The sequence below is a fragment of the Bacillus cereus group sp. MYBK227-1 genome, assembly GCF_051916325.1.
In the GTDB taxonomy this organism is placed as follows: Bacteria; Bacillota; Bacilli; order Bacillales; family Bacillaceae_G; genus Bacillus_A; species Bacillus_A cereus.
Genome location: NZ_JBQAGK010000002.1, coordinates 807,402 through 922,744, shown reverse-complemented (window position 1 = coordinate 922,744; position 115,343 = coordinate 807,402). Strand labels below are relative to the sequence as shown.

Genomic DNA, 115,343 nt, shown 5'->3' with positions numbered 1-115,343 from the left:
CGTAATATGTAAAGATTTCTCACGTAAACGTTCAATACCAGCATCTTTGAAAATTTCAAGTGAACCAATTAATGGTGCTGTACTTAAAACGTGCGGTGTACCAATTTGATAAGCACCTGCATGATCAGCAGCTGTTAATGTATGCTCCATATCAAACTGCTTATCTTTTCTAGAACTAAACCATCCAGACAACCCTGGTAGTCTATTAAAATGTTTATTATTCACATAAATTCCTGCAACGCCACCCGGTCCTGCATTTAAATATTTATAATTGCACCAAACAGCAAAATCGACATCCCAATCTTTGAAATGATGCGGAATAGATCCTATTGAATGGCATAAATCAAATCCAATGTGAATGCCGCGTTTATGAGCTTCCGTTGTTAAACGTTTCATATCAAGAATTTGACCACTTCTATATAAAACAGAAGGTAATAAAATTAAAGCGATATCATCTTCCATCGCATAAATAATATCTTCTTCAGAAAGTGTTCTACCATCTCGGCTTTTCACTCTTACTAAATGCTCCTCTGGATCTAATCCTTTTAAACGAATTTGACTTTGAAGTGCATAAATATCTGATGGGAAAGTTAATTCATCCGCAAGTATTTTTGTACGTATTCCTTTTGGTTCGTAAAACGTCGCAATAACTTGGTGTATATTTGTAGTTGTAGAACCGGTTACAATAGTTTCTTCCGGTAAAGCACCAATAAGAGGGGCTGTAAGTTTACCTAATTTCTCTGAAAGGAAAAACCACGGGTGCTCACCTTCTGTCCAGCCGTCAATGCCATACTCTTTCCACGAATCTAGCAACGTAAGTAATGATTTCTCTGCTCTTTTTGAAAGTAGCCCTAATGAGTTTCCATCTAAATATATAGTACCTTCTTTTTTATAGAATTCAGTTTGAAAATCTTTCAGTTCATCATGTTTATCACATTCAAGCGCATACTCATAAGTTGGTTGAAATGGTTCTTTATACATGGTGTCACCTTCTCTTAATTTTCTTTTTATTCTAACTAATTGAAATATATCACCTTAATTGATACAACGTCAATGATATTATGTCAGTTGACTTTATATATGAACTTCTTTTACAATACAGTTATATTTTCAGATATTTCAGTATAAAGAGGTGATTCTTTGAAAAACTCTACTCTTTCATCAAGAAAACACCGCTCCTTAGAAACGAAGAAGAAACTATTACACTCTGGTTACACTATTTTTATAAATAATGGATTTCAAAAAACGACAATTACACAAATTATTAAACATGCAGAAACTGGTTATGGAACAGCATATGTATACTTCAAAAACAAAGATGATCTCCTAATTAGTTTAATGGAAGATGTTATGAATCAATTTTATAATATTGCTGAGCGCTCTTTTTCTCCACAAACAAAAGAGGAAGCACGTATAATGATCCAAAATCAAGTTAGAGCATTCCTGCAATTAGCAGATGCAGAACGCGCTATTTTGCAAGTTGTAGAGGAAGCGATAGGATTATCAAGAGAAATACGGCAAAAATGGGATGAGATTCGGGAACGTTTTATAACAAGTATTAAACAGGATATTACTTACTCTCAAGAAAGTGGATTAGCACAACCTAATTTAAATAAAGAGATTGTAGCACGCGGTTGGTTCGCGATGAATGAATCGTTTCTTTGGACTATTACGCAAAATGATAAAAAGATTAACTTAGAGGAAATTGTGTATACGTTAACGAAGATGTATACGACCGGGTTATATAAATAACACACCTTCAATAAGTAAGGTGTGTTATTTTACATCTATAAAAATATATTATCTGGGTATGGTAGCGCTAAAGTAGGCTTTTCAGAAAATGAGAAATATTGTAGTTTTAAAGATTCACCATCTATCGATTTCAGTTTTCCACTAGTAATTTCACATTCAAACACAACAACAATATATTCTACTTGATCGCCATTCGGATATATATGACGGAACCTTTCCCCTCCAAATACCCCTTTTTGTTTTTTCACTTGCACTTTCAAACCCGTTTCTTCCCACACTTCACGAACTACCGCTTCTTCTGGAGTTTCTCCAGGCTCAATTGCTCCAGCTGGCAAACTCCAGTATTCCCCGCCAGGATATTGAAACAAAATATCTCCCTGCCCATTCTTTATAACAGCAGCTACACTCGGTATTAGAATTAGTTCATGGCCTAATTGCTCACGGATTTTTTTATAATATAGCGACATCGACATATAATTCTCTCCCACTCCAATAATAAACAACTGTATTTTCTGACACCTATTGTATAATAATACCAATAGCAATTTCTATATATAAAGGATAAGAAAATTACTCCCCTTTATATCTGCTACACTAGATAATTTATACAGTTCTAAACCTTGCGTTTTCCATTCTTGTGAATCTTGTTTAATTATCTTTTTAAAATATTTTAGTAGTGGCCATAAAGCATACTCCTTATGATCTACATAACTAACAACATCCCATTTTAACTTTTCATTAATTTCACTCATAAGTTCGGGTATTACTACTTCACCATATTTTTTAAAACATTCATGAGTTTCTTCGTAATTTTAAAATAAAGTTTGATTAAAAATATCGTGTTAACCCGTATTCTATGGTAAATAAAAAGAATCCATTTTGAAAAAGATTGATCAAAATGGATTCTTATCCAGCAGGTTTATGTTTTGGTTTTATAAAAAAGTTTGATCATTTTCTATCAATGAAAACAATTAATTGACTATTTTTATTATGAAAAGGTCGGAGCAGGAAATTCATCAATTTTGATACGAAGTAAACTATAAGGTTTCTGTCGTAAGTCTTTTCCATAATGAAATCTAGGCTGTCGATGTAATTGGTTCACAATGACATACAAATATTGATCCGGACCAATTGAAAAAGTATCCGGCCACAAAATTCTCGGATCATGTGCGATAGTTTCCATTATGCCATTTGGCAATATCTTACGGATACTGTTGTTTTCATAATCTCCAGCATAAACAGTTCCCTTTGCATCAGTGATCATTCCATCAGACGCACCTTTTTCTCCCCAATACTCCACATGATAAGGTAAATTCATGTCCGGTATCGTTCTGTTTCTCAGGGCTTCTGTTGAGATCGAGAACAAATGCCGACTGGTTAGTGGAGCAAAAAATAATATCTTTCCATCGGGAGAAATCGCAAGACTATCAGACGCCAACCTAAATGGAGAAGTTGAACCGTCTTTGTTTCGATTCATTAAAATTTGACCTTCTACTTTCGGTAAAAAATAGGGATCGGGTGAAGTTGAATTTGCTCCATTTAACCGTCTAAACGCGTTTCCATTTGATAAATCTACGATGATAATAGCTCCTGGTCCTCTCGAAGAAGAATCCGTTATATAGGCATAACCTGCTTTTCCAACACGAAAATCAAAACGGACATCATTCAGATAAGTTGTAGGCAGGACAACATCTTCTGTAAAGGTATATACTTTTCTTATTGTATTGGTTTCTAAATCAACAGCGACTAATTTTGCTCCCCCTTTAATAGGTTCAGAAAAATTGGGTGCCGCTGTATCTAATATCCAAAGCGTTCCCCTTCCATCAGCAACTACACTTTGGACACTGATGAAAGTCATTGGGATATTCTCGGGGTTAGCCAAATTGGTTTGTAAATTAGGATAAGGCTGCAATTTATCCTCAAAAATTTCCGCCACCGTAAATTTAACATCGTCTCCCCATTTCGGAAAGCAAATGAAAATACGACCGGTTTCTGAAACAGTAACACCTGTAGGCATAGCCCCATAAAATGCATAAACTAGTTCTAAATTACCGAAATATTTTTCACTAGGTAACATAGGTTTCATAATATCCTCCTCAAGCGTTCAAACGGGATATCTCCTATATATGATTTATATTTTTTCTAGTGCATGTTTCTTAATAAGTTTTTCTATACGAAAAGATGATTGAATTGATTGTTTTCGAAATTTAATAAGTCTGTCAGAAGAAAGGAAGCATTTTAATTTAAAGGTCTCCAGATGAAGTAGAATTCAATTAGCAGGTAGCGAAGTTCAATATTCCCGAATCAACGTTAAGCTGGTATAAAAAATGGGGAAATTTCCCCATTTAAATTTGTGAAAAAATGTACTTAAGCTAAACTGCCCGTTAGTTTAAGTGTAACACTTCACAAGCAATATTTTGAGTATTCTTATTATTACTGTTTCCTCAACAATCTGGCCCTTTAATTGAACAATACAACTGAAATTTAAGGGGCAAAAGAAAAACCTTATATTAATACAGGGTTTTATTATAAATTATCAAACTTTATTTTAAATCAATACCACACTTTATTCCATGTTCCATGAGTGACTAACGGGGGCTTTGAACAATAAAATAAAGGTGAGTACATATTATACATGACTAATATGCGCTCACCTTTATTTTTTTAGGATTTTTAGCTTTTAGGTCTTGATAATAATTTTTAGTGGTTTTATTAACAATTTATATTTAGTAAAATTACTTTTTATGAGTTTGATATAAGTCAATAGAATTTCCTGGCCAATATAACTATGTATGTTAGCACACTTTTTCTTTATTCAGTCTACTTACAATTCCAACTATAAATTTATATTCAATCCTCTTCTTCTTAATCTTTTTAAATCCTTCTTTCGTATCAAAAATTAAACACGTTTTCCGAAACCACATTCGTACATATAGTGACTCAAAATAAATAGGTTTTATAATTCCTCGTTCTTCAAATTCAGTTCCATCTTTATTTTCGGTTTCTGTTCGAACGAACCACCTATTTCCGAAGCCAATTTCAATATACTTCACATAAGTCCCCCTTCCGGGAATTATTTTCTAACAATTCTATTATTTCCCCGGTAAGCGCACATTCCGACAGAACATGAGCCCACAAAGAAAAAGTAGATTACAAAAATCTACTTTATAGCTTATATTTCTGCATTCGTTTATAAAATGTACTTCGAGGAACATTTAACAGTTTTGCGGCTAACGAAACATTTCCGTTCGTCTTTTCTAACGCTTCAATCATGCTATCACGCTGTATTTTTTCGCGAAAATTCAATGTATGTTCTGTTTTATTTTCAACTTGTAACTCAAGTTGTTGTTGATTTCCCATCATTGTTTGTATCAAAAAAGCGACTTGTTTTTCGCATATTTCCCGTCCTTGCGACAAAATGTAAATGCGTTCTAATGCATTTACTAGTTCTCGAATATTTCCGGGCCATGTATGTTGTAAAAATTGATTACAAATACTCTTCGGAAATACAACATTCCAATTCTTCCGTTCGCAAAAGTGTTGTATAAAATATGGAATATCCTCTTTTCTTTCTATTAACGATGGAACATATAGTGGATAAACATGTAAACGATAATATAAATCTTGACGGAATTTCCCTTCTTCTACTAACCTTAGTAAATCTTTATGTGTGGCAGTAATAATACGAATATTTACTGGTACCTCTTTTGAACTTCCTATTGGAGTTATTGTGCGTTCTTGTAAAACACGCAATAAGGCTACTTGCATCTCTGGTGGTACTTCACCAATTTCATCTAAAAATAATGTTCCTCCATTCGCTTGTTCAAATTTCCCTTTATACCCTTGACGTCGCGCACCTGTAAACGCACCTTCAGCATAACCGAACAATTCACTTTCCATTAATTCTTTAGGCAAAGAACCACAATTAACAGCTATAAAGGGCCCGTCTTTTCTTGGACTATTTTCATGAATCGCTCTCGCGACATATTCCTTTCCTACTCCTGTCTCACCACATACATACACACTAGCATCAGTCGGTGAAACAAGCTTAATTTCTTCTAGTGTGTGTTGAAATGCTTTGCTTGTCCCGGTAACTCCTGGAAAAGTAATTCCTTTTATAAATGTGAAAGCAGAATATGTATTCATTTGTTTGTTTTCCTTTAAATACATACATTTCCCAATCATTCTTTCATTACTATATACCGGTATCTCTAATTTAGTTTCCAATCCATGGTGCACTAAATCTTCAAGTTTCATTCTTGACCAATTAGTTACTCGTTCCCGAACGCTCTTACTCGCAGAAACGATAACATCACGATGATTACAAATAACTACTTGTTCATCACTATCAATGACATCTAAAAAACGATGGATTAAGTGTAATTCATTTTGATGAACTCTTATGCTACATTCACGTTCAATCGCATGTGCAATTGAAGTTACCATACCGAGCATATATGGATGTGAACATTCAATTGGACAGGAGAAATCTAGAATACCAATTAATTTCCCGTCATCGTTATGAATGGGAGCAGCCGCACAACTCCAGCTATGAGATGCCACGGAGTAATGTTCAGTACCACTTATCATAATAGCTTCTTCAATTTCTAGCGCTGTTCCTATTGCGTTTGTCCCCACAGCTGCTTCCGTCCATTTTACACCTTCAATAAAATTAATATGTTTCGCTCGCTTTAACGTTTGTTTATTTCCACTTAAGGATAGAACATAACCATCTGGATCGATTAATAATGCCATCATTTGTAGTTCATCAATGTTTTTTCTCAAATTTTGTATTTGGGGTAATGCTATATCAAGGAAAATTTCACTCTTTTTCTTTTGTTCTCGAAAAATATTAGAAGACAAAACTTTCTGACCTTTATTCATGTGAGGATTAACATTAGCCTGTTTACATCGATGCCACGATTCTGAAATTCTTTGATTTATGCGATTTGAATCAAGAACACCTTCATTAACAAACTTTTTCCATGCATGTAAGTAAAACGGTGAAGCTAACATTGTATCATCTCCCTTTTAATTGTTTTGGAGATTTATAAAACATACTTTTATTATAAAACTGAATAAAAGCGTTTTCAATACAACTAGCAATACGACACAAATATGTTAATAATTTGAATATCCTAATGCACTTCTTTATTCTTTTTTAGTAGCACTATATTTTGTATAATGGACGCAAACAAAATACATAACCAAAACCACTTTTGTGGATTACCATTTATAAAGAAAACAATCACGGCTATTGCAAATAAAATAGCGGATGCTAAACTAAAATATAATTTTGTTTTAATTTCTATTATCCCTCACCCCTCTGTTACTTTACAGTACATACTAACTCTTTATTTTTCATCTCTACTATGTACTCCTGTAAAACATATTCTTTCCCGCCATGGTTTTCATACCATTCATGTATTCCTTTAATATGCCTCTCGTCACTTCTAATTTTCGATTCTATTTCATTATACTGTTCATAACTATCATATTCCCATATGGCAAATACTTCAGACGTACCATTCTTATTATCTTTCATCCAGCGTCCTATTAGCCTAGAACCATGCTTTAATTGATTAGGTAAGTTCGTATTATTGAAATGATCATTAAATACTTCTATGAATTCATTTTTCACTACATAGTACTTCCTTCTGTAAAACATACTTCTTCACCTCTTTCATGAAAAGTATTAGTAAATCTTCCCATCAATACCGTATTATAATACTTTCCATCCGATAGTCTTTTGTCATTTTTCAAAATGCCTTCTACTTCAAAACCTAATTTTTTATACAGATGAATAGCTTTCTCGTTTGTCTCTAATACTTGTAAAGATATTTTATTTACTGCATTTTCGTCAGCCCATTTAATAGATTGTTGTAATAGGCTCTTCCCCATTCTATATCCCCAAAACTCTTTTAAAATGCAAACGCCAAACTCCACTTTATGAGATAATCTCTTAAAATTTGATCCTTCACATCTTGAAAATCCAACGATTCGATTGTGCACTTCTGCAACTAAAAAGAGATTCTTAGTCTCTTCACTATCTGTTTTTATTATTTTTTGAAACCCTAGGTCATCTATAAATCCCTCTCCAGCATCTCTATCCATATTTTCAGTTTCTCCATCAATCTGAACTCTAATTTTCGATAACTGCTCAGCATCTTTCTCAGCTGCAGAACGAATTGTATAAGTTAATCCATTTATATAAAACTCTTGCTCTTTTACAATCATGTCAAACTCCTTTCAAATGAATATAATGGTGCTATTACAACTTGTTTACCTTGTTTCTCAAAGTCCTGAACAGTTTCTTTACTAGCCTCTTCGTCAGTTATAATAATATCAATTTCTTTTAGAGACTCTCCTCTTATAAAACAATCTATTCCAAGTTTATTATGCGGAACTAAACAAATATTTCTTCTAGCAATTTCACTTACTCTTTTACTAAAATAAGCAACTTCAGGTGTTGCAGTACTAATACCTTGTAATGAAATGACTCCACCTGTAGAGAAATACAGATCAATAGAAAATCTACTTATCAATTCAGAGGCAAGTGTATCAGTAATATTCCCTGAAGGTTTTACTTTTCCGCCAATTAAATACGTATCAATATTCTTATATTCTCGTAGATAACCAGCTATTTCTATAGAATTCGTAATAACCGTAAATGATACTTCCGGTAAATATTTCAGCATCGCATTATGAACGGGAGCCCCGCCAATAAAAATTGAATCACCTTCTTGTATATAAGATACCGCAACTCTTGCAATTGTGTCCTCATATATTGAGCTATCACTATAACGTTTAGTTGGTTCCGCAGCTAAGTTTCTCACTCGCGTAAGTTCAATTGCACCTCCGTGCGTTCTTTTTAATAAACCATCCTTTTCCATAATAGACAAATCTCTTCTTATAGAATCAATAGACATATCAAATCTTTCCGCAAGATCCTTTGCTATTACTCTTCCATCTGTATTAAGTCGTTCTAAAATTTTCTCTCGACGTTCTTCAGTAAACATGTTATCACCACCGTTATTGAAGGTTCAGAAACTTAAACTTTATTTTAATTATATGTATGCCTCTTCCGTTTTACAATATTTTCAATTCTTATTTATTCCGTTTTATACAGTCTTCTCCCTCTTTCTATCCTGTTAACTTGACAACCAAATAAATGTATATCTGTATATTACGCAAAAATACTTCCATTTACCTTCCTGTTGATGTAAAATTATTCCTATGTTTTACTTTTTAATACAGAAAGGGATTACTATGAAATCATTAATCAAAACGACATGTACAGCATTATTATTTACTGGAATATTAACAGGATGTAATAGCAATACTACATCAAAACAAGAAAAGAGCGCTCTCGAAAAGAATGCAATGCACTATGGAGAAATAGTTAAAAACGAATACTATAGAGCGACAGTTGAGAATGCAAAGTTTGAAAAAATAGACAAAGAGCGGCGCCTTACTACTCGTGTTATGATTAATAATGTTCGAGACGATGGACAAACTATTGATCTTTCGGAAATAAAATATTTCATACAAGATGAAAAAACTGGTGAGAAATATGAAGGTGAAGCTCATCCGATAGATGACGAGCACTATAAAAATGTTCCACACGAGTTCTCTTTAACTACTGACGTTGTATTTGAACTGAAAACTTCACCAAAAGATTTAAATAATATGTATTTATACATAGATAGCAAAGCAGCGCCGTTAACAGATACATATTGGAAGCTTGATAATTTAGTATCTAAATAGAAAGACCAGTCTTACATGACTGGTCTTTTACATTCATACATTTAACTTTCATTAACACTTATATTCATTTTCTAATAACAACTTGAATAACATCAGCTAAACCAGTGTGCCCTTTCCCTTCAATTCGCTCTTGTTCGCCATTAAAGAAATGAATTACCTTATGTTCTTCACACCAAGTAAGGATATCAATTGGATCATACAGCATATCAACATCTTTTGGTCCACCAGTACCATAGTTTATTTGTTTTTTTGAGTAAACTTCAAACATAATTAAACCACCAGGCTTTATCGTTTGTATCATTTTACCTAATATCATTTTTTTATAATCATCATGAAAATGTCCAAATACCATAATTGCTGCATCATATTCATTTTCTGGCAAACTATCAGCTAATAAATCTACTTTTTTTGTATGCACGTTTACGTTATGCTTCTCTGCCAATTTTTTTGTCTTCTCTAATCCATCTTCCGAATAATCAATAGCTGTTACTTCGTTCCCTTGTCTTGCTAGAAATACAGCATTTCTACCTTCTCCCTCCGCGAAAGCTATTACTTTATTGTGATTTGCTAAACGAAATGCTTGTTCTTTAATAAATGTATTAGGTTCTTCCCCGTAAAAATATTCATCTGATTTATATCGATCATTCCAAAATTTAGTCATCATCTTCTCTCCTTCTTCATATCATTTTCTAACTACAATTAAAGATATTAAAGAGTCTTTTTATCCTTAATTAATTTAAAAATAAAAGCAGATTAAAAATCCACTTTTATTTTTTTCGCAAGATCTACGATTTTTTGATTTCGTAACTCTTCTTCCATTTTCTCTTCTGCTGCAAGCATTACTTCATTAATTAAACATCCCGGTTTGTCATGTAAACAACATTCAAATAATGATGTTTTACCTTCAATTGCATGTATAATATCTAAAAATGAAATATCTTCCCAATTCTTACTAAGCGAGTAACCGCCTTTTGGACCAGATGATGAGTGTATCATCCCTTCCTTCGTCAACTTAGTTAGTATTTTAGACAAGTACGTTGGTGAAACATTTTGCATTTCTGCCAATTGGTGAACACTAACTAACTTATTTGGTGTGGCCTTTGCCAGAAAAAGCATTGTATGAAGAGCATAATTTGTAGCTTTAGAATATTTCATAGTACAGCTCCTATTGTAGACTTCATATATCTACAATAACTTTATTTTTTTATTATGTCAAACGTTTGTAATGCTCCATACAACATTATTTCTTCACAAGTAATACATTTGCTGCGCAAATCGTCACTTCTCTAAACGGAGAGTCAAATAAAACGCCTAGTTCAAAACCATCTTCAGTAAGAGCTATTTCATGATATAACCACCAAGCATTTTCAAAGTTTTCCGGCATAGAACACTGTGTTACTCCTATAAAGGTTACTTCAAGTTTATCAAATTCACTAAAAGTACCACTGCAATCTAATACGATAGACAAAGTATCTTCTGATTCTCTCTTTATTACTTTAATTACACTATCGTGTAGTGATGTCTTGTGTAACTGAGCGACATTTGACGGAAGTTTTTTCTCAATGGAATTAAAATATTCTACGTATGATTGATCTAATTGTGCCATTCTTTTCTCATAATCTGTTGTCCACTCTTGCATAAGTTTTTTCAGTTCACCTGATGGGTATTCTGAATTAATTGTTATGTTTTGTATAATTGAGTATATCGATTCAGGAAGGAATTTTAATAAATCTATTTTCCTTTCCTCTATTTCTTCCTTTAAACTTTGTATATCCATTTCCGACCATTCTTTTATAGACTCTATAAAACTTACAAATTCTAAAACTTGCATTTTTTTATACCATTCTCTTGTAAAATATTTCAATGACACCTCTCCTAAAATATCTTTACATCCAGTAAAAGCAATACATCCACTTATTATATCATTCCAATAACCATTTTTTCTAAAGAAATAATGTAAAAATGTAAATATTCCGCCTATTATTTCTAAAACTTCAGAATATTTACAAAAGTATAAAATTAGAATACATTTTATCTGTACAAGATTCACCTGTACAAAAATTCAAACAAAAAGGGATGGTTATATGTTGAAGAAATTAGTAGCAGGGACATTAGTAGCGGGTTTTGCATTAACTGGAGGACTAGGTGCAGTAAGTGCTGAGGAAAAAAGTAACACAATTAAGTCATTTGATTATTTAAAAGTGGATGAACAAAATGTTAATTCATTTGCAAAATTAAGTGATCAGGATAAGAAAGATATCCAAATTACTATGGTATTACCAGAGCAAAATGAAAATGGAGATTGGCTAGCTTATGGTTTTACTAGCCGTGAAACATTGGATGCGTATATTGCAAAGGATAAAAAAGCAATTAAAAATAATATTAATCCTTTAGGTAGCGGTGCTGGTAGTACTGATTTTTACGAACATAAAGATAAAGGTGGTCAATATATTTACTGGAGCAGCGGCTTTAAAAACTTACCATCTAGCTGGAATGACAGAATTTCTTCTGTAAGTACAGCTGCACCTTCTGCAAGTTATTCAACGACACTTTGGGAGCACACTTCAACACAAGGATATGGAAAAGGTGTTATATTTAAACACGCTGATTGGTATGGTAAAACTGCTAATTTAGCTCCTGATTGGAACGATATTACTTCAGCGATTGAAATTAAAAAATAATAAGATATTCTATTAATAAAAAATCAAACCACTATTCTCTTATTTGTTTAGAGAATAGTGGTTTATTATATTTCCATTTAAGCATGTACAGCATGTCCTACCGCTTGCATTAACGCTTCATGAATTGCTTCTGATAAAGTAGGGTGTGCTGCAATATAATCTCTCATTATATCAGCGGTAACTTCTGTATGAATCATTACGGTTCCTTGACCAATAAGTTCAGTTGCATGAGGACCGATAATAGAAATCCCTACAATTTCTTGGTATTTAGGTTCTACAATGACTTTTACTTTACCTACTTGTTCTCCTAAAATAAGAGCTTTTCCGTTCGCTGTAAAAGGAAATTCTCCGATGAGAATATCACCATATTGTTCTCTTGCACCTTTTTCACTTAACCCGACACTAGCTATTTCTGGAGCTGTGTATATACAACGGGGCACAGCGTGATAATTTACTTTCACGTCTTCTCCGCTTGCGTGTAATGCTGCTGTCGTTCCTTCATGGAAGGCAACGTGAGCAAGCTGAATTCCACCAATCACATCACCAGCTGCGTAAATATGCGATACGTTCGTTTGCATATGTTCATTCACAGCAATCCCTTTATTTGAAAACTGAACCCCTGCCTTTTCTAATCCTAATTGTTGCACTCGTGGTTTTCTTCCTACAGAAACAAGAACAAATTCTGGAGTTACTTCGTGAGTAATTCCCTCGTATTCAAATGAAGCTTGCTTCTTATAGTTATTTAAACCTTTTAAAACTGCTCCCGTAAAAATTTTCACCCCATCTTTTTCTAATTTCTCTCTTAAAGTATTCGCGATATCTTCATCTTCACCAGGTATTAATTGCGGTGCCATTTCAACTATCGATACTTTTGTGCCAAGTCTACTATAAATGCTTGCAAACTCGCATCCTATTACACCACCACCAACGATTAACAATGAAGATGGTACACTCTCAAGAGACATGGCATGGCTACTATTTAAAATCCATTTTCCATCAAACGGAGCGAATGGTAATTCTGTAGGTTCGGAACCAGCTGCGATAATAAAGCTCTCTCCATCAACTACTTCTTCTTTATTTCCTTGTACAACTCGCATACGATGATCCGTTTCGAATTTCGCTTTTCCTTTTACAACTTTAATTTTATTTTTCTTCATTAAATATTGTATTCCTTGGACGAGTTGCATTACGATTTGTGATTTCCTCGCCTGTATTTGATCCCAATCAATTGATATACTTCCTGTATTAAGCGTAACCCCATAATCATTCGCTTTTCTCACAATGTCAAGTACTTCAGCACTTTCTAACAGTGATTTCGTCGGCATACACCCAACATTTAAACATGTTCCGCCAAGGTCAGCTTCATCAATAAGAGTGACATCTTTGCCATTTTGAGCCGCGGTAATTGCTGCTACATAGCCAGCAGGTCCGCCCCCAATAACAACTAATTTACTCATTCTCTCACCTTCTCTTTATAAAAGAATTGTTATAGGTTCTTCTAAATAATGTTTAATTGTGCGTAAAAATGCAGCTGCTGGTGCACCGTCTAATACACGATGATCGAATGTTAAACTTAAAGGTAACATACTTCCTTTTCTTAATTTTTTCCCTTTAAATACAGGAACATGTTCAATTGCACCTACACCTAAAATACCAGTTTCAGGTGTATTTAATACCGGTGTGAAATATTCAATACCAAAGCTACCTAAATTACTAATTGTAAATGTCGTTCCGTGCATATCATCACTACTTAAGCTACCTGCTCGTGCCTTTTGTGCCACATTCTTAATCTCTTTAGACAACTCTACTAAAGATAAATTATTTGCAAAGCGAATAGCTGGAACGACTAACCCTTTTTCTAATGCGACTGCCATGCCTAAATGCACATGTTCAAATTGATGAATTGCATCATCTATATAAGCGCTGTTCATTTCTTTATGCTCTCCAAGTGCTAATACAACAGCATGCGAGACGAAATCCGTAATAGTTAATTTATTATCATCTCTTTTTTGTACAACTTGCGCTATTTCTTTATGTAAAGCAACTAAATCTGTTACATCTACTTTCATCGTTAACGTTAATTGTGCGCTATTTTGTAAGCTTGCGTGCATACGATTTGCGATTGCTTTACGCATACCAGTAACAGGAATCGCTTTACTTTCTTCTCGTTCAGATATTTCCGGAACGTTTACTCTTACCTCAAGTACTTTTAATACATCTGCCTTTGTAATCCTTCCGCCAGGACCTGTACCAACTAATGCCTTGATATCCAGATTTTCAGACTTTGCAATTTTCTTGGCTACAGGTGAAATTTTAATTCTTTGCTTCGATACTTCTTTCCCATTTGCTTCTTGATTTTGTACATTTTGTACTTCTATATTAGATGTTTTTTCTTCTACAACATGTGTGCTTTCCTGCATTTCTACCTTTTCATTCGGTTTACCGATGTAGCAAATTACAGTACCAGGCGGCACTCCTTCATCTTCACTTACAGCTATATCAAGTACTGTACCATCAGCTGGCGCTTCAATTTCCGTTTCAATTTTTTCTGAATTAATACTAGCAATTAGTTCTCCTTTTGCTACATTATCGCCTGCTTTAATATTCCAGCTCGTAATAATACCTTCTTTCATCGCCATACCTAACTTCGGCATTACAACTTCTACAGCCATGTCTCTCTCTCCCTTCTCATCGTTTTATTACACATGTAATAAAGATTGGTCTCCGATCATTTCTGATACAGTTTCAATTACTTTTTCTGGTGTTGGCAAATACAACTTTTCAAGTGGTGGTGAGAACGGAACGGGTGTATGTGGTGCTGTAATTCGTTTAATAGGTGCATCTAACAAATCAAAACCTTTATCCGCTACAATTGCCGCAATATCTGTTGCAATACTACATCTAGGATTCGCTTCGTCAATGACGATAAGACGATTTGTTTTTTCAACAGATGATAAAATAGTATCTTCATCAAGTGGTGATAAAGATCGTGGATCAATTACTTCTACTTCAAGCCCCTTTTTCGATAATTGCTTTGCAGCTGCAAGCGCTGTATGAACTTGCTTTCCGATTGCGACAATTGTTACATCAGAACCTTCCCGTTTAATATCTGCTTTTCCTAATGGAATTGTATAGTATCCTTCTGGCACTTCACCTTTCATATTGTAAAGTGTTTTATCCTCAAAGAAGATTACTGGATCATCATCTTCAATTGCCGCTAATAATAAGCCTTTTGCATCATACGGTGTGGAAGGAACAACAACTTTAATACCTGGTATGCTCGTAAATAATGCGTACAAACTTTGTGAATGTTGAGCTGCTGCACTAAAACCAGCGCCATGCATCGTACGTACTGTAACGGGTACTTTTGCTTTACCTCCAAACATATAGCGGAATTTCGCACCTTGGTTTAATACTTGGTCAAGACAACTACCGATAAAATCATTAAACATTAACTCAGCTATCGGACGTAACCCAGTTGCAGCAGCTGCCATCGCAGCTCCCATATAACCCGCTTCAGAAATTGGTGTATCCAATATACGATTTCGGCCAAACTCTTGTACAAGTCCTTTCGTAACACCAAGAACACCACCCCAAGCTTCATCATCTTGCAGGTGATCAACTTGTGCACCGCCTGCAACATCTTCACCTATTAAAATTACATTTTCATCACGACGCATTGAGATTTTCATCGCTTCATTAATTGCAGTTGACATACTTACTGTTCTAGTCATAATTTTTCACCCTCCTCTTATTTGTAAGAAACGTATACATCTTTTAATAATTCTTCATCGTCTGGGTATGGACTATTTTCACTAAATTCAATGGATCTTTGTACTGCATCATCTACTGCTTTTTCCATATCAACAAGTTCAGATTCTGTTAATAAACCTTCATGAATTAAATGCTTACGGAAATTCACAATTGCATCTTTTTCGTTTAAATGTTCTTCTTTTTCTTCTGATGTTTTATATGTTTGCGCTTCACCTTCGAAATGACCATAATTACGATATGTCATACATTCAATAATTGTTGGACCATCACCATTACGCGCACGTTCAACTGCTTCTGCAGCAGCTTTATATACAGCTAGAAGATCTTTTCCATCTACTTGAACACCTGGAATATTATAAGCTTTTGCGCGATCAGCGATAGAATCACAACTTGAAGCATATTCAAATGTAGTTGCTTCACCGTAACCGTTATTTTCTGCAATAAAAATAACTGGTAACTTCCAGATCGCCGCTAAATTAACCCCTTCATGGAATGTTCCTTCATTATTTGCTCCGTCACCGAAGAAGCAAACACTTACATCTTTTGTTCCTTTATATTTAGCTGTTAATGCTGAACCGCAAGCAAGTGGGAAACCCCCGCCTACAATGCCATTCGCACCAAGCATTCCTTTATCTAAATCGGCAATATGCATGGAACCGCCTTTACCTTTACATAATCCTGTCGCTTTTCCGAAAAGTTCAGCCATCATACCATTTAAATCACAACCTTTTGCGATACAATGTCCATGACCTCTATGTGTACTTGTAATACTGTCACTATCCGTTAAGTGGGCACATACACCAACTGCTACCGCTTCTTCACCTGCGTATAAATGAACGAAACCTGGCAAAACGCCTTGCGCGAACAATTCATGCACCTTATCTTCAAACTTACGAATTTCTAACATTTTTTCGTACATCCAACGAGCTTGTTCTTTCGTAATTTCATTCCCTTTACTTTCAGTTGTTTTTAACATGTCCAGCCCTCCTATTTTCTTGTTCGTCCTTTATATTGCAAGTATTGTGCCAATTTCGAATCCTTGTTTTAATAGGTTTTCTCTATCTTTTAACAATAAAAAAGTGGACAAAATGAGACGTTTGTCTCGTTTTGTCCACCTTTGTTCCCTTAATAAGAGAATTGTTACTTTATTCATTATCAAAGTTCTTCTGTAATTTTCGGATGTAAATAATTTGACCAATATGATATGCATTATGAGTTGTTACATTCGCTAGCACTTCCCACCACTTTGCAGAAACAGGAAATCCCACTACATCACTTTCAACCTTTTCTTCATTTATGAGATTTTGCCATTGTAACAGTTTTTCTAGTAGTTTTTCCCGTAATTCATCGAAAGTTTGATTATCTGAGAGCATAAAACTTTTGTTATTATCTCCTATAGCGGGTACTGCATTCACATTTGATTCTTTATACCTAGTTTGCCACGTAGAGTTCCAATACAGTAAATGTTGTACGATTTCAGCTATACTATTACTCTCTTCATTCGGTTTCCAGAAAGCTTCCCTCTCAGATAAATCCTTAACTGCATCTGAAAATGGCATATACCAACTGGGATCATTTGCATTCGCTAATAGCTGATCTGCTAATACAGCTTTTACATGGACCATTTTTCTTCCCTCATTTCATTATCATATTAATATACACTACTCTATATACGCTGATTCCCTATAATCCCCTTTTTTTACATACAAATTGATTTCATAATGAATGTAAGAATAATAGATTTTCTTATCATAACTCGTTATGATAAAAGAAAAAGAAAGCTGGCGAAAAATGAATAAAAAAATCGCAATAATTACTGGAGCCTCAAGTGGATTTGGACTATTAACTACACTCGAACTCGCAAAAAAAGATTATTTAGTTATCGCTACAATGCGAAACCTTGAAAAACAAGGAACCTTACTATCCCAAGTTACTCAACTTAACTTACAACAAAATATAAAAGTTCAACAATTAGATGTAACAGATCAAAATTCTATACATAATTTCCAATTATTTTTAAAAGAAATACAAAAAGTAGACCTTCTTGTTAATAATGCAGGATATGCAAATGGCGGCTTTGTAGAAGAAATTCCAGTAGAGGAATACCGTAAACAATTTGAAACGAACCTATTTGGAGCTATATCAATTACCCAGCTTGTCTTACCGTATATGAGAAAACAAAGAAGTGGAAAAATCATTAATATAAGCAGCATTAGCGGCCAAGTTGGATTCCCTGGTTTATCTCCTTATGTATCTTCAAAATATGCATTAGAAGGCTGGAGTGAATCGCTTCGCTTAGAAGTAAAACCTTTCGAAATAGATGTCGCTTTAATTGAACCAGGTTCTTATAACACAAACATATGGGAAGTTGGGAAACAACTAGCTGAAAACCAATCTGATACAACATCTCCTTACAAAGAGTATATGGATAAAATACAAAAACATATTAATAGCGGTAGTGATACATTTGGTAATCCGATAGATGTTGCTAATAAAATTGTAGAAATTGCTGAATCTAAGCGTACAAATTTACGATATCCAATCGGTAAAGGTGTGAAATTTATGATCTTCGCCAAGAAGATTCTTCCTTGGAAATTGTGGGAATACCTTGTTTTGAGAAGCTTTAAGAAGATGTAAATATAAAGAGTAACTATCAAGATAAATAATGGTAGCTACTCTTTTTAAATATTCATCATGAAAAACCAAAACGACATTAGTATGTAGAAAGAGGATCAAAATAAAGTAACATTGAAACCATAAAAACAAATGCAAAGAATCCAATTATAGAAAGAATATATTCCTTTGTCTCTCTGTTATACTTCCATTCCATCCATACGCGTAATAAGGAAATTGCTCCAAAATAAGTAAGTACAGCAATTCCTATATTAGCATTTTCTACTTTGAACAGATAAATAAAACTTACTATAAGATATACGATAAAAAGACCTATTTCTAATTTTACATGTAAACTATTTACATGCTTATATATCCAAGCATTGCCCTTTGGCATATTTAGTTTTTTTCTTAAAAACTTTTCTAAAAAATATCCTCCAATTATCATAATAATAACTATAATCCAAATAGTAGAGTTGCCCATTGCATTCCCTCCTATTAAATTAATTATGTTTTCGTAACAAAATGTATTATATATTTTTAATATATAGATAATGTATTCATTTTCTTTATCTTCTTTAGTAGTAGTTTTATCAAGACATGTTTTATGTATTGTATAACAACAATCTATTTCCCATCCCTTTTGTTTCGGGATGTTTAATCCTTTTTCTTTCTATTTTTTCAAAAACGAATATAGATAGTACCGATAAAATTAATAGAGTTATTTTTATAATTGACAGAAAACCCTATCCTTTTATTTTCTTACTTGCATTTTCTCCGGCTGATCACTCGGATACGTGGCATTCCTTTTATTTTCTATGTCCCAACTAATAATTGTCGCACTATCACGTCCCAACTGATGATGCACGTGTTCTAAAACATTGTGAATATTTTCTTTAAGTGTTTTATCATTTCTGTTCATAGCATTATACAAATTTACAGGTGTTTCATATCGGCGTTCCCCGCATTCTAATACTCCATCTGTCACCATTACAATTCGGTTCTTTCCAGTACGTAATTCACGAATACCTGATGAATAACAAGGAACAGGTAAATCAAATGTGTTTACATTTCCAATCCATTCGTAAAAATGACGTTGATTTAATGCATATTGTCCTAACTTATGTAACTCTTCATGAAATACATACACTAAACAATCACCAATAGAAATCCACCATATATAATTTTCTTTTCTTACACATAGTAAGCAAGCTGTTTCACCTTGTATTCTTTTGCACTTTTCCTTAAATGAAGATGACTGAAAAATTGTAAGTATATGATTTTCAACATACTGAAATACTGTATCAATTGGTTCATTCAAAATTACGCTTATATTTTCATATTCTTTTTCGATTGTATTTACTACTAAATCAACACTTTCTGCACTATTATGTCCATCTAATATAGCTGCAAATTCCCATTCACCATTTGACCAAACTAATGCACCATCTTCGTTCTTTTTTGCTCCGGCACTAATATTCCCACCATATGCACCGAGCACGATATCACCATATTGCTTTACCGAAATTTCGTCTAAACACATTTCTCTACTTCCAACCCATGAATGTTGTCTATTATTTTTTGTATGCATATTCACTCACCATATACTCTCGTATTCTTTCGCATAGTTTTTTGATTTTCGCTGCGTCACCATATGGTGCGCCAGTCCATTTCGCTATCTCGCTTGGTGACCAAAACTCTTTTGGTGTATTCGGATAACGCGGAATAATGTGCATATGCATATGTGGTACACCATTTCCTGAAACAAAAGTGTAAATATGCTCTGCACCTTCGCTTTCTTTTAGCGCTTTACCTACTCTACTTGTTATAAGTCCGAACGCTTTCGCTTCTTCATCTGTTAGTTCAGCAAGTCCAGGTACATGTCTTTTTATATCTATCATTACATAACCCAGGTATGTTTCTTCACTATCCCAGTGGACATGTCCAACGTAAACGAGTTCATCTTCGTAAATAGCTCCACCTGGAACTATAATATTTCCTTTATGTTTTTCGCAAATGAAACAGTTTTGTTCTATTTGATTGTTTGTTGACATATCCATCACCTTCCTTTTCATATATAATAGCACAAAAAAAGGAAAAACAGGTTTCGTATTCCGAATTTTCATTCTTTTGATACAACAATTTTTGAAATGAATTTACATCTCATTATTTCTTCAAAAACGCAATCCCAATTATAATCCCAATCACAATTCCGATTACTAAATTATTTGTAAAGTGCCCTTGAAATACACCGATTACAACCCCTATACCGACACCTATTGCCAAAGCATCATTTCTTTTTTTATTTTTAGCCAAAATTGCATCTCCTCCCATCATTTCTCCCTAAACAACATGCATTCACTTAAATGTATTAATATACGCACTATCTCGCTTGAATCTTTTCAAAAAATGTACTTTAACTTCATATATAATATTTTCCATTTTCTGTACATACTCCTTTTATAATGAAAAAATTTCAAGTAACCATTAAATATATATAGGCATTTACTATAAGAAAGATCCGTAATTTATTGAAGGGGGAACGATTCAAATGCATCCTCATTGGAATCCAAATATAAATCAACAGTATGTTTATTCCCCCCATCCTGTAAGGAATACATTGCATCATGATTCACAATATATGATGCAATGTATCGCAAGTCTTGAAAATCAATTAACTAAATTAATCTCATTAATCGAGGAAAATAATCAATTCATCAAATCAATGGAACAACAACAAAACCAAGTTTGCGCACCAGCTGGAGGTTCTGTTATCGTTCGTATGTGATCTGGATGCAATAAAAAACACACTTTGTATTATAAAAGTGTGTCTTTTGGTCATTATTTTCTTTTCGTATGGAACCCTTGTGTAATACGGTCTAATATAATTGCGATTACTACGATAGCTAATCCAGCTTCAAAGCCCATTCCGATATTAACTTGTGTTACAGAGCGATATACATCAACTCCAAGTCCTGGAGCTCCTACAAGTGATGCTGTTACAACCATCGATAACGAAAGCATAATGCTTTGGTTCACACCAGCCATAATCGTTCCGGTTGCAAGTGGTAATTGTACTTTAAATAGTTTTTGTGATGCAGTGGATCCAAATGCATTCGCTGCTTCAATTAAATCTTCTGGAACTTGTCTAATTCCTAAGTCCGTAAAACGAATTGTCGGTGGCATTGCAAAGATTACTGATGCAATAATTCCAGGTACTACACCTACTCCGAAAAATGTGATCGCTGGAATAAGGTATACGAATGCAGGCATTGTTTGCATAAAATCTAGTGTTGGTTTTAAAAATTTTGAGAAACGTTCATTTTGAGATGCTAATATACCAATTGGAATTCCGACAATAATTGAAATAATAACAGACGTAAGTACGAGTGCTAATGTTTGCATCGTTTGTGCCCAGTAGTTAATATTCAAAATGAATAATAATCCAATAAGCGTAAAAATGACTAAAGATAATTTCCTCGTTGTGTACCAAATGAAGAAACACAAGATAATAATCATCAATATGGCTGGTATTATTGTTAAAAAATTAGTGAGTAAATCAACGAATCCACCAATAATATAAGAGAATCCTCGGAATAAGCCTTCAAAGTGCTCATATAAACTTGCAACAAATGAGTCGACCCATTCCCCTAATGGAATACGTGGTATACTATTCATCGTCTTTCACCTCTTCCTCAATGTTTCCTGCAAGAGCTTGAATGACACTTTCACGTTTAATAATTCCTCTTAGCCTTTTCTTCTCATCGATTACTGGTAAGGGATATTTCATCTCTGCCATTTTTGCATATGTCTCTTCCAGTAAAGTATCCAAATACACATGCGGAATATCATTAAGTAATAAATCAGCAATCGGCCACTGTTTTTGTACTGCTTTACTCGCATCATCCGCAGTTAATATACCTAAAAACTCATACTTTTTGTTTACAACATATACAGTTGAGACGCCTGCATTCCTCATAATTTGAAGAGCCACACGAGGTCCACGATCAATTAATAAAGTTTCTGGTCGTTTTAAAATAGACTCAGCCGTAATTACTTTTCCTAAATTCACGTCCGCAACAAACTTTTCTACAAATTCATTTGCGGGGCTCATCATAATTTCTTCTGGCGTTCCAATTTGGACGATTTCTCCATCTTTCATTAATGCAATACGATCTCCAATTCGAAGCGCTTCATCTAAATCATGCGTAATAAATATAATCGTTTTTTCCATTTTATCTTGTAACTCTAACAATTCATCTTGCATTTCTTTTCGAATAAGTGGATCTAATGCACTAAATGACTCGTCCATTAGTAATACATCTGGATTATTCGTTAGTGCCCTTGCGATTCCAACGCGCTGCTGCATACCACCACTAAGTTGACTTGGATAATTATCTTTATGATGATCGAGTCCTACTAACTGTAGCGATTCTAACGCTTTTTTCTCTCGCTCTTCAACCGGAACTCCTTGTATTTCTAAACCATATGCAACATTTTGTATAACTGTACGATGCGGAAATAGAGCAAATTTCTGAAATACCATACTCATTTTCGTTCTTCTTACTCTCCGTAACTCTTCTTTTCCCATCGTTGCGATGTCTTCACCATCTATGTATATATGACCTGCAGTTGGTTTAATCAATTGATTTAACATACGAACTAGCGTAGATTTCCCGCTGCCAGACAAACCCATAATAACGAAAATCTCTCCAGAGTAAACTTCAAACGTTGCCTTTTTCACACCAACGTTCATTCCTGTCTCTTTCAAAATTTCTGATTTACTTTTTCCTTCTTTTAATAAGGAAAGGGCTCTTTGCGGGTGTTTCCCGAATACTTTTGTTACGTTTTCAACACGCACCTTTGTATTATCCATGTCACTACTCCTTTTCTACCCATCTATTCACATAGTGTTGCGATTTTACAAAGAAATATTACATAAAAATGACATTCATAAGAATTCTTTAAAATTCTCGTTTCCGTTCATAATAAGAATGCTTACTTATACATTTATTTAAAGAGGCAAACGTTTCTTAGGAGGTTTTCGATGCGAAAGAAAATTTGGTTTATATGCCTTGCATTATTTATTACTATGATTTTCACTTCATGTAATGCAACAAATGCAAATTCGAAAGGAAAAATTAAACTTGGTGTAACAAGTTGGAAAGAAAATATTGCAACTGCGAACATGTGGAAAGTTCTATTAGAACAAAAAGGCTATAAAGTTGAGCTCATGTATTTAGAAAAAGCGGCAATTTGGACTGGTGTCGCTCGCGGTGATGTTGATGCGAATTTAGAAGTATGGCTACCCGTTACGGATAAACCGCTAAACGATCGTTATAAAGATGATATTGTCTTAAAGTCAAAATGGTATGAAGGTACCGGACTCGGCCTTGTCGTACCTTCTTATATGAAAAACATAAACAGTATCGAGGATTTAAATGCGCATAAAGATGAACTAGATAACAAAATTGTCGGTATAGAACCCGGAAGTAGTCTTATGAATTTAACGAATAAAGCAATGAAAGAATATGATATAAAACTAAAACTTGTCCAATCTTCTGAAGCTGCGATGATGAGTGAATTAAAGAAAGCATATACGAAAAAGAAACCAATCGCTGTTACGCTTTGGAATCCGCATTGGGGTTTTTCAGAATTTGACTTAAAATATTTAAAAGACCCTAAGAAAGTATATGGTGAAAAAGATGACATTTATTACTCTGTTCGTAAAGGTTTCGAAAAAGATCATCCGGATATCATAAAATACTTTGATAAATGGAAAATGAACGATGAACAGCTTGGTACATTAATGGTCGAGTTAAATAAAACGAAAGATCCCGAAGAAGCGGCGCGAAAATGGATTAAGAACAATCAAGCGCTAGTTGATGAATGGGTAAAAGATTAATAAAAATAGGCTAGAGGGTTCGCATATCCTCTAGCCTGTTTTTAACTTATTTTTTCGTAACAACATCATCTACAATCCCATATGCCTTTGCTTCTTCTGCGGTCATAAAATAATCTCTTTCTGTATCATGTGCTACTCTTTCAATCGGTTGCCCCGTTTTTTCTGCAATCATTTTATTAATATCATGCTTTAACTTTAATATTCTCTTCGCAGTTATTTCAATTTCTGTTGCTTGCCCTTGTGCACCACCAAGCGGCTGATGAATCATAATTTCACTATTTGGGAGTGCAAATCGTTTTCCTTTTGCACCTGATAATAATAACAATGCACCAAATGATGCTGCAAAGCCCATGCACAGCGTTTGCACATCTGGTTTAATTAAATTCATCGTATCTAATATTGCAAAACCTGCTGTCGTTGAACCGCCGGGGCTATTGATGTATAAGAATATATCTTTCTCTGCATCTTCTGCTTCTAAAAATAATAATTGCGCTACGACACTACTCGCTACTTGATCGTTAATTTCTGAGCCGATAATAATAATACGGTCTTTTAATAACCTTGAATATATATCATAGGAACGTTCTCCTAATTTTGTTTGTTCTACTACATATGGAATTGCATTCATTTTAAATCCCTCCAATACTTGTTATGCTGCGCAAAGCATACAACTGTAGGAAGAAGGTTTTTTCACATTAAATAATAACACTGGCTGTTTAGATGGTAACTTAGTAAAATCTATTGTCGGAAGAAGTTTCGTTAACAATTCTGGTCTTTCCTCACGAATAGATGTTACAACAACTTCAATATCCTCTGTGAATTCGACTATCTCAATCCCTTCTTCACTTACAGTTTTCAGCCTATTTCTACTCCGAAATAAAGAAGCCTTTACTGCACCTTCTGATACAGAACACACTTTAGCAATATCAGCGATACTATATTGAAAAACATCTTTTAATAATAAAATTGCGGATTGCTGTACATTTAATGAAGACAATACTTTCCCTACCATTTCATGCAAATCTGCAATGTTCTCATGTGGTTCTTCAAAAGTGATTTGTTCTCTTATTTTTTCATGAACAGACTTAGACTTTATCTGATCTAACCAACGATTTCTTGCTATTTTATAGACGAGTGTCATACAAATATCTTTATTTCTATATTTTTGAAGCACTTTACACACTGTTTCTTGGGCGAGATCTTCCCCATCCCATTTGTTTTTCGTTAAAAAAGTACAGTATCTTTTTAACTCTCCATATTGTTCAATTAAAAAGTTTATATTTGAATGATTCATATCGATATGGTTCTTTAAAACATGAGTTACTTTTGTGCACAAAATAACCACTCCTTTTCAGCGCTTACTTAATAAACGATTCAACATTAAAAAAAGTTACGGGGATATAAAAAAATAATGTTTATGTTCAATAATTCGCGGTCATAAATATGTTATGTACAATTTTACGTGAGGAGGAACAAATTTGCCAAAATTAACAATTGAAGGTGCGGGAACATTTGATGTAAAAGAAGGAACGAAGTTAGTATTAGCAATTGAAGATAGCGGTGTCAACATTCTTCATCGTTGCGGCGGGAATGCACGTTGCACAACTTGTAGAGTAGAAATACTAGCAGGTGATTTCTGTGAAGCGAGTGCGAATGAGAAACATGCAATGACGGAAAAAGGAATTGAAGATCATTTACGATTATCTTGTCAAATGCGTGTACATAAAGATATAGTCGTTCGTCCGGTACTTACAGTTGAAAATTCAGGTCTTGATGCTGGGCCACGTCCGGCGGAGTAAAGCGATGAATTTAAAACAGCTCGCTGGCGAATATGCTGCTAACTTTGTAAACGATGGCATGAAAATTGGGCTTGGTACAGGTTCTACTGTATATTGGACAATACAAAAATTAGGTGAGCGTGTAAAAGAAGGATTATCATTTCAAGCTGTACCAACATCAAAGGAAACTGAAGCATTAGCACAGCAACTAAATATCCCCCTAATTTCGTTAAACGACGTACAAAGTCTTGATCTTACAATTGATGGAGCGGATGAAATTGATTCAAATTTACAACTTATAAAAGGCGGTGGCGGTGCATTACTTCGTGAAAAAATCGTTGCCTCTTCCTCTAAAAAACTAATTATCATTGCTGATGAATCGAAACTTGTAACACATTTAGGTACTTTTCCATTACCTATTGAAATCATCCCTTTTTCATGGAAACAAACCGAAAATAAAATTCAGTCTTTTGGATGTCAAACAACATTACGTTTGAAAAACAATGAAACCTATATAACCGATAACAATAACATGATTATCGATTGTATATTCCCTAATCATATTTCTAATCCTGTCCATTTACACACCCAATTAAAAATGATTACTGGTGTAGTTGAAACAGGGTTGTTTATAAGTATGACGAGTACAGCAATTATTGGTACTAAAAATGGGATAAAGAAATTGTAATAAAAGCTAACTTTTTAAAGTTGGCTTTTTAGTATGTTCTTCTTCTCTTAATAGTGCTTTATTATGATATACTAGGAAAACGCAAACAGATTACACTAGAAAGGACTGAACATTTTGCAATCCAAACTTATAACAGAACTTACTGATTTAGAAACTGCCTTTCATATTCGAAAAGAAGTATTTGTAAAAGAACAAGGTGTTCCTCTTACAGATGAATTCGATACATTCGATGAAATCGGAGAGCAATGTAAACATATTTTAGTTTATTATCATGAGCTTCCTGTAGGTACAGGGCGTATACGATTTGTTGATGGCGTCGGAAAATTAGAACGTATTTGCATTTTAAAAGATTATCGTACATACGGATTAGGTAAAGTCATCATTCAAACGTTAGAAGAAATTGCTCGTAACGAACAAGCTACAAAAGTGAAACTACACGGGCAAACACAAGCTGAAGGATTTTATAAAAAATTAGGTTATGAAACTTCTTCTGATATATTTATGGAAGATGGCATTCCGCATATACTTATGACGAAAATGTTATCATAATAAAAAGGGTAGTATATGAATCTTATGTATTCATACACTACCCTTTTTTATAAATAGAAAAGTGAATTCTCCAGATTCTCTTTTGAAATCAAAGCCCATCATCTCTTAGTTCATATCTAGGTAAAGCTTACACTGTTTTCCATAATGATAATGCATAAATCCAGTTCGGATCACCATTTCCTTGATAACTCTGGACTGCTTCATATACTTTTCCTTCGTGTAGAACTCTATCTCCCTTTTTATATGCTTTTTTTGCATCCCACGCTTCATATGAAGCGCTTTCGTTTTTTGTAGTAATTGTGAATATATCACTCTGTACGGATTCATTTCCAGCTACATCAACAGCTTTTACTACATATTTATAAGTAGTATTAGCGAGCAGATTTTTATCCATATAAGAAGTTGTATTGGATGTTGCAATCTTTTTCATTGATCCTTCTGTTTCTCTATAAATATCGTAATGGTCTACACCAATATTATCGTCAGATGGACTCCACATTAAATCCACACTTGACGCTGTCGTTCCCATACTATGTAATCCTTTTGGTTGTGTTGGTGCTTCTGTATCTGGAATCTCAACTGTTGTTTTTACTGTAAGCGCTGTACTTTCCTTCGATACATTGCCAGCTGCGTCAATTGCTTTTACAGTATAAGAGTATTCTGTGCTTGGTTGTAATTTCTTATCAATAAAATGAGTGCCTATTACTGTATCAATCATCTCTCCGTTACGGAAGATTTGATATCCTTTTACCCCTACATTATCCGTAGAAGCGTTCCATGTTAGTTCTACACTATTTGCTGTTACTTTTTGCGTCTGAAGTCCATTTGGAATACTTGGCGCTTCTATGTCTGGTTTCACATCATTAATAAGATTAACATCAATTACATTATAGAATGCATTTGCTGTATCAGCTACATCCCATACTGCTAAAATCACATGATATCCACTACGATCAGTAGGTACATTGATTTTATGAGTTAAATTATTTGAAGCTGCAGAACCATCATGTTGTACAGTTCCAATTGGTTCAAAATCTGCTCTTGTTAGCGCTTTATTTGGATTCCATCCTTTTTTAGTAATATAGTAATGCCACTTACTCGTTAAGTGAGGCGCAGTATACTTCCAAGTAAATGTATTTTCCCCACCAGTGATTGTATTTTTAAACCAACGATTTGCTGTTTGTTGATCTAAAATACCACCAAATTTTCCGCCTGCTGAAGCAATTTGTCCATCTACTGGACCACCTTGTGGGAAACCTTTTGGAGCTTCTAAACTTTGTGGTTCATACATAACACTTCCACAGTTTACATTTAGCGCACCATAAGTTGAACTACATAAAGCGGATCGGCTACCGGGCTTTTCAACAAAACCGTGCGCATAAGCATTTTGAGGAATAAGTGTCGTACTAATAATTCCAGCTGTTAATGCTACAGCTCCTAAACTTTTTTTGTTCATTTTCATATTTTGTAGTTGTTTTAAAAATCGATTATTCATGTTCATGTCTCCTTCTTGTTATACTTTGTAGTGGAATGTGGGCTTTGATGTAAAAGAATAACAAGAGACAAACTTGTACCGATGTATGTGTTAATTATGCATACACCGCAGTGAAATTATATTTTTCTTGTGAAATATTTCACTTTATGAATATATCATGACATAGAAATTACCTGAGTATGTGCAGAAGTTGTGCAGAAACAGTGAAATTATTACTAACATGTAAAACTAAGTCCTAACATTTTAAAATAAAATTCGAATATATTTATCTATCATCTTTACTTCATAATTGACAATACATTTAACTGGTTAACTTTTATTCTTATACTTATATCTCTCAGTGCCTTAGTTTTAACCATACTAGATATTAAAAATAAGAATTATAAAGTTAAATAAAAAGCATCCTATTTAGATGCTTTTCTAATGTATAATTTCATTTTTTCACTGACCTACAAATATAAAAATTTCATCAACAGCTTCCTTATATCCACCTGATTTTTGGAAAGATTTCTTCAAATTCAAAGCAACTTCTTTAAATGACGGATTATTTAATACCATTTCTACACTTTCACTTAGTTGATCCGCAGTTAATCCTTGCATTTGTAATTTTATTCCTGCTCCAAGACTCTCCACTTGCTTTGCGACTACTGGCTGATCTGCACTTTGCGGTATTACAACGAGCGGAACCCCGTTATACAGTCCTTCATGCGCACTGTTCATCCCGCCGTGTGTAATAAATAGTTTCGTATATGTAAGCAGCTCAGTTTGGGGTACATAGTTTTTCACAATGAAGTTTTTAGGAATTTCGCCTAGATCACTTATTTTTGTTTTACTACCAATAGACATAACAATTGTATGCTCACTATTCTCAAAGGCCTTCATACACAGTTTATAAAAGTCAATCGCTTCATTAAAAACAGTACCTAATGAAATATAAAGCGGACTTTTTTCTTCAATTAAAGTAAAATCAACGTCTCTGTTTTTCATTTGTGCAGAGATAGATGGTCCTACAAATTTATATGTTTCATCAAACGTATCACCAAAAGGCTGGAACTCCTTAATTGTATATACAATAGTAAGGGGTGCAGGATTACAGAAAACTTCATACGATGATTTTATTTCAACACCATATTTTTCAGCAATTCCCTTCGTTAAGTTTTGAAAATCATTCTGTATTTTATCATAAATTTCTACTGGGATATTTTTTGATAGATGACCTAACATTTGCTCAAAGGATTTTTCATCCTGCGCAAAAGATGTGCATGAATTTATGGCTGGAAGTTTAAGGATTTGAGCAATTAAATGGCCACAGCCAAACATAGAATCATGAATTATGTAATCAAAATGTTCACCTTCAATTTGTTCTAGAACGCTAGGTATGACAATATCCGCTGTATGTAGAAGGCCATTTATTCTTTCCTGTAAATAATTTCTGCCTCCAGATAGAAACGCTTTTATAAATTTTTGATCATCAATCGTTCGTACAGTAGCACCTGTCTTCTCAATCCGCTCCCTGAAAGCTTCTATTGAAAAATAAACGACCTCTTCACCACGCGAAATCAATTCATCTACAACTTGTAAAGTTGGATTTATATGTCCTTCTGATCCAGCATTAATAAATAAAACACGCGCCATAATAAACACTCCTTACGTTAAATCATTTCTATGTTGGCAAGAGTACGGATTCTCTCCATACTCTTTTCCTAGCTGTTCGTATCATGTTCCTACTAAATTGACCTAGCAAGTCTAAAACCGAGATCATCTATATGAAATGTAGGATGGCTTCGACGACGACAAGTAGCGCCGCACCCTCTCGCTGTTTCAGCCCAACTACCACCACGAAAAATGCGGTATGATCCGTACACTGTTTCATCATACAAATCATAACACCATTCCCAAACGTTCCCTAGCATATCATAAAGTCCCCATGCATTCGGTTCTTTTTGGCCAACGTCATGAATCTCTCCATTTGAATTTTCATTATACCACGCTATATCATGAAGTTTCCCGTATGTATATCCGGTTGTACTTGCTTTACATGCATATTGCCACTCCGCCTCAGATGGTAATCGGTAGCCATTTGAATCTAAATTACATTTCACAATTTGACCACCATCACTAATAGAATAATATTCTTTTAATCCCGCTTTTTTTGAAAGTACATTACAAAACGCAATGGCATCTTTCCATGAAATATTGACAACTGGTTTATGATTTTTATCAAAATTATTTAATGTACTATTTGTAATAGCATCATATAGTTCCATTGTTACAGCATACTTTGCAAGAAGAAATGGTTGAATTTGTACTAGCCATTCTTTTTTTATTCGATCATCTCTTAATACTACCTCTCCAGCTGGAATATTGACCATTAATGAATCGATTAGTTGAATTAAATCGTTAGTCATTTTCTATTCCTCCAAACGTTCATTTTATATGAAATTAAAGTCATATACTCATTACAAAATACAATTTTCAAAAAGCGTTAAATTTTTCATAATAAAAAACGATTAGTTTTATTAAACTAATCGGTAAGATTCACAAAGAATTTTTGTGTTACATTCTATAATTATATGTGCTCTAAAAATTTCCGAACCTCATTTGGAGATTTTAAAACAATAACCTTTTTCTCTTCCGGCAATTGCTCTAACTCTTTTAAAATTGTAGGTCGTTTAGCATTAGGATATTCCCATATCCATTTAAAAAATTGCAAATCAAATCTTTCTTCACATCCTGCGCCCATATCTGGTCTTGTTTTATTCTGGTATTTTACAATTCTTTTAAAAGCCCTATAAACACAAATTGTTCTATGAATATCAAGGAAGATAATTGTATCAGCTGCATTCAGTCTTATACCCATCGTCCCGCCGTAATTCCCATCAATAATCGATTTCTCATCTTTAATTAAGTTATTTTGAACTGTTATTTGTTCTTCTCTCGGAACACCTTCCCAATTCGGTTTCCAAAATAATGCATCAAGATGATACACCTTAATATTTAATTTATTTCCTAACTGCCTTGCTAATATAGATTTTCCTGAACCACCAGAACCAATTAATATTATTTTTTTCATACCTTTACGATACCTTCTATAACTTCTTCAATAGTTTCCTTATTAGCGAAAATCCAGAAGAACATTTCTTCATTTAACTTTAATGAATCTGGTAACTGGACAAAATAAGCAATAAAGATAATTTGAATTGAAAGCATAACATACCAAATGGCTTGTAGTTCTTCTTTCGTTAAATCATTTTGTTTATAATAACCTTCAAAGACTTTGCTAACGATATGTAACCATTTCCCTCTTAATCTTTCATCACTAAATAGCTCGCTTAATATACTTGTACAGCAATAACATAAATCAAATATTTTTACATTATTTTCTAAAATCTCAAAATCTATAAACCCTTCCAGTTTATCATCTTTAAAGATTACATTTGATAGATGCATATCACGATGAATAATTTGTCTCGGTAATGGATGGACTGTTTCCTTGAAAGCTGCGTGCATTCGCTCCATCTTTTGAATTACCTCTCGATGAACATACTCATTCTTTTCTAAAATCGGTATAGCCCATTCAAATACCATCTTATATAAATCTCTTTTTATTAACTCATGGTCACTATTCACCGAATGTAATGCTTTGTGCAGATTAGCTATTTCTTCTCCAATTGTACTTGCTAGCCTTTCCAGCTTATTCGTATCTTTTATTTCTAAAACACTTCCGGCAACATACTCATATAAGCAATAATATTTTTCTTTATATAATACATATTGTTCATCATTTTCTGTCTTTACTACTCTCTGTACTTTAATTCCCTTTTCATACAGTTGCTTCAAAACATCGAATTCAACTAGAAGTTGCTTTATTGATCCTGTTTTCTTTAAAATATACTCTTTATTCTTGCATATAACCTTCGCTACTTTTTGTTGAATTACAGTAGCTGTGACATGTTCATTTTGAAACCAAAACTTTGCAATTTCCAGTGCTTGTTCCATTTACCAATACCCCTTTTACAATTCTTATGTCTTCCGAAAAATAACCTCACACAGTACTCCCACTCCAACACCAATTGTATAGGCCACTAAATCACTCCACAAAAAACCGTATCCCAACACGAGTCCGCCCAAAGTCGTTGCACGCATGCTATCTATCCATTCCGCATGATACAATTGGCTCGCTTCAATCCCGTAGCAAAACATTAAACTAATAAAAGCCAACTTCTTCGTCTCTGTTTTAGGAAACAAAAATCCAAAGCCAGTGAAAATCATTAATGCCCATAAAGCATCGCCTAAGTAATCATTTAATAGATGTGGTAGTGCAAAAGAAAACTTTCTTGAGCTAAGACCTAAAATAATAACAACTATAGTAAATAGTGCATATACTACTCTATTTCGTTTCGTATTCATTTTAAAGTCCCCTAATATGTAATGTAAAACTGTAAATAGCTAGTAAAACAAAGTTATTTTACTAGCTATTTATTAGTTGCTTTAATGATAAGAAAATGTGGATTCGTATTTAGATAATAATATGATTTTTCGTCTACTTCTTTCATTTTTTCAATTGCCTTCGGTTCTACTATCTCTTCTAATACAAAATAATTTGTAGTTTCATTTAGTATGTCTTGTAATGATCTTCTAAAAAACTTGACTTCAATAGTAATATTCGGTTTAACCCAAGTATCTATTAATAACTGTTTTTCAAAATAATTTTCACATGGAAACTTTGTGAAATCCATAAAAGGATGATGAATAGAATATATAAGTTCTCCACCTGGCTTCAATACACGACGAAATTCTTGAAATACTTGATTCCAATTTTCTATATAATGAAGAGTTAATGAACTTACAATCACATCATATGTATTATCTTTAAATGGCAATGTTTCTTGCAGATCATGACAAAGGAACGTTGCTTCTTCTCCTATATTTTCTTTTGCTGCTTTTACCATTTCAGGACTTACATCAATTGCTGTAACATTTGCTCCTCTTTTTATGAATTGAGAAGTATACCATCCAGCTGCACATCCAGCATCTAGTATCTTTTTTCCTTCTAGTTCCTTTGGAATAAGCTCCATCATCGCCGGTCTTTCATAATAACTGTTATATGGATTTGCGAAATCTAGATTTTCTTTATATGTACTCGCTAATTTATCATACGTATCTTTAATCGAATCTTTCATTACACACACTCCTAATACATATTAATCCATTAACTCCTGCTGCTTTTTCTTTGAAAATGATTGTAGTACTAAATCATACGACCAATCAATCATTTTATTAATTTGCTCCTGCACTATATCCTTATGAATATAAACAGTATTCCAATGTTTTTTATTCATATGATACCCTGGAATAATGGTTTCTGGATAATCTTCTCTTATTCTTAATGCGACTTCTGGATCACACTTCAATGTAATCGCAGCTTTTTCGCCTTCTTCATGATTTACTATCGCAAATATTTTATTATTAAGCCTCATACATGTTGCACTCCAACCATCTGGAGAATCTTCTGTCGCCTTTCTTTTCGATAAACAGTACGCTCTTGTTGCATTCATTTTAATTGGCACCTCTTATTCTTTCCCTGTTTGATTACGATGCATCACAATTTGCTTCGTTGCTTGAAATTGCTGCTCACCGTAAAACTTTATTAGCTTCTCTCCGCAAAATAGACTCACAATATGAATATGAGATATTTCCTCGAGTAACATTGTAAGCATCTTCTCTCCAATACCTTTATTTCTTACACTCTCATGTACGACAACATCTTCAATGTATGCTCGAAAAATACCATCAGAAACGACTCTAGCAAATCCAACTAATTCATTTTCTTCCCATACTCCAATGGCTATACTATTCTTTAACATTTTTTCAATATCGACTTCTTTTCTTTCTGGCCACCAACCGACAGAATCATAAAGCTTCTTTATTTTTTCTGCACAGATTGGTTGTTCTTGTTGCAATTTATACGTGTACATATGCTTCCCTCCATCAATCAGTATACATAATATTATTATAATCTCTTTTCAAAAAAGTGCTGACTATGACCTTTCGGATGATCTTCAACGACACCATACTCCCTGTAACCGTGCTTTTTATAAAATTCTGGTGCTTGAAAACTAAATGAATCTAGCAATATTAATCTACACCCTTTCTCCTTCGCAATCCCTTCAATTTCATGTAAAAGTTGGCTGCCATAACCGTCATGACGAACTGATTCATCAACCCATAAAAAGTCGATATGAAGGTGATAAAAATACATCGTACCTGTTACGCCACCAAAAATTTTTCCTTCTTCATTTTTTACTACGAGGCGTACTTCTTCCATCGTCTGTCTTGCCTCATCTGTTAAGATGGACATATTATATTGAATAACTTTATTTTTAATATATTCTCCTTCAGTACGTGTACCGTTCTTTATATGTTTCATTTATATTGCTTCCTTTCAGCTTAGTAATCTACATTTTATTTTTTCTCTTTAAAATACTAATACATACGAATCCACCATATGTAACAAAGCATGAAAAGCTAATTATACCTGGTACAGAGACATATCCTACCCTTATGTAACTTATAACCGCAAAACAAACGATAGACAATAAAATAGATGGCCAAAATATAAGAGCTGTTTTTCTTCTTCCTCGTTGCGATGTACTTTCTTTCTCTCCAGAAACACGTGTGCCAAAAAGCAATACAATACAAATAAGGATCGCTGCAAAGTAAATTGTATCTAATGACAAATTGTGATCATATAGTGCGATTCCAACTTCAAGAGCAATAATCGTTAAAATTAAAATAATGATTGTTGAAGTCTTTAAGTTTCTTTTCAATCGCTCACTCCTAGCATGCTTTCACTATATTCTTTGTATATGTACTTTAAAACTGCTGCAAAAGCTTCATCTACCTCTTTATTTTCACGTCGATTCGGTAAATCTTTTCCCCCCATCACATAAAGAAGCGGAAATTCGTTAAACATTCCTATAATACCAATATTTATTGTAGCTGTGAGTAATCCACCTGTCATATGAGCTAAATGATAATATGGGATTTCTTCATACTCTCCTTGCTGTCTTACCATGCCGCTAATAATTGGTTCCCATAATTCTGGTTCTGATTTATAACCTTGAAAGGTTTGTATGAAAAGGGCAAGAACTTCACTTAATTCTCCAACATTTTTCTCATCTCTAGCATTCTCTTGTATATAAATTTTTGAAAAGTACGTTTGTGCGTACATTTTCACAGCATCCCATCCACCATAGTGCATTACAACTGACTGTGCAACGCAACTATCATGACAAGCAATCATTACCTCTACCGCTTGACTAAGTGTTAAAGAAGTTCTTCCTTGTAAATGCGGATATAACTGCGCACTATCTTCATGCGGATTAAATTTAATGTGATGAAGTATATCATTCCAATTATGTTTATTTTCCTTCACCATTTGCGTTACTACAAATCCAATGACTAATTTTGCTGCTGATGCTAACGGAATATTTAATTCATTATTATATGAAGCAACTATCCGATTATCTTTTGTAGAATAAATTGCCATTCCCACATAATTAGATTGTACCTCTTTTATTTTATTTATAACAGTTTCCATTTCCATCCCTCTTTTTATATCGTTATATTAACTTCTAATATTTCAACATTGAATGTAAAAAAACTTTTCATTAGCTATTAAAATAAGAAAAAGGTAGCATGAATTTTTTCTTGCTACCGAAAAATATTTATTCTTCTATAGGATTTTCAGGACCGTTAAGTTCCAGCTGATAAAAAGCTAAATCTAGCCATTTATTAAACTTATAACCAGCTTTTTTTATTGTTCCTGCATGAATAAATTCATAGTTTTGATGCAAGGCAATACTTTTCTCATTCTCTGCATTAATTCCAGCAATTAAGGTCATATACTCTCTTTCCTTTGCAATTTTGATTAATTCTTTCATTAATGAAGACCCAATGCCATTTTTTCTATATGCCTTATCTACATACACAGAATGTTCAACTGAATATTTATAAGCAGGCCACGCTCTAAATGGGCCGAATGTCGCAAATCCTACTACTTTATTATCTAATTCATATACGAAAATTGGATACCCTTCAGCCTTTTTTTGTTCATACCAATCTATTCTATTTTCAAGGGTTACAGGTTTATACGCATATACAGCTGTTGTATAAAGTATCGCATCGTTATAAATATCTAAAATGTATGCTAAATCTCTTTTCGTTGCTTCCCTTATCATTGTTTTCTTCCTTTCATCATGTTCATCTTATTTCACTATCTTTTCAATAGTTTTATTTTATCGAAATTTCCGATTTTTATCTACATACGAATACTAGCTTTTCGGAAACCATCAAGTATATTTATTGCAGCAGATAACATGTAGAAGAAAATTCCTCCCCCAATGAGCCACGTTTTAAACTCCTCTGGGGAAATAGTAAATGCATTTGCCAAATACGTAATAAATCCTGCGTTTAATAAATGTGGATTTACTACAATTACAATGAATATGATTGTTCCGACTACTTGAAGAATAGCATTTCCAATTGCCAACCTTTTCGTCCATTGTCCCTGTACTAACTTATAAAGTGATATAGCTACTTCGAAAACGATCATAACCAAAATTAGGGGCCAATATTGAAGCAAAACATCTTGATTAAACGTTGGCGCGACAAACTTCAATCCGTTTTCTGTACCATGATATACGCCTACAAGATGATTCGCATAAAAGTAAAGTGTAGCCCATATTGCTGTCCACATTAAACCTCCAAAAACTTCAAACTTTGAAATCGCCTTTTTCTTCGGGATATACGAAACATTTTTCAAGTCATCTGGTGTCCATTTTTTTAAGCTTGTTGTTAATGGGTGTGGATCCTTTTCTTTATCAGTTCTTTCTAAAATAGCAAATACAAGTGTTAACCAGAAAAATACATGGAGACCCACTTCAAAAATTTCCCCTATACCTTTACCTATCAATTGTAAAATAACATTTAATACCGCTTGATCACCATTATAGCCTATAAAATTTTCTGCAACTATTGAAATGAGCGCAATAACAGCTGCAATTGGTATAATCATTTTTAATAGCGTCGTATATACATCAAAATAACGTGGTCCAATTAAATGCATTGGTCTATCCAAGTACCCATTAGCCAATGAAACTGGACTTCCCAATTTTTCGAGTATACTCTTCACATCTTCCTCATTATAATCGTCTGGTAACATATCCTCTATTGTTGACCGTAGTTCAAGTGTAATATCTTCACGATTTTGTTCAGGCAATCTCTTCTCAACTTCATGGACATACATATCAATCAAACTCATTTTCGTCCTCCTCCTTTAATAAGTTATAAAGTTCTTTCGAATCCTTTACCCACTGCTTTTTTAATTGTAAAAATATCTCTAATCCATATTCACTTAAAACATAATACTTACGAGGTCTACTCTCTGTTTTATCCCAACTACTCGTCACTAACTCCTGCTTTTCTAATCGGCGAAGTAGTGGATATAAAGTACTTTGATCAATTGTAATCCCTGATTGCTCCAATAACTGGACAAGTGAATATCCGTACTGCGGCGTTCTTAATTGACTTAAAACAGCTAACGTTAATGTCCCTCTTCTTAACTCAGTAATTAACGAGTTTAATAAAGTATCCATTCACTCACCTCATTTCCATTACTATATGTCATACAGTATGTGTTTTATACTATGTATCGTACAGTATTAATGTGACAAAAACTATAATCATTTACCAAAAAACGGATAATAAAAAGCGCAAATTATATGATTTTTGCTTTTTAGCTAAGTTATATATATCTATAGCACTCTAAAAGGTAGCAACCTTAACTACTAATTTTGAAGTTCCAGTAATGCTATATTAAGTTACAAATATCGTATACATATGATGTGAACATAACATTTCACTATAGGAAGCTATAAAAATGGCGAATTACCATGCTTGAATGATTCCCGTTTTCAGCACCTAATCAACGTTATTTCCTTCATAAACTTCATCTTGTTCAAAATCTTTATTTTTGTTTGGTTTATTAGAGAAAAATAAAAAAACAATTAAATTAGGTTAATTGTTTTTCAAATGCAAAATCTTTATTTTTTTAAATAATCTATGATATTCGAAAAGACAAACTCTCCAAATGCAAGTGGTATATAAATAAACCATAACTTTAATATTGCCTTTGTTTCTTTGTGATCAGAATCCCCCATTAAAACCAACCCTATCCTTTTTCTTCTAATATTTTCATTTTAATTCCAATAACAAGGAAATTATACCATTTATTAATGTTGTAGTCTATGTTTTCTAAAAATTAAATAAATACTAATATTGCATTACCTTAATATCCAGATAAACATAATAACTTTTTTTTACGTTTCATCTTCAAAGTCTATAATGAGTCCTGTTAGAACTGCTACATTACCAATCATTTGGATCCCGCGACCAATAAAATCCATCTTAAATTCTTCCCACTTTAATTTATGTAATGATATAATAACACTAAATTTTCAACACGTGCTTAATAGATTGGGGACTTATAATGGATAAACCTCTCACTGCATTACAAACTATTATTATACATATGAATACAAATGAACATTGGCATGATTTTATTTGTTACTGTCAGCATCGCGAAGCGGGACTTCGAAAATTAGCTTATAAACATTTAGAGACATTTATTTCAAATGCAAAGAAATGGGAATCAAAAGATCAAGAAGAGTTTTCCATTTCGTTGTTTACTATTTTAGATGCATTAAACGAAAAAGATGAGGTCTTAACTTTCTCACTAAATAGTTTTCTAATTGACATTCTATATAGATGGACAGAAAACAACCCGATTGATTCAAGACCTTTTAGATGGATAGGAATTTATATGGACTCTAGCAATAAAGATGACGATTTAGAAAAATTCCTTCGAAAAGCGATTGAATTAGGTGGTGATACCGAACAAGAAGCTATGATATACCTAGTTTCTAATTACATCCATACTTTAGAATTTGGTACACATGAATTCCCTTCAGGTTATTGCGGAGATTTAAGCGAATGTATAGAAAAACTTCCCTATATGCTTCAATTAATTAATAGAATTCAGAATAAGAACATAAAGGAGCAAAACATTGGTCAAATACAAGAACAACTACACTTAATTCTAGATTGGTTAAAACATACACAAATTCCAGTAGATGCTGTTCGTACATGGGAAAAAGAACAAACTAAGGAATTAGAAAAAAGCATCGTATATCATTTAAACAACAGCTCAAGTCATTAATTCGTCTACCATTTTAATATAAAAAAGAGGATCTTCATACTGTACTAGAAAATCCTCTTTTTATATTTATCCCACATTAGCTTGCAGTAAAACTCCCCACTGATTATAGTTCCACTTTATTTTAATCCTTTAATTAAAGGTGACGCTTCCCCACTATGGAAAATCCATAAGTCATGAAGTGATCTCGTACATCCGACATATAGTAATTTTGCATCATGTTTTGTGTTTTTGTAATGTTCTTCATCCACATCAATTAAAAGCACCGCATCAAATTCTAAACCTTTCGCTAAATAGACAGGTACTACTGATATACCACCTTCATATTTACTTTGGTTTGCTTCAATTACGTTGACCGTTAATCCTGCATTTGTTAATTTCACATATATATCACGGCATTCATCTTCTGTTCTTCCGATTACCGCAATTGTTTTCACATCTGCATTTTGCAAATGTTTTACCGTCTTCACAATTTCAGTAAATTGATTTTCTGCATGAATTACTTTCACATCTTCTCCACTGCGGAAGACTGGTGTTGCGAGTCCTACTGGGATTTCTGCATTTTTAATTATTTCATTTGCAAATTCAATAATTTCTTTTGTAGAACGATAACTTCTTGTCAATTCATAATAACCGGTTTCTTGGAATACTTCCTTAAAAGCATTCCAATCTTCAATTCCTTGGTAATCATAAATCGCTTGCGATAAATCACCTAATATAGTGAAAGAATTACCTAATGTAATTTCTTTTAATACATAAACTTGGAAAGGCGAAAAATCTTGCGCTTCATCAATAACAACGTGATGAAACTTCTGCCCGATTTCAATCCCTGTTATACGATGATGTATGTATATTAAAGCTGGTAAATCTTCTACATACACTTCTTTTTTACGACAACTCTTTTCTGTTTCTTTAACAAGTTCTTCAGGTAATGCCTCAAGTATTTCTTTACTTTTTACTATTGAACTATACAGTGAAAGAGCACTCATTTTCGGCCAAAACTTCATATATGCGTTCAGTCTCTTAGTCGCTTCTTTTTTTAGTAATTTTTTCTCGTTTGTTTCCCCGAATTTTTTAAGCTCAATTTCAATCCAGCGCTTCATTCGTCCTACTAATCGTTCTCTTCTTTTCTGTAAAGGATAATGTTTATATTCAACTTGCATCCATTTTTTAATATCTTCTACTGGAATAATCGCTCTATCCCACGCCTCAAAATCTTTTGTCGGAACTAACTCATTTTCAAATTGGATCATTCTCTCTTCAATAAACGTCTTAAATTCCAACGTACCCTTTAATTTACCTAGCATTACCTTCTTTTCATCACGATTAATTGAAAATGCTTCTTTCAATTTTTCTTCTGTCTGCTTTAGTTTCACTGAATCATCTAACGTACGTAATGCCCAATCCGGAAACGTTGTTTGATTAATATTCCCTACACCTAATTCAGGAAGTACACTCGAAATATAGTCTAAAAACAGACTATTCGGCGCAAATACGATCATTCTTTCTGCTTCTAGTTGTTCACGATATTCATAAATTAAAAAAGCAAGGCGATGTAAAGCAATTGTTGTCTTTCCACTCCCTGCAACCCCTTGAATAAGTAATGGTAAATTTCTTTCCGCTCGAATAATATCATTTTGTTCCGATTGAATCGTTGAAACAATATCCTTTAGCTTATTATCTTTATTCTCACCTAATCGATATAGAAGAAAATCATCGGCATGCGATACATCTTCATTTCCTTTTACATATGTATCAACAACACGTTCAAGTTCTCTTTTTCGAATGGAAATGTTTCGTTTTAAATACACATCACCTTCTACTAACCCATCTGGTGATTGATAAAATGCTAATTCGTCTCCACCGGTAAATGAATAAAACATACTTGCGACAGGTGCCCGCCAATCGATAATGATTGGCTTCATCGTGTCCATATCCGAAACCCCTACTTTTCCGATATAAATCGGCATAACTTCTTCTTTTCCATCTTCCTGAAAATCTAACCTTCCAAAGTACGGCTCTTGCACACCAATACGTAAGTTTTGTCTATTAGACTCCCTCATACTTTCAAGAATTTGCTCTTTAAAATCTTCTCCATAATAAACTGGGATTTTTTCAAGCTTATCCAATTGCTCATCCATCATATGTAAAGTATCCTTCATTTTTTGTAACTCATCTTCAAATATGTTGCTCATTTCGACGATTCCCTCCTGTCCGTTCTAATTTTTCAGTCGAAGTATCATTGTATTAAAAATCCAATCATAAAGTCAATAGTTTCTATTTAAATTTTCCGAAAAAACTTACTTTTCATCTTTCTAATTTAAAAAGAATATGCAACATCTAAATCACACAAATACACATATAGTATAATGATGCATGCAAAAGATACTACTTTCTATTTGTCTCCTATTTAATTTATCTATTAAAAAACATTGTAAAAATTAAAGAATTTAATCAATGGGCGTTTTACTGCCCATAAATAGTAGGATAAATAAAAGTAAAGGAGGCTCTTCAAATGAATATTTTGAATCTATCTCAAGATTAAATATGCTTTTATCTGGCTGTATCCTTATGGTTTGTTGGTCAATTATGTATGTTGAAATATATAGACTTACAAAATCCGTCTGGCCATGCGTTATCATGCATGCGATTGAGGATGCTGTTCCTACTGTTTTAGTTACCCTAACAGGGATTATTACCCTTACAAACAGTAGTGATTTTTGGTTAAATCCTATTAGCGGGGTCGCTGCTACTGTTTTATTTCTCGGAATTGGAATCGTACTAAGAACTATAAGAATAAAAAGAGAACGACAATTATTCACACAATAAAAAGCAGATAATGAATTCGTCATTATCTGCTTTCCAATTTTTAAAACTACCTTATTATATTTTTTGATACATAAGCCAGTCACCAGAGTCTATCACTTTCTTTAACATCTTTTTATCTTGAGCGATATACACATATGCCTCAATTTCCCTATCAGCAACATATACTGTTTGCGTGATTCGATCATATAAATCAGTCTCCGCATTACCTGTATATTCTTCTAGTTCATCTAACTTACACAATATCTCATCATTTACTACATAAACTTCTCCATACACCTGTTCTTCAATCGAATAAGTCATGGCCGGATATCCTTCGTTCGTATCAAATAATTTGCCATATGTCCAAGCTCTGTCTGCGATGCATGTTGCACCTAGCATATAATGAGCATTCGTTTGTCCTCTTCTTAACGTGCCATAAACGAAAACATGATACATAAATTCTTATCCCCTTTATATGCCTCTACTTTCTTATTTGTAAATAAGCACGAATCATAAAGTAACTCACTTCATTCGGAAGCTGTTCTTTAATAGATTTCAGACCACCATCTGCATTTTGAACGGCAGTTTCAATAAGAGATTCATACTCTGCTGGAACAAAGCTTTTCCAATCTACTTCCATTCCATCCTCATAGCAGCGAATTAAATGGTTTTCGATTGTTTGTCTTGATAAGTTACGTTCTTTTGCAATCTCATTCAAATCAATACCTTGTTTATACATTTCATACGTTTCTAAATGAGAATTTGCGGACGCTTTTCCTGACTTTTTACGCTCTGAAACTACTTCTGTCTTAATCGTTTCAGCATAATTTGGATTTTCCTCAATAAAATGCTGAACTGCTTGTAAGAAGTGCGAGCCATATTTCACAAGTTTGTGTTCTCCGATACCTTTTACCGTCAACAATTCGGAATCACTTTGCGGCATTTTCACACACATATCTTTTAATGTTTGGTCAGAGAAAATAACGAACGGAGGTACACCTTCTCCTTGTGCAATTTCTTTACGTACTTCACGAAGCACTTCAAATAAAGAATGGTCTTGAACAATTTGTCTTGTCTCTACTCGTTCTTTTCGTAAAACATTCTCTTTACCAAGTAATACTTCTTTCCCTTTTTCAGTTACTTTTAACGTCGGATAAGTGCCATGCTCAACTGCAATTAACTCGTCTGAAATTAAAAACTCAATAAACTCACTGACCTCTTTTACACTACGGTTCGATAAAAGCCCATACGTTGGTAAAGTATGAAAATTAAATTCAATAACTTTCTTATTCTTCGACCCAGTTAATACTTGCGCTATCATTTGCTTTCCAAAGCGTTGGTTCGTTCTAATCATGCATGATAAAACCATTTGTGATTCCCTTGTCACATCGATGCTCTCGCGATTGTCTGTACAATTACCACAGCGTCCACAATCTTCTTTCGGTTCTTCTCCAAAGTATTGCAAAATGAATGATTGTAAACATTGTTCTGTATGACAGTAATCGGTCATATTTTGCAATTTTTCAAGTTCATTTGAAAAACGTGATTCTCCAGTTGATTGATCAATTAAAAAACGCTGTACTTGTACATCTTGAGAAGAATATAACAATATACATGTACTATCTAATCCGTCACGACCAGCACGTCCTGCTTCTTGATAGTAACTTTCCATATTTTTTGGAAGCTGATAATGAATTACGTAACGAATATTCGATTTATCAATACCCATCCCGAATGCAGATGTTGCTACCATTACACTTACTTCATCTCGTAAAAAGAGTTCTTGTTGCTCATTTCGATCAATATCACTCATACCAGCGTGATATTTTGATACAGAAACTCCTGCCTTCATTAAATCTTCATATAACTGATCGACTACTTTTCTAGTAGCTGCATATATAATCCCAGATTCCTTTTGATTTTGACGAATATAATCCGCCAAATATGCATTTCGATCTTGCCCTTTAATAACAGAAAACGATAAGTTCTCACGCTCAAACGTTGTCATAATTGTATTTTCTTGATTAATTTCAAGTGTATTACAAATATCATCACGTACTTGCGGTGTTGCTGTTGCTGTTAATGCTAATACGAGCGGCTTTTCTGGAAGATAATCTAATATGCGATGTATATGTAAATAACTTGGACGGAAATCATGTCCCCACTGTGAAATACAGTGTGCTTCATCAATCGCAATCATAGGGATTTTCATATCGATAAGTTGGTCAACAAACTCCATCGAATCAAGACGCTCAGGCGCGACATAAAGTAATTTGTAATGTCCTTGTTTCGCTAATTGAATTCGCTGATTCGCTTCCGCAATCGAAATAGAACTATTAATATAGGTAGCTGAAATACCGTTTTGTACTAATGTATCTACTTGGTCTTTCATAAGTGATATTAAAGGCGATATAACTAACGTTGTTCCTTCAAATACTAATGCGGGAATTTGATAACAAATTGACTTACCACCACCTGTAGGCATAATACAGACAGTGTCTTTTCCATCTAATACATTTTTAATTGTTTCATCTTGTCCTCTTCGGAATGACGAATAACCGAAATAAGACGCTAAAAGTTCTTGTGCTTTTGTAAACAAAAAAGAGTCACCTGCTTTTCTTTATCTTTCATCTACTCCTATTATATCATCTCTTATGCATCATGAAAGTGATGAATACATGACTAACAGCCTGCTTTTTCATTATTTTATGCTTCTTTACGTTTTTGAGAATGATTAGCAATTATAACGAATTTCAAAATAAATACACATTTTATTAATTCTCCTTGAATACTACTAATCGTATACATATAAATTCAGGAGGTTACTATATGAAGCATCGTAATATGAGTTCCATCACAGCGAAAACGAAAACGAAAACACAAAAACTCCAATTCTCTAATAATGATGCGTGGAAATATGAATCATACTATAAGTATCAACCATTATTCTCTTATAAAAAGCTTTTACATTTTCTTTCTCAACTTTTTCGACGTTAATATATGCGCAAAAAATATATCATTCACAGAATTTTTCTCAATATTAAATGTATAGACTTACTACAATTCAGTTGTTACCATATATAATAATCTGTTGGATAAACCCCTTAAGTTGACCTGCTTATATTAGCAGGTCTTTTTCATGATTACATACTTCTGTGTACCTCGATCTCACTTCCAAATCTTTTCTCCATTTTATAACCATATTTAACTCCCAACAATTCATGATAATCATGAATTGTTGGGAGTTAAATTGTTCACATATAATTATGCAATTCTTCTTTCTCAATACACAAAAGACATTTTACTTGTTACTATAAAAGTACTCCAGATGAGTTTTTTGCTCATCGACATTATCTAGTTATTGGGGCCTGCCGCGGGAAGCAGGTCCCTTTGACTGTATGAAGGTCCTAATTTCATTTGGACACATTTACCAGGGTTTTTCAAAAGAATTTTATGATAACATTACGTAGTCGAGTCCGACATCTCGGCAATACCCTTTTGAGGGTCTGCAACTTCCCTTGCAGACCCTCTTTTACTTTATATTCAATTTATTCATATATACCACAACACCATTCATTGAATTTCTCCATTTCAAATTCCCTAAAAATAATCTAGGACACGTAACTAAAAATAAATCTTCATCATACTTTGAGTTATACATGTTCAAAGGAGTGTTACTATTTATGTATTCTTATTGGCAATCGTATTACTCCCCCTACCATAACCCTTATGTAAACTATGATTTATCCGTACGGAACTACCGAATTAGTAAAAATGAGAATTTTTTAAAAGGGTATATGCGTTCTTTATGGGAACAACACGTCGCTTGGACGAGATTGGCTATTATAAGTATAGTCTTTAATTTACCAGATGTTAACGTTACTGTTGGACGACTTCTACAAAACGCAACACATATGGGACTATCACTTGAACCATTTTACGGTGAGGATGCAGTGAAAAAATATAGTGCATTAATTAAAGATCACTTAGTAATTGCAGCGGATCTTGTTAAAGCCGCAAAAGCTGGTAATCAAAATGCAGCGGCCGCTATAGAGAAAAAATGGTACGCTAATGGTGATGAAATTATTGAATTTCTTAACAGTATCAACCCATATATAGATAAAGAAGAATTTAGAAAAATGTTTTATGAACATTTAGCACTAACGAAAGCAGAAGCACTTGCCTTCCTAAATAAAGATTATGAAGCAGGAGTAAAACTTTACGATAAAATTGAAAAAGAAGCATTAGAAATGGCCGACATGATAACAAACGCAATCGTAAAACAATTCCCGCAAGTATTTCAATAAAGTGAAACTTTAATCAGAGTAGGTATTACTACTAAGTAATACTTGATAAAAATAAGTCGGTTTCCAAACATAAATCGGCTTATTTAGTTTTCTCTCCATGATATTTCACCTCTCCTCTTTACATTTAGCTTATATCGATATATTTTATTAATATCCGTTTTTTATAGGAGGAAATAGTTTGATTAACGCGATTGGTCTCGTTTTTATACTTACAAATAAACACGAGAAAAAAAAGAAAGTTTACTTAAATGAAAAATTTGCACTAATAGATATTATTGATTCTAAAGAAGTATTTGATGATGAAGGGAATCCTTTAGTAGAACTAACATGTAAATACAGTATATATTTAGATGAAAAATATTACTGTAAATCTCTCGATGATTATACCGGACAAGTATTTCCTTTCTTAAGTGCAAAAATAGGAAAAGGTCTTCTAAGAAACTTAAACTACTACTTTTCTTACGTTGATGCCTATGATAAGAAACCACCAGTTAAAGAAATAAGACCACTTATGAAACAAGTAACGAACAGATAGCCAAAAATACAAAAAAAGAAAGCATCTAACTCTGGATGTTTTCTTTTTTATTGAAAACTCATTAACTTTCATCCTCTTCTAAAAGTATGTATCCAAGCATATTTTAAATTAAAAACATTGGAGGATTAGAGTGAATGAAATACTCAGAAACAATTATAAGCAAACGACTTCGAATACTTAAAATGACGGGTATGTTTTTCATGCTAGTGTTAATAGCATGGATTGGCTATACAAAATTACTTTATGAAAACGGCTTTCTTCAAGAAAAAAAGAATTCAGTAGAAGTAATGAACACTAGCATTACAGGAGAAATAGAGCAGCTTTTTCATATAAACTTGCAAGGTTATCGAAAAACAAGCCTTGATGCTGTTATAGAAGCAAGCAAAACCGATCCAAGTGAACTATCCCTAATTGAACTGGTCAACAAATCCTGCTCGCGAGATTGCATAGGCGAACCAGTAACATATGTAAACTCAAACAATGGATATATCTTTTATAAGGAATCTAATGGAACTAATGTAGCTATAACGGTTAAAAAGAAAGACACATGGGTAATTGTAAAGAAATCTGTTCAAGATGGAATATAATCACCCAAAAAAAGAGTACGTATCGTACTCTTTTTTATTATTAATACCCTTCCTCTTCATGAATACAATGGCATTTCGGTTTTGTTTTACAATGACATTTTTCACACTCACATTTCGGTTTCTCTTTGCAACAACATTCGTGAAAATCATTGCGTTTACATCTACATCTCCCAAACATTAAATTATCCCAAAATGTATTACAATTTCGGGAATGCCCACAATGACAAGTATTCCCCATGAATCTGCTTCCTCCTTAATAGAATTCATCATATTCTATGTTTAAAAGTATACAAAGGCTTGTTTATTAGTCTATTTTCTCCATATTATAAGTAGAGTTAAAAGATTACATAAAAATAAAAAACCGTCACATGACGGCTTTTTATTTAGCAAACTACTCTTTTGTATAAAAATATTTAATTCCTTTCGTATCTAACCAAGCAGTTGCTTTGTCCAGTTCGTTCCCTTGACGATAATCTGTTTCGAAATACACAAGCCCTTGGTTATCTCCACGAGATATTATTTTAGAAGTATATCCAAGCTTATCCATCATTTGAATCATGTCAGGAACTAAATTTACACCAAATTCATAAGTAACTACTTTGTTATATTTATTCACTATAATTCCAACCCCTTCTTGTTTTTTTATCGGCTCAACAATTTGATTTGTAAACCAAGCTAACGGCTTATTTCCAATCAGCTTATTTAAATCACACTTGCCGATACCAGCCACATTGCCTGTTTCTGTGTATTGCCAAATATCACATGGATATGCTGGTTTGTTACCACCATAACGAGGAATCCATACAAAATCAGAATTGACATTTGCCATTCCAAATGGAGCATACATATGATGAGCAATATATAAACCAGCCTTCTTAGCTCCTAATCTGCGTAATTCATCAATAAAAGCTTGTGTACCCGCTCTCATATCGTTCATTGTTCTTACTTCTACGTCAGCTACCCAAACTGTTGCATTTTTATCACCACGGTTCCAAAAGTCTCTTGCTTCTATCCGTGCATCCTCTACTGAAACGAAACGACAGAACGCATAATTACCAAACGGAATATTTCTTGCTTTCATTGCTTGTACATAATTTTTATATAAAGGATCTACATAATTTGAACCATCTTGCACACGTGCAATTACAAAATCTAATTGTGGTGCTGCGATATCCCAGTTAATGTCGCCATTCCATTTCGAAATATCTACAATATAACCCATTATTTAACATCTCCTTTTTCATTATTATATTCAAAGCTTGTTTTTTTGCTATTATCAACTAATAAATAGTATGAGAGGTATTATATTATTGGGTAATAATTTAAAATTCGGCTTATGTATTGAGAAAACAAAATATTATTACGGGTTGAATAAGTAAAGGTTTACAAAACTCTAAACTATATAAAGTGAAACTATAATTAGTAGGAGGCTACGAGCAGTGGAATTCCCACCTAATTTCTTAGCTTCATCCGAATTTTGAGGTGAGAATTTTACTACCCACAAATAGCTTGATAAATAAAACCACCTTTCTGACAGGTGGTTTTGTGTACTAATTTACATATAAATTGTCCATATTTTTATAGTTACATAATTATTGGTTACTTAATATACTTGTTAACTAAAAATAAGACAATTTTTAGTTTTTAATCAAACTAATTTTCATTTTATCTCACGTACTCATAGTACCATTTTCGTGCATCTAACCAAGCTGTAAATTTATCGATATTTCCAGACGGATAGCCATTCGTTATAGCATAACCAATGCCATCTTTCTGAACGACAATTTGTCCATCAATACCCGCATCTACCATAGCTTGAGCCAAAGCTTGTAAATTACTAAATGCTACACCACCAGTTTTTACTTTGAGCAAATCCGCTGCACCTCCTCCAGTTTGTCCTGTAAGAGCAAATACAACAGAATTAGCGATTTTATCAACATTCCATTTTGCCATATCAGATTCATTGTCAATAAATCCTAATTCTATAAGAATAGCAGGTGCTTTCGTCCCATTTAATACCGCTAAATCTGTACGCTGTTTCGCACCTCGATCACGCCATCCAATATCTTTTGCTAGTTGAGCTGAGATTTTAGCCGCCAAATCTTTCTGATCATAATACAAAACCTCAACACCCTGTCCATTTCCATCACTTGCATTAAGATGAAAAGAAATAACTAAATCCACAGCATGGGAATTGCTATTCCGAATGATATTATTTAAATTTTGTGATTGAGTTGCCCCTACCTCGTCCGTATCGTCATAAACCGTATGTCCTAGGGATCTTAACTTAGCCGCCACAGCATCTTTAACTTGCCTATCTAAAACGTGTTCTTTCCGATTCCCAAAATTAGCACCTTGAACAATACTATTGTGTCCTCCGTGCAAACTATATCTGGCCATTATTTATCAACATCTCCTTTCTTAATATCCTATTCAAAACTTGTCTTATTGCTATTCCCACTTACAATCTTAACTGTACCCATATGTCCTACATTTCCTAGAAGTGAAGCAATTTGTTATCGATATAAAAAAGCTATCGCTTCATAAATCGAATGATTTATTCTCTAAATTACTTTTACATGAATGACGACACGAACAAAAAAAAGCATCACCCTTTCGGCGATGCCTAAAAACTCTATTTTACTTTTCAGCTCTCTAAATAAATAGAGTTTAAAATCACTGAAACTACACCTATATTTCCTCCCCTTCCTTCACAGCTTCTTTCAACCTCTGCAACATATATCCAATCCCTTTACACCCCTCTAGCGGATATGTAATCATTTCTTCTGGATATAACTTTGTCACTACTTTTTTATGCTTCTTCCCTGCTAGTAAGACGATTTCGTCAAACTGTAATAAACTTTTATCTACCATCTGTTTTTGTAATTGCTCTATATTTATTACCTCATCGCTTTTTGAATCAAATGCAAGATCATAGTTTTCTAATACAATATCATTTGGTCTTAAAAATCCATGTTTCGCCGATAATATAACCCAGTTTTCGAAAAACATAGTTGCGTACGCCTGACATGCTTTTCCGAACGGACTAATATACACATCTTTTGCTTCCATCGGTCCGTAGTCTGAATGTTTATCCCAAATTTTCTTTTTTCCACATGGAATTATACATATCCTTTTCATATATATTTCTACTCCCTTTACTTTGGTAAATAAAATTCATTATTTTGTACATTTTTCTCTCAAAATACTATATAATAATTCTGAAAAGTTTAAATTACACATTTTACCATATATGTACTATGGATCACTCTCATTGCAAATATTATAATACCATAAAAATTTTTGCATTTTTTTCTTCAAATTTTTTATAATTAAATTTAAATATTATGATTTATAAATTAAATTAGGAAGGAGGTCCATAAAAATGAAAAATATTATCCCTGCACTATTAGTCTATTTTATTGTTTGCGTTATTTCCGTTATCATCCCAGCATCTGAAGGCTATAATTATGTCGGCTGGAAGTTATTTGTTGGGCAAGTGTATGCGATACCTATTTTCTTCATTACTGCTATAATTACATTTTATATAAACAAGAAAAAATCTTACGAATAAACGATTATAAGGATAGCTAACGCTATCCTTATTTTAATTCGTTAATCAAATTTAGAATGACCCTTGCAGTACTTTATATCCTTTCTTCTAAAAAGTCAAACGCAACTTCTGTATTTCAGCGTTTAAACGTAGCTCCTCCGAGAGCCAGCTCTCTAATTCTGAAACCGACGTAATATTTCGTTCTAAAAGTGACTGTAATTTACTCTCCAAATCATTAAACATACACAATCCTCCCGTTTTTAATTTTCTGTTTTTTAGAGATAAAAAAGGACAAGTAGCCAATCTGACTACTTGTCCTTACTGTTCATCTGTACGCAATACGATTAAGCTTGGAATGCTTCTGTTAATACTGGTACGATTTGTTTTTTACGAGATACAACACCTTTTAAAGTAGCTGTGTTGTTTTCTAGTGATACGTTGTATGCTTTCTCAACAACGTTTGCTGCTTTACCGATCGCAAGACCGACAGAATCATTAGTTAAGATATCAGTTACAACGAATAAGAATAGGTCTAAACCTTTTTCTTCTACTACTGCAGAGATTACTTTTTCAAGTTCCGCTTGGTGTACAAGAACGTCGTTTGTATCAACAGCGTTTACTTGTGCGATTTCAACTTTCGCATTACCCATTTGGAATTCTTTAGCGTCAAGAGAGATTAATTGCTCCATTGTTTTTCCGCTTAAGTCAGCACCAGCTTTTAACATTTCTAAGCCGTAGTTATCTGCATCTACACCAGCGATTTGCGCTAATTCACGAGCAGCTGCTACGTCTTGTTCTGTGCAAGTTGGAGATTTGAATAGTAAAGAATCTGAAATGATTGCAGATAACATTAAACCTGCAACTTCTTTACGAATTGTTACGCCATTTTCTTTGTACATTTTGTTTAAGATTGTAGCTGTACAGCCAACTGGCTCACAACGATAGTATATAGGATCGCTTGTTTCAAAGTTAGCAATACGGTGATGGTCAATAACTTCTAACACACGAACTGATTCGATATCGTTAGCACTTTGTTGACGCTCGTTATGGTCAACTAAAATAACGTTGTCCACTTCGCTTGCTACTGTCTCAACAAAACGCGGTCCTTCTACTTTAAAATAGTCTAACGCAAATTGAGTTTCACCGCTGATTTCGCCTAAACGTACAGGCTCAGCATTCATTCCTAATTCTTTTTTCAATTCTGCATAAGCAATTGCAGAACAAATTGCATCTGTATCTGGGTTTTTATGCCCGAAAACTAGTACTTTTTCCATGTTTTCCACCTCTTCATGAAAAGGATATCTTAAAGAAGCAAATATGACAATATTTAAAGCATATTTTTTTATAAATAATTGCACTTTCTTCTATATTTTTCATCATTTTCATAAAAAAAATCATCTAAAATGAATTAGATGATCGAAATGTATGTTTCAATTAAAATAGTGTAGGAGCTTGCACTACATTGTTAAAAGCGAAATTTGAGGATAAGCCATTATTCAAAAGGTTTACATCTATAACTTGATAAAACGCATTTCCAGTGTCTGCAATTTCCCAAACAGCTAAAATAAGATGGTATCCACTACGGTCAGTTGGTACATTTGCTTCGTGCGTTACTGTTGTCCCTGGTCTAGCTCCACCGTCATTTTTCACATAGAATGGCACTAAATCTAAATCTGATCGCGTTAAAGGTTTATTTGGATTCCAACCTTTTTTCGTAATATAATATTTCCACTCTTTTGTACTATGAGGAGCCGTTAGTTTCCACTTGAATGTATTCGTCCCGCCATTTAACGTAACTTTCTTCCACCTATCTACAGTTTGAACATCTAAAGCGGGAAAATGACCAGCCCCTGCAATTTGTCCATCAGAAGGTCCTAGTTGCGGAAATCCACCTATCCCTTCTACGCTTTGTGGTTCATATTGAATCGGTCCACAATTTACATTTACCCCTTGCTTACATAAATAAGATCGGCTCGCTGGTGATTCTACATATCCATGAGCTGAAGCCTTTTCTGAAAATCCAAATGTTAATAATCCCGTAAGTAATACTCCACCACTTAAAATAACTTTCTTCATCTTTTGTAAACTATTCTTTTTCATACTTTCATCCCCTTCCGATAATAAAGCGAAAATAACTATAGTTGGCTAGTCATCTTCTCTACATTTATTATAAGACGAGAATCATTACTAAAAGAACCCTCTAAAAACTTTCTCAAATTCATTTAGTGCGTTAATTAGATTATAATTAACTATTTTAACACCGCCAGAAAAATATAGACGGTGTTAAAAATAGTCGTTTATTATTCACTTACTAATAATTAAGCACTCTCCCCGTTTGATTATACCTTAAATGTTTTTATAATAAATAACCGTAGCATCTAACTTACCATTCGGAGAAATTGCATACCCTGGTATTGTTCCAACTTCTTGGTAGTCTAGTGATTTGTACAGTTTATTGGAAGGATCTCCTTCTCTAGTATCTAATACTAAAAGAGACCTGTTTTCTTGCTTTGCTCGTTCCTCTGCTTTTTGCATAAGCGATCGTCCAATACCGTTACGTCTAAAGTTTGGATGAGTCATTAATTTGCAAATCTCGGCTCTATGAATTCCGTTAGGCTTAGTAACTAATTGTAATTGAATACTCCCTGCTACTTCGTTGTTTATTTTAGCCACATACAATATCACTTCTGGCGCTAATACTGTTTGCCAATACTTTGTTGCGTCTTTTTGTTCCAGTGGAGGCAAAAAACCAATTGATGCCCCATCATTTACAACCATTTTCAAAAGTTTCGAAAGTTCTTCCATATCATTTTCTAGTTGCTTTATTTCTTCAATTACTAAATTTCGCATTACTTTTCCCCCTTTTGTTTCATTGTAACAATTTTTAAAGAAGGAATAATGAAATAATAAGATGAATTTATAGAAAGATATGATTTTTTGTGAAAGGATAACGATATGAAATATATATTAGATAGAACGTACGCAAAAGAATTACTCGAATGGGCATATGAACAAAACCCGGGCCCTTGGTTTGAACATTCACTACATGTTGCTCATGCAACTGAAAACATAATTATAGAACTTATTAAAAATGGGTATAACTTAGATGCTGACATAGCATATAACGCTGCCCTTTTGCATGATATCGGAAGATACAAAGGTTTTACCAAATCGGTCATTCATTCCTATGATGGTTATATGTATATGAATGATTTAGGGTATACAGGAAACGCTGTTATTTGTGTGACACACTCATTCCCATGCAAAAATGAACATATAGATATCGCAGCGGAATGGAGTCTCGTTCCTGACCATATGAGAAGCCGGTTAGTTGAAATATTAAATGAACATTGTAACTACGACTTATACAATAAAGTAATTACTCTTTGTGACGCTCTTGCTGATGCGGGTGGCTTTACTACGCTGGAAAGAAGATTAATTTCTGTTGGTTTGCGTCATGGTACAACATCTCATACATCTTTACATTGGAAAGGGTTTTATGCGATTAAGAAAGAATTAGAAGCTTTAATGGGTAAGAGTATATACACAGTTCTTCCTGATGTAGAAAAATCTATTTATGAAGATATAGCATATTAAATTGAATACAAATTTAATTTCAAATAAAAAACGTTTTAAACATAAAGTTTAAAACGTTTTTTTATTCAATGCTTTTGATTTTTCAGTTCTGTTAAACACTCTTGCACTAAAGTTACCGCTTGACTCATCGCAGCTCCGCCAGCAAATGCTGCTGAAACACCACATGCTTCCAGAATCTCTTTATCTGAACATCCTTGATCAAGACAACCTTTTGTATGATAAATTGTACAATACTCATCTTGCGTTGCTAAACTAATTCCTAATGCAATAAGTTGCTTTTCTCTTTTTGTTAAAGCACCCTCTTGAAAACAAGCTTGCGTGAACGCATTATATGTCTCAGCGATTTCAGGAATTTGATTTGTAAAACTACCTATACCTTCTTTATAATGATGTAGAATATCATTTATCGAACTATGTTGCTCATGTTCCATCTTATTCCCTCCAGTCATATTATCCATACCTATTGTAGTATGTGATGAAATGGAGACAATATACCTTCTTTTAAATTAAGAATTTTCAGTTAATTTACGTTATAATTTTAAATTATCATCTACAATAACTTTTTCTCTAGAACTTTTTCTTTCAACCTCTTTACTTCTTTCTTCCCAAAATGTTAATCCTTCAATCCCCACATTTTTAGGATTAAATACTGGATCTTTCCCTTCTTTTTTCTGCCTTTCATAGTCTTTTAACACTTTTAATGCGATTTTACTTAATAATAGAATCGCGATTAAGTTTAACCATGCCATACTACCGATTCCTAAATCTCCGAGATTCCATAAAAGCGACGCTGATTCAACACTACCGATGTAAACCATAATTAAAAATCCAAATTTTAAAACTGGTTTTAACCAGCCATACTTCAATTGACGATCTAAATAAGTAAGTGTCGTTTCAGCGATATAGTAATAAGCGAGTAACGTTGTAAATGCAAAAAAGAAAATCGCAATTGAAATAAATATTGGACCAAACCCTGTTATCACAGTTTCAACTGCTTGTTGTGTATAAATTGGACCAGCTTCCACATTTCCTATATTTTGTACAATAGCGGTTTTCCCTTCAGGTATAACATTATACATACCTGTTATTAAAATCATAAGAGCTGTCGCTGTACATACGACAATTGTATCGATATATACGGAAAACGCTTGAACTAATCCTTGTTTTGCAGGATGCGATACTTCAGCAGCCGCCGAACTATACGTCGCTTCTCCGACACCAGCAACGTTTGAAAATACAGCGCGTTTTACGCCCCATGCAATAGCTGCACCAACAATTCCACCAAACATTTCATTTACACCAAATGCACTAGAGAAAATTAAAGCAAACATACTTGGAATCTCCGTTACATTCGCAATTAATATGATACATGTAACAATTACATAACCAATTGCCATAAATGGCACAAGCATTTGAGAAACACCGGCAATTCTCTTTACACCACCAAAAATAATTGCTGCTAGTAACACGACTAAAAATATACCAGTTATATATTTGCTAATACCATTAGAGCTTTCGAATCCAACTGCGATACTACTAGATTGAATACCTGGTAATAACACGCCATATGAAAGTGTTACAACTACCGCTACAATGACTGCAAACCATTTCATTTTTAAACCTCTCTCAATGAAATATGGAGTACCGCCGCGATATTCATTCCCTACTTTACTTTTGTATACTTGAGATAATGTTGATTCTACAAACGCGCTCGCTGCCCCTAACAAAGCCATTACCCACATCCAAAATACAGCTCCAGGCCCGCCGAAAGCAATTGCTGTCGCTACCCCTGCAATATTACCAATTCCCACTCTTCCCGATAAGGCTAAACAAAATGCCTGAAAAGATGATATTCCCGTCTCTGAACTCTTTCCTTCAAATAATAGTTTAATCATCTCTTTAAAATAACGAATTTGCAAAAAGCGTGTTGCAATCGTGAAATATACGCCTGCCCCTAATGCAAAAACAACTAAACCGATACTCCACACTTGCCCTACTAACCATTCTACTAAATTCTCCATCCAAATCCCCCTTATCATTCTTTGGAAAAGCAATTTTGTATATAAGAAAACGGACAACTATTATCAAACTTTCTAGTTGTCCGCATCTTTCATTATTTCATCCCTCAATTTTTGTCAGTAAAACACCCTATTACTTTATATTTACCCAAACACTTTTCACTTCTGTATAATTATCAAGCGCATATGAACCTAATTCGCGGCCAATACCAGATTGTTTGTATCCACCAAATGGTGCAGCTGCATTTTCTAAGTTATAATCATTAATCCACACTGTTCCTGCTTTTAATTTATTTGCCACTTGATGACCCGTTTTGATATTTTGCGTCCATACACCCGCAGCAAGGCCATAGGATGAGTTGTTCGCTCGTTCAATTACTTCTTCTGTCGAATCAAATGGCAGAACAACAACAACTGGTCCAAATATTTCTTCCTTAACGATTGTCATATCGTCTGTAACATCTGTGAATACAGTTGGCTTAACGAAATAACCCTTTTCAAGTGCACGTTCACCACCAGCCGCAACTGTAGCGCCTTCTTTCTTCCCTTGCTCAATGTAATGTAACACACGCTCTTGTTGTTTCTTAGATACGAGTGGACCCATTTCCGTTCCTTTCTCCATACCTGCTCCAAGTTTTACGTTGTTCGCCATTTTCACAAGTGCATCTACTACAGTTTCATAATGTTTACGATGAACAAATACACGTGATCCTGCGCTACAATTTTGACCGTGATTATACATAATACCTTGGAATGCACCATTAATTGCTTCTTCCAAGTCCGCATCTTCTAAAATGATATTTGGTGATTTGCCGCCAAGCTCTAACGTTACATGCTTAATCATTTCTGCAGACTGACGCATAATATACTTTCCTGTAACAGTAGATCCTGTAAAAGCAACTTTATCAATGTCATGATGATTTACAATTGCTGCTCCTGCTTCAGGACCAAAGCCTGGTACAAAGTTTACAACACCGTTTGGAAATCCAGCCTCTTTAAAAAGTTTTGCTGTATATAGTAAAGATAAAGGCGTTTGCTCTGCTGGCTTTAATACGATCGTACAACCTGTCGCCAGTGCAGCTCCCATTTTCCAAGAAGACATAACGAGCGGAAAATTCCACGGAATAATCTGACCTACAACACCTACAGGTTCATGTCTCGTGTAATTTAAGTAATCTTTTGAAATTGGGATTGTTTGCCCAATAATTTTTGTAGCCCATCCTGCGTAATAACGATAATTTTCTACAGTTGCTGAAATATCATCATCAAGTGCTACTTGATATGGCTTTCCATTATCTAAAGCTTCTAGTTGCGCTAATTCTTCTCTATGTTCTTCAATTAAATCTGCTAATTTATAAATAAGATGCGCTCTTTCAGCAGTAGTCATTTCTGCCCACGGACCGGATTCAAATGCAGATCTTGCCGCTTTTACTGCAGCATCAATATCCTCTTCTTGCGCTTCACATACGACAGCTAGAACATCTTCTGTAGCTGAATTATACGTTTCAAACGTCTTTCCCCCAATAGCAGCAACAAATTCGCCATTAATAAACATTTTAATTTCTTCATTTAAAAACGCTTCCACTTTTGGTTTCAGCTCAATATTTGTCTTTAACATTATGTTCTCCTCCTTATTTAAACAGCTACATGAGCTGCAATATTTGATAAAATCGTTTGAAGCTTTTGATCTTCGTCAACAGTTAATCCTAGTCTTGGATAGCGAGAAGGTCCTCCCGCTTGCCCATGTAATTCCATGGAACGTTTAACGATTTGAACATATTTCCCTGATCCTTCAAGAAACTCGCAAAGTGGTAAAATAGCATCGTTTATTTCCCACGCCTTTTCTAATTCACCATTTTGAAAATGCTCATACATTTTTGTAACGAGACCGGGAACGATATTTCCTGCTACTGAAACCCATCCCGAAGCACCAACTAAATATGATTCCATAACTAAATCTTCAGAACCACAGAAGACTTGGAAAGCCCCTTCACTTTGTCTTACTAAATCTCTCGCTTTTCGAATATCTCCGCTAGATTCTTTAATATGTGTAACATTTTCACACTCTTTTCCAATACGGAGCATTAGCTTTGTACTCATATCAACACCAGAAGTAAATGGGTTATTGTATAGCATAATTGGTATATTTACAGAATTTGAGATTTCTTTAAAATGAAAATAAATCTCCTCTTCCTTCGGTTTACAATAGTAAGAGTTTATAATTAATGCACAATCCGCTCCGTGCGCTTCTGCATGTTTCGTATATTCAATTGTTTCTTTCGTCGTCTCTGCTGCAGTTCCAACAATGACTGGAATACGGCCATCAATTTCTTTCAACACGGTTTCTACCATTTTAAATCGTTCTTCTTTTGATAAACTTACAAACTCTCCTGTACTTCCATTAATGATGACACCTGCAACCTTTTGTTCGATAAAGTAATTTACATTTTGTTTTACCCCATCCCAATTAATTTCCTGAAATTCATCCATCGGTGTTATTAATACTGGAAATGCCCCTTTAATTTTTTGCATATTTATCTCTCCTTATCACATTTTATTTTAATAAGAAACCTGCCGGAAATGGATCCGTAGGGTCTAATAGAAACGTCTGCATTCCTGTAATAAATCCTCTACTTTCAAAACGGAAAATGTATCCTAGTTCCTCCTTCTTCACTTTTTCCACAGTTATAAAACTATTAAATATACTTTCATTTTTAAAAGGTTTATCCGCCATATAATCATTTTTAAATAACGCATGAACATAGGAAACGATAGTAGAAACAAAACCTGGCGAACGTACGATAAAGTTATCTTCATGAAATGTAATCGACTTTATATGGTTCTTTTCTTTTTGCGAAGGATCTACTAAAATAAGCCTTTTTATTAGCGACTGTTTTTGTATAGCCTGCAGTGTAGCTTCTCCCCATCTTTTCAATTCTGAAATGTTTTCAACACGAATTTCTGGCGAATACGCACCTTTTTCTACAACTGCATATACTTTATCTGCTTGTATGAGAGAATAACTTACATTACCAACCTGTAAATTTTCCTCAATCAAATAGCATAGTTTGCTTTCAAACGAAACCGATATAACTTCATCATTCTCTACATACGCATGAACTAAAAATATTCCAGATAACGTTTCAATTTTGTATTGATTGGACTCTCTCTTTTTTAAATACCCACTTTCGAGTAACATCGTTATTACTGCAACAATGCCTCCATAATGAAGCGGAATCGAACCTTCATGATTAAAAAATAATACAGCTGCATCCACTTCATTATGGATAGATGGAACGACAATACACCCATTCAAACCGATAAAACCACGTGGTTCATTTAATAAAAGCTTCATCTCTTCTGCTAATTCACCTGAAAATTGTTCATTTAATTGCTCCAAACTGTAGTAGTATTTGCATGGTACGTCTTTCATTACACGAAATGCCTCGCCATTTACATGTACGTCTACTGCTGTATACATTTTTTGAATGTTCATTTTATATCCTCCGTTTCATGTTCCATCGGCGGAATTAGCAAAAATCCTTCTTTAAGTGGATCCATTTCATTGTAAAAAAATCTATGCATACCCATAAGCCAAGCTGATCCCGTAATTTTCGTTATGACAGCTTCAATATTTTCAACATGTGTCGTATTCATGACATATCCTTTAAATAAAGAACCAACGATACTCTCATGAATGAACTCTTCACCAATTTCAATTTCTTTCTGAGCGTATAATACAGCTAGCTTCGCAGATGTTCCTGTACCGCATGGAGATCGATCTATTCCGCCTGGTGGTACAACAACTGTATTTTTCACATGCGCACATTCATGAGTAGGATCTGTATAAAATTCAACATGTGTTAATCCTCTTATAAACGAATACTCTGGATGAGTGATTTCAAACTTCTCATTAATTGTGTTTCTTATATGAATCGCCTTATCGATGATTGTAGATGCATTTTCTGGTACTAATTCTAGATCTACTGATTTCGCATCAATAATGGCATAAAAATTCCCTCCATACGCAATATCAGCTTCTATAGTTCCAATGTCTTTCACTTGTACAGTAATATTTTTTAATAAAAAAGCTGGTATGTTACAGAAAGATACTTCTTTTGCTTTTCCATCTTGAACAGCAATATCTACTTCAACTAAGCCAGCCGGTGTATCTAGTTTTAAAGAAGTAATTGGTTCAACTACCGGAATTAAACCTGATTCAACTAACGCTGTACATACACCGATTGTATCGTGACCACACATCGGTAAATATCCACCTGTCTCTATGTATATAACACCTATATCAGCCTCAGGATGACACGGGTCTGTTAATAATGCCCCTGACATTACATCATGACCACGCGGTTCATTCATTAACAATTTTCGAATCCAATCATACTCCTTTTTCATATGTAACATCTTCTCTGCCATCGTCTCTCCAATCAACTTTGGAAGTCCACTAATTAATGTCCTCGTTGGATTCCCACCCGTATGTGTATCAATTGTCGTAAAGACTCTTTGTGACTTCATCCGTTTAACACCCTTTCTGTAAAACGACTCAAACGAAGTGGTTCAATAGGAATAATTGTCTCTTTTTCATTTAATAACTCTTCAATTACTTTCCCAGTAACTGCTGCAAGACTAATCCCATCCCCTTCATGCCCAGCGGCAATGAAATAATTTGGAATATGTTCCACTCGTGAAATAATCGGTAAATGATCTTCTGTCCACGGACGTAAACCAGCGTAAGAACGAATTACCATCATATCTGCCATTTTCGGATAAAAGCGAATCGCTCTATTTGCAATACATTTAATGACTTCATTGTTTATTCTCGTATGAAACCCTACAAATTCACGGCTACTTCCAATTAAGAAATTTTGACTTTCAGTAGGCTCAAATACGAGCGCAACCCCGTATTTTTCAGTTAAAGCATCTACTTTTCGTTTTCCGCCAAATTTAGAAATTAAATAACCGAATTCCATTACTTTACGGCACCCTACGTGTTGTTGTCTTGATGCTACAATAATATGCCCTTTTCTCGGTTCAATTGGTATATTTACATTTAACATCTGACCAATCTTAGGAGCCCACACACCCGCTGCATTTACAACTTGTTGTGCTGTAAAAGTTCCATTCGTAGTTTCTACAACAAATGAACCATTCGTATCTATGTTTATACTCTTTACTTCGGTCTGTTTAAAAGCTTTTGTGCCAAACTTTTGTGCCTCTGACAGAAGCGAGAATGCAAGGAGATATGGATTCACAGTTGAATCCGTCGCACATTCTAAACCGCCTAATAAATCATCAGCAAAAAAAGGCGACTCTTCTCTTATATCTTGCCTATCAAGCATTCGAAACGGTAATCCAGCTTCTTTTTGCCGATTTACCCATTGCTGCGCAGCTTCCATCTCTTCGTCTGACTCACATACGAGAATACTTCCTGGTGCCCTATATTCAAATGAATGCTCTAATTCTTCACTTAAATCAGTTACTAATTTTTGACTTACTAAAGACATTTGACTATCAAACCCTGGGTCTTTATCAATGGCCAAAATATTCCCATCACACCGTGAAGACGTCCCGCTGACAAATTCTCCTTTTTCAATGATTGTTACGTCTCTTCCGTATTTTGAAGTGTAATAAGCGATAGAACACCCTATTATTCCACCACCTATAATTAAAACGTCGCAGTGCCTCACACTATACTCCTCCTTTCCCTAAACCTCTCACTTTCTTTTATGCAATTGACGTGCCAATTCTGTACATATACAATTTTTATAAATAATATTTTTATTTGTAAAAATATTTTAAATTTATAGTAAATAGGTGTATTATTTTTTTATCACTGTCAAAATTTTTATACATAACAGGAGGACATTATGGCATTTTCATTTCCGACTATACAAGAATTTTTGGAAAGCGCTTTAATCAATCATACATGTAGCCTTGATCGCATTAAGAAAATAAACGAAAGGTTTTATTATCTCCCTTCTACTACAGAAGAATATAATTGCGCAATTATTTATGTAGATGACTCATTCACTGCATTAATTGACGCTTTTTCTTATGAATTAGCTGTTATCATCCTTAACGAAAACGATGAGCCGCTATGCTGTATAACTTCTCAGCAAATGATTCCATTTCTTTATAAGTCCTACAATGAACTACAGTCATTTTATGACACTGTAATACAAACAACTGACTCTTCTGTTACAGTCATTGATAGTAAAGAATACGTTCGAACTTGGACAGATGGCGCTGAAAAAATATTTTCAGTCAATCATAATGAGATTATTGGGCAACCGATTACTCGTTTTTTTGATTATAAAGACTTGGAAATTTTACAATCTTTACATGATGGAAAAAGCATAGTCGCTCAGTTCCATCAGCCTCGTCCCGATTTATTCGTATTAATTAATTCAAATCCAGTTTATTGTAATGATGAAATTATAGGAGCAGTCGTTTCAGAAACAGATGTTACAAATCAAGTCGCTTTAAATGAAAAACTATTTAATATGTCACATGAAATGCACCGTTTAGAACAAGAAGTGGCAAAGTATAAAGATGAATCCGATCCATTCCTTGCGATGAATGGGAAAAGTCCTGTTATACAAAGAACGATACAATTAGCTAGAAAAGTTTGTTCGGTAAAATCAACTGTTTTAATACTTGGGGAAAGCGGAGTTGGAAAAGAAGTATTTGCGAAAGCAATTCATGAAGCAAGTGAGGCAGCGAAGGCGCCTTTCATTTCGATTAACTGCGGGGCAATTCCAGAAGCGTTATTTGAAAGTGAATTATTTGGTTACGAGCGTGGGGCGTTTTCTGGAGCAAATAGTAAAGGAAAAAAAGGGAAAATTGAACTCGCGCAAGGCGGTACTTTATTTCTTGATGAAATAGGTGAAATGCCACTTGATATGCAAGTAAAACTGTTACGTGTACTGCAAGAGCGAAAGTATTACCGAGTTGGTGGTGAAAAAGAAATTAATATTGATTTCCGCATTATCGCTGCTACAAATCGTGATTTACAAGAAGAAATGAGAAAAGGAACTTTCCGAGAAGATTTATATTACCGCTTAAATGTAGTTAGCTTGCATATTCCACCGCTGCGCGAAAGACGCGAGGATATTATTGAATTAACTTATTCTTTCTTAAATGATTTTTCAATCAACTATAACCGACCAATTCGTGACCTACCTTCAAGCATTATGCATGAACTGCTTCATTACAATTGGCCAGGTAATATTCGCGAACTTCGAAACGTTGTTGAACGGCTTGTGGTATTCGCAACAGACGGAATTATAAAACAAGAATATCTACCATTTCATACGACTGAAACTTTAGACAACCATACAGCTCATTCCCTATTACTCAGCAACAATAATACAATCCTTTCTTTACAAGAAGAGATGGATGAGCATGAGAAAAAAGTTATTGAAAGGGCTTTACGAATTTTAAATGGGAATAAATTAGAATGCGCAAAACAACTTGGCGTAACAAGGGCTACTTTATATAACCGTTTAAAGAAACTTGGACTTCAATAAAGAATCATTATGCACCAATCAGGCGTTTACAGGTAGCCATCTCCTCTCTATATTGGCATGATTTTTGCATATATAATTTGTGAAAATCGAACTAGAGGAGGAATACACATGACAAATAAAAACAACTTAATCGTTTGTCGTTGTGAAGAGGTTACATATGGGCAACTTCAATCGACAATTGCTGAATATAACTGCTCGGCAAGAGAATTAAAACTAAGAACACGTGCTGGCATGGGATTTTGCGGTGGGCGCACATGCAGAATAATGATAGATCGAATGATTGAAAATGCGAATCCTGACGTAACTCTTAATGAACTACCGTTAAAATATCAACCACCAATACGTGCAGTTACTTTTGGATCAGTAGGTGAAAGTAAATGAGTAGAATTACACATCACCCTATTTTAGGTACTTTACAAAGTAGTGAGCGTATTACCTTTCAATTTAACGGTCATCAATACGAAGCATATGAACATGAAACGATAGCTGCTGCCCTGTTAGCAAATGGAATACGGACATTAAGAGTTCATGAAGATAGCGGAACACCGCGAGGTATTTATTGTAATATCGGGCACTGTTCCGAATGCCGCGTGACAGTAAATAATCAAACAAATGTACGCGCATGCTTAACTGTTGTAGAAGAAAACATGGTTGTTGAAAGCGGGAAACAGCATCCGAATATCGTGAGAGAGATGGTGAAAAAGCGATGAGTGATGTAATTATTATAGGTGCAGGGCCAGCGGGATTATCTGCTTCTATCTCTTGTGCTCGTTTCGGACTAAAAGTGCTCGTTATTGATGAATTTATGAAGCCGGGCGGGAGATTGTTAGGACAGTTGCATCAAGAGCCTACTGGAGAATGGTGGAACGGAATAGAAGAATCGAAGCGACTTCATGAAGAAGCAGAATCACTTTCAGTACATATCAGGTGCGGTGTTTCGGTCTATAATTTAGATAGAGATGAAAACAATTGGTTTGTACATACTAATATCGGTACGTTAGAAACACCTTTCGTACTACTTGCTACTGGAGCTGCGGAATATTCTATTCCCCTTCCTGGCTGGACACTTCCAGGAGTGATGTCAATTGGAGCAGCTCAAGTTATGACAAATGTTCATCGCGTGCAAGTTGGAAAAAAAGGAATTATTATTGGTGCTAACATTTTGTCTTTCGCCATTTTAAGTGAATTGCAATTAGCGGGAATTACAGTGGATCATATTGTACTCCCTGAGAAAAGCGAGTTAAGTCAAAAAGCTGGTGAACCTGAAGAAGTTTTAAACTCTCTTTTAAATGTAGCTCACCTCGCTCCTTCTGCTTTCTTGCGAATAGGTAGCCACTTTATGAAATTTGATTGGATTCGAAAAGCTGGATTAACATTCTATCCAAACAACGGAATGAAAATAAACGGAACGCCACTTCACCTTCGGAAAGCAGCTCTTGAAATTATCGGAACAGATCAAGTTGAAGGTGTACGTATTGCTAATATTGACTCTAAAGGAAATGTTATTAATGGAACAGAGAAAATATATGAAGCAGATTTTGTATGTATTGCCGGGGGATTATACCCACTTGCCGAACTTGCAGCTGTAGCCGGTTGTCCCTTCCATTACATTTCAGAATTAGGCGGACACGTTCCTCTCCATTCCGAAACAATGGAAACTCCTCTTCCTGGTTTATTTGTAGCTGGCAATATTACAGGCATTGAAAGCGGAAAAATTGCGATGGCGCAAGGAACAGTTGCAGGTCTATCTATCGCAAAATATGCAAGTAAAAAACGTGATATAGTCGACCAACAATTATCTCACGCCATGCAAAACGTTCACTTTGTTCGTCAGAAAGCTGCAATTCAGTTTAATCCGATGGTAGATATCGGTAGACGAAAAATGAATGAAATTTGGCGTGATTATTCTTCTACATATGCACATACTAAAAAGAACTGCTGAGATTATTCTCAACAGCTCTTTTCTCTACTCATCTGAGTTATTAAATTTCGCTAATGCGTAAATTCCTTCTTCATCATCTAATTCAAGTTGCAATCTCGCTGCGAATGGATTGACATTATATTCTCTGTCAAGCAATAAGCGTAAAGCTTCGATTAAGTTTGCTTGAATTAAAATTTGCTGGCGACCATTTACCTCTACTTCCGCAGAGAAACCGTAGTCATCATCATACATAAGTTCAACTAATACTTCTTCTGGACCCACTTGTCTTTTTTCAGCGATATATATACAAAGCGCATTTATAAGCTCTTGTTCAGAAATTTTTATTGTTTCCATGCTACTTCATCTGCCTTCTTCTTACGTTGGTCTTTGAAGTATTTAAATGCACGAACTGCTAACATTACGATACCAGCCATTACTAACATATTTACCATAAACGCTAATACAGAACCAAGAGCTCCCATATTTGCAAATAAGCTACCCATTAGTAAACCACCAAGACCACCTAGTAATAAACCTTTCATAAAGCTTCCTTTATTACTTTTTGGTGCTGTATTTGTTGCTTTCGTTTTTGAATCTGGAGTCGTTTTTTGAGAATTTACATTTGAGTCTTTTTTGTTTAAATCAACTTTTGACTTTTGACCTGAACTTGGTGTAAATGATTTTTTACCAGATTTGTAACTTTTCGCTGCCGCATGATCTACGAACATAAAGCTGCTAGCCCCAAAGATAACCATGAATGCTGTCATTACTGCTACAAGTTTTTTCAACATATTATATCCATTCTCCTTTTATATAGATATATGTGAAATCTATCTTTCTAGTAAATTCAGAATGATAGATTTGTTTTTAAGAACATTTTAAAGGTTCTTATGAACTTATTATATGAACTTTTGTCGAAATATGCAAGTATTATTTACTTTCAACAGTTTGGTCACAAAGGAAAAATTAAGCAAAACAGAATTGACTTTAAATGAAACAAAACATATTATAAGTTCATAAGAACTTTTTATTATTTTGGAGGTGAAAAGATGGAAACATTTCATCTCACACGAAACGAAATGGCTACCCTTCTTCTATCACTAAGAGGATGGAATACGAAAAAGCCTCTCGGTATTTTACAAGAAGCTTGGGCAAAGTCACATAAAAAAGATATTGAAAGCGGACAAAGCGTTACAGCTTTTATTACTACCGCACTTTCACCTATTTTTGAAAAGCTGATTAAAATTGACGATACTGATGTCGGTTTTTCTTTAAATGAAATAGTTGCGCTTGGCAATCAGATTGAAAACACAAGTTTCTCTGTAACTGCTATGCAAAACTGGGTGAAACGAGATATAAAAGAAATGATTGGCTCTCCTCAAAAGGGGAAAAAATATTCAATTGAACAAGCAGCCTTACTATTTATTGTCGAAGATTTAAAAACAGCACTTGATTTTGAATCCATTCGTAAGCTATTACGCCTTATTGTAAATGACCCAGCCGATCGAAGTGATGATTTAATCAATCCTGTTCATTTATATGTAGCATACTCTTCTCTATTTGAAGAACTCAATCAAGGGAATTGCTTACAATTAAATGCAACAGATACCGTTCATACAATTGAAAACATCGTAAAAGAAAAAGCTGATAAAATCGCAAGCAAGTTCGATCAAATTAATAACGAACAACGCGAAGCAATTCGTAACGCTATTATTATTGCGACCCTTTCTGTACATACCGCATATGTACAAATGTTAGCAAAACGTTACGTAACAGCAACTTTATTTTTACAGAACTTAGATGTGAAGCCTTAAAAAATAGGAGCAGAAATGCTTCTATTTTTTATGAGAAATTTTTAATAATCTTTTCATTAACCCTTCATGAAAACGCGGCTTATATCTTTTACTATAATAATTATGAGAGACATAAAAGAATTGAAATAGCAATCCCCTATGTAAATAAGGTATAATCTACATATAGTGAACCTTTTACGTCATTAAATAAAAGGTTCTTATACTCAAAAATTCATAAACTAGAAGGTGCAACAATGTTAAGTAGTTTTATTCATTCAGTATTAACGTTTTTTGAAGGATTAGGTTATTGGGGCATTATGCTTGGACTTATGATTGAAATTATCCCAAGTGAAATTGTCCTTGCTTATGCAGGATACTTAGTATTCAATGGAAGTATCTCATTTATAGGCGCTGTTGTATTCGGTACAATTGGCGGTGTTATTGCTCAAATCTTTATTTATTGGCTTGGACGATACGGCGGACGCCCTATATTAGAACGTTACGGAAAATATATTTTCATACATAAAAAACAAATAGATGCTGCAGAAGATTGGTTTAATCGTTACGGAACTGGCGTCATTTTTACAGCACGCTTCATTCCAGTAGTGCGTCATGCGATTTCAATTCCTGCTGGTATTACAAAAATGCCATTACTACGTTTCACTACATTAACAGCACTTGCGATTATCCCTTGGTCTATTATTTTCATTTATTTAGGTGAAAAACTAGGTGAAAATTGGGAGAATATAAATGATATTGCTGGTCCGTATGTGAAATCATTCGCAATTGGTGGCGTCGTACTTATACTTTTATACTTCGTTATAAAAAAATGGACAAAAAAGCGTAAAAATCTCGCTTAAGAATATAATAAAAACCGCTATAAATTCATTCGGAATTATAGCGGTTTTTTATTTATATATGAATTAATCTTCAGGAATTATATAATACCTTTCCATCTACATTTACATGGATAAGCAACCATTTGATCATTTCTTTCGTATATTATCTCAAAAAGGAGTGATTCCCCTATGCATTGGCAGCAAAAAATACCGTACTTAATCGGACGCCCTATCGGCATTTCCTTCATAAATGGGCAAGGAACTTCTGGTGTATTATGTTCAGCGCATGATGGTCAATTATATGTGTATGAATACCTTTATCAAGCTCAGTTTGCAATGAAACATTATGATTATAGACAGATTCAAGATATACATGCATTCCCAAATTGTCCTCACCAAAATCCTCTATACTAAAAAAATCGGAACGGCTCATAGCCATTCCGATTTCTATACTTTATTTCTCAGAATAAAATTTCTGCACTGCTTCATCAAAATAAATCCAACCTTTCCAGCCCAAATGAATCGTATCTTTTAAGAAATACTTATCATATTCATGACCAGAGAAATCAATTACTGGATATCCTGCTTTCTCAACCTGTTCTCGAACTTTTTTATAATACACTTCACGGCGTTCTTTCGGGAAGCCAGTATAATCATACCAAGGCCCATTTACAGGTACAGAAATAAAGAGTGGTTTGACATTTTTCTCTTTAAATAACTCTAAAATAATTTGTAAATCATCGTATTCTGGTGATTCATCATATGTTTCATTTGCTCTAAAGTTTTTTAAACCTTTTAGTTTTTTCTTCAGATTATTCTTATAATAATACGGATTTTCAATTCCGAATGTATTTGTAGTAGACTCAGCTTTCCCTTCTTGTTCTGCGTGTTTACGTGCGTCTTCCCAAGAAATTGAACGAAGTCCGATATTTGTTTTCTCCTTCATCGGTTCGATTTTAAATAAAGAGTTAAATATATCTCTATGATCTAAAATATTTCGATGCATATAAGCAAGTGGTTTAACTAAACCTGCTTTTATGTTATGTTTCGTATCATTATATACAATACCTTCTAATGAATTTTTTAATATATCATCTTCTTGAACAACTTTATAATCTAATAGCCGTTTCGCGATTTGCTTTTTCATTTCTGGATTTATCTCATCATTAAAAATAAAATGATATGCTTGTTGTTTGGAGAAATTATTAGTGAAATCCCCTTGTGAGACACCAGTCTTTGTAAACCATTGTGGTGAAAGAACAAAGACTACTTTTTTACCTTCTAATTCATCCATAGTAGATGTCATATTTAAAATATGAGCTAAACTTTGTGTACCGCCAGTTCCAATTAAAAACGGTGTAAAACCAGCTGGATTTACTTTGAAATAATTAGACGGATGATATGCATCCATTCGTAAAAATTCTGATGAACCGTACATCGGTAAATACTGTGAATTCTCTAACATTTTTTGCTGTAAGAAAACACTTTGTAATTTCTCTTTTTGTAAAGAAGTTGCCGCATCTTCTACCTTCTTATCACTAATAAGTGATACTAAACTTTTCGATGGGATTAGAATGATAATGAAAAAAAGCACACATGCTAAAATTATAGGACCAAAAGCATGCTTCATTTTCATCTTCTGTCCCTCTTTCTATCGTTATTAAATTGTAACCCTTGTTTTTGACACGTCATCTTTTCTCTCCTTTGTCTCTATACATGTTCCATTCTATTTATCTATTATATACATGTATGTATTTCCTTCCTTGTTCTATTAAGCCCTATATAAATAGCGCAAGAAAATGTTTCCATAGAAACATGTTAATTATACAAGATTCTACATAAATTTCACACTGGAATTTTAGTAATAATTTTATTTTTTAACAATAAAAAAACATATGAAATGTCTAGAATTCTTCGGATGATGTATGAAGTTCAAAATATGATAATAAACGCCCGCTATGATTAACTTCATGAGTATATATAAACCCGAACTTTCGTAAAAGTTTTTTCGAGCTCTCATTTGCTACTTTAACTCTAGCAATTATTCTTGTTACATTCAAAGTCTCTATTGCATATTTAATGGAAGCCTCTGCTGCTTCTAATGCATACCCATTCCTCCAATGTTCTGGGTCAAGGAGATACATAATTTCTATTGCACCTGTTTCATCTACCTTTCTTAAACCACAATGTCCTAAAAGCTTTCCTGTTTCACTATTAAATAACAACCATACCCCGAAGTCATACTGTTCCCAATGTAAGATAAGTTGCCCAATATAATCATTTGTTTCTTCCTTCGACATTCCTCTTGATTTAGCCAACCATTTGCCAACAGTATCTTTTTTTAATATGTTATAAAACTGATTAATATCTTCTACAATTGGTTTCCTCATAAATAATCTTTTTGTATAAATTACTTTCTCTTCTTCAAACATAGACATCATTTCCCCTCCAAATACTGTTTACAGACTAATAAATTATACCATGAACTATTTTTCTAACTTTAAATAAGAAAAACAGACTATCACATACATGAAGTCTGTTTCTCCATTCTTTTATTTTTGTACATCTGCCCATTTTAAACTTGTAGCTGGACCAAATTGATGTACATATAAATCTTTCACATATGGTTTTTGTAAGTAAGATAATCCACGCTGGAATACCGGTGCAATTACTGCATCATCAAGTAGCATTTTTTCAGCATCTTGCATTGCTTTCCAGCGAGCCTTTTCATCATTACCTAATTCTGTTTTAATCTTCTTAATTAACGCATCATATTCTGGGTTTGCATATTCTGTATTATTAACACTGCTTCCAGAAAGGAATACTTCTAAGTAAGTCATTGGATCTGGATAATCCGGTAACCAGCGTGATAACGACATTTCATATTCTTTCTTCTTCTCAAGTGCTAATTTTTGCGTATGTGGTTGTAATTTCACATTCACTTTTAATCCTGGTAAGTTTTTCTCAAGCTGCTCTTTAATGTACTCTCCAACTTTTTTAAAGTTTTCCAAGTCATAATTTAATAGTTCTAACGTCACTTCATCTGTACCTGTTTCTTGCTTTGCCTTTTCCCAATATTCTTTCGCTTTTTTTACATCAGTTTTATTAAACTCACCTGCCGTACTTCTAAAATCTTTTTTATCTGGCCCCTTTAAAAATCCTTTTGGTACGTAATAGTTTGCTGCAACCGATCCATCATTTAAAAATGAATCTGCGAGTCCCTTCTTATCAAAAACTGTACTTAGCGCAAGACGTGCATTTTTATTTTTAAGAATCGGTACATTTTCATTAAATCGGAAGAAGTACATAACTGGATCTGTATATTGTTTTAGCTCTTTATTATTTTTATATTTATCTACGAATTCTGTAGAAATAACAGCTCTATCAACTTTATCTGTTTCATATAAATTTACCGCAGTTGAAATTTCTTTTACAATTTGATAGTTTACTTCATCTAAATTCACTTCTTTTTTATCCCAATACTTATCGTTTTTCTTCATTGTAAAGCTAGCTTCATGCTTCCACTCTGATAATGTAAACGGTCCATTATATACCGCTTTATTTGCTTCTAATCCATATTTATCACCTTGCTCTTTCGCATATTTTTCGTTAATTGGATAGAAGGATGGTAAAATTAATAATTTCGTAAAATACGGTACAGGATGTTCTAGCTCTACGACGAATGTTTTATCATCCTTCGCTTTTACTCCTAATTCATCTAGACCTAGTTGTTTTTTATTTATCTTCTCAGCATTTTTTACATCGTACGCAATGTATGCATATTGAGAAGCAGTATCTGGATTTATCAATTGCTTCCAAGCGTATACGTAATCATGAGCGGTTACTGGCTCTCCGTTAGACCATTTCGCATCACGCAATTGGAATGTATATGTTTTTCCATCTTTACTCACTTCATATTTTTGTGCGCCGGCTTCAATTATTTCATCATTTTTCGATAGACGGAATAGTCCTTCCATTACGTTATTCAAAACGTTAAACGAGACTGCATCTGTTACTTTCCCTGAATTTAACGACGGAATTTCACCTGTTTCTAGTAACTGTAATACTTTCTTCTCATCTTTCGGCTTTGTTGCAGTTTTTTCTTTTGCGCAACCAACTAAAAATGAAGAAACTAATAGAGTACTAACTAATGAGTAACGAATAACTTTTTTCATTTAAAAACCCCCTTCTATTTTTAAGGTAAGTAACGACGAGCACCAGCGTATTCTTCTATATATCCTGGTGTATTTAGCGGTATAATCTCTACCGACCTTTCAGCTCTTGGTGAGTGAATCATATTGCCATCACCAATATACATTGCAACGTGATGGACACTACCTTTCCCTTGATCATGTGCAAAGAAAATTAAATCTCCTTTTTGTAGATTTTCTTTATCAACTGCAACCCCTGCTCTTGATTGCGGTCCAGAATCTCGCGGAATTGTAATGCCGTGCGATTTATAGATCGTATGTGTGAAGCCAGAGCAATCAAATCCAAAACCACTTGTACCAGCCCATATATACGGTAAGCCTAAAAACATTTTCCCTGTGTTAATTAAATCATTGGCCGCCGGAGTTGGAATATCAGTTTGAGATCGGTAAACTGTTCCATCATTTTTTCGTAGCCATGCTTTCTGACCGTTTGGCAACAATACACGGTATGAAATTGTGTCTTCACTTAATAGCGGCAGTCTTGTATTATAACTGACTTCAAGTGATTTATGTTTTTCAGAAGGATTTATATATAAAATCGCTGTTGGTTTGGTTATTAAGACAAAAGGTTCATTTGTTTTATCTGCAAATTCTTGATTATATGTTAATTGTTTTTCAGGCATCCAGCCCGGATAACCTTCTTCATTTCGTGGTGTTGGCTGTCCATGCACTAATACCTTCACCCATTCACCTTTCTTATCAATAACAGTTACTTCTTGACCGAGTAAAGCTTGTGTTTCTAATTTATTTGCATTTGTTAACCATAGTTTCTCGTCAAGTGTCATTGATTTCGTCCATTTCCATAGATCCACTGGATTTGTTGCACTCGGTGTATCGATTGGTCTTAATGAATCAGGTGCTGTCCATAACGTTGCAGCAGATACATCTATAAATGCTTTATTATCCTTCTTTTCTTCAGCATTTGCCGATGTAAACGATGAAAATATAAATAAAGTTGTTAAAAATGCAGTTCCTACTTTTTTCATATATATCCCCCTTAAAAGATAGTTTACTTGTCTCTTCTCCTAAGATTTACTATTCACTGTCGATTGAAGGTTTACCTTTGATCCAGAATAAGTCATTCCTTCTGGCTCTTCCATTAACCAAAGCGGTGCATCAAGATCAAAATAATGAATATTAGGATGCGCTGCCGCTAAATGCGCAACAGCACTAACGGAAAGTGAAGACTCCATCATGCTGCCCACCATACACTTCACACCAGCTGTTTCTGCGATATCAGCAATACGCCATGCTTCACGTATGCCACCACATTTCATTAATTTAATATTAATGAAGTCTGCATATCTTCCTTGAACGAGCTTTAATGCGTCACTTGCTGAAAATATACTTTCATCGGCCATAATTGGCGTTTGCACACGATCTTTGACGTACTTTAACCCATCCCAATCTTTCGCGTGTACTGGTTGTTCAATAAATTCTATATTTAAATTACGATTTTCCATCTCTTGAATGATAGAAACCGCTTCTTTTGGACTCCAACCTTGATTCGCATCTAAACGTAATGTCGTATTTCTTGGTACCACATTTCGAATTGCCTCAATACGTTCCAAATCTAAATGCGCCTCTTTACCCACTTTAATCTTTAATGTTTGAAATCCTTTTTCTATATGTTTCTTCGCTTCTTTTGCCATTAATACAGGCTCATCCACACTCACTGTAATATCGGTATGAATTTCTTTCTTCCCGCCTAACAATGCATATAACGGCACATTTTGATATTGGCAATATACATCATATAAAGCGATATCTACCGCTGCTTTTGCACTTGAATTTCCAATACAACTCATTTGAATGCGCTGTAGTAACTGCTGAAATTGAATGATATTTTGACCAATTAAACATGAACGCATCGGCCCTAAAATCGCTTCTTCCATTCCGCTGGTGAAATCCCCCGTAATAACTGGCGTTGCGGCTGCAGCCCCCTTACCAATCACTCCTTCGTCTGTATGAATATAAACATCTATACTTTCAATTTCGGTTACAGTACGAAGCGCGGTTTTAAACGGTGTATGCAGTTTTACACGTCTACGATTTACTTTTACATCTGTAATTTTCATTTTGTTCATCCTTTCGTTCTCCAATGAAGTGAAATTTTAATCCACCGGAGATTTATACCCACGGATTATTAGGTAAACCCATTGGGCATTTACTCTCCTATCTCTCTACTTTATTTTCGTTTGCTTTTGATGTAGGACGATAATGTGAAATAAAAAAATCCAGCCATAAGAATGATTCTTACGGCTGGATTTTGTCTATGATTGAGTAGACAAAGCAGCAATCTGATTATATTTTTTCTGTGCATCTTTTAGCGCTACAAGTAACGCTTTTTGAGAAGAACCGAAATATCGGTTCTTTACTTCCATTACTAACGCCGGGTCATTTATATTTTTATGTAGAAATAAATATTTAACAAATTGAGATGTTAATGCAATTGTCGCTGAGCAGTCTGCATCTACAATTTCCCCTGTATCCTTAACAAGTATAAATGCTACGAAATAGCTTTTAAACTTTTCAGTAATGGGATTATTTTGAGGTGCTTTCGCATCCCCTACGATATAAATTGTATTTGAAGCGTACACAGCTATCTTCCTTTCTTATACGAGGATAACGGGTTTCTTAATAGTCATATGAGCGAGGAACTCAACGTTGATTAAAAAATGTATCCGCTTACCTTGTATTATAATATAATTGACAGAATTTTAACAACATTTATTTTAGTGCATATTCCATATTTATGAAAACAGCTTAAACTCTTCATTTCTACAATATGTGATTGTTCCTTGTACCATGACATTCATACATGAAAAACTGCACCCCCAATTGTTAGACGGTGTCTAACAATTGGGGGTGCAGTTCAATGGCTAACTGTTTTTTATTACTTTGGCATCACAAATATAGTTTCATTTGACTTAGAAAATTGATACTCTTTTCTCGCTAACTTCAAAATTTCTTCCTCATCGTCTGTTAAATTTTCTATGTTAGTCTTTAAAGAATCTTTATCTTTCTTTAAAGATACTAATTGCTTCTTTTGATCCGTAATCGTATCTTTCTTTTTATCAATTACTTCTTGTTGTTTCGTTAAAATATATTGAACGTACAGAGTAGTTGTCGCAATAAAAAGGACCATTAAAATAAGTCGCCTTAACTTCTTTTTATTTACCCTACGCTTATCACTAGGTTGTGGTAATTGCTCTGGTATATTAGGAACATTTACTCGTTTGAGTTTCCTCATTCAAATCCCCCTAACCCATATTTTTCACTACCATCGGCACGTTTTCTTACTAAAATAAATTCTATTCTTATAAAATAAACTCCTTCACAAAAATATCCCATAAATTAACCAATTAAAGATAGCATTCGACGACATTTCTACATTTACACCGTTTTTTTTTATACATGCTGCTATAAAATAGTAGTTTCTGTAATTCTTTTTCTACTATTGTAGAAGAGTTTTTTCACACACAAAATTCTTACCCCACATATCCATGTTATAACATGCTTACAAGGAGGAGAAATATGCATTACCGCACATTAGGTAAAACTGGAATAACTGTTTCTGAAATAGGTTTTGGGGCATGGGCAATCGGTGGTGATGAATGGGGACCTGTTAACGATAAACAATCTATAACTGCTATAAAAAAAGCAATTGAGTGTGGTGTGAATTTTATTGATACTGCGGATGTGTATGGTTTAGGACATAGTGAAAAGTTGGTGGCTACCGCGATTAAAGGACATCGTAATGATATTATCCTATCAACGAAAGGTGGTTTAATTGGACACCACTACGACCCTAATGGAGTTCCTGTATATGATACTCCCGAAAAAATCATCGCCGTATTTGAAACAAGTTTACAACGTCTTCAAACAGATTATATTGATCTTTATTTTTGTCATATTTGGTGGCATAATCGTAGAGAAACAGAAGCATTTCTACGTGCATTTGACATATTAAAACGTGATGGAAAAGTAAGGGCAGTCGGTGTTTCGACTCATGATTTACAATACATTCATCATTTCAATAACAACAACGAAATTGATATCGTACAGCTTGATTACAATATATTAAATCGAAAACCAGAAAAAGATATATTACCATTTTTACAAGAGAAAAATTTAGGAGCTGTTATTCGTGGTCCATTAAAAATGGGCATTTTAACTGGAAAATTCACAAATAAAACAATTTTTCCGGATGGAGATTTACGCAAAGATTGGCCAAATGAAACTTGGTTTCAAGAAGACTTACAAACTGTAAAGAAACTTCGGTTGCTCTCAAATAAAAATCAGACCTTAGGGCAACTTGCACTTCGCTATGTACTCTCTCATCCGGCAGTAAGTGTTGTAATTCCTGGTGCCAAAACAGGAATACAAGCACAAGAAAATGCAAATGCATCTGTTCGCCCTATGTTGAGTGATGAAGAGCTTAACTATATTCATTCAATATAAAAAGCCCAATTCGGGCTTTTTAATTTGGGAAACTAATATCATACTCCATTCGCTTCGCTGTGTCCTCCGCAACATGCACACCTAACAAGTTTTTCACAATATGAAATGCCATATTAATTCCAGCTGAAATTCCGGCAGATGTTATAATATGTCCTTCATCTACAAACTTTACATTTTCTATAACTTCAACATTTTGAAACTCATTTTTAAACTTTTCAATACTAGCCCAATGTGTTGTTGCTTTTAAACCTTCCAGTAAACCTGCTTTCGCCAGTAATAGCGCTCCTGTACAAACTGAAGTCATCAGCTTTACTTCTTTCATTTGTTGGCGAATCCATTTTATTACTATTTCATTTTTTATTTCATATTCTCTAGCACCTAGCCCACCCGGAATTATTAAAATATCCACTGGTGGTAAATTTTCAATACTATAATCTGGCTGTACCTTCAATCCGTTCCTTGCTGTAATCATTTCCCCATTCTCGCTAACTGTATAAACAGTAAATGGTTTTTCCTCATTCACCTCAGTTACAGAAAAAACTTCAAATGGCCCTGCAAAGTCTAACACTTCTACTTCATTAAATAAAAATATACCAACACTCCATTTATTCATCATAAGTTCACTTCCTGTTTCAAATGATGTAATAGATGATCATATCCTTTTTCTAATGCAATATCATACGCTGTTTTCCCATCATTTTTCTTTATCATCTTATTAGCTCCATTTTTAAGGAGTAACATAATTATTTCTTCATTCCCTAATAATGCCGCTTCGTGAAGTCCTGTCCAGCCACCACTTTGCATAATATTTACATCTAATCCTTTTTCAATTAAGAAAGCAACAAGTTCACTTTGCTTGTTCGCAATTGCTGCTTGCAAAGGCGTATTTTCATTTTCGTTTTTCGCTCTACTATGTATATCTGCACCACTTTCTAAAAGAAAACTCGCTATTTCTTTCTGTCCAAAATAAGCTGCTAAATGAAGTGGTGTCCATCCATCTTCACTACATTCGTTAACAATACTTGGACTCGCCTTTATAAACTTCACTACTTTTTCCTTATTACCACTTATAACAGCTTGTGCTATTGATTGTAAATGCTCCATAATAATCTCCCATCCTTCAAAATATTTAAGCATCTCCTTCTACATGTTCTATTCATTATTATATTTTCCTTTTAAAACCTTAAGTTTACATAATAATATTATATATCACTTTTTGTGCTTAATGCTGAATAGCAATAATGTTAAAAATACTGCCTTTAAACAATGAAGACCATGATTTCATTAGAATGACTGAAAAAGCAAGCAAAAAACTATACACATAGTTTTCATCATATTTGTTCAGTTGCATGAACTAAAACAGGTAATGTTTATTCTGCTATTTATGCTTTCAACATATCAAATAATATTATTCCAATAAAAAACAATCCATTTTAAAAATGGATTGTTTTTTTATTTTTGTTTTATGCGGTTTATTTTATTTTTGTATTTTCAATGATAGAATAATTATATTTACAAAAATGAAACACTACTATCTTAGCCCCTCTTATAGTAAGTTTTTCGTTCGAAAACAAAAATACAATTTCACCTTACAATTGAAAAAACATATGTAAAAGTTTCTAAAACAGCTGCCTTATCATACTAATCTATAGCAATTCTGTCTTCTTCCCTTACCTGTTTCCTTTAACACATACGATTTTAAAACTAGCGCCGTTAATGAATCTGTTAATGTTTTATATGATAAATTTGATAATGCCAATAGATCGTTCGTATATAACATTCTATGCTTCTCTAATAATAATAGTACTAATCGTTCAGACGGTTTTAATGCCTCGTCACTTTCTAGTATAAAGTCTATATTTTTCATTTCTCTAATTACTACTCCTTATATAAAAAATACTTTAGGTGCTAATTTAATATGAAAATAATACATAACAAAATTATAGATATATTAAAATAGTACCATCTAAAAACACTATTATACTATAACATAGAAGTAGTGTTTCCCCAAATAGGAAATGCTTTTTTATATCGCTGTAAGATTCTTGCAAATGTACATAATATTTTGTACCATTACCCGCCAAGTTTTCTTCTAATTTCGCTGCTCATCCTGATGTATTTGTAATCAATGAAGTTCTTCTAAATTTATAAACAAATAAAAAACGGTTCGTCTATCATGCCCTAAACATGAATGACAACCGTTTTCTAGTTTCTTCTTAATTAACATGCTCTATCTTAAATATTTCTTGCAATATGCGGCTTACTGTAATGACTTGTTCCACCGCCACCTACAACTACTTTACCGCCTTTTTCGAAAATTAATAATTTACTTGAACCATCTGCAAGAAGCACTATTACTTCAGCATTATTACTTGTTGCTATATAAATTACATAACCACTCTTTGATATACAAGTTTCCCAATTCGCATCAAATTCTGATCTTACTACACGATTTGAATACACTTGATTTTCAATTCTATCTTGTTCTACGTTTTCCAAATTTATTCTCCCCTCTTCCCTGCATAGTTATATATATTAAAATAACACCATCTAAAATAGTGACCGATTTTAACATAAATAGTATATGTAATTAGTAGGAGAATGCTTGGACAATAGAAACGAAATAGACTTCGGGAATTTTACAATTGAAACTTCTCTTTAATCATTTCCGCTACTTCTTTTGCACTCAAATACGTGTTATTAATTTTTATATACTCTTCTTTTTCAATTTCACCATGAAGAGAGTTTAATCTATGCATTTTCATCGTTTCTTTCAAATTATTTTCAGACCACTCAATATCTCTTTTTTTCGGTTTATGTTCTAATCTATTCGGGCTTTTATTTCGTTCTAATCTTTCATCTAATTCCGCTTCCAGCTCTACAAAATACACTGTCCCACCTTTTGATTCAAAAATATTTTCTACATGATGTATATAATCCCAATCCTCTTGGAGGTCAAATGCCCATATATACGTAAAAATCATTCCAGATAAATCACTTTTAGATACTTCTTCAAATATTTCATTACGAAATAAACTTACTAGTCTTTTTGCTTCTTTCGTACTGTAATCAAAAATTGGACTTACTAAATCAATTGTCATGTGGTTATGAAAAAGTTTTAAACCGGTTAATGTTGCTAATTCTTGCCCCACTGTCATTTTTCCAACTGCTTGTGGGCCAAATATTAATATAAGTTTCATTTATTTCCCTCCAATCTTTCTCTATAAACCATTACATAAAATAAAAAATAAGACAGCCGATTTTAAAACGATTGCCTTATTTTTTATTCATAGTTTTAGTTCTATTCTTTTCGCACAGCTTCAAAAGTAATCGTTTGATTTGCATTTGACGGTTCTTTTTCATAAACATATTCAGTAGAGCGAGTAATGTTTGAGAAACCTATACTTTCTAAAAGAAGTATAAACTCTTCTATTCCATACCAGCGCAGCGCAAAGCGTTGCAATTCTGTTTGTACTAACTGTCCTTTACTCCACTTTTCATATTTCAAATATGATACAGTAACTTGGTTCAGCCAATCTATTTCAATTGATTTATTTTCTAATGTGATTCCGTCTCCGCTTGGCAAAGAGAAAGTCGATGTATGAATTTCCCCAGTCTTCCATTTATGCGGGAGCATAATATCTACGATTAATCGTCCACCTGGATTAAGATGTTCATAAAAACATTTCAATGCATTTATAGAATCCACACGATTTTCAATTAAACAAAAAGATCCAGTAGGAATGATAATTGCGTCATATTTATGCGGAAGTGAAAATTGTTGCAAGCTTCCTTCATACAAATTAGGATGTAAGCCTCTCTCTTTACAGCGCTTACGGCAAGAATCTAGCATTTCAGGTGAATAATCTATCCCATCCACTTTAAAACCAGCCTCTAGAAGCGGAATGATGACACGCCCTGAACCTACTGCAGCTTCGAGGATTCTTCCTCTACAATCTTTTAAACGTTCTTTGTAATACTCAATATCACCATTTAAAGAATAACCGACTGGTTTTGTGTAATCATACAGTTCCGTACAAAGTGTACTATAAAAACTAAACATTTATTTTCTCCTCCGTTTTTACGTACGGAAGATTTCAATTCAACTAATCTTCCTGTACCTCTAATTTTAATGAGATTTCGAAAGAGCTGACTGTCATAATATATCACTCACTTTCCATAGAATATAATGATATTGTATTACATAACCTTCCAATTTGAAATATAAAAATTAAAAATTCAGACTACAAATTAAAGAGCTTACTTTAGTAAGCTCTTTAGAAAAAATATTTATTTCACAATCGGCAATGTCACTTCACTTAATTTCACAGTAAGTTTTGTACCAGCTTTCGGTCTAATTGTATAATCATAATCACTTGCAATTAAAACCACTCCGATTTGATGCCCCGCTTTAAATACATAATCATCTGGCTGCATGTCCCATGTGAATGTATAATCTTTGCCCGGTTGAATCGCTGTTGAATTTTCTATACTCTTTACGTTTTGTGGGTCCATCCAGCCTCTCGTTACGATTTCCGGCTTCGCTCCTCCATAGTCAACAAGTAACGCTGTTAAATTTGATACAGATCGATCAATATTTCCTGTAATTGAAATCTTTGGTGTACCACTTATACGCGTATCTTTTTGCAGTACAGGCATTGTATATACTAATCGATTTGCTACTTCTAATTCTGAGTTTGCTACTAATTGGTTTGATTTTATTTGTGCATCATCTAAGAATGAGAAAACTTTATTAGCCGATCCCATACTTAGTGGCAAATTGACTGATTTATTGCTTAAATACATACGGATTTTTGAAGGTACAGCCGCTGGATCTGGCCAATTTTTTATCTTTTGCCACATTTTATTTTCTCTTTGCACATCAACCATTGGTTCATCCATAATTCCATTTTCAATTCCGTACAACCAATAATCTAACCATTTATTTTGTGTTTGCTGCCAGTTATTACTTGATGTCCCACCATGACCACCTTGGTGTAGCCACATTTTACGCGGAACATTATTTTCTCCAAGTGCTTCCCACCATTGCGCGAACTGTTTCGTTTTAACATTCCAATCGTTTAAACCATGAACAACAAATACACTCGCTTTTACATTTTTAGCATCTTTTACATAGTTACGTTTATCCCAAAAATCATTATAATTACCTGTTTTTCGGTCTTGTCCAGCCGTTAACTCTTTTATAACTTGTCCGCAAACTTCAGGGGTTTCCCTTGTCAGTACTGCTTCTGCCATATTATCTGTATCTTCTCCTTGATACCCGCCTGGAGCAATGACTGCACCATTTGCACGATAATAATCATACCAACTACTAATTGCTGCGATTGGAATAATTGTTTTTAAACCTTCAACTCCAGTAGTCGCAACAGCATTTGGTAATGTACCATTATAAGAAACTCCAGTCATACCTACATTGCCTGTAGACCAATTTGCCTGAACTTCCTCACCCTGTTCTGTAAATGCTTTCGCGCGACCGTTTACCCAATCAATAACAGATTTTGTCCCGAGTATCTCTTGTTCATCTCCAGTTGTAGGGCATCCATCTGATTTTCCAGTACCGATACTTTCGCCTAAAATAACTGCATAACCTCTTGGCACGTAATAGTTCCCATACGAACCAAGATTAATCGCTCCATACGGTTTTCCTTCATACGCATACAATTCTTCATCTACATTATATACAGGAACATCTTTTAATCCAGATCGATATGGACTCATTTCATAAATAACAGGAACTTTCACATTCGGATCTGTCTTTGGACGCATAACTTTTATCGATACTCTGTCTTTCTTACCGTCTCGATCACTATCAACTTCTGTCTCTACATATAAATTTTCGATAATAGCTTCATCGAGAGAATAAATCGGTTTTGTCATCCCATTTTCTAATTCAATTTTCGTATTTTTAGTCTCTTCCTTCTTCTCTGCATGCACATCCATAGTAAAGCTAGGTATAATTGTTGCAGATAGCATTGCTGACAGTGTAATTGCCATTTTCTTTTTACTCAAAATGTTCCCTCCCCTTATTCGTTCTCTTTTACTATATAACAAAATAACTGAAAATTCAGTTTTATTTTATATAAAAGTTGAGAAACTCAAAGATTTCTTATTAAGTAAAATTTAATGCAGGTATGAAAGTATTTTCCCACTTCCTCCTTCTTTATAACGTGAAACTTTAATCAGCCCTCACCAATTGGGCGTTTACGATCAGCAGGGCCACTTCTTTGCTTTCGCTGAATTTTGAGGTGGGGTCTTACTGCCCTGCAAATAGCGGGATAAATAGAGAAAAAGACAACCGATATTTCTATCGCTTGCCTTACATTCCATTTATTATTTTTCTAGCTCTTTAAAGGTATCTTTCAAGTCTTTATCAGATACCTTTATATCTGCATTTTTAAGCAGTTCTCTAGTAACTTGTTGATGGAATTGAGGATCTTGTATACGTTGCTGTTCTAATTCTTTACGAATATTCTCTTTCTCTTCCTCATACGGTTTAAGCTCTTTTTTATCCGTTAGCTTAATAATATGATATCCGAAAGAAGATTTAACAGGTTCACTCAATTGACCAACTTCTAACTTATACGCAGCATCCTCAAATTCTTTCACCATCATACCAGCTCCAAATTCAGATAGTTCCCCACCTTTTTCTTTAGAACCTGGATCCTCTGAATATTGTTTAGCCAATGCTGCGAAATCTTCGCCACTATTTAATTTTTCTTTAATTTCTTTTGCTGTCTTTTCATCTTTTACTAAAATATGGCTAACTTGAAGCTTTGGCTAATGATCTTTAATATCTTTTTCCGTTACGGTTGCTTTAATAGCTTTTTCAAAAGCAAAAGTAAGCTTTAATTTCTCTTTCAACTGAGCTTCATTTTTCACACCATTGGATTCCATATATGTATTAAAATTATCGCCCATCTTGTCTTTTAATTCTTTTATTTGTTTCGTTACCTCTTCATCCGTAACTTTATATTTATCATTTAATACTTTCTCTACTACCATTTCAGATAAATTCTGTTTACCGTAGTTTTCTTTTAATTTTTTGTTAAAATCACTTTCTGAAATGCTTCCTGATTTTGTCGTTACAATATTATCTGATGAACCACATGCAGATAAAGATAACGTCATACCCATTAAAATGCTACCAATTACTAATTTCTTTCTTTTCAAATCTGAATACCTCACTTCATTAAATTCAAATATAACTATGTAAATATAACGTTTTCCTGTGAACTTCACGTGAATTTAATGAAAGTAGAACATTTGCTAATTCTCCATTTAATACATCAATTTCGAAAATTATGGTGATTCATCCTATATCGCTAATCTCTAAAGCTGCAAAAAGGACTAATATTTTCATTAGTCCTTTTTCACATTTATATAAAATTGAATTTCTCCATCTATAGAGGAAACTCCATATTCAAAACCATGCCTTTCTAAAATACTTTTCACTATCGCTAAACCTAATCCTGTACCTGATTTTTCTTTACTACGAGAAGATTCTAGTACATAAAAAGGCTCCCAAATTTTCTCGATATCCTTAATTTTATCCGTAGGAATGCCATTTTTTATTTGGAAATATATACCTTTATTTCTATCTTCTAATGTAATTATTATGTTTTGATTTGCTGTATATTTTATCGCATTAGAAATTAAATTTTGAAACACCATTCTCATTTTATTTAAATCTGCATAAACGATTGTATTGCCCGCATTACAATTTACTTGCAAGTTAATTTCTTTCGAATCCAGTTCAATCTGATGCTTATCTAATATACTCTGGACCAGTGGTTCAATGGGGAATTCTTCTTTTTGTAAAATATCTCTTTCTAGCTTAGAAAATCGTAATAGTTCTTCAATTAAGTTTGATATTTGATCTGTTTGTTTAATAATTGTATCTACGTAAGTCCCATCATCTAATCCATCTTTAATCCCCATAGAGTATGCTTTTACTAATGCGATCGGTGTCTTTAATTCATGCGTTACATCACCCATAAATCGTTTTAAATGTTCATTACGATCAGTTAAATCTTGATGTGCTTCATGTAGTTTTTCACTCATGATATTAATACTATTGGCCAACTCTCCTATTTCATCATTCGTTTTCACTTTCGTTCTTTTAAACTGCAAATGTGAAATATCCTGAGCCACATCACTTAACTCTTTCAGTGGTGTCGTTATTATTTTTGAAAGTATCCACACAAGTAAAATAATAAGAAGGAGCGAGAAACATAGGATATATAAATAAAATGTATTTAACGTATTTATAATTTCATTTGAATTCGCAATGGAAGTCCCAATTAAAATTATCGTATCATCTTTCGCAATATATTTAGCAAAAAAACTCGCTTTTACCTTTCCTTGATCGTACAGTTTATTCGATTGCCCTTCCGTCTTCACTTTCATAACTTCGTCTTTCGTAATCCAAAGCTTATTTAACGTTACTTTCTTTTTCGTAAGTTGCATGCGTAACGCGTCGTTCATAGCATCTTCTGACTGATTAATTGGCGTATACGCAATTGTAACGTTATTTTCACTTTCAATTGTATGAATAACATCTTCTAAATCATTGACTGGCGCATTTTGTATTTGAGTTGTAAATTCATTTAAGTTTTCACGTGTTTTATAAATATTATATTTCGGCAGGAGAAAGTTAATTAATAATAAAGAAATTGTAAATATAAGAATAACGGTTAAAGAAATGCTGAGAAATAGCTTTTTCCCAAGTTTATTCACTTTGTTCCTCCAAACTATAACCCAGCCCACGATGCGTCTTAATAATATTTTCTCCAATTTTTTTACGCAGCCTTCTTACATGTGTATCAACCGTTCTCTCTTCTCCAAAATAGTCAAATCCCCATACAATGTCTAACAATTTTTTACGAGTTAAAATCGTTCCTTTATGATTTAAAAAGCATTTTATTAATTCGAGCTCTGTTTTTGTAATTTCTAACTCTATATCATTTTTATATACTTTATTTTTGGCAAAATTTATCTTTACATCTTGTACTTGAATAATATCATCATGCTGAATAAGTTTTTTCGCTCGCGTAATTAGTACTCCTGGATGAAATGGTTTTTTCACGTACTCATCTGCCCCACTTTGAAGCGCTGCTAATTCATCTTCACTTTCACTTTTCGCCGTAAGCATTAATACTTTTACGCTTGAATTCTTTTTTATTTCCTGACAGACAGTAATACCACTATGTTTTGGCATCATCCAATCCAAAATAGCTAAATCAATTTTTTCATCATAAAATATTTGAAGTGCTTCCTCCCCGTCTTTTGCTAATAATACTTCAAAGCCTTCTTTTTCAAAATAAGCTTTTAAAATCCTTAACATATCTTGTTCGTCATCTGCAATTAAAACTTTCATATTTTTTCCTCCATTGCTTTTAAACAAAAACCAATTGTATCATACAACATCCTTGTTACATGAATGTGACAGAAAAATATTTAAAGCTTTTGAGGGGATAGTAATGGTGAGGTGTTGTACTATGATAAAAAAAATCGGGGTTATTTCTCTTCTTCTATTTCTATTATCAACAAATGCGTTCGCAAATACAAATCAACAAATTGAAGTATTTGATTGTCAAAAAGAAATGGTCATTCAAAAACAATCTTTAGATCCAGTAATCCAAAAAGAAGCAGTTCAATACGCTAAAGCAATAACTGGTCCATTTAAAAACTTAAATGTCGTTCCAAAAGATGGCTATATGATAAAAATCCCTTTATCTAAGCCGGTTTCTATTACTAATCAATGGTTACACACTACAATAGACGAAGTACTTATACTGCTCCCACTAAATGAAAAGCCTTATATTATGCTTTATGATGATGAAAATAATCCGCATTTTTATTATGTAAAAGGTAAACCAGGATTATTATTGAAACACATGAAGGTTAAGTTATAATGTAAGAAAGATCCCACAAATATGATTTGCGGGATCTTTCTTTATCAATTAACAATTTGATTTTCATTTAAAAAATGAATAACCTGTCTTTTATGATGGTTATCATGATCTACAAATTCTTTAATAATATATATAAGAGAATATGGCGTTCCGGTATGAGGACAATGTGATACTCCATTGGCCGTTAAAGGTTTCTTTAGATTTCCAGCAGATAGTAATCTAAGTTCTTTTACGAGTAACTCTCTTTTAGCTTTTGCTTCTTCAAGAAGTTTCATCTTAGATATACCGGATTTGGCATAACTAGATGCTAGTTTATTATATGTATCAAAATCAGGGAACTCCATTCCCTTCCCATCTCTCACTGATGATAATGTCTCACGTAATAGATAGTCATCCCAGTTCATAATATGAGATATTATTTCGCCAATAGTCCATTTCCCCTCTGATATTGGTGCCACCCACAATTCCTCTTTCATACCTTTCAATGTATTTATCCAAATTGAATATTCATTGAAATCATTAATAATTTTATTTTCTCCCATCATCCAATTCTCCATTCTAATATTAGATTCTTATAAATTATAACATCAATCTACATGAAACAGAACAAAAGTTCTACTGGAGAAGTAAACAATAATTCACTATATCCTTTTATATAAGTTCAAATAATGGCTCACTCCCATATATTTTGTCCCTTTCAGAAATCCACTCGAAGTATAAAATTTGTCACCCTGTACTGTATCTGTATTTAAAACAACAATATTAAAATGTTTTTTCGCATCGTTTATAATTCTCGCTAATAATAACCTCCCTAATCCTTTCCTTCGGTATTTTTTTGCAATATAAAATCTCCTTATCCTACCAATCTTATTGTTTATTGTATATGGATCCTCATTTAACCCTCCTATTCCAATTAACTTTTCCCCTTGAAAAATCCCATATAAGCATTCACCAGTTTTATTAAACGTGTTTATTTTATTTTCATATTCACTTATTAGTTTTATTAGGAAATAAAATCCTTCGTCTTTGCTTTCCTGAACAAGATAATCGTGTTCGTATATCATTAAATCTTCAATTTGTTGAATATGTATATCTTTCAAGTAAATCTCCCCTTACTATGAAAATACATAAAAATGCTCTAGAATTTTTGATTCTGAGCATTTTTATGATTGTTATCTTATTCAATTCGTAGTATGTGTATTCTTCACTTTAGATATAAATCGATAATATAGTTGTTTAATTCTTATTTAACTAAAGCATCTGTTTGTTTAAGTGTATACATTCACATTTATATTTTCTCTCAAATATACTATCAGTTTATATATTCCCCATTCTTCTCTAACAGGTTCAAGATAAATTGTAATTTGTTAATCAATATGTTTGTGTAACCACTGTTCAAATATTTTTAACTGTTCTTCAGTATGAAGGTAATGTTCACCCGTCTCCATAACTTCTAATTCACAACAATGTTTTTTTGTAAAATAGTTAATAGTTTCAAATTCGCACAGTTCATCCTTAGCTCCGTACATAATATATGTATCTGTATTCCATGTACTAATAGGATGCTCTTTTACATAGCATAAATAATCCCAATATAACTTTTGACCAATAGGTGTCTCTATAGTCATTTCTTTTTGTAAAAGCTCCGGTGTTACATTAAACCATTTCATCATATTTTCTATAATTCGTTCCATATTAACTACTGGTGATAAAAATAATGCCTTTTCTATCACATCATTTTGAAAAGCTAAAAGGCTAAAATATGCTCCCATACTACATGCAAACACGTTTATTTCTTTCCAATGTTCTTTTGCGTAGTTCATAATTATAGATAATTCATTAACACAAAACTGTACTTTACAAGGAGTGTTATCATTCTTTCTTTCTCCATGCTCAGGTAAATCAAAGCTTAATACTTGATAACCTTTTCGATCGGCTTCTTCAGCTAATATTTGAATAACTGTATCTTCCTTATTTGACATATTTCCATGTACTGCAATAAAAATTTTTTCACTCTTATCTCCCCACAAAACCGCAGGAATATTACTAATTTTAAAATTATTTTTAAGCATATTCCCCTCCATAAAATAAGACATATAGGACTCGAAAAAAATGCACACACTTTATTTATCTCTGTACAGCAGGCAGTATCCGCTTTAAATCTATTAAATCATCTATTACTATATCAGCCTGAGCAAGTTCATCTTCTTGCGCAAAATCAAAATTGCATCCAATTGCCAGTAAACCGTTGTCTTTCGCTGCATTTATATCAGATAGCCGGTCACCAACTACGGCTGCCTCTTTTATATCATATTTGTTCATAATACTTTTAACTAAGTCACCTTTATTTAGCGATTGTATTTGTTCGATACTAAACGTTTCAGTCACCCACTTGTCTAAAGCATAATAAGTTACGATTGCTCGTAAATATTCTTTCAAACCATTACTAGCAATGTAAATGGAACAATTATTTTCTTTTATATATGTAAATATTTCTTTTACATTTGGATATAAAGCGCCTTTTCCGCTTTTTATGTTTTCAATTAGTCTATCTAAAAAATATGCATCTGTTTGTTCTCTTATTTCAATAGAATGTTCCGGTAATAAAGCTTCCCAAACTTTCGGTAGCGGCACACCCATAATTTCACGGTATTTTTCAATCGGTGTTACCGTATCCCATAATTGAAGTGATCTTAAGTGATCAAAAGTATCATCTAACGATAATTCTAAAATTTTATCTGTTTGAAATAATGTTCCATCCATATCAAAAATTAATGCTTGTAACATTCATATCTCTCCTTTTGGACTATAGTTTTACCAGATATATTTTTAAGAATCTCAATAATAATTTCTGAGCAATAATTTGCAGCAGTTTTCGCGAAATCATCATAAGAAACTTGAGCTTCATCATCTGCACTGTCAGAAATACATCGTATAACAAGAAACGGTATATCATTTATGTAGGCAACATGTCCAATTGCTGCACCTTCCATTTCTGTACAATGAGGTGCGTATTCGTCTATTAATTTTGCCTTTAACTTTGAATCTTCAACAAAACATTCACCACTTACAATTCTTCCTTCGTGAGCTTGAATATTTGAACTATTACTGTTACATGCTTTACGTGCTAACTCTATCAATTCCTTACTTGCAATAAACTCCTCTTGAAACGGGAATAATTTTTTCATTTGATTTTTACTTACATCATGATGGGTAACATTAGTTGAAATAACTACATCACCAACTTTTACATCTGGATGTAATCCACCAGCAACGCCCGTATTGATGATAGAGTCTACATTAAATTTATGAATTAATGTTTGCGCACATGCAGCTGCATTTACTTTCCCTACACCAGAACGTGCAATAATTACTTCTGTTCCCATGAATTCTCCAATATAAAATGGCATTCCCGCTATTGTCTGTTCTTCTTGTATTACTAGCTTTTCTAAAAGTAAATCTATTTCAATTTGCATTGCTCCGATAATGCCGGTTCTGTTCATGTATGTAGTCCCCTTTATTAATTAATCCCTTTAATCCTCTCTGACATAACCGACAATAAAAATTTCGGAAGTACAAGTTGTCTCTTTAATCTTTTCGGCTGTGAGAGTAACCTATACAGCCATTCAGTTCCAGTATCCCTCATTATTTTCGGTGCTCTTTTTACAGTACCAGATATTATATCAATCATTCCTCCGATACCAATAGATAGCGGAACGTTTAATGTTTGTATGTTTTCATAAATGAACTCTTCTTGTTTTGGTGAACCTAGTCCTACAAGTAATAAATGCGGTTTGAATTGCTTAATTTTCATTTTTATTTCTTCTATTTCTTCACCATTTACAAATCCATGCTGTCCTTTAAATTGTGCTCCTGGGAACTGATCATTTAATTTTTCTATTGCCTTTTTATTACTTTCTGGCACAGCTCCAAAAAGAAAGACACGATATTCATTGTCGTTACAATATTTTATTAAATCGTGAGTTAAATCCGCCCCAGTAACACGTTCTTTCAAAGTTCCTTTTAATATTTTCGAGCCAATTATGACACCAATCCCATCCGCTGTTATTAAATCCGCAGATAGTAACATCTTTTTAAACTCCTTTGATTTTTCCGTATTTTCCTTTGCAGACATAACAATTTCAGGATTTGCAGTTACTACAAACCTTGGTTTCTCTTGTTGTTCATGTAGCCAACCTTTTAATAAACTTATAGCTTTTACATATTCTAAAGTTGAAAAAGGTATACCTTTTATAAATTGCTGATCCACTGTACTCTCCCCTTACATAAGCTGCAAATATTCATCAATGTCTTTAGAAATTTGAATAAAAGCTTTATTCCAAAATTCATAATTTCTTATATCTATTTCAAAATGTTTTTTCATAAGCTCCTCTACTGGAGCCTTTCCTGTTTCTCGTAAGAACTCTTTATATTTCAAATGAAAAGTACTTTTACCTTCTTGAGCTATTTCTAACAAGCTAAAACTTACTAAATATCCAAACGTGTATGGATAATTGTAAAAAGGAACATCTGCTATATAAAATTGAATATATTTCATCCATACAAACGGCTGGTATTCACTTAAAGCATTTCCATAAGCTTCTTTTTGTGCAATTATAGATAATTTCTCAATTTCATCAGCACTTAAAGGACCCTCTTTACATTTTTCATAAAATGTTTTTTCAAACTGATACGATGCTCGTATTGCCATTACATAATTAAAACTATTTCTTATTTTCCAGCTAAGTAATGACTTTTTCGTATCTTTACTATCCGTTGTTTCAATTAGATAATTTAAGAGTACCGTTTCAAAGAAAATAGATGCTGATTCAGCCGTACTCATTGGCAAATAATCATCTAAAAAAGATGTAGATTGTTCAAAACTCATATTATAAAAATGCCAAGCATGTCCTAATTCATGAGCGAGCACTCTTACACTATTTATACTCCCATCATAACGAATGGAAATTCGCGATTCTTTCTTACTGAAAAATGGAGCACAAAACCCGCCTGGTGGTTTATTCTCTCTCGGTTCAGCATCTACCCAACCACTTTCTATCGCATTACGTGCAAATTCTGCTAATTCTTCATCAATATTCTTCCATGCATCATAAACGTTTTGTATTGCTACTGAAAAAGGAATCATGACCTCATTACTTTCCTTTACTGTCATAAGTTCATGCCATGTAATCGAAGCTTTCCCTTTCTTATACACGTTTAAAGCACTTACTAATTTATCAAGGTTTTCTTCTGTCGCATTCCACATTTGGAATAATACAGTTTCTGAAATGCCATTCGCATGAAAAGATTGTGTTAAAATCTCTCTATCTTCTATTTCATCACTCTTTGCATTACGCAATCTCCCTACTTGATTTAATACAGTAGCAAAGATTTCTTTTTCCTTATGTAAAGCACATGTTAATGAATCGAATACTTCTAATCTTTCCTTTTCATTATCACTATTCATTGCAATAGTATTTGCTTGTCCAAAGGATAATAGTTTATTATTGTGCTCTATTTCTATCCTATCCCGTAATTGTATGTACATATTTTCCCACGCATTAAGTTCATCTTTTATTAACTTAGTATTATCTGAATTTTCCACTTCATTATGTTTTATTACTTGCTGTAATTCACTTTTTAGTTCCTTCACTTTCACGGTCAATTTAGTAAGGTCAGATGGAACACTTTCTTCAACCGATCGACAGTACAAATAGTATTCTGCTTTTTCAATAGCTTGTATAAGCTTTGAAAGAATCTCTACATCTTTTGTTACAAAATATTGCTCTTTCAACTCCAAAATCGGAAATAGAATATCCTCATTCAAATACAAGCGATTTAAATCCCATCCAGCACTTTCTTGCATTTTTATACCCGCCTCCTATTTTTACAAATAGTTACAGATATTTCTCCCCACACAATTATATATGAAATGGCAAAATTTTGATATCTTCAAATATTTAAATTCCTATAAATATATTCTTATTTATACTCTTTTCTTCTACCATTAAGTATCATTACACATATAAAAAATACTCCCTCTACAAGATTGCATTTGATATAGGAAAACTTCAAAGATTTTATCTTCATTAATACCATGTCGACTGATTATCACAGATTAAAAAATAAAAAAGGATTGATCAAAAGATCAATCCTTTACTCTACTTCATTTAAGAAAAATAACGTTATAACGCCAGGTCCTGTATGTGCACCGATTGCTGCACCAATTGTATTTACGATAAATACTTCACAGCCAAATCTTTCCGTAATTAATGATTTTAATGCTTCCGCTGTTTCTAAATCGTCACCGTGAGTCATACCGATTGTTTGACCTTTAAGGTCTTTACCACGTTCTTCCATAATATCAACAATACGGCTTAATACTTTCTTTTTCCCTCGTACCTTTTCAAGTGGTACAAGTTTTCCTTCTTCCACGTTTAAGATCGGTTTAATGTTTAGTAAACCACCGATAAATCCTGCGACTTTGCTTAAACGTCCACCTCTCACTAAGTACTGTAAGTCAGCTACAGTGAAGATATGTTCCATATGGCTCATTAGAAAATCAACACGCTTTAAAATATCTTCTTTTGATGCGCCGTCTTTTGCCATTTTAGCAGCTTCTAAAACGACAAGACCTTGACCATGCGAAGCACATTTCGTATCAATAATTTCTAAATCTAAGTTAGCATATGTTTCTTTTACTTCCTCTTTAATGACAACTGATGATTGATATGTACCAGACAGTTCAGATGAAAAAGCTAAATATATACAAGGATTACCTTCTTTTGCATAAGAAACAAATTTTTCTTGGAACGTTTCAAGTGAAGGCAATGACGTTCTATAAACAGCGCCTTCTCTCATTTTTTGCAATAATGTAACTGACTCTAATGTTACTCCATCTAAATACTCTGTTTCTGCTTCATCATATACACGGAGTGGAATTAAATCAATATCATATGCTTGCAGCAATTCTACTGGTAAATCCGCCGCACTATCCGTAATGATTTTAACACCCATTTTTAAACCTCTATTCTGTTATAAATATAAAATAATAAAATAAAAATAGTACTTTTAAATTATATACGTAAAACTTAAATGAAGAAAGGAAAACACTTTATATTGTATGCACTATTCTTCAAAACTTGAACTATTAATGAAAATGATTCTATTTTAAACACCTTTTTCTTATTATTTTTCTAAAACACGAATAATTTTATAAGTATTTTGTATCATTATATTTTAATTCTTTATCTTAATATAATCTTTTCAAATTGATACTGTTTAAAATGTAAAAGCCAAATCCAATAAAGGAAATGGCTTTTACATTTTCATAAAATAACCAAACTTTATTTTCCATCAAATTGTTTGTTTACATTCATACTTTGGTGATGTTGAATATTAGTCCAGTTATGATAAATATTTATAGCCTGTACTATAATTAAAACAGTGAATATTCACCTGTAAGAATCACTAGATAAAAACAAGTTAAACATTTTATAAAATATTTAATTTTACTAGTAAAGCTAATAAAATTTGGAGAAGAATTTGAACATTTACTGCTATGTCTGTATCCGTAGTCGTAACTGTAACATTTCTAGAATTTCTAATAACAGTTTCTTGTTTATTAATTTGTTTAATAGATGATTTTTGAAACAATTCTTGTGCTACACGGTCAGCTTTTTCACTATCTGCTATAGAAATACTTATTATAACCACGATAGCTGCTTGTAATGCTGCTTGAATAGATAAAGCAGCTTTTGTATCTGTAGTAGTAACTTCTACATCTGCGGAATCTACAATTGTAATAGATTCTTCAGAAATTTGATACGTTTTACTTTCTTGCGCAGCTGCTTCTGAAACGCTAGCATTTTTAAAAGATGGATGAGGATTTGAGGAATCTAATGCACTCCACTTTTTATTTTCATCTGAATGACATGTTTTGTCCATGTGTTCACCCCCTTTCAATCTAAATAATTATTAACTTGTGATTGTATTTCAGAAACAATACTTTTAATTTGCTGCTTTTTTTCTGGTGATAAATTTTTTAGTTTTTCTTCATTTATCCCATGCCTATTAAAAATATCTGAGAGTAAAAGGTCTATAATTATATTCTTTTGATCCTTATCAAACTTAAAGGAAGAAAATTTATTTAAATCATCCATTTACAATATTCACTCCAATCAATTTTCTATAAAAATTTTAAATATCTACGAGCATTATATGTAATGAAATAAAAATTGCTTGGACAAGTAACTTAATCTTCTATTTTCACTTCTTTTTGCTAATAAAATCAAAAGCTGACTTCTAATAAGAAGACAGCTTTCCTTCACTTCACATAAATATAAGTTTCATTACTGTTAAATCATGTATTTTATCTTTATTTGTAGTTTTCCACACTTGCCTTACCATTAATCTTGAATATTAATTCAGTCATAATAAAAAGTCCAAGCTTGTACCACGTATTACAACAAAAAACATTTACTTAGAGTGAAAACTTATAGCTAAATATCAATAGGATAGACACTTTATAAAATGTTTAGTTTAACTAATAAAGCTAATAAAATTTGAAGAAGAATTTGAATATTCACTGCAATATCTGTATCAGTAGTTGTTACGGTTACGTTTCTAGAATTTTTAATAAATGTTTTTTGTCTATTAATTTGTTTAATAGCTGATTTTTGAAATAATTCTTGTGTTATTTTATCTGCCTTTTCACTATCTGCTATAGAAATACTTACTACAACTACGATAGCTGCTTGTAATGCCGCTTGGATAGATAGCGCAGCTTTTGTATCTGTAGTAGTAACTTGTACATCTGCTGAATCAACTATTTCAATATATTCCTCAGAAATTTGATCGATTTCATCTGTTTGTATAGCTTCCTCTAAAAAATTTGCATTTTTACTAAACGAATAATAATTTAATGATTCGCAATCTTCTTTTTTCGGCTCGCAATCCTCTTTTTTTGGCTCAGGAACTCGTTTTTTCGGCTCAAACTCCCGGTTTAATGGATCCCGATTTTTCTTTCGTCTACAAACTTCACATTCACACATAAAATCACCCCTTTTAGTCTTAAAAATTAGCAATATTAAAATATTGACTAACTAATAGCATTTTATGTATTTTTTTTAAATTTGTTTGGACAAGTAACTTAATCTTCTACTTCTTTTTCTAATAAAAAAAGCTGCCTTCTAATAAGAAGACAACTTTCTTTGTGACTACTCTAGAATAGATTTCATACAATATAATTGTTCCTTCCTTATAACCTGAGTTCGTCACTTTAGTTATAAAAATGTGGGTATATCCTATACCTTTTTTAGGGACCATCCATAATTTATTTCATAAAAAGTGCTTTGTTTTACTGAAAGGTGGTTGCGGAAACAACCGCCTTTTTATTCGGAACAAAATAAAACTTTTATATAAAAGACCCATACTTAAATACACTAAACTTCATATAATATATTGCATCCTTTCTTTTTAGAATAAGTAGTCGTTTACTGAAGGGCACTTTTCGAAGTGCTCTTATCTTTAACCCCCCTCTTTTTCAGGAAGAGTTTTTTTACTAAACCCTAATATGATTTGTATCACTAAGGCTAGGGATTACGACATTTCCTTAATAACTTCAATGAATATAGTAGCTACTAATTAAAATACCCCTATGATCTTCTCTACACTTAAACAATCGTGCATTACCGAACACATGAATTAATTTTTATTTTGACTATGTAACACTAAATTCACAAGATTATTATCCTATGTTTGATGAAGCCATCATTTCAATGCCAGCAACCCCACACTTTTAACTAATAACTTAAACAAATGGGCTACCTCAAGGTTCCTTTGATATAGTATGTTATGTTATGTTCTATATAATGAAGAGAGCGCTAGTATTCCGAAGGAGGATATATATGAGTATTCAATTGGCCACATCTAACGATTTAAAATGGATTAATAGTCAATATGACTCAATAGGATTTGTACGAAGTGATTTAAAGAGAGATAAAGTTGCAATTATTACATATAACAACGAGTATGCAGGTGTTGGCCGATTAGTCCAAATAGATGAAGATACTTTAGAAATGGGCGGGATTTTTATTCTGCCTCAATTTAGAGGGCTTCAATTAGCTGGTGAGCTTGTTTCATTTTTAGTAGAAACTGCGAAAAAATCACAAATACAAGATGTATATTGTCTTCCTTTTGAGGAATTAGAAAACTTTTATAAGAAATATGGATATACTGAAGTCGATACTACGACAGAAGCAGTCCATCCAATTATTCTAAAAAAATATAATTGGTGTTTGGAGAACTACGATAAACACGTTCTACTATTTAAATTGTAAATGTAATAAAGTGAAACTTTAATCAGTGGGAGTTTTAATCAAATCCCTCACCAATCGGGCTTTGATTAAAACTCTATGTTCCGTCAATACTATAGATAAGATGATTGTACTTCTCCATTTCCCCTTGGAGAGGAGCAGTTGGCTTTTGCTAGCTGCTCTTTTATTTTTTCAAAAAGTCACATAAATATCTTTAATTCCAAACATTCAAAAGATAAAATATGATATGATTGTTATGAAGATATTTACCAACTAATAAATGCGCCCTAGACTTACGTACTAGGGCGCATTTATTTTTTAGTATGTAACCCTTCACTCATCTATTATCCACAAAATAAGTATCATATGCCTTATCAAATTCATATCCTAACTTTTCTGCTAGTTTAGCAGATGTAGTATTCGCTGCGTCCCAGTTTGGATACTTTCCATTTTCTAAGCAATCCAATATAAGAGCTGCACTTACTACAGTTGCCAAGCCCTCTCTTCTATGATTGTGATCAGTCGCAACTTCAATTTCAATCCCATCATTATAAATACTATACGAGGATGCACCGCATACAACTTCTCCGTTATATAAAATGCTATAACCTATACCACGGTTTATATAATCTTCTACCGAATGAAATTGACTTGTGAAATCTTCAGATATCTTATGTAATGTAGGGCTATTTGCGATATGCTCGTCTATTCTTCTTAACTCATATTCTTTTGGAAGTGCTGATATAAAAGATTTTAATTTTGAACGATTAAAAACTTCTGGATTTCGTTTGAATTTATAACGTAAAAACTTATCTATTTTTCTTTCATGGAATGTTTCTAAGCGTTGTTTCCACTCTTCACTATTTACGATAACTAAAATTCTTTCTGGAATATTACGTAATAACTCTTCCGTTTCTTTCGTATTTGGGTCTCCAGCGTAAAATGTAAAAATCCCTACCGTAACTTGTGCTACTTTTGGATTTTCAAGATCATTTACCCAAGCAGTACCCATATGCCCTTGTAAATAAGAAAGTAAAACAACGTTATTGAAATCCTCAAACATAGAAACTAGTTTTTTTCTTGTATGTATATTCGCTTCATATATCATTTACATTCCCGCCTTCTTTAGAATCAACTACTCTTAACATTTTCATGAGCGCTCCATAATTCGTATTCATATACATACCCACCTGTTCATCATAAAAGCAATTGACTATTAAATTAAAACTTCGAATATTTATAAAATATCAGTAAACATAAAATGATTATAACATCTACTAACTATGAAATGATCAACATATAAAATAAGTCAACAATAAATATATTTCTTACCCGTTAACAAACGGTTTGAAGGACCAACATAATTAATTATGTAACAACCCTCAACAATAGTTTGAGGGTGCATTTAAATACATGTGTTATAACTCATTTTTATAAATAAAAGATTCCGTCTCACCGTTCTTATATACTTTAGTCAATTTAACAACTGATTTGTACGTGTTAACGTCATCCTCTATCATTTTTTTCATCTCTTCTATTTCGGCATCACCAGTTCCGCCCTCTATTTTTAAACAGTTCGAAATGGAAAGGTATCCGCTTGATGCCAATATAAAAATAAAAATCGTATCAGGAAAATTAATAAATAATAATCCGTAGTTTAAAGGGTCTCCAGCTGGATGTGATAAAAGTAATCGAAAACCTACCAGTTCAGGTACTTGAACAAAATCTCTAGAAACTCTCGCCTCACCTACTATAGTAATTTGCTTTACTACATTCCCGAGATCATCTGTAAATTCAGTACATCTAGGTGGATTAATTGTTGTTGCTTGGAAAGACACATTTAATTCAGGATTGTTAAAATCGAAAAAGATTGTACTCCCCTCCGTTAAACAATGCGGGCAAACATTTCCTAGCAAGCTAAAGTCCTCTTCAATATATTTAACTTTTGTTTTGCAACTACATACTTTCCCTATTCGAATTGCATCAATCTTTGAACAATCGACAAATATAACCTCATAGTCTTCTTGTACGAATGATACGATACCTGTTTTCTTATTAAATGAAAGAAAATAAGATACAGCAATTTCGTTTCCTGCTATTATGATACTTTCAACTTTTGTATACGGTTCTAGACTCTGTAAAAACTCACATATACTATTTTGGCAACACCCACAATCACGTTTCGGTTCACACCCCACTTACACTCCATCCCTTCTCTATATAGAATTGCTACTACATATATATGAGAAGAAAATAAGAAAAGCTTGGACAATATAACGTTAACGTAGCAATATCGTTACCTAATCGTACATTTATATGGAAATCACACCATTTTTGAGTAAGGACACATAATTTTTACTATAAATACATATAACAATTTCATCTTTCATGAAAAAAACGTTATAATAAGGTGTAGCCTCTACGATTACGTTATAAAGGAGATTAAAACAATGGCTAAAATTAAAGTATACCAAGCAAAAGAGGAAAATATGGAAGCAGTAAAAAACATCATTGATGTTGAGGAACAAAACCCAACTGCTGAAAACTTACAAAATCTATACGCATGTGTATTAGATACTGAAGATATGGCATTGCCTGAATCATACATTGAAGAAGATATCTTAATTGATTCTATTGAAGTTATGGTTAACGCTTCTCAAAGCAAAGTAAGAGACTTAGGTGCTTACGATGTAATCGAAGTTCAAAACAAAGGTAAGAAAACACAAATTTTACTATTAGCAGACGAAGAATACGAAATTATCGAAGGCTAATCTAAATCCGTACATACGAAAAAGCTCCTTTCCAATTAGAAAGGAGCTTTTTCATTACGCTTTTGATGTTTCACTCTTTTTATTCGTTTGTTGTTTCTTAATTACCATGCGCTCATTTCCCATAAAGAAAATGAATATGAATGCTAATCCAGCTGGTACCAATGCCCACATGAATGTTTGAACAATTGAACTAGAAAGAGCGTCAATAATCTTATCTAATATTTGCGGAGGGATTTGAGATCTTGCCGATTCTGATAGAATAGCTCTTGAATCCCCTAAAGCGTTTGTATTCATTCCCCCGCTCATCCCTTTAAATGCTTCTTCTAATTGATCTTGGAAACCTGTTCTTTGGATCATTCCGAAGATTGTAATGCCTAGTGTCATTCCTAACGAACGAATGAAGTTACTCGTTGAAGTCGCAGACCCGCGCTGTTCCATACCGAAGTTGTGAATAGCTGCCATACTTAGTACAGAGAATGAGAAACCGACTCCAAATCCGATAATAATCATATAAACTGTTAATAATGCACGACTTGTTTCTGGTGTTAACGTGCTTAATAAGAATAGTCCAATTAGCATAATAACCGCAGAAATAATCATAATGTTTCGGTAGCTAAGTTTAGTTGTTAAAAATCCGCCTAACTGCGCTGTTACGACTGATCCTAACATCATCGGTAAAAGTAATAATCCTGAGTTTGTTGCGGTACCACCGTATACACCTTGAATAAATAACGGAATGTACACAGTTGCTGACATAAATGCAGCACCGTAACATAAAGCAATAATTGTACTCATTCCGAATAAGCGCTGCTTAAACATCTCAAATGAAATAATTGGTTCTTCTACTTTTCGTTCAATAAAAATGAATGCGATGATTAAAATGGCGAATCCACCAAATAAGCTTAAAATAAAGCTAGAATCCCAATCATATTTTTGTCCACCTAGTTCTAAAGCAAACATTAAACAAATTACTGCACCAACTAAAGTAATTGCGCCAAACCAATCAATTTTTTGCTTTCTATGAACGCGTGATTCTTTATAAAAGAATGTAATAAAAATAAGTGCTAAAATGCCAAGTGGTAAGTTAATATAAAATACCCAGTGCCAGCTAATGTAATCGGTAATATATGCGCCAAGTAATGGCCCGAAAATACTAGATAATCCAAATACCGCTCCGAATAAACCACCCATTTTCCCGCGTTTTTCAGGTGGGAAAATATCAAAAACGATAGTAAACGCGATTGGCACTAATGCCCCGCCGCCAATACCTTGAATGGCACGATAAATACCTAACTGTGTAATATTTTCAGCAGTACCACAAAGTGCCGAACCAATCATAAAGACAATTAAACCGAAAATAAAGAATCTCTTTCTACCATACATATCTGATAGCTTACCGAAAATCGGCATGCCTGCCATTTCTGCGACCATATAGGCAGAAACGACCCATACAAAGTTTTCGAGGCCTCCTAAGTCACCAACGATTGTTCCCATCGCCGTTACGACAATGGTATTATCCATCGATGCCGTTAAAATACCTAGCAATAAGCCCGCCACAACAAAGCCGAGCTTATTATTCTTCTCAACCATATCTCTTGCTCTCCCTCATACTACTTATATTTGTTTATGTTCTTTTACGACTGCATTACCTTTTTGATTAAAACTAGTATGATATTCTACAACACTAATTTCACATCCAGGACCAATTGTGACGTTGTTGCCTCTTACAACTTCAGCAATCGTATGTTCTAAATAGATATCATCTCCTTCAACAATCGAAGTTTGGAGGTTTCCAGCATGACTAGTAAAAGGAATAAATCTCGTTTTTTTACGAACAGTAATCTTTTTGCCACCAATTTCTCTTACCTTACTGCCTTCATAACGAAGTGAGATTTGAATATTTTCAGCATTAAGTAATCCAGCACTTTCAAGACCACCAGTTAATGATAAATCTTCTATTTCAATATCTCCCTTCACATTTAAAGCACCTTTTACATCTACGAAATCACCTGAAAACTTTCCTGCAATATCTATCATACCTCTAACTTTTGTTTTTTCAATATGAGCATCACCATGAATTTGTGTATTACCATATACTTTTACATATTCCGCATCTACATTTCCTTGTACTTCGTTATCTCCATACACGACATAGTTTTTCACTTTCACATTACCGCGTACATCACTCGTTCCGTACGTTTTAAACTCATTGCAACTCATATCATTGGTAATTGTTCCTTCACCGCGAATCTTCACTTTATTATAATCTCCGCCTGCTGAATTACCAGAACCATTTACTGTGAGACTATGTGGATGTTCCATACTGATTTCTCCCTTCCGTTAAACCTGCTTAAATTCTTTTACATTTGCATTTTTATCAACAGTAAGAACACCGGTATATTCAATCAGTTCAATCTCACAGTTTGCTCCTACTGTAACATTGTTTCCTCTTACCGTTCTTATGTGAGCATAATCAATATCGATATTGTCACCTTCTAATAGTTCAGCTTCTAACTGCAAGCCAAATACTGTTTTAAATAGCCTACTAAATGTACCTGATCTATGTCTTACTTTAATCGTTTGACCACCAATTTCTTTCGCTCGACATGTACCGTGAATATTTATATTAATTTCATCTGCGCTTAATAAACCACCGATTGTAAATTGTCCTTCTGAAGAAAAAGTATCCACTTCACAATTACCGTCAATTGTAGCTTGACCATTGACTTTAAATTCTTCACCAGTGACATTTCCACCTATCGTACCTTTTCCTGCAATTTTCAAACTGTTTGCTTTTACATTTTGCGTAATTGTTGCTTTTCCATCAATTCGCATCGTTTCAGCATGAACTGTGCCATCAACTTTACCAGATCCGCTAATTCGTGCACTGCTACTTTTCAAATCGCCAGTAACTGCACCGTAACCGTTACATTCAAATTGCTCACATTCAACATTTCCATTCACAGTTCCTTTTCCGTTTAATTGCACTTTATGAAACTCGCCACCATTCGATGAACCGTAACCATTTATAATCAAATTATCTGTACGCATACTTTCTCCTCCACTACAACAATTTAGTTTTTAATGCTTCGGTATATTTCATAATCGCTTCGCGTAAAACGATTTTGGTGCCTTTTTCAAAAATTAAATCGTCCACGTTTGAAACTAATAAACATGTAGAAATACCTAACTTTCGGACAATGATTAAGTCACAAGTTTTATGTTTCATTGCTTCATAATTTTCACGTAAAACTTGCAAGACCATTTTTCCTTCTTCTAAACTAATCTCTCCTGATTGTAGTAATTCTTCTAACATGTACACATAAAGAATGTCTACAAATTGAAACTCTGCTGTTTTATTCGTTTGTTCTATGAAAAATTGTAAAACTGGTTCTGATGCAATCCCCTTGCGTAAAATCTCTTCCTTTGTTAAAAGAATTTCTCTCACACTCGGTGAAAACATGTTCGCTAGTTCATCAAGTGATAAATCCTCTTTCATCGTTTGGATTTTATCGATACGCTCTAATATCTTTTCTTTCGGAAAAAATGTCTCTTGACCTGTAAACGTTGATTTTCGTACAAACCAATCTTCCGGAATTAAATTTTTTCTTTTCCACCTATATAACTGTCCGTATGAAATACCAGTTAGTTCTAATAAATCTTTTTTTGAAATTAAATCTGTACTCAACTGTATAACACTCCTTCCTGATAACAATGTAACATAACACTGTTACGCTGCAAATAGACTTTTATCACAAGTAGCGTAACAATGTGTAAAACAAACCTATTCTCACATACAAAAAGGCTCTTACACATCTTATGAAAATGTGCAAAAGCCCTTATATATCAAGATTTAAACCAAATATTATAAAAATCAATCCAACCTTGTGAATTAATCATTATATTTTGAACTTTTTCATGTGTACTTACCTCTTGTTTATTACGATATAAAGGAATAATATGAATTTGACGTAACAAAGTATCCTCGATATCGCGTAACAGTGTAACTCTTTTCTCTAATTCTTCTTGTCTAAAATAAGGAGACAACTTTTCATGAAAGTCCATGCTGCTTTGTCCATGAATAAAACTATTTTTTGTAAGAAACATATATAATAAACTATCTTCTATTCGTTCACTTATTGTGGCACTATCATGCATCATATCGGCCTTTTGTATCGTACTTACTTCCAATAGCTCTTCTATCTCAAGAAAATTATTTTCTACACGAATCCCGTACTTCGCACACTCTTTTTGTATCCATTGTGCATCTTCAACATGATCTCGTCCTGTAAATGTGTAGAGTTGTAGCACTTCACTATGATAAGTACTCCTTTTAATTAAACTTTCGATATCTTCGTCAATATCTACTATGCTTTCATTTGCTAATATTAGTTTCTTTGCCACTTCTCCACGTTCTCCGCCGAGTTCTTGAACGATTGTATAACCATGAATGATTTGATATAACGCTTTCCGAAATAACGCATCTTGCATTGGTCCTTCTTTCATAAGATTACATGTTATATATGTCACGTTCGACTCAAGCCGAGACAATTCTTTATTATGTTTTTCTTTATCTTTATACTGCGCCTTTACTAAAACATCGTATGTACTTACACCTTGTTCTACATTCCACAACTCAATACGATCTAAAAAAGGTCTTTCACGAAAATATAAAGGATGTCCTTCTAAAATGAACAGATTTTCATTACTTTTATATAATTGAAAAGGCCCTGTTCCAATTAACCCTCCTGCTTCATCTTCATTCACGATAGAACACTGTTCTGCACTTAGCATATGTAAAAACATTCGATTTTCCGTATGTAATTGAATTTCGAAAACGTAGTCATCCACTGAACGGATATTTTCAACGTGTTGTAACATCCATGCGTGTGCATTATTTTCCAGCTTCATAAATCGATTCAACGAGTATATAACATCATGTGCAGTAAGTTGTTTTCCATTATGAAAGTGAACTCCTTTTCGTAAGTAAAACGTCCATATTTTTTCAGCGTCATTATATTCCCAGTGAAATGCAAGTCTTGGCTCTATAATGTTTGTATTACCGTCTACATACACGAGTGTGTCAAATATATGTTTTACCATATGGCATTCTGAACGCATTGTAGCGTATACAGGATCTAATGTGATATCTAAATTCATTTGTACTTGCAACCGGAGTACATCTCTTCTCCCTTCAGATGTCATTTCAACCTTATGACCAAATATTGAATCCACCCAGGAGTGATATTCTCCCTTTACCGATGGAAAATGTGAGCTATAGCGTTCCACAAATATGCTTCCGCTTTTCACATCCCCTTTTTTCGTTATTTCTTTTCCTCTATCTAAAATTAAAGACATCGGGTGCTTTTGAAATATTAACTTAGAACGATTTCCTCTGCCGCGACCTGGAAACCACTTAATCCAATTTAACTCATCTAATTTTTTTATAATTAATTTACTATTACGCTCTGTACAAAATAGTGTTCTAGATATATTTTGCACTGTTACTTCCAATCGTTCTCCCTCTTTTTTCCCTTTTCCATAAGCAATCCATAGTTCAATGTATTGATCTAAAATAAACATCATACTCCCCCTAAAAGGTGAAAAATACTCCCTATTGTTTCTACCCTTTTTCCAACTCTCCTTTCATCTTATCATTTCAATATAGAAAGGAGGAATTAATATTGAATTATCTCTTACTTCGTTACAATAAACCTATTTTTATTAGACTGTGCGGTGAATTATTAACCCGAACGACTGAATCTATGTTAGCTCTCATTATGATTATTTACGTCAATAAAATGTTAAACGGCAATGTAATAATAACTATGCTGATTTTCGGACTGCAGCCACTTTCAGACATTTTATTTACACTTATTGCTGGAGGAATTACTGATAAATATGGCCGAAAAAAGATTATGTTACTCGGATTATTACTACAAGGTGTTGCAATCGGTAGTTTCATTTTCGCTCAATCCGTTTTTATATTTGCACTGTTATATGTCATTAATGGTATTGGCCGTTCCTTATACATTCCAGCTCAGCGTGCACAAATTGCTGATTTAACAAAACAAGAGCAGCAAGCAGAGATTTTTGCTCTCCTACAAACGATGGGAGCAATCGGATCCGTAGTCGGCCCTTTAATCGGTGCAAGTTTTTATAATACTCACCCAGAATATTTATTTATCGTGCAAAGTGTAACTCTTACGATATATGCTGTTGTTGTTTGGACCCAGCTCCCAGAAACTGTTCCACCTATAAGTAAGTCGAAACAAACAGTTGAGGCAAGTTCACCAAAGCAATTTGTTTTTAAACATTACGCCATATTCGGTCTTATGGTTTCTACACTTCCTATTAGCTTTTTTTATGCACAAACTGAGACGAATTATCGTATTTTTGCAGAACATGTATTTCCTAATCTCGTATTCATACTCGCATTTATTTCAACATGCAAAGCCATTTTGGAAATCATTCTACAAATCTTCCTCGTAAAATGGTCTGAACGATTTTCTATGGCGAAAATCATCCTTATTTCTTACGCCTGCTATACAATAGCTGCAGTTGGCTTTAGTTATTCAACGACGATATTGTCGTTATTCTTCACCTTACTCTTTTTAGTCATTGGAGAAAGTATTGCTCTAAACCATTTATTACGATTCGTTTCAGAAATTGCACCTCATGATAAACGTGGTTTATATTTTTCAATTTACGGTATACACTGGGATATATCTCGAACGTGTGGACCAGTTATTGGTGCAGTTATATTAAGTAAGTTAAATGGAAGTATGCTGTTTTATATTTGTGCTAGCTTCTTATTAGTTGGAGGTATTGTTCAAGCGCTATTTGTTCAAAGTTTGAAACGTAAAAAAATCGTGAACCATCCTACACATAATTTATAGGTTACTACTTTTTCAGTAGATCAACATTTCTTATTGGATAAATGCTAAAAAATAAAAGTGAAGTATTTCGCATATGAAGGTATGTTTTATATGACAGGAGACGTTCCTTGTTTACAACTAAAAACACCTCACTTCAAGAAAGTGAGGTGTTTTTGAAATCACTTAATTTCTTATCCTGCCATTTTATTAATACTATCCTCTGGCGAAAATACGGAAATATGATCGACCTTACCAGTCGATTTTGGAATGACAAATTTCAATTCATACTGGTTATTTACTTTGTATACATATATTTTATCTTCACCATTCTCTTTAACTGAAGATGGTTTTCCTAATGCTTTTTCAATTTCTTGTAATGTAATCAATTTTAGTTCTGCATGATATGAGCGTACATCAAAAACTTGTGACCCTTTATTAAATCCGAAAACAACATTTTTATTTGTAAAAGTTGCGTACATTCCATTCCCTGCATATTCGGTTTTATTTGCTTTCCCCCACGCTTTTTCAATTTCTTCAATATCCCCTGTATGGGCTCCAAATGGCACATTAGGTACCTTTCCTTCTTTTGCTAGTTCAAACAAATCTTTAACGTGGTTAATTGATTTTTGATTAAGTGTTCTATCTTTCGAATCTTGCTCAGCTGATGGTTTTGTTGTTTTTTCATTACTTGGTTTTGCTTCAAGATTTTTCTTTTCTTCTGAAGAATTGCTTTGTTCATTTTTATGATTTTTCGAGGCTGGATTTGCTTCCTTTTTTTCGTCTGTCCCTTTACATGCTGCTAATGCAAATGTGCATGTAAAAGCAAGAAATAACATAACTATTTTGAAATATACTTTCATCATTTTTACCCCCTATTGTATTTTATTCATTTCGATAATCAACCGGATGCGAAGTATAGTATTAATTAAGGACTTCTAATTCTAAATCGTCACTTTCCCATAATTTTAAAAAACTTGGAATTATATTGTTAATCATCGTATTCATCTCCTTCTTTAAACCTTCTCTTCTTGATGATAATATCCTCTATCTATAACTTAAAACATGCTGTCACAACAGCTCCTTGAAACAAAAAAACCAGTAGGAAGTGATTACTCTTTTCCTACTGGTTGAAATGAAATTAAACGGTAAATCTTAGCTTCTTAAAAAATGTAGCGATAGTGTTTTTTACTGTTTCAAAATTATAAGCAAACGTGTTATCTCCACTTAATGATGAAATACATGTTAAACCTGCAGCTTTAATAAAAGCTTTTACATCTACAAGCATAGAATTAGCCTCCAAGAATTTAATTACAATCATTATAACAGGTGTTTTACGACGCTAACATGAAAGTAATAAATAAATTTCTATTATTAATTTATCCCGCTATTTGCTGGGTAGTAAGATCCCCACCTCAAAATTCAGCGGAAACAAAGAAGTTAGGTGGGGGCCCTGCTGCCCGTAAAAGCTAAATTGGTGAGGGCTGATAATCAGTGGGAATGAACAAAACCCCCACTGATTAAAATTTCACCTTATTTAGCTTACAGTACACCATTTCAATGTCATATAAAAAAGCTGCCCAAAAAGAGCAGCTTCAAATATGTATATTACACTTCAATTGATTTACCATCTTCAACAATATGATAAAGTAAATGCGCTAAATGATGAATTGGACCGTATTCTTCCTCTTCCTCATCTGTTTCGCCTTGGAATTCAAGATCGTTTAAGTATAGTGCTAAAAATTGATAGTATAGTTTTAAATCAAATCCGTAGCATGCAGTTGGTTCTTCATGATCCCCTTCATATTGTAACATTAAGTATTGATCATTTCCTTCTGCATCTTCTGCATCAAAGAATACGAAGAAGCCAACGTTTGTATCTAAATCAAATAAATGACGAGTACCTTTTTCAGTTGCTTTATTGAAGTCCTCTTCACTTAATTTATGTACTGTTGTCGCTTTTGCATTATCTTCTTGATGGAAATTTACTGTAAATGATTTCAATGCTGACACCTCCTGATTGTATAATACTAGCATAACATATAAAAAGGACTGCTTACAAATGTAAACAGTCCTTACATTCATTTTCGCATTGCTCGTAATAAGAAGCTTACGATGAAAATTAAAATGATCGCACCGATTAAAGCTGGAATAATTGCATATCCGCCAATGACTGGACCAAAACTACCAAGTAATTTCGAACCAACCCAAGAACCGATAATACCAGCAATAATATTACCAATTACACCACCAGGTACGTCCTTTCCAGTAATTAAGCTCGCAAGCCATCCTAATATACCACCGACGATTAAAGACCAAATCATATAATAACCTCCTTTACATTTCACCAATCAAAATATAATTAGAAACAATTGCTTACCATTAGTTATGTGACATTTTTCATAAGTTATTCATGTTGTTCAACTTTAAGATTTTTGAGAATAATACACACAGATTAAACCTTTTTTTGAACTAACGATTTATCCGACTTGTTATTACACACATTAAGAACAATCTGCCTTCAATATTGTTCGCATAAACTCTTCTTTAAAAGCTGCATAGTTAAAACCAACAGCAATTCTTTGAATCGGCCGATCATCAAACCTTGTTGGCTCAGCTATTTTTCTAAAGTCTGCTACACTTTGGCCCCTAGTCACATCATTTGTCGTACTAATCCACACTGCCGATTTTTTATATTCGAAAATACTGTCATTTATAAACGAGATAAACGGTAGTAAATCGTGTATAGGACTTCCACCAATACCCGGATATTCTTTTTTATAGAAATTCTCATAATAAAAATCAATCATTGGTTTAATGAGTTTCGCCTGTCCAGTTCCTTGTTTATCTATTATATTCACCATTTCAGGCGTAATAAGCGCGCCCTGTGTTACATTTAACGGGTATATGCTAGCGTTTTTCGCATATTTCATAACAATATTTGCTGCAATTGGATCACCATAAAAATTCGCTTCAGATACTGGTGTAACATTACCTGGAAATAGGAAAGCGCCGCCCATTATATAATACGAACAAATACGATCCATTATATTTGGATACAATAAAAATAACGTAGCAAGCGTCGTTAGTCTCCCTGTCGCCACAATTATAATATCTTCTGGACAAGGTTCGATTAATTTGATTAATTCACAAAAATTTTCTCGTTTACAAATTCTCATCTCAGGTGGAATAATAGGACCTAAACCGTGATCCCCGTGGATTTCAGGGAAAAACAAAGGCTCTTCAGCTGTCATCGGTCTACTCGCACCTTCAATAATTTTCACTTGTGTAGCATAGTACCTTTCTAAAAAATAAACATTTTCCGTAACGATATCTCGTGATACATTCCCGTACTCAGCAACAATACCTAGAATATCTAATTTACATGTTTTATTTGCATAAATTAACGCTACGGCGTCATCAATACCAAAGTCTCCAAAAAAGATAATTTTCTTATTAACTATTCTCACCCCTCTTAAGCATAATCTACTATTATTATTATGTGAAAAAGACAAGGCGGTGAAACAGCGCAAACTAAAAAAGCCGCCTATTTATTGGCGACTTCAATCTTTTTATAAGACAAATATGCAAGTACATTTTTACTTGAATCGTATTTCGGGTTATTTCCTTTTCTCGGCTCTCTCATATGTGTCTTTTCAAATCCAGGAATGTCCGGCATTTTCTCCATAAATTCAAGCATTTCTTTCTCAGTACCTTCAATACGTACACGAATCATTATATCTATTCCTCAATTCTCAGTTTCTCTGTACTAAGTATATCGTACTTCAGAAAGACTGCAACACATTTATCTTTTTAATGTTGTACTTTTTTTACATATAAACATAGCCATTTCAGTATAGAACGACTCTACCTTATTATTTTTAAATTGAATATTAAAATATTCCTTCATTTCGTTTGGTGCTTTCATCATACATTCTGTTAATTTTTCACGCTTTTGTACAGGAACATCCATCATATTACACCACCAGTCAAAATCAAACTTCTTATCAAAAGTAAGGCATGACTGCATTTGCAAACCGTGTTTTTCTAATAAAGTAAGCCATTCTGTCTTTTTTAGAGCTCGTTCATGACTTGGGTCCCGCTTTTTTTCTATAAAATTATAAAATGTATCATATTCATTATTTTCTGGCGAAACATTATCTATTAAGATGAATAATCCATTATCCTCCAACGTACGATTTACTTCATAAATAAATTGAGCCGGATTCGTAAAATGATGGGCTGCAATCCGGCATGTGATTGTATCAAAAAAATGGTCTGCAAATGGTAAATCCTCTGCGTTTCCTGCTACAAAAGATACATTTTCATGCCCATTCTGCTTTATAAAAATTTTGGCTTTTTCTAACATCTGTTCTGTTAAATCAAGTGCAACTACTTCTTCAAACATAGGTGCTAACATATTTGCCACATGTCCACCACCAGTAGCAACATCAAGAAGACGATTATTATGACGAGACTCAACTTGTTGAACTACATATTGTAAATCCAGTCCTTTAGCATGTATTTTACTATTTACATATTTATCTGCATTACTGCCAAACTGTTTTTTCACAAGCTCTTCTTTACTCATATTATCATCTTCTTTCTATTGTTATTTACATATACGACTCATATAATTATTACAATTCTCTTCATGTATTTTCAAATCCTCTTTTCATCTCACTTCTCATCACGTTCCCTTATAATCAAAATAATATGATTATACGTTTTTCCATTAAACAAAAAAGGCTACGGGAACTTGCCCCCTAACCTGACTAAATATTTACTACATTTTTATTTCTTCATATATATCTATATAATATAAATCCTCTTTCAACTTCATAATAACATCTACTTCGTTATAAGTAGCCTCACGAGCATGTAAACCAAATTGATCCATACCAATCCATATCCACCCAGGTGTAAGATATAAAACATCTATATTAAAATAATCTAACTTAGTAAGCTCCGATGTAATAAATTTATCTTTATTAGCGATTTGTTTATCTATTAAACCATATTCTTTTCCATTTTCAAATAGCGATATAAATTTCCCTACAATCGGATGTTCACGAACAATAAAATGATATTCTTTTCCCTCTATATTTACCACAATCAAACGAGAAACAGATAAATCAGGCCCTGAATTCGACATATTTGTTTATTCACCTCCTTATATAAGCTTCTTAAATATGATAACAAATGAATATTCAAATTAAGTTAATATAATGTAAAAAATAAAAAAGCTGAATCCCCTTTAGAAATCAGCCTTTATAATTCGATCAACTTTATTCTTTTACAAATTATTATAATGTTTCTTTTTCCTCATCATTTCCGGAAACTAAATTTCCTATAGCATCCGCTGTTACTTCTACTACAAATTCACAAATACCTGCTACAACTTCTCCAATTACTTCATCCATCTTTTTACCCCCTTATTTTATGTAACTTATTTGTAGTATAGAAGAAATTAGCGAATGTAAACTATCGAAAAAGGTGACATAAACCTTACAGAATTGTAAGCTCTTTCATCCCTCTGCTTATCCCCTTTGAAACTCCAAGTATTTTTAGCAGACATATAGGCCATCATAAATATGAAGCAAGTAATAATCTAGTGTCAGGAGGCGTTTAATATGTATTACGTAAAATTAATTAAAGGTCAATCTTTCTACGCTTTTGATCATCGTTTCTTGGTGTCTGAAGAAGAAGAGGTTTCAGAGAAAATTTATAATTACTTACGACGTAATGAATTTTTTGAAGTACGTAAAGAAGAATATTCTGCTTAATTACAAAAAGCATTAAGAAAAATATCATCTTATTTTGATATATTCTTGATGCTTTTATGTGAATTTCTTCTTTTCAATAATTGTTGTTGACTCTATTAAATAATCTAGTATTTGTCCAAGCTAATTCTTCACTATTTTCATATTCTAGTATATGAAAATAGTGAAGAATATGACTCATATCATTGATTACCAAGCTACTCAACCTATTAGTAAAACTGGTGAAACAACTTTTGCAATCCCCTCTTCTCCAAATAAAGCAATTCTAGCAAATTTGAAATTGAGAATTTCAAGTAGAGATTCACGTAATAATCGAGTAGAATTAATCGCTACAATTGGTGTAGAAGGAATAACTGGGACTTCACAAGTTTTATTCCGAATTTTCCGTGATAATATTGAAATTTTTAATGCACAAGTAGGTATTGAATCTACAGATTCTGAACAATTTTACTTACAAACATTTCAAGCTATAGATCAAAACGTTAGCAGTGGAACACACGAATATTCATTAACTGTAGAAAACCTTACTAGTGGTGCTAGTGCAGAAGTTGTTGGTCCTCTATCTTTTAGCGCTTTAGCTATTGGAAAAGAGCAAAAATGTTGCTAAGTGAATCTAATATTTAATTTTGTACTTGAGAAAAGCGAGGCGTAGTTATTCGTTCTTGCTTTTATATATATTCTTACTTTCTATTAGCTTTAATCATAAAATTTTTACGTTTGGATTCACTTATTTCAGCACTTAACACATCAAATTTTTGACAAATCAAAAAGATTGAAATCCACTTATGAAACACGTAATATAGACTCTGACTCTAAAAAAGTTCGTATAAAAACACTACATAAATAAGGAGGTTTTATATACGAGTTTTTCATTTTAAAAGACGGAGAGGTTTTAATGTTATGTGGCGTAATAAAAACGTTTGGATTGTTTTAATTGGGGAGTTTATTGCAGGTCTAGGATTATGGCTTGGTATTCTTGGCAACCTTGAATTTATGCAAAAATATGTCCCTTCTGATTTCATGAAATCAGTTATATTATTTATCGGACTATTAGCCGGTGTTCTAGTTGGACCTATGGCTGGCCGTGTCATCGATCAGTATGAAAAGAAAAAAGTTCTTCTTTACGCTGGGTTTGGTCGAGTTTTAAGTGTTATTTTCATGTTTTTTGCTATTCAATTTGAAAGTATCGCATTTATGATTGCATTT

Annotated in this window: 132 protein-coding genes and 2 pseudogenes (2 of these 134 cut by a window edge); 32 read left to right on the top strand and 102 right to left on the bottom strand. The window is 33.5% G+C overall.

The genetic code is table 11. The annotated features are described in order from the left end of the window. A protein-coding gene (kynU, locus tag ACTFRM_RS11840; protein ID WP_000276302.1) for a kynureninase crosses the window boundary here: on the bottom strand, positions 1–981 show its 5' portion. 306 nt of this gene lie to the left of the window's left edge; the window shows 981 of its 1,287 coding nt (coding positions 1–981); its start codon is at positions 979–981; its stop codon lies off the left edge, out of view. 159 nt (positions 982–1,140) lie between these two features. Between kynU and ACTFRM_RS11835 the strand changes: the two genes are divergently transcribed. Then, complete coding sequence (locus ACTFRM_RS11835; protein WP_322372897.1) at positions 1,141–1,752, top strand: TetR/AcrR family transcriptional regulator; 612 nt, start codon at positions 1,141–1,143, stop codon at positions 1,750–1,752. Positions 1,753–1,787: 35 nt separating this feature from the next. Here ACTFRM_RS11835 and ACTFRM_RS11830 read toward each other — a convergent pair whose 3' ends face one another. The 8 genes from ACTFRM_RS11830 to ACTFRM_RS11795 form a co-directional block, all read right to left on the bottom strand. Then, entirely contained in the window at positions 1,788–2,225 is a 438-nt protein-coding gene (locus ACTFRM_RS11830) for an NUDIX hydrolase (RefSeq protein ID WP_000062938.1), read from the bottom strand. Positions 2,226–2,300: 75 nt separating this feature from the next. Beyond that, complete coding sequence (locus ACTFRM_RS11825; protein ID WP_324656391.1) at positions 2,301–2,504, bottom strand: hypothetical protein; 204 nt, start codon at positions 2,502–2,504, stop codon at positions 2,301–2,303. A gap of 236 nt (positions 2,505–2,740) precedes the next feature. Then, entirely contained in the window at positions 2,741–3,838 is a 1,098-nt protein-coding gene (locus ACTFRM_RS11820) for an L-dopachrome tautomerase-related protein (protein ID WP_060852078.1), read from the bottom strand. Positions 3,839–4,547: 709 nt separating this feature from the next. Further along, complete coding sequence (locus ACTFRM_RS11815) at positions 4,548–4,805, bottom strand: DUF3977 family protein (RefSeq protein WP_000873828.1); 258 nt, start codon at positions 4,803–4,805, stop codon at positions 4,548–4,550. Between the two features lie 112 nt (positions 4,806–4,917). Beyond that, positions 4,918–6,768 (bottom strand): sigma-54-dependent Fis family transcriptional regulator, encoded by a 1,851-nt coding sequence (locus ACTFRM_RS11810; protein WP_322372898.1) that lies wholly within the window; start codon positions 6,766–6,768, stop codon positions 4,918–4,920. Positions 6,769–7,081: 313 nt separating this feature from the next. Further along, entirely contained in the window at positions 7,082–7,420 is a 339-nt protein-coding gene (locus ACTFRM_RS11805) for an NIPSNAP family protein (protein ID WP_322372899.1), read from the bottom strand. Further along, positions 7,393–7,989, bottom strand: a complete 597-nt coding sequence (locus ACTFRM_RS11800) for a GNAT family N-acetyltransferase (RefSeq protein ID WP_000635680.1) — start codon at positions 7,987–7,989, stop codon at positions 7,393–7,395. The genes ACTFRM_RS11805 and ACTFRM_RS11800 overlap by 28 nt, the downstream gene beginning before the upstream one ends. Further along, positions 7,986–8,771: a DeoR/GlpR family DNA-binding transcription regulator gene (locus ACTFRM_RS11795; protein WP_322372901.1), complete on the bottom strand. Its 786-nt coding sequence runs from the start codon at positions 8,769–8,771 to the stop codon at positions 7,986–7,988. Before ACTFRM_RS11795 ends, ACTFRM_RS11800 begins: the two co-directional genes overlap by 4 nt. Positions 8,772–9,021: 250 nt before the next feature. Here ACTFRM_RS11795 and ACTFRM_RS11790 point away from each other — a divergent pair, with 250 nt between their 5' ends. Then, a complete protein-coding gene (locus ACTFRM_RS11790) occupies positions 9,022–9,519 on the top strand; it encodes a hypothetical protein (RefSeq protein WP_000838466.1) in 498 nt (165 codons plus the stop codon). A 64-nt stretch (positions 9,520–9,583) separates the two neighbouring features. On the opposite strand, the gene ACTFRM_RS11785 is transcribed toward ACTFRM_RS11790, so the two are convergent. From ACTFRM_RS11785 to ACTFRM_RS11775, 3 genes are all read right to left on the bottom strand, one after another. Further along, complete coding sequence (locus ACTFRM_RS11785) at positions 9,584–10,183, bottom strand: class I SAM-dependent methyltransferase (protein ID WP_002041261.1); 600 nt, start codon at positions 10,181–10,183, stop codon at positions 9,584–9,586. 89 nt (positions 10,184–10,272) lie between these two features. After that, on the bottom strand, positions 10,273–10,674 hold the full coding sequence (locus ACTFRM_RS11780) for an Rrf2 family transcriptional regulator (protein ID WP_000877650.1): 402 nt from the start codon (positions 10,672–10,674) through the stop codon (positions 10,273–10,275). A gap of 85 nt (positions 10,675–10,759) precedes the next feature. Beyond that, complete coding sequence (locus ACTFRM_RS11775) at positions 10,760–11,383, bottom strand: DUF4085 domain-containing protein (RefSeq protein ID WP_322372902.1); 624 nt, start codon at positions 11,381–11,383, stop codon at positions 10,760–10,762. A gap of 220 nt (positions 11,384–11,603) precedes the next feature. Between ACTFRM_RS11775 and ACTFRM_RS11770 the strand changes: the two genes are divergently transcribed. Continuing rightward, positions 11,604–12,200, top strand: coding sequence for a hypothetical protein (locus ACTFRM_RS11770; RefSeq protein ID WP_000914432.1), 597 nt, complete (start codon positions 11,604–11,606; stop codon positions 12,198–12,200). A gap of 77 nt (positions 12,201–12,277) precedes the next feature. Here the strand turns inward: ACTFRM_RS11770 and lpdA are convergent, their stop codons facing one another. The 5 genes from lpdA to ACTFRM_RS11745 all read right to left on the bottom strand — a co-directional run bounded on the left by lpdA (position 12,278) and on the right by ACTFRM_RS11745 (position 17,599). Continuing rightward, positions 12,278–13,657: a dihydrolipoyl dehydrogenase gene (gene lpdA, locus ACTFRM_RS11765; protein ID WP_167316377.1), complete on the bottom strand. Its 1,380-nt coding sequence runs from the start codon at positions 13,655–13,657 to the stop codon at positions 12,278–12,280. Positions 13,658–13,672: 15 nt separating this feature from the next. Further along, positions 13,673–14,872, bottom strand: coding sequence for a dihydrolipoamide acetyltransferase family protein (locus ACTFRM_RS11760; RefSeq protein ID WP_322372903.1), 1,200 nt, complete (start codon positions 14,870–14,872; stop codon positions 13,673–13,675). 27 nt (positions 14,873–14,899) lie between these two features. Continuing rightward, positions 14,900–15,934 (bottom strand): acetoin:2,6-dichlorophenolindophenol oxidoreductase subunit beta, encoded by a 1,035-nt coding sequence (gene acoB, locus ACTFRM_RS11755; RefSeq protein WP_000198898.1) that lies wholly within the window; start codon positions 15,932–15,934, stop codon positions 14,900–14,902. A 17-nt stretch (positions 15,935–15,951) separates the two neighbouring features. Then, positions 15,952–16,950: an acetoin:2,6-dichlorophenolindophenol oxidoreductase subunit alpha gene (acoA, locus tag ACTFRM_RS11750; RefSeq protein ID WP_000921275.1), complete on the bottom strand. Its 999-nt coding sequence runs from the start codon at positions 16,948–16,950 to the stop codon at positions 15,952–15,954. 169 nt (positions 16,951–17,119) lie between these two features. Further along, positions 17,120–17,599: a DinB family protein gene (locus ACTFRM_RS11745; protein WP_060852067.1), complete on the bottom strand. Its 480-nt coding sequence runs from the start codon at positions 17,597–17,599 to the stop codon at positions 17,120–17,122. A gap of 166 nt (positions 17,600–17,765) precedes the next feature. Between ACTFRM_RS11745 and ACTFRM_RS11740 the strand changes: the two genes are divergently transcribed. Next, positions 17,766–18,611, top strand: coding sequence for an oxidoreductase (locus tag ACTFRM_RS11740; protein ID WP_063220360.1), 846 nt, complete (start codon positions 17,766–17,768; stop codon positions 18,609–18,611). 76 nt (positions 18,612–18,687) lie between these two features. Here the strand turns inward: ACTFRM_RS11740 and ACTFRM_RS11735 are convergent, their stop codons facing one another. The 4 genes from ACTFRM_RS11735 to ACTFRM_RS11720 all read right to left on the bottom strand — a co-directional run bounded on the left by ACTFRM_RS11735 (position 18,688) and on the right by ACTFRM_RS11720 (position 20,921). Further along, positions 18,688–19,071: a DUF4181 domain-containing protein gene (locus ACTFRM_RS11735; protein ID WP_000528447.1), complete on the bottom strand. Its 384-nt coding sequence runs from the start codon at positions 19,069–19,071 to the stop codon at positions 18,688–18,690. A gap of 270 nt (positions 19,072–19,341) precedes the next feature. Then, on the bottom strand, positions 19,342–20,178 hold the full coding sequence (locus ACTFRM_RS11730; protein ID WP_322372904.1) for a PP2C family serine/threonine-protein phosphatase: 837 nt from the start codon (positions 20,176–20,178) through the stop codon (positions 19,342–19,344). Next, the gene (locus ACTFRM_RS11725; RefSeq protein WP_322372906.1) at positions 20,162–20,662 is read right to left on the bottom strand and encodes an HIT family protein; all 501 of its coding nucleotides are present in this window, start codon (positions 20,660–20,662) and stop codon (positions 20,162–20,164) included. The genes ACTFRM_RS11730 and ACTFRM_RS11725 overlap by 17 nt, the downstream gene beginning before the upstream one ends. A 91-nt stretch (positions 20,663–20,753) precedes the next feature. Continuing rightward, positions 20,754–20,921, bottom strand: coding sequence for a hypothetical protein (locus tag ACTFRM_RS11720; RefSeq protein WP_000508401.1), 168 nt, complete (start codon positions 20,919–20,921; stop codon positions 20,754–20,756). A gap of 217 nt (positions 20,922–21,138) precedes the next feature. Between ACTFRM_RS11720 and ACTFRM_RS11715 the strand changes: the two genes are divergently transcribed. Then, entirely contained in the window at positions 21,139–21,375 is a 237-nt protein-coding gene (locus tag ACTFRM_RS11715) for a hypothetical protein (RefSeq protein WP_322372907.1), read from the top strand. A 53-nt stretch (positions 21,376–21,428) separates the two neighbouring features. Here the strand turns inward: ACTFRM_RS11715 and ACTFRM_RS11710 are convergent, their stop codons facing one another. Both ACTFRM_RS11710 and ACTFRM_RS11705 read right to left on the bottom strand, forming a co-directional pair. Then, the gene (locus ACTFRM_RS11710; protein ID WP_001084759.1) at positions 21,429–22,265 is read right to left on the bottom strand and encodes an ABC transporter permease; all 837 of its coding nucleotides are present in this window, start codon (positions 22,263–22,265) and stop codon (positions 21,429–21,431) included. Continuing rightward, positions 22,258–23,463 (bottom strand): quaternary amine ABC transporter ATP-binding protein, encoded by a 1,206-nt coding sequence (locus tag ACTFRM_RS11705; protein ID WP_000370606.1) that lies wholly within the window; start codon positions 23,461–23,463, stop codon positions 22,258–22,260. Before ACTFRM_RS11705 ends, ACTFRM_RS11710 begins: the two co-directional genes overlap by 8 nt. Positions 23,464–23,634: 171 nt before the next feature. On the opposite strand from ACTFRM_RS11705, the gene ACTFRM_RS11700 reads away from it, so the two are divergent. Continuing rightward, the gene (locus ACTFRM_RS11700; RefSeq protein ID WP_001227631.1) at positions 23,635–24,492 is read left to right on the top strand and encodes a glycine betaine ABC transporter substrate-binding protein; all 858 of its coding nucleotides are present in this window, start codon (positions 23,635–23,637) and stop codon (positions 24,490–24,492) included. A 46-nt stretch (positions 24,493–24,538) separates the two neighbouring features. Here ACTFRM_RS11700 and clpP read toward each other — a convergent pair whose 3' ends face one another. Further along, positions 24,539–25,120 carry an ATP-dependent Clp endopeptidase proteolytic subunit ClpP gene (clpP, locus tag ACTFRM_RS11695; protein WP_000991610.1) on the bottom strand — a complete coding sequence of 194 codons (582 nt, stop codon included), beginning with the start codon at positions 25,118–25,120 and terminating at the stop codon, positions 24,539–24,541. A gap of 21 nt (positions 25,121–25,141) precedes the next feature. Beyond that, entirely contained in the window at positions 25,142–25,828 is a 687-nt protein-coding gene (locus tag ACTFRM_RS11690) for an RNA polymerase subunit sigma-70 (RefSeq protein WP_006924302.1), read from the bottom strand. Positions 25,829–25,970: 142 nt separating this feature from the next. Between ACTFRM_RS11690 and ACTFRM_RS11685 the strand changes: the two genes are divergently transcribed. The 3 genes from ACTFRM_RS11685 (at position 25,971) to ACTFRM_RS11675 (ending at position 27,507) form a co-directional block, all read left to right on the top strand. Next, on the top strand, positions 25,971–26,291 hold the full coding sequence (locus ACTFRM_RS11685) for a 2Fe-2S iron-sulfur cluster-binding protein (protein WP_001125388.1): 321 nt from the start codon (positions 25,971–25,973) through the stop codon (positions 26,289–26,291). 4 nt (positions 26,292–26,295) lie between these two features. Next, the gene (rpiA, locus tag ACTFRM_RS11680; RefSeq protein WP_440043318.1) at positions 26,296–26,958 is read left to right on the top strand and encodes a ribose 5-phosphate isomerase A; all 663 of its coding nucleotides are present in this window, start codon (positions 26,296–26,298) and stop codon (positions 26,956–26,958) included. Between the two features lie 114 nt (positions 26,959–27,072). Further along, positions 27,073–27,507, top strand: a complete 435-nt coding sequence (locus ACTFRM_RS11675; RefSeq protein ID WP_001190882.1) for a GNAT family N-acetyltransferase — start codon at positions 27,073–27,075, stop codon at positions 27,505–27,507. A gap of 127 nt (positions 27,508–27,634) precedes the next feature. Here ACTFRM_RS11675 and ACTFRM_RS11670 read toward each other — a convergent pair whose 3' ends face one another. The 15 genes from ACTFRM_RS11670 to ACTFRM_RS11600 form a co-directional block, all read right to left on the bottom strand. Beyond that, positions 27,635–29,002, bottom strand: coding sequence for a lytic polysaccharide monooxygenase (locus ACTFRM_RS11670; protein WP_078401752.1), 1,368 nt, complete (start codon positions 29,000–29,002; stop codon positions 27,635–27,637). A 441-nt stretch (positions 29,003–29,443) separates the two neighbouring features. Further along, positions 29,444–30,637, bottom strand: coding sequence for a macrolide family glycosyltransferase (locus ACTFRM_RS11665; RefSeq protein ID WP_440043317.1), 1,194 nt, complete (start codon positions 30,635–30,637; stop codon positions 29,444–29,446). 92 nt (positions 30,638–30,729) lie between these two features. Next, positions 30,730–31,410, bottom strand: a complete 681-nt coding sequence (locus tag ACTFRM_RS11660; RefSeq protein ID WP_060852061.1) for a formylglycine-generating enzyme family protein — start codon at positions 31,408–31,410, stop codon at positions 30,730–30,732. A 161-nt stretch (positions 31,411–31,571) separates the two neighbouring features. Continuing rightward, positions 31,572–32,075, bottom strand: a complete 504-nt coding sequence (locus tag ACTFRM_RS11655; RefSeq protein WP_440043316.1) for a DNA topology modulation protein — start codon at positions 32,073–32,075, stop codon at positions 31,572–31,574. Next, complete coding sequence (locus tag ACTFRM_RS11650) at positions 32,072–33,001, bottom strand: phosphotransferase enzyme family protein (protein WP_078386550.1); 930 nt, start codon at positions 32,999–33,001, stop codon at positions 32,072–32,074. Before ACTFRM_RS11650 ends, ACTFRM_RS11655 begins: the two co-directional genes overlap by 4 nt. 24 nt (positions 33,002–33,025) lie before the next feature. Then, complete coding sequence (locus ACTFRM_RS11645) at positions 33,026–33,412, bottom strand: DUF2809 domain-containing protein (protein ID WP_078386549.1); 387 nt, start codon at positions 33,410–33,412, stop codon at positions 33,026–33,028. Between the two features lie 65 nt (positions 33,413–33,477). Continuing rightward, complete coding sequence (locus tag ACTFRM_RS11640; RefSeq protein ID WP_000655262.1) at positions 33,478–34,185, bottom strand: class I SAM-dependent methyltransferase; 708 nt, start codon at positions 34,183–34,185, stop codon at positions 33,478–33,480. 21 nt (positions 34,186–34,206) lie between these two features. After that, complete coding sequence (locus tag ACTFRM_RS11635; protein WP_000994621.1) at positions 34,207–34,560, bottom strand: MmcQ/YjbR family DNA-binding protein; 354 nt, start codon at positions 34,558–34,560, stop codon at positions 34,207–34,209. 15 nt (positions 34,561–34,575) lie between these two features. Further along, complete coding sequence (locus tag ACTFRM_RS11630; RefSeq protein WP_060852057.1) at positions 34,576–34,980, bottom strand: GNAT family N-acetyltransferase; 405 nt, start codon at positions 34,978–34,980, stop codon at positions 34,576–34,578. 35 nt (positions 34,981–35,015) lie between these two features. Then, the gene (locus ACTFRM_RS11625) at positions 35,016–35,432 is read right to left on the bottom strand and encodes a GNAT family N-acetyltransferase (RefSeq protein WP_000680537.1); all 417 of its coding nucleotides are present in this window, start codon (positions 35,430–35,432) and stop codon (positions 35,016–35,018) included. 28 nt (positions 35,433–35,460) lie between these two features. Beyond that, on the bottom strand, positions 35,461–35,832 hold the full coding sequence (locus tag ACTFRM_RS11620; RefSeq protein WP_078386548.1) for a hypothetical protein: 372 nt from the start codon (positions 35,830–35,832) through the stop codon (positions 35,461–35,463). Further along, entirely contained in the window at positions 35,829–36,605 is a 777-nt protein-coding gene (locus ACTFRM_RS11615; protein ID WP_440043314.1) for a serine hydrolase, read from the bottom strand. Before ACTFRM_RS11615 ends, ACTFRM_RS11620 begins: the two co-directional genes overlap by 4 nt. 127 nt (positions 36,606–36,732) lie before the next feature. Continuing rightward, positions 36,733–37,245, bottom strand: a complete 513-nt coding sequence (locus ACTFRM_RS11610) for a GNAT family N-acetyltransferase (protein ID WP_100651710.1) — start codon at positions 37,243–37,245, stop codon at positions 36,733–36,735. Positions 37,246–37,325: 80 nt separating this feature from the next. After that, entirely contained in the window at positions 37,326–38,327 is a 1,002-nt protein-coding gene (locus ACTFRM_RS11605) for an HAAS signaling domain-containing protein (protein ID WP_440043313.1), read from the bottom strand. Next, complete coding sequence (locus tag ACTFRM_RS11600; RefSeq protein ID WP_000380296.1) at positions 38,314–38,661, bottom strand: PadR family transcriptional regulator; 348 nt, start codon at positions 38,659–38,661, stop codon at positions 38,314–38,316. Before ACTFRM_RS11600 ends, ACTFRM_RS11605 begins: the two co-directional genes overlap by 14 nt. 893 nt (positions 38,662–39,554) lie before the next feature. Here ACTFRM_RS11600 and ACTFRM_RS11595 point away from each other — a divergent pair. Continuing rightward, positions 39,555–40,283 carry a hypothetical protein gene (locus ACTFRM_RS11595; RefSeq protein WP_322372910.1) on the top strand — a complete coding sequence of 243 codons (729 nt, stop codon included), beginning with the start codon at positions 39,555–39,557 and terminating at the stop codon, positions 40,281–40,283. Between the two features lie 116 nt (positions 40,284–40,399). On the opposite strand, the gene ACTFRM_RS11590 is transcribed toward ACTFRM_RS11595, so the two are convergent. Further along, on the bottom strand, positions 40,400–42,475 hold the full coding sequence (locus tag ACTFRM_RS11590) for a HelD family protein (protein ID WP_322372911.1): 2,076 nt from the start codon (positions 42,473–42,475) through the stop codon (positions 40,400–40,402). Between the two features lie 319 nt (positions 42,476–42,794). Between ACTFRM_RS11590 and ACTFRM_RS11585 the strand changes: the two are divergent. Beyond that, positions 42,795–43,109: pseudogene (locus ACTFRM_RS11585) on the top strand (CPBP family intramembrane glutamate endopeptidase); the annotation flags it as partial. Between the two features lie 54 nt (positions 43,110–43,163). On the opposite strand, the gene ACTFRM_RS11580 reads toward ACTFRM_RS11585, so the two are convergent. Both ACTFRM_RS11580 and recQ read right to left on the bottom strand, forming a co-directional pair. After that, positions 43,164–43,544: a gamma-glutamylcyclotransferase family protein gene (locus ACTFRM_RS11580; protein ID WP_000274908.1), complete on the bottom strand. Its 381-nt coding sequence runs from the start codon at positions 43,542–43,544 to the stop codon at positions 43,164–43,166. A gap of 25 nt (positions 43,545–43,569) precedes the next feature. Further along, the gene (gene recQ / locus ACTFRM_RS11575) at positions 43,570–45,687 is read right to left on the bottom strand and encodes a DNA helicase RecQ (RefSeq protein WP_440043311.1); all 2,118 of its coding nucleotides are present in this window, start codon (positions 45,685–45,687) and stop codon (positions 43,570–43,572) included. Between the two features lie 230 nt (positions 45,688–45,917). On the opposite strand from recQ, the gene ACTFRM_RS11570 reads away from it, so the two are divergent. The 4 genes from ACTFRM_RS11570 to ACTFRM_RS11555 all read left to right on the top strand — a co-directional run bounded on the left by ACTFRM_RS11570 (position 45,918) and on the right by ACTFRM_RS11555 (position 48,517). Next, positions 45,918–46,085 carry a hypothetical protein gene (locus tag ACTFRM_RS11570; protein ID WP_171840950.1) on the top strand — a complete coding sequence of 56 codons (168 nt, stop codon included), beginning with the start codon at positions 45,918–45,920 and terminating at the stop codon, positions 46,083–46,085. Between the two features lie 686 nt (positions 46,086–46,771). After that, the gene (locus tag ACTFRM_RS11565; protein ID WP_000287728.1) at positions 46,772–47,395 is read left to right on the top strand and encodes a hypothetical protein; all 624 of its coding nucleotides are present in this window, start codon (positions 46,772–46,774) and stop codon (positions 47,393–47,395) included. Between the two features lie 178 nt (positions 47,396–47,573). Next, positions 47,574–47,930, top strand: coding sequence for a hypothetical protein (locus ACTFRM_RS11560; RefSeq protein ID WP_000606231.1), 357 nt, complete (start codon positions 47,574–47,576; stop codon positions 47,928–47,930). 134 nt (positions 47,931–48,064) lie between these two features. After that, positions 48,065–48,517: a hypothetical protein gene (locus ACTFRM_RS11555; protein WP_000877572.1), complete on the top strand. Its 453-nt coding sequence runs from the start codon at positions 48,065–48,067 to the stop codon at positions 48,515–48,517. Here the strand turns inward: ACTFRM_RS11555 and ACTFRM_RS11550 are convergent, their stop codons facing one another. From ACTFRM_RS11550 to ACTFRM_RS11535, 4 genes are all read right to left on the bottom strand, one after another. Next, on the bottom strand, positions 48,518–48,691 hold the full coding sequence (locus tag ACTFRM_RS11550; RefSeq protein WP_000503004.1) for a hypothetical protein: 174 nt from the start codon (positions 48,689–48,691) through the stop codon (positions 48,518–48,520). It lies immediately after the preceding gene. A 217-nt stretch (positions 48,692–48,908) separates the two neighbouring features. Next, positions 48,909–49,739, bottom strand: coding sequence for a GH25 family lysozyme (locus tag ACTFRM_RS11545; protein ID WP_063220353.1), 831 nt, complete (start codon positions 49,737–49,739; stop codon positions 48,909–48,911). A 443-nt stretch (positions 49,740–50,182) separates the two neighbouring features. Beyond that, on the bottom strand, positions 50,183–50,917 hold the full coding sequence (locus ACTFRM_RS11540) for an N-acetylmuramoyl-L-alanine amidase (protein ID WP_000135290.1): 735 nt from the start codon (positions 50,915–50,917) through the stop codon (positions 50,183–50,185). Between the two features lie 291 nt (positions 50,918–51,208). After that, positions 51,209–51,658: a DUF6884 domain-containing protein gene (locus ACTFRM_RS11535; RefSeq protein ID WP_000820903.1), complete on the bottom strand. Its 450-nt coding sequence runs from the start codon at positions 51,656–51,658 to the stop codon at positions 51,209–51,211. A 244-nt stretch (positions 51,659–51,902) separates the two neighbouring features. Here ACTFRM_RS11535 and ACTFRM_RS11530 point away from each other — a divergent pair, with 244 nt between their 5' ends. After that, positions 51,903–52,091, top strand: a complete 189-nt coding sequence (locus ACTFRM_RS11530) for a DUF4017 family protein (RefSeq protein WP_000789485.1) — start codon at positions 51,903–51,905, stop codon at positions 52,089–52,091. A gap of 323 nt (positions 52,092–52,414) precedes the next feature. On the opposite strand, the gene ppaC is transcribed toward ACTFRM_RS11530, so the two are convergent. The 3 genes from ppaC to ACTFRM_RS11515 form a co-directional block, all read right to left on the bottom strand. Then, positions 52,415–53,344 (bottom strand): manganese-dependent inorganic pyrophosphatase, encoded by a 930-nt coding sequence (gene ppaC / locus ACTFRM_RS11525; RefSeq protein ID WP_000416873.1) that lies wholly within the window; start codon positions 53,342–53,344, stop codon positions 52,415–52,417. Between the two features lie 160 nt (positions 53,345–53,504). Beyond that, positions 53,505–54,170, bottom strand: a complete 666-nt coding sequence (locus ACTFRM_RS11520; protein WP_000742279.1) for a lytic polysaccharide monooxygenase — start codon at positions 54,168–54,170, stop codon at positions 53,505–53,507. Between the two features lie 246 nt (positions 54,171–54,416). Beyond that, positions 54,417–54,920, bottom strand: coding sequence for a GNAT family N-acetyltransferase (locus ACTFRM_RS11515; RefSeq protein WP_001245258.1), 504 nt, complete (start codon positions 54,918–54,920; stop codon positions 54,417–54,419). 105 nt (positions 54,921–55,025) lie between these two features. Between ACTFRM_RS11515 and ACTFRM_RS11510 the strand changes: the two genes are divergently transcribed. Next, positions 55,026–55,667 (top strand): HD domain-containing protein, encoded by a 642-nt coding sequence (locus tag ACTFRM_RS11510; protein WP_000875113.1) that lies wholly within the window; start codon positions 55,026–55,028, stop codon positions 55,665–55,667. Positions 55,668–55,732: 65 nt separating this feature from the next. Here the strand turns inward: ACTFRM_RS11510 and ACTFRM_RS11505 are convergent, their stop codons facing one another. From ACTFRM_RS11505 to ACTFRM_RS11475, 7 genes are all read right to left on the bottom strand, one after another. Then, positions 55,733–56,125 carry a carboxymuconolactone decarboxylase family protein gene (locus ACTFRM_RS11505; protein WP_001999958.1) on the bottom strand — a complete coding sequence of 131 codons (393 nt, stop codon included), beginning with the start codon at positions 56,123–56,125 and terminating at the stop codon, positions 55,733–55,735. A 72-nt stretch (positions 56,126–56,197) separates the two neighbouring features. Then, a complete protein-coding gene (locus tag ACTFRM_RS11500) occupies positions 56,198–57,688 on the bottom strand; it encodes an alanine/glycine:cation symporter family protein (RefSeq protein WP_322372912.1) in 1,491 nt (496 codons plus the stop codon). A gap of 130 nt (positions 57,689–57,818) precedes the next feature. Then, positions 57,819–59,303: an aldehyde dehydrogenase family protein gene (locus ACTFRM_RS11495; RefSeq protein ID WP_322372913.1), complete on the bottom strand. Its 1,485-nt coding sequence runs from the start codon at positions 59,301–59,303 to the stop codon at positions 57,819–57,821. Between the two features lie 17 nt (positions 59,304–59,320). Then, a complete protein-coding gene (dapA, locus tag ACTFRM_RS11490) occupies positions 59,321–60,217 on the bottom strand; it encodes a 4-hydroxy-tetrahydrodipicolinate synthase (RefSeq protein WP_001169456.1) in 897 nt (298 codons plus the stop codon). A gap of 22 nt (positions 60,218–60,239) precedes the next feature. After that, a complete protein-coding gene (locus ACTFRM_RS11485; protein ID WP_001025560.1) occupies positions 60,240–61,181 on the bottom strand; it encodes a proline racemase family protein in 942 nt (313 codons plus the stop codon). After that, positions 61,178–62,215 carry a proline racemase family protein gene (locus ACTFRM_RS11480; protein ID WP_000842048.1) on the bottom strand — a complete coding sequence of 346 codons (1,038 nt, stop codon included), beginning with the start codon at positions 62,213–62,215 and terminating at the stop codon, positions 61,178–61,180. The genes ACTFRM_RS11485 and ACTFRM_RS11480 overlap by 4 nt, the downstream gene beginning before the upstream one ends. Continuing rightward, positions 62,212–63,387, bottom strand: coding sequence for an NAD(P)/FAD-dependent oxidoreductase (locus ACTFRM_RS11475; RefSeq protein ID WP_025689383.1), 1,176 nt, complete (start codon positions 63,385–63,387; stop codon positions 62,212–62,214). Before ACTFRM_RS11475 ends, ACTFRM_RS11480 begins: the two co-directional genes overlap by 4 nt. Before the next feature lie 180 nt (positions 63,388–63,567). On the opposite strand from ACTFRM_RS11475, the gene ACTFRM_RS11470 reads away from it, so the two are divergent. From ACTFRM_RS11470 to ACTFRM_RS11455, 4 genes are all read left to right on the top strand, one after another. Then, positions 63,568–65,229 (top strand): sigma-54 interaction domain-containing protein, encoded by a 1,662-nt coding sequence (locus ACTFRM_RS11470; protein WP_000885732.1) that lies wholly within the window; start codon positions 63,568–63,570, stop codon positions 65,227–65,229. 108 nt (positions 65,230–65,337) lie between these two features. Then, positions 65,338–65,610 (top strand): (2Fe-2S)-binding protein, encoded by a 273-nt coding sequence (locus tag ACTFRM_RS11465; protein WP_000182619.1) that lies wholly within the window; start codon positions 65,338–65,340, stop codon positions 65,608–65,610. After that, positions 65,607–65,939 carry a (2Fe-2S)-binding protein gene (locus ACTFRM_RS11460; protein ID WP_000087065.1) on the top strand — a complete coding sequence of 111 codons (333 nt, stop codon included), beginning with the start codon at positions 65,607–65,609 and terminating at the stop codon, positions 65,937–65,939. The genes ACTFRM_RS11465 and ACTFRM_RS11460 overlap by 4 nt, the downstream gene beginning before the upstream one ends. Then, a complete protein-coding gene (locus ACTFRM_RS11455) occupies positions 65,936–67,171 on the top strand; it encodes an NAD(P)/FAD-dependent oxidoreductase (RefSeq protein WP_322372915.1) in 1,236 nt (411 codons plus the stop codon). The genes ACTFRM_RS11460 and ACTFRM_RS11455 overlap by 4 nt, the downstream gene beginning before the upstream one ends. A gap of 24 nt (positions 67,172–67,195) precedes the next feature. Here the strand turns inward: ACTFRM_RS11455 and ACTFRM_RS11450 are convergent, their stop codons facing one another. Then, positions 67,196–67,504, bottom strand: coding sequence for a YxcD family protein (locus ACTFRM_RS11450; protein WP_000447747.1), 309 nt, complete (start codon positions 67,502–67,504; stop codon positions 67,196–67,198). After that, the gene (locus ACTFRM_RS11445; protein ID WP_000914478.1) at positions 67,492–67,941 is read right to left on the bottom strand and encodes a hypothetical protein; all 450 of its coding nucleotides are present in this window, start codon (positions 67,939–67,941) and stop codon (positions 67,492–67,494) included. The genes ACTFRM_RS11450 and ACTFRM_RS11445 overlap by 13 nt, the downstream gene beginning before the upstream one ends. A 258-nt stretch (positions 67,942–68,199) precedes the next feature. Between ACTFRM_RS11445 and ACTFRM_RS11440 the strand changes: the two genes are divergently transcribed. From ACTFRM_RS11440 to ACTFRM_RS11430, 3 genes are all read left to right on the top strand, one after another. Next, positions 68,200–68,964 (top strand): DUF1836 domain-containing protein, encoded by a 765-nt coding sequence (locus ACTFRM_RS11440; RefSeq protein WP_000447231.1) that lies wholly within the window; start codon positions 68,200–68,202, stop codon positions 68,962–68,964. A 233-nt stretch (positions 68,965–69,197) separates the two neighbouring features. Beyond that, positions 69,198–69,803: a DedA family protein gene (locus ACTFRM_RS11435; protein ID WP_000952913.1), complete on the top strand. Its 606-nt coding sequence runs from the start codon at positions 69,198–69,200 to the stop codon at positions 69,801–69,803. A gap of 168 nt (positions 69,804–69,971) precedes the next feature. Continuing rightward, positions 69,972–70,196 (top strand): hypothetical protein, encoded by a 225-nt coding sequence (locus tag ACTFRM_RS11430; protein ID WP_000558689.1) that lies wholly within the window; start codon positions 69,972–69,974, stop codon positions 70,194–70,196. A gap of 40 nt (positions 70,197–70,236) precedes the next feature. Here ACTFRM_RS11430 and dltD read toward each other — a convergent pair whose 3' ends face one another. The 7 genes from dltD to ACTFRM_RS11395 all read right to left on the bottom strand — a co-directional run bounded on the left by dltD (position 70,237) and on the right by ACTFRM_RS11395 (position 77,246). Beyond that, complete coding sequence (dltD, locus tag ACTFRM_RS11425) at positions 70,237–71,418, bottom strand: D-alanyl-lipoteichoic acid biosynthesis protein DltD (RefSeq protein WP_440043308.1); 1,182 nt, start codon at positions 71,416–71,418, stop codon at positions 70,237–70,239. Positions 71,419–71,686: 268 nt separating this feature from the next. Further along, complete coding sequence (locus tag ACTFRM_RS11420; RefSeq protein WP_440043307.1) at positions 71,687–72,220, bottom strand: GNAT family N-acetyltransferase; 534 nt, start codon at positions 72,218–72,220, stop codon at positions 71,687–71,689. Between the two features lie 114 nt (positions 72,221–72,334). Next, positions 72,335–73,957, bottom strand: a complete 1,623-nt coding sequence (locus ACTFRM_RS11415) for a peptide ABC transporter substrate-binding protein (RefSeq protein WP_000755969.1) — start codon at positions 73,955–73,957, stop codon at positions 72,335–72,337. 20 nt (positions 73,958–73,977) lie between these two features. Next, the gene (locus ACTFRM_RS11410; protein WP_000755417.1) at positions 73,978–74,979 is read right to left on the bottom strand and encodes a C40 family peptidase; all 1,002 of its coding nucleotides are present in this window, start codon (positions 74,977–74,979) and stop codon (positions 73,978–73,980) included. A 39-nt stretch (positions 74,980–75,018) separates the two neighbouring features. Further along, the gene (locus ACTFRM_RS11405; protein WP_001038463.1) at positions 75,019–76,080 is read right to left on the bottom strand and encodes a dipeptide epimerase; all 1,062 of its coding nucleotides are present in this window, start codon (positions 76,078–76,080) and stop codon (positions 75,019–75,021) included. A gap of 186 nt (positions 76,081–76,266) precedes the next feature. After that, positions 76,267–76,593, bottom strand: coding sequence for a DUF3870 domain-containing protein (locus tag ACTFRM_RS11400; RefSeq protein ID WP_000271312.1), 327 nt, complete (start codon positions 76,591–76,593; stop codon positions 76,267–76,269). 296 nt (positions 76,594–76,889) lie between these two features. Next, the gene (locus ACTFRM_RS11395; protein ID WP_001228725.1) at positions 76,890–77,246 is read right to left on the bottom strand and encodes an FtsB family cell division protein; all 357 of its coding nucleotides are present in this window, start codon (positions 77,244–77,246) and stop codon (positions 76,890–76,892) included. A 284-nt stretch (positions 77,247–77,530) separates the two neighbouring features. Here ACTFRM_RS11395 and ACTFRM_RS11390 point away from each other — a divergent pair, with 284 nt between their 5' ends. Further along, on the top strand, positions 77,531–78,457 hold the full coding sequence (locus tag ACTFRM_RS11390) for an aldo/keto reductase (protein ID WP_000559360.1): 927 nt from the start codon (positions 77,531–77,533) through the stop codon (positions 78,455–78,457). Positions 78,458–78,476: 19 nt separating this feature from the next. Here the strand turns inward: ACTFRM_RS11390 and ACTFRM_RS11385 are convergent, their stop codons facing one another. The 10 genes and pseudogenes from ACTFRM_RS11385 to ACTFRM_RS11340 form a co-directional block, all read right to left on the bottom strand. Beyond that, positions 78,477–79,073, bottom strand: coding sequence for a DJ-1/PfpI family protein (locus ACTFRM_RS11385; protein WP_000981423.1), 597 nt, complete (start codon positions 79,071–79,073; stop codon positions 78,477–78,479). Next, positions 79,070–79,561 (bottom strand): ankyrin repeat domain-containing protein, encoded by a 492-nt coding sequence (locus tag ACTFRM_RS11380; protein ID WP_000400680.1) that lies wholly within the window; start codon positions 79,559–79,561, stop codon positions 79,070–79,072. The genes ACTFRM_RS11385 and ACTFRM_RS11380 overlap by 4 nt, the downstream gene beginning before the upstream one ends. Positions 79,562–80,093: 532 nt before the next feature. After that, complete coding sequence (locus ACTFRM_RS11375) at positions 80,094–80,324, bottom strand: hypothetical protein (RefSeq protein WP_000789031.1); 231 nt, start codon at positions 80,322–80,324, stop codon at positions 80,094–80,096. 368 nt (positions 80,325–80,692) lie between these two features. Then, positions 80,693–80,956, bottom strand: a complete 264-nt coding sequence (locus ACTFRM_RS11370) for a hypothetical protein (protein WP_000432421.1) — start codon at positions 80,954–80,956, stop codon at positions 80,693–80,695. Between the two features lie 140 nt (positions 80,957–81,096). Next, the gene (locus tag ACTFRM_RS11365) at positions 81,097–81,657 is read right to left on the bottom strand and encodes an AAA family ATPase (protein WP_000767065.1); all 561 of its coding nucleotides are present in this window, start codon (positions 81,655–81,657) and stop codon (positions 81,097–81,099) included. Positions 81,658–81,758: 101 nt separating this feature from the next. Then, complete coding sequence (locus tag ACTFRM_RS11360; protein WP_000490911.1) at positions 81,759–82,520, bottom strand: class I SAM-dependent methyltransferase; 762 nt, start codon at positions 82,518–82,520, stop codon at positions 81,759–81,761. A 227-nt stretch (positions 82,521–82,747) separates the two neighbouring features. Further along, on the bottom strand, positions 82,748–84,487 hold the full coding sequence (locus tag ACTFRM_RS11355; RefSeq protein ID WP_440043305.1) for a Xaa-Pro dipeptidyl-peptidase: 1,740 nt from the start codon (positions 84,485–84,487) through the stop codon (positions 82,748–82,750). Between the two features lie 321 nt (positions 84,488–84,808). Continuing rightward, positions 84,809–85,648: pseudogene (locus ACTFRM_RS11350) on the bottom strand (peptidylprolyl isomerase PrsA). Positions 85,649–85,837: 189 nt separating this feature from the next. After that, positions 85,838–87,214: a sensor histidine kinase gene (locus ACTFRM_RS11345; RefSeq protein ID WP_173600646.1), complete on the bottom strand. Its 1,377-nt coding sequence runs from the start codon at positions 87,212–87,214 to the stop codon at positions 85,838–85,840. Then, entirely contained in the window at positions 87,207–87,854 is a 648-nt protein-coding gene (locus ACTFRM_RS11340; RefSeq protein ID WP_000865979.1) for a response regulator transcription factor, read from the bottom strand. Before ACTFRM_RS11340 ends, ACTFRM_RS11345 begins: the two co-directional genes overlap by 8 nt. A 121-nt stretch (positions 87,855–87,975) precedes the next feature. On the opposite strand from ACTFRM_RS11340, the gene ACTFRM_RS11335 reads away from it, so the two are divergent. Further along, a complete protein-coding gene (locus ACTFRM_RS11335; protein WP_000591763.1) occupies positions 87,976–88,392 on the top strand; it encodes a hypothetical protein in 417 nt (138 codons plus the stop codon). A gap of 44 nt (positions 88,393–88,436) precedes the next feature. Here the strand turns inward: ACTFRM_RS11335 and ACTFRM_RS11330 are convergent, their stop codons facing one another. From ACTFRM_RS11330 to ACTFRM_RS11280, 11 genes are all read right to left on the bottom strand, one after another. After that, positions 88,437–88,934: a DinB family protein gene (locus ACTFRM_RS11330; RefSeq protein WP_000504410.1), complete on the bottom strand. Its 498-nt coding sequence runs from the start codon at positions 88,932–88,934 to the stop codon at positions 88,437–88,439. A 99-nt stretch (positions 88,935–89,033) separates the two neighbouring features. After that, positions 89,034–89,492, bottom strand: coding sequence for a GNAT family N-acetyltransferase (locus ACTFRM_RS11325; RefSeq protein ID WP_000651656.1), 459 nt, complete (start codon positions 89,490–89,492; stop codon positions 89,034–89,036). 267 nt (positions 89,493–89,759) lie between these two features. Next, the gene (locus tag ACTFRM_RS11320) at positions 89,760–90,464 is read right to left on the bottom strand and encodes an alpha/beta hydrolase (protein WP_173600644.1); all 705 of its coding nucleotides are present in this window, start codon (positions 90,462–90,464) and stop codon (positions 89,760–89,762) included. 55 nt (positions 90,465–90,519) lie between these two features. Beyond that, positions 90,520–91,179, bottom strand: coding sequence for an HAD hydrolase-like protein (locus ACTFRM_RS11315; protein WP_000938422.1), 660 nt, complete (start codon positions 91,177–91,179; stop codon positions 90,520–90,522). Continuing rightward, on the bottom strand, positions 91,164–91,895 hold the full coding sequence (locus tag ACTFRM_RS11310) for a 5'-methylthioadenosine/adenosylhomocysteine nucleosidase (RefSeq protein WP_088322508.1): 732 nt from the start codon (positions 91,893–91,895) through the stop codon (positions 91,164–91,166). The genes ACTFRM_RS11315 and ACTFRM_RS11310 overlap by 16 nt, the downstream gene beginning before the upstream one ends. A 17-nt stretch (positions 91,896–91,912) precedes the next feature. Beyond that, on the bottom strand, positions 91,913–92,662 hold the full coding sequence (locus tag ACTFRM_RS11305; protein ID WP_173600643.1) for a WecB/TagA/CpsF family glycosyltransferase: 750 nt from the start codon (positions 92,660–92,662) through the stop codon (positions 91,913–91,915). Positions 92,663–92,674: 12 nt separating this feature from the next. Further along, positions 92,675–94,258, bottom strand: a complete 1,584-nt coding sequence (locus ACTFRM_RS11300) for a M3 family metallopeptidase (protein WP_173600642.1) — start codon at positions 94,256–94,258, stop codon at positions 92,675–92,677. Between the two features lie 290 nt (positions 94,259–94,548). Beyond that, positions 94,549–95,409: a DegV family protein gene (locus ACTFRM_RS11295; protein WP_440043303.1), complete on the bottom strand. Its 861-nt coding sequence runs from the start codon at positions 95,407–95,409 to the stop codon at positions 94,549–94,551. Positions 95,410–95,886: 477 nt separating this feature from the next. Then, the gene (locus ACTFRM_RS11290) at positions 95,887–96,339 is read right to left on the bottom strand and encodes a spore coat protein (protein WP_000361676.1); all 453 of its coding nucleotides are present in this window, start codon (positions 96,337–96,339) and stop codon (positions 95,887–95,889) included. Between the two features lie 14 nt (positions 96,340–96,353). After that, positions 96,354–96,554, bottom strand: coding sequence for a spore coat protein W (locus tag ACTFRM_RS11285; RefSeq protein ID WP_000342253.1), 201 nt, complete (start codon positions 96,552–96,554; stop codon positions 96,354–96,356). Between the two features lie 363 nt (positions 96,555–96,917). Next, positions 96,918–97,445: a spore coat protein gene (locus ACTFRM_RS11280; protein ID WP_098277210.1), complete on the bottom strand. Its 528-nt coding sequence runs from the start codon at positions 97,443–97,445 to the stop codon at positions 96,918–96,920. An 855-nt stretch (positions 97,446–98,300) separates the two neighbouring features. Here ACTFRM_RS11280 and ACTFRM_RS11275 point away from each other — a divergent pair. Next, the gene (locus ACTFRM_RS11275; RefSeq protein ID WP_088322504.1) at positions 98,301–98,732 is read left to right on the top strand and encodes a GNAT family N-acetyltransferase; all 432 of its coding nucleotides are present in this window, start codon (positions 98,301–98,303) and stop codon (positions 98,730–98,732) included. Positions 98,733–99,045: 313 nt separating this feature from the next. Here the strand turns inward: ACTFRM_RS11275 and ACTFRM_RS11270 are convergent, their stop codons facing one another. Then, the gene (locus ACTFRM_RS11270; RefSeq protein ID WP_000638727.1) at positions 99,046–99,816 is read right to left on the bottom strand and encodes a GNAT family N-acetyltransferase; all 771 of its coding nucleotides are present in this window, start codon (positions 99,814–99,816) and stop codon (positions 99,046–99,048) included. Positions 99,817–100,126: 310 nt separating this feature from the next. Next, positions 100,127–100,906, bottom strand: coding sequence for a BC_2878 family exosporium-associated protein (locus tag ACTFRM_RS11265; RefSeq protein WP_088322503.1), 780 nt, complete (start codon positions 100,904–100,906; stop codon positions 100,127–100,129). A gap of 252 nt (positions 100,907–101,158) precedes the next feature. Here ACTFRM_RS11265 and ACTFRM_RS11260 point away from each other — a divergent pair, with 252 nt between their 5' ends. Then, positions 101,159–101,479, top strand: coding sequence for a hypothetical protein (locus tag ACTFRM_RS11260; protein ID WP_001062733.1), 321 nt, complete (start codon positions 101,159–101,161; stop codon positions 101,477–101,479). A 54-nt stretch (positions 101,480–101,533) separates the two neighbouring features. On the opposite strand, the gene ACTFRM_RS11255 is transcribed toward ACTFRM_RS11260, so the two are convergent. The 5 genes from ACTFRM_RS11255 to ACTFRM_RS11235 all read right to left on the bottom strand — a co-directional run bounded on the left by ACTFRM_RS11255 (position 101,534) and on the right by ACTFRM_RS11235 (position 107,062). Further along, entirely contained in the window at positions 101,534–103,069 is a 1,536-nt protein-coding gene (locus tag ACTFRM_RS11255) for an MDR family MFS transporter (RefSeq protein WP_088322502.1), read from the bottom strand. Positions 103,070–103,093: 24 nt separating this feature from the next. Further along, entirely contained in the window at positions 103,094–103,801 is a 708-nt protein-coding gene (locus tag ACTFRM_RS11250) for a hypothetical protein (protein ID WP_017673238.1), read from the bottom strand. An 18-nt stretch (positions 103,802–103,819) separates the two neighbouring features. Beyond that, positions 103,820–104,530 carry a bactofilin family protein gene (locus ACTFRM_RS11245; RefSeq protein ID WP_088322501.1) on the bottom strand — a complete coding sequence of 237 codons (711 nt, stop codon included), beginning with the start codon at positions 104,528–104,530 and terminating at the stop codon, positions 103,820–103,822. A gap of 13 nt (positions 104,531–104,543) precedes the next feature. Then, the gene (locus ACTFRM_RS11240; protein WP_000102257.1) at positions 104,544–105,167 is read right to left on the bottom strand and encodes a YhbD family protein; all 624 of its coding nucleotides are present in this window, start codon (positions 105,165–105,167) and stop codon (positions 104,544–104,546) included. A 158-nt stretch (positions 105,168–105,325) separates the two neighbouring features. Continuing rightward, a complete protein-coding gene (locus ACTFRM_RS11235) occupies positions 105,326–107,062 on the bottom strand; it encodes an ABC transporter substrate-binding protein (protein ID WP_088322500.1) in 1,737 nt (578 codons plus the stop codon). A gap of 101 nt (positions 107,063–107,163) precedes the next feature. On the opposite strand from ACTFRM_RS11235, the gene ACTFRM_RS11230 reads away from it, so the two are divergent. After that, the gene (locus ACTFRM_RS11230) at positions 107,164–108,378 is read left to right on the top strand and encodes an MDR family MFS transporter (RefSeq protein WP_088322499.1); all 1,215 of its coding nucleotides are present in this window, start codon (positions 107,164–107,166) and stop codon (positions 108,376–108,378) included. A gap of 170 nt (positions 108,379–108,548) precedes the next feature. On the opposite strand, the gene ACTFRM_RS11225 is transcribed toward ACTFRM_RS11230, so the two are convergent. From ACTFRM_RS11225 to ACTFRM_RS11190, 8 genes are all read right to left on the bottom strand, one after another. Then, positions 108,549–109,220 carry a YjgB family protein gene (locus ACTFRM_RS11225; protein ID WP_060852032.1) on the bottom strand — a complete coding sequence of 224 codons (672 nt, stop codon included), beginning with the start codon at positions 109,218–109,220 and terminating at the stop codon, positions 108,549–108,551. Positions 109,221–109,495: 275 nt separating this feature from the next. After that, positions 109,496–109,642: a hypothetical protein gene (locus tag ACTFRM_RS11220; protein ID WP_000959548.1), complete on the bottom strand. Its 147-nt coding sequence runs from the start codon at positions 109,640–109,642 to the stop codon at positions 109,496–109,498. Positions 109,643–109,962: 320 nt separating this feature from the next. Then, complete coding sequence (locus ACTFRM_RS11215) at positions 109,963–110,358, bottom strand: hypothetical protein (RefSeq protein WP_000834883.1); 396 nt, start codon at positions 110,356–110,358, stop codon at positions 109,963–109,965. Between the two features lie 77 nt (positions 110,359–110,435). Continuing rightward, complete coding sequence (locus ACTFRM_RS11210; RefSeq protein WP_000638306.1) at positions 110,436–110,678, bottom strand: GlsB/YeaQ/YmgE family stress response membrane protein; 243 nt, start codon at positions 110,676–110,678, stop codon at positions 110,436–110,438. Between the two features lie 180 nt (positions 110,679–110,858). After that, positions 110,859–111,824 (bottom strand): nucleoside hydrolase, encoded by a 966-nt coding sequence (locus ACTFRM_RS11205; protein WP_088322498.1) that lies wholly within the window; start codon positions 111,822–111,824, stop codon positions 110,859–110,861. Between the two features lie 77 nt (positions 111,825–111,901). Continuing rightward, on the bottom strand, positions 111,902–112,090 hold the full coding sequence (locus ACTFRM_RS11200; protein WP_000621887.1) for a DUF3970 family protein: 189 nt from the start codon (positions 112,088–112,090) through the stop codon (positions 111,902–111,904). 69 nt (positions 112,091–112,159) lie between these two features. Further along, positions 112,160–112,945 (bottom strand): class I SAM-dependent methyltransferase, encoded by a 786-nt coding sequence (locus ACTFRM_RS11195; protein WP_088322049.1) that lies wholly within the window; start codon positions 112,943–112,945, stop codon positions 112,160–112,162. A gap of 195 nt (positions 112,946–113,140) precedes the next feature. Continuing rightward, positions 113,141–113,509 (bottom strand): hypothetical protein, encoded by a 369-nt coding sequence (locus ACTFRM_RS11190; RefSeq protein ID WP_173600639.1) that lies wholly within the window; start codon positions 113,507–113,509, stop codon positions 113,141–113,143. A gap of 478 nt (positions 113,510–113,987) precedes the next feature. Between ACTFRM_RS11190 and ACTFRM_RS11185 the strand changes: the two genes are divergently transcribed. The 3 genes from ACTFRM_RS11185 to ACTFRM_RS11175 all read left to right on the top strand — a co-directional run. After that, positions 113,988–114,140: a YqbF domain-containing protein gene (locus ACTFRM_RS11185; protein ID WP_000291905.1), complete on the top strand. Its 153-nt coding sequence runs from the start codon at positions 113,988–113,990 to the stop codon at positions 114,138–114,140. A gap of 169 nt (positions 114,141–114,309) precedes the next feature. Further along, on the top strand, positions 114,310–114,744 hold the full coding sequence (exsC, locus tag ACTFRM_RS11180) for an exosporium protein ExsC (RefSeq protein ID WP_141096665.1): 435 nt from the start codon (positions 114,310–114,312) through the stop codon (positions 114,742–114,744). A gap of 293 nt (positions 114,745–115,037) precedes the next feature. Next, on the top strand, positions 115,038–115,343 hold the 5' end (the start) of the coding sequence (locus ACTFRM_RS11175) for an MFS transporter (RefSeq protein WP_088322052.1). 897 nt of this gene lie beyond the right edge of the window; only the first 306 of its 1,203 coding nucleotides appear in the window; it begins with the start codon at positions 115,038–115,040; its stop codon lies off the right edge, out of view.

Coding starts and splice junctions, on each gene's coding strand:
- ACTFRM_RS11780 (WP_000877650.1), bottom strand. CDS start 10,674: ATGAAATATTCTAAAGCTACAAATTATGCTCTTCATACAATGCTTTTT.
- ACTFRM_RS11720 (WP_000508401.1), bottom strand. CDS start 20,921: ATGGGAGGAGATGCAATTTTGGCTAAAAATAAAAAAAGAAATGATGCT.
- ACTFRM_RS11390 (WP_000559360.1), top strand. CDS start 77,531: ATGCATTACCGCACATTAGGTAAAACTGGAATAACTGTTTCTGAAATA.
- ACTFRM_RS11615 (WP_440043314.1), bottom strand. CDS start 36,605: ATGGAAACTGTTATAAATAAAATAAAAGAGGTACAATCTAATTATGTG.
- ACTFRM_RS11195 (WP_088322049.1), bottom strand. CDS start 112,945: ATGAGTAAAGAAGAGCTTGTGAAAAAACAGTTTGGCAGTAATGCAGAT.
- ACTFRM_RS11295 (WP_440043303.1), bottom strand. CDS start 95,409: ATGGGTGTTAAAATCATTACGGATAGTGCGGCGGATTTACCAGTAGAA.
- ACTFRM_RS11825 (WP_324656391.1), bottom strand. CDS start 2,504: ATGAGTGAAATTAATGAAAAGTTAAAATGGGATGTTGTTAGTTATGTA.
- ACTFRM_RS11710 (WP_001084759.1), bottom strand. CDS start 22,265: ATGAATAGTATACCACGTATTCCATTAGGGGAATGGGTCGACTCATTT.
- ACTFRM_RS11250 (WP_017673238.1), bottom strand. CDS start 103,801: ATGGAACATCCACATAGTCTCACAGTAAATGGTTCTGGTAATTCAGCA.
- ACTFRM_RS11810 (WP_322372898.1), bottom strand. CDS start 6,768: ATGTTAGCTTCACCGTTTTACTTACATGCATGGAAAAAGTTTGTTAAT.
- ACTFRM_RS11655 (WP_440043316.1), bottom strand. CDS start 32,075: ATGAAAAAAATAATATTAATTGGTTCTGGTGGTTCAGGAAAATCTATA.
- ACTFRM_RS11640 (WP_000655262.1), bottom strand. CDS start 34,185: ATGAAAGATTCGATTAAAGATACGTATGATAAATTAGCGAGTACATAT.
- ACTFRM_RS11415 (WP_000755969.1), bottom strand. CDS start 73,957: ATGAAAAAAGTTATTCGTTACTCATTAGTTAGTACTCTATTAGTTTCT.
- ACTFRM_RS11500 (WP_322372912.1), bottom strand. CDS start 57,688: ATGGAGAATTTAGTAGAATGGTTAGTAGGGCAAGTGTGGAGTATCGGT.
- ACTFRM_RS11280 (WP_098277210.1), bottom strand. CDS start 97,445: ATGTGTGAATGTGAAGTTTGTAGACGAAAGAAAAATCGGGATCCATTA.
- ACTFRM_RS11235 (WP_088322500.1), bottom strand. CDS start 107,062: ATGTTTATTTTAGATCAATACATTGAACTATGGATTGCTTATGGAAAA.
- ACTFRM_RS11290 (WP_000361676.1), bottom strand. CDS start 96,339: ATGGACAAAACATGTCATTCAGATGAAAATAAAAAGTGGAGTGCATTA.
- ACTFRM_RS11460 (WP_000087065.1), top strand. CDS start 65,607: ATGAGTAGAATTACACATCACCCTATTTTAGGTACTTTACAAAGTAGT.
- lpdA (WP_167316377.1), bottom strand. CDS start 13,657: ATGAGTAAATTAGTTGTTATTGGGGGCGGACCTGCTGGCTATGTAGCA.
- acoA (WP_000921275.1), bottom strand. CDS start 16,950: ATGTTAAAAACAACTGAAAGTAAAGGGAATGAAATTACGAAAGAACAA.
- ppaC (WP_000416873.1), bottom strand. CDS start 53,344: ATGGAAAAAGTACTAGTTTTCGGGCATAAAAACCCAGATACAGATGCA.
- ACTFRM_RS11570 (WP_171840950.1), top strand. CDS start 45,918: ATGAAGCATCGTAATATGAGTTCCATCACAGCGAAAACGAAAACGAAA.
- ACTFRM_RS11440 (WP_000447231.1), top strand. CDS start 68,200: ATGGAAACATTTCATCTCACACGAAACGAAATGGCTACCCTTCTTCTA.
- ACTFRM_RS11590 (WP_322372911.1), bottom strand. CDS start 42,475: ATGAGCAACATATTTGAAGATGAGTTACAAAAAATGAAGGATACTTTA.
- ACTFRM_RS11320 (WP_173600644.1), bottom strand. CDS start 90,464: ATGCTTAAAAATAATTTTAAAATTAGTAATATTCCTGCGGTTTTGTGG.
- ACTFRM_RS11770 (WP_000914432.1), top strand. CDS start 11,604: ATGTTGAAGAAATTAGTAGCAGGGACATTAGTAGCGGGTTTTGCATTA.
- ACTFRM_RS11510 (WP_000875113.1), top strand. CDS start 55,026: ATGAAATATATATTAGATAGAACGTACGCAAAAGAATTACTCGAATGG.
- ACTFRM_RS11435 (WP_000952913.1), top strand. CDS start 69,198: ATGTTAAGTAGTTTTATTCATTCAGTATTAACGTTTTTTGAAGGATTA.
- ACTFRM_RS11530 (WP_000789485.1), top strand. CDS start 51,903: ATGAAAAATATTATCCCTGCACTATTAGTCTATTTTATTGTTTGCGTT.
- ACTFRM_RS11300 (WP_173600642.1), bottom strand. CDS start 94,258: ATGCAAGAAAGTGCTGGATGGGATTTAAATCGCTTGTATTTGAATGAG.
- ACTFRM_RS11670 (WP_078401752.1), bottom strand. CDS start 29,002: ATGAATAATCGATTTTTAAAACAACTACAAAATATGAAAATGAACAAA.
- ACTFRM_RS11480 (WP_000842048.1), bottom strand. CDS start 62,215: ATGAAGTCACAAAGAGTCTTTACGACAATTGATACACATACGGGTGGG.
- ACTFRM_RS11725 (WP_322372906.1), bottom strand. CDS start 20,662: ATGAAAAGGAAGGTGATGGATATGTCAACAAACAATCAAATAGAACAA.
- ACTFRM_RS11700 (WP_001227631.1), top strand. CDS start 23,635: ATGCGAAAGAAAATTTGGTTTATATGCCTTGCATTATTTATTACTATG.
- ACTFRM_RS11625 (WP_000680537.1), bottom strand. CDS start 35,432: ATGAAACATATAAAGAACGGTACACGTACTGAAGGAGAATATATTAAA.
- ACTFRM_RS11285 (WP_000342253.1), bottom strand. CDS start 96,554: ATGGATGATTTAAATAAATTTTCTTCCTTTAAGTTTGATAAGGATCAA.
- ACTFRM_RS11260 (WP_001062733.1), top strand. CDS start 101,159: ATGGCTAAAATTAAAGTATACCAAGCAAAAGAGGAAAATATGGAAGCA.
- ACTFRM_RS11405 (WP_001038463.1), bottom strand. CDS start 76,080: ATGAACAAAATGAAAATTACAGATGTAAAAGTAAATCGTAGACGTGTA.
- ACTFRM_RS11515 (WP_001245258.1), bottom strand. CDS start 54,920: ATGCGAAATTTAGTAATTGAAGAAATAAAGCAACTAGAAAATGATATG.
- ACTFRM_RS11580 (WP_000274908.1), bottom strand. CDS start 43,544: ATGTATCATGTTTTCGTTTATGGCACGTTAAGAAGAGGACAAACGAAT.
- ACTFRM_RS11760 (WP_322372903.1), bottom strand. CDS start 14,872: ATGGCTGTAGAAGTTGTAATGCCGAAGTTAGGTATGGCGATGAAAGAA.
- ACTFRM_RS11470 (WP_000885732.1), top strand. CDS start 63,568: ATGGCATTTTCATTTCCGACTATACAAGAATTTTTGGAAAGCGCTTTA.
- ACTFRM_RS11520 (WP_000742279.1), bottom strand. CDS start 54,170: ATGAAAAAGAATAGTTTACAAAAGATGAAGAAAGTTATTTTAAGTGGT.
- rpiA (WP_440043318.1), top strand. CDS start 26,296: ATGAATTTAAAACAGCTCGCTGGCGAATATGCTGCTAACTTTGTAAAC.
- ACTFRM_RS11245 (WP_088322501.1), bottom strand. CDS start 104,530: ATGCGTACAGATAATTTGATTATAAATGGTTACGGTTCATCGAATGGT.
- ACTFRM_RS11635 (WP_000994621.1), bottom strand. CDS start 34,560: ATGAATGCAACAAGAGCGTACTGTTTATCGAAAAGAAAGGCGACAGAA.
- ACTFRM_RS11735 (WP_000528447.1), bottom strand. CDS start 19,071: ATGGGCAACTCTACTATTTGGATTATAGTTATTATTATGATAATTGGA.
- ACTFRM_RS11360 (WP_000490911.1), bottom strand. CDS start 82,520: ATGTTTAGTTTTTATAGTACACTTTGTACGGAACTGTATGATTACACA.
- ACTFRM_RS11335 (WP_000591763.1), top strand. CDS start 87,976: ATGATAAAAAAAATCGGGGTTATTTCTCTTCTTCTATTTCTATTATCA.
- ACTFRM_RS11395 (WP_001228725.1), bottom strand. CDS start 77,246: ATGAGGAAACTCAAACGAGTAAATGTTCCTAATATACCAGAGCAATTA.
- ACTFRM_RS11605 (WP_440043313.1), bottom strand. CDS start 38,327: ATGAGTTTGATTGATATGTATGTCCATGAAGTTGAGAAGAGATTGCCT.
- ACTFRM_RS11715 (WP_322372907.1), top strand. CDS start 21,139: ATGCATCCTCATTGGAATCCAAATATAAATCAACAGTATGTTTATTCC.
- dapA (WP_001169456.1), bottom strand. CDS start 60,217: ATGCAAAAAATTAAAGGGGCATTTCCAGTATTAATAACACCGATGGAT.
- ACTFRM_RS11430 (WP_000558689.1), top strand. CDS start 69,972: ATGCATTGGCAGCAAAAAATACCGTACTTAATCGGACGCCCTATCGGC.
- ACTFRM_RS11740 (WP_063220360.1), top strand. CDS start 17,766: ATGAATAAAAAAATCGCAATAATTACTGGAGCCTCAAGTGGATTTGGA.
- ACTFRM_RS11645 (WP_078386549.1), bottom strand. CDS start 33,412: ATGAATACGAAACGAAATAGAGTAGTATATGCACTATTTACTATAGTT.
- ACTFRM_RS11255 (WP_088322502.1), bottom strand. CDS start 103,069: ATGGTTGAGAAGAATAATAAGCTCGGCTTTGTTGTGGCGGGCTTATTG.
- ACTFRM_RS11495 (WP_322372913.1), bottom strand. CDS start 59,303: ATGTTAAAGACAAATATTGAGCTGAAACCAAAAGTGGAAGCGTTTTTA.
- ACTFRM_RS11555 (WP_000877572.1), top strand. CDS start 48,065: ATGAAATACTCAGAAACAATTATAAGCAAACGACTTCGAATACTTAAA.
- ACTFRM_RS11830 (WP_000062938.1), bottom strand. CDS start 2,225: ATGTCGATGTCGCTATATTATAAAAAAATCCGTGAGCAATTAGGCCAT.
- ACTFRM_RS11660 (WP_060852061.1), bottom strand. CDS start 31,410: ATGACTAACGATTTAATTCAACTAATCGATTCATTAATGGTCAATATT.
- ACTFRM_RS11225 (WP_060852032.1), bottom strand. CDS start 109,220: ATGATGAAAGTATATTTCAAAATAGTTATGTTATTTCTTGCTTTTACA.
- ACTFRM_RS11730 (WP_322372904.1), bottom strand. CDS start 20,178: ATGCATACAAAAAATAATAGACAACATTCATGGGTTGGAAGTAGAGAA.
- ACTFRM_RS11630 (WP_060852057.1), bottom strand. CDS start 34,980: ATGTACACGTATAAATTGCAACAAGAACAACCAATCTGTGCAGAAAAA.
- ACTFRM_RS11820 (WP_060852078.1), bottom strand. CDS start 3,838: ATGAAACCTATGTTACCTAGTGAAAAATATTTCGGTAATTTAGAACTA.
- ACTFRM_RS11365 (WP_000767065.1), bottom strand. CDS start 81,657: ATGAAACTTATATTAATATTTGGCCCACAAGCAGTTGGAAAAATGACA.
- ACTFRM_RS11600 (WP_000380296.1), bottom strand. CDS start 38,661: ATGGATACTTTATTAAACTCGTTAATTACTGAGTTAAGAAGAGGGACA.
- ACTFRM_RS11805 (WP_322372899.1), bottom strand. CDS start 7,420: ATGTTTTACAGAAGGAAGTACTATGTAGTGAAAAATGAATTCATAGAA.
- dltD (WP_440043308.1), bottom strand. CDS start 71,418: ATGAAAATGAAGCATGCTTTTGGTCCTATAATTTTAGCATGTGTGCTT.
- ACTFRM_RS11450 (WP_000447747.1), bottom strand. CDS start 67,504: ATGGAAACAATAAAAATTTCTGAACAAGAGCTTATAAATGCGCTTTGT.
- ACTFRM_RS11330 (WP_000504410.1), bottom strand. CDS start 88,934: ATGGGAGAAAATAAAATTATTAATGATTTCAATGAATATTCAATTTGG.
- ACTFRM_RS11375 (WP_000789031.1), bottom strand. CDS start 80,324: ATGAAAAATATAGACTTTATACTAGAAAGTGACGAGGCATTAAAACCG.
- ACTFRM_RS11745 (WP_060852067.1), bottom strand. CDS start 17,599: ATGGTCCATGTAAAAGCTGTATTAGCAGATCAGCTATTAGCGAATGCA.
- ACTFRM_RS11595 (WP_322372910.1), top strand. CDS start 39,555: ATGGATAAACCTCTCACTGCATTACAAACTATTATTATACATATGAAT.
- ACTFRM_RS11270 (WP_000638727.1), bottom strand. CDS start 99,816: ATGATATATGAAGCGAATATACATACAAGAAAAAAACTAGTTTCTATG.
- ACTFRM_RS11275 (WP_088322504.1), top strand. CDS start 98,301: ATGAGTATTCAATTGGCCACATCTAACGATTTAAAATGGATTAATAGT.
- ACTFRM_RS11785 (WP_002041261.1), bottom strand. CDS start 10,183: ATGATGACTAAATTTTGGAATGATCGATATAAATCAGATGAATATTTT.
- ACTFRM_RS11610 (WP_100651710.1), bottom strand. CDS start 37,245: ATGATAAGGGAAGCAACGAAAAGAGATTTAGCATACATTTTAGATATT.
- acoB (WP_000198898.1), bottom strand. CDS start 15,934: ATGACTAGAACAGTAAGTATGTCAACTGCAATTAATGAAGCGATGAAA.
- ACTFRM_RS11410 (WP_000755417.1), bottom strand. CDS start 74,979: ATGAAAAAAGTAGGAACTGCATTTTTAACAACTTTATTTATATTTTCA.
- ACTFRM_RS11385 (WP_000981423.1), bottom strand. CDS start 79,073: ATGATGAATAAATGGAGTGTTGGTATATTTTTATTTAATGAAGTAGAA.
- ACTFRM_RS11185 (WP_000291905.1), top strand. CDS start 113,988: ATGTATTACGTAAAATTAATTAAAGGTCAATCTTTCTACGCTTTTGAT.
- clpP (WP_000991610.1), bottom strand. CDS start 25,120: ATGAATGCAATTCCATATGTAGTAGAACAAACAAAATTAGGAGAACGT.
- ACTFRM_RS11190 (WP_173600639.1), bottom strand. CDS start 113,509: ATGTCGAATTCAGGGCCTGATTTATCTGTTTCTCGTTTGATTGTGGTA.
- ACTFRM_RS11445 (WP_000914478.1), bottom strand. CDS start 67,941: ATGTTGAAAAAACTTGTAGCAGTAATGACAGCATTCATGGTTATCTTT.
- ACTFRM_RS11535 (WP_000820903.1), bottom strand. CDS start 51,658: ATGAAAAGGATATGTATAATTCCATGTGGAAAAAAGAAAATTTGGGAT.
- ACTFRM_RS11340 (WP_000865979.1), bottom strand. CDS start 87,854: ATGAAAGTTTTAATTGCAGATGACGAACAAGATATGTTAAGGATTTTA.
- ACTFRM_RS11565 (WP_000287728.1), top strand. CDS start 46,772: ATGTATTCTTATTGGCAATCGTATTACTCCCCCTACCATAACCCTTAT.
- exsC (WP_141096665.1), top strand. CDS start 114,310: ATGACTCATATCATTGATTACCAAGCTACTCAACCTATTAGTAAAACT.
- ACTFRM_RS11800 (WP_000635680.1), bottom strand. CDS start 7,989: ATGATTGTAAAAGAGCAAGAGTTTTATATAAATGGATTAACTTATACA.
- ACTFRM_RS11455 (WP_322372915.1), top strand. CDS start 65,936: ATGAGTGATGTAATTATTATAGGTGCAGGGCCAGCGGGATTATCTGCT.
- ACTFRM_RS11315 (WP_000938422.1), bottom strand. CDS start 91,179: ATGTTACAAGCATTAATTTTTGATATGGATGGAACATTATTTCAAACA.
- ACTFRM_RS11705 (WP_000370606.1), bottom strand. CDS start 23,463: ATGGATAATACAAAGGTGCGTGTTGAAAACGTAACAAAAGTATTCGGG.
- ACTFRM_RS11540 (WP_000135290.1), bottom strand. CDS start 50,917: ATGGCCAGATATAGTTTGCACGGAGGACACAATAGTATTGTTCAAGGT.
- ACTFRM_RS11650 (WP_078386550.1), bottom strand. CDS start 33,001: ATGGAACAAGCACTGGAAATTGCAAAGTTTTGGTTTCAAAATGAACAT.
- ACTFRM_RS11505 (WP_001999958.1), bottom strand. CDS start 56,125: ATGGATAATATGACTGGAGGGAATAAGATGGAACATGAGCAACATAGT.
- ACTFRM_RS11795 (WP_322372901.1), bottom strand. CDS start 8,771: ATGTTTACTGAAGAACGTCGAGAGAAAATTTTAGAACGACTTAATACA.
- ACTFRM_RS11665 (WP_440043317.1), bottom strand. CDS start 30,637: ATGGCGCGTGTTTTATTTATTAATGCTGGATCAGAAGGACATATAAAT.
- ACTFRM_RS11220 (WP_000959548.1), bottom strand. CDS start 109,642: ATGCTTGTAGATGTAAAAGCTTTTATTAAAGCTGCAGGTTTAACATGT.
- ACTFRM_RS11545 (WP_063220353.1), bottom strand. CDS start 49,739: ATGGGTTATATTGTAGATATTTCGAAATGGAATGGCGACATTAACTGG.
- ACTFRM_RS11380 (WP_000400680.1), bottom strand. CDS start 79,561: ATGGAGCATTTACAATCAATAGCACAAGCTGTTATAAGTGGTAATAAG.
- ACTFRM_RS11420 (WP_440043307.1), bottom strand. CDS start 72,220: ATGTCTATGTTTGAAGAAGAGAAAGTAATTTATACAAAAAGATTATTT.
- ACTFRM_RS11465 (WP_000182619.1), top strand. CDS start 65,338: ATGACAAATAAAAACAACTTAATCGTTTGTCGTTGTGAAGAGGTTACA.
- ACTFRM_RS11485 (WP_001025560.1), bottom strand. CDS start 61,181: ATGAACATTCAAAAAATGTATACAGCAGTAGACGTACATGTAAATGGC.
- ACTFRM_RS11210 (WP_000638306.1), bottom strand. CDS start 110,678: ATGATTTGGTCTTTAATCGTCGGTGGTATATTAGGATGGCTTGCGAGC.
- ACTFRM_RS11790 (WP_000838466.1), top strand. CDS start 9,022: ATGAAATCATTAATCAAAACGACATGTACAGCATTATTATTTACTGGA.
- ACTFRM_RS11200 (WP_000621887.1), bottom strand. CDS start 112,090: ATGATTCGTGTACGTATTGAAGGTACTGAGAAAGAAATGCTTGAATTT.
- ACTFRM_RS11310 (WP_088322508.1), bottom strand. CDS start 91,895: ATGAACAGAACCGGCATTATCGGAGCAATGCAAATTGAAATAGATTTA.